Source organism: Deltaproteobacteria bacterium, assembly GCA_035063765.1.
GTDB lineage: Bacteria > Myxococcota_A > UBA9160 > UBA9160 > PR03 > CAADGG01.
The window spans coordinates 1-113807 of sequence record JAPSFT010000002.1; the positions used below are offsets into that span (position 1 = coordinate 1).

Sequence of the window (113807 nt, forward strand, 5' to 3'; positions counted from 1 at the left end):
CAACATCGAGATGGTGGTGAATCTCATCACGCCGATCGCGATGGACAAGGAGCTGCGCTTCGCGATCCGCGAGGGCGGCCGCACGGTGGGTGCGGGCGTCGTCGCCGAGATCGTCGAGTAGCGAGCTGGTCAGGCACGGAGAAAGGACCCCCAGATGGCCGAGCTCGCGACCCAGAAGATCCGGATCCGCATGAAGGCGTACGACTTCAAGCTCCTCGACCAGAGCGCCGGGGAGATCGTCGACACCGCCGTGCGGACCGGCGCGCGCGTGGCGGGTCCGATCCCGCTGCCGACGTCGATCAACAAGTTCACGGTCCTGCGCGGGCCCCACATCGACAAGAAGTCGCGCGAGCAGTTCGAGATCCGCACCCACAAGCGGCTGATCGACATCCTCGATCCGACGCCGCAGACGGTGGACGCGCTGATGAAGCTCGAGCTGGCCGCCGGCGTCGACGTCGAGATCAAGCTGTAGCCATGGCGACCCAGGAACTGCTCACGACGGCAGGCACGGGCGGGAAGGCCAGCGTGGAGCTGGATCCGGCGGTCTTCGAGGCGCCGGTCCGGCCGCACCTGTTCCATGCCGAGGTGCGCCGGCAGCTTGCGAAGCGCCAGCGCGGTACCCACGCGACCCGCAACCGCGCGGGCGTTTCGGGCGGCGGCATCAAGCCGTGGCGCCAGAAGGGCACCGGGCGCGCGCGGCAGGGCTCGATCCGGGCGCCGCAGTGGTCCGGCGGCGGGGTGGTCTTCGGACCGGTGCCGCGCTCGCACGAGCACGCGCTGCCGAAGAAGGTCCGGCGGGCGGCGCTGCGCGGGGCGCTCTCGCTGCGGCACCAGGAGGGTGCGCTGGTCGCGGTCGACGCGCTGGCGCTCGACGCGCCGAAGACGAAGCAGGTGGTGGAGCTGCTCGGCCGGCTCGGCTTCGACGGCAGCGCCTCGGTGCTGATCGTCACGGCCGGCGCCGATGCCGCCCTCGAGCGCGCGGCCCGCAACCTGCGCTGGGTCGGCGTGCTGCGCGCCGAAGGGCTCAACACCTACGACGTGCTGCGCCACCAGCGGCTCCTGGTGACGCGAGACGCGCTCGACGCGATCCACGCGCGGCTCGGCGAGGCCCCCGCGCAGGAGGCCCGCTCGTGAAGTCCCACGAGGTGATCCAGCGGCCGCTGGTCACGGAGAAGAGCACGCTCGCGCGCGAGGAGCGCAACGAGGTGACCTTCGCCGTCGACCCGAAGGCCAGCAAGCACGACGTGCGGGCTGCGGTCGAGGAGCTCTTCTCGGTCCGCGTCGAGGACGTCCGGACGATGCGCATGCCGCGCAAGATGCGGCGGGTCGGACGCCACGTCGGCGCCCGTCCGCAGTGGAAGAAGGCGGTGGTGCGGCTCGCCGAGGGCCAGTCCATCGAGTTCTTCGAGGGAGTGTGATGCCGGTCAAGGTCTACAAGCCGACGTCCCCCGGCCGGCGCCAGATGAGCGTGCTGGACTTCTCGGACCTGACGAAGAAGGCGCCGGAGAAGTCCCTGCTCGGCGGGCGCACGCGCCAGCAGGGCGGCCGCAACGGTGCCGGGAACGTGACCGTGCGCTTCCAGGGCGGAGGCCACAAGCGCCGCTACCGGATCATCGACTGGAAGCGCAACAAGGACGGGATCCCGGCCCGGGTCGCCGCGCTCGAGTACGACCCGAACCGCTCGGCCCAGATCGCGCTCCTGCACTACGCCGACGGCGAGAAGCGCTACATCCTGGCACCCGTCGGGCTGCGGGTGGGCGATCCCGTGATGTCGGGCCCGGAGGCCGACATCCGGCCGGGCAACGCGATGCCGCTCGCGAACATCCCCCTCGGCTCCGTGGTCCACAACGTCGAGCTCAAGCCCGGGCGCGGCGCGCAGATGGTGCGTGCCGCCGGGGTGGGCGCGCAGCTGATGGCACGCGAAGCGGGCATGGCGACGCTGCGCATGCCGAGCGGCGAGCAGCGCTACGTGCGTGTCCAGTGCACTGCGACGATCGGCCAGGTCGGCAACGTCGACCACGAGAACGTGAGCCTCGGCAAGGCCGGCCGCTCGCGCTGGAAGGGCCGGATGCCGCACAACCGCGGCGTCACCATGAACCCCGTCGACCATCCGATGGGTGGCGGCGAGGGCCGGTCCTCGGGCGGCCGCCACCCGTGCACACCGTGGGGCGTTCCGACCAAGGGCCACAAGACCCGCAAGAACCAGCGAACCGACAAGCTGATCGTCAAGCGGCGTGGAAAGGGCAGGTAGATGGCGCGCTCTCTCAAGAAGGGACCGTTCGTCGATCCGGGCCTCCAGCGCAAGATCGACAAGGCCGCGAGCAGCGGCGCCAAGCAGGCGATCCGCACCTGGTCGCGGCGCTCGATGATCACGCCGGAGATGGTCGGAGTCACGTTCCAGGTCCACAACGGCAAGCTCTTCGTACCGGTGTACGTGACGGAGAACATGGTCGGGCATCGGCTCGGGGAGTTCGCGCCGACCCGGAAGTTCACCGGCCACTCGTCGGACCGGAAGGTCAAGAAGGTCTGAACCATGGTGACGGCGAAGCTCAGGGGCGTGCGCGGGAGCGCCCGCAAGGCGCGGCTGGTGGCGGACCTGATCCGCGGCAAGGGCGTCGAGGAGGCTCTGCACATCCTCGCCCAGACCCCGCGCCGCGCGTCGGCGCCGATGGCGAAGCTGCTGCGCTCGGCGCTGGCGAACGCGGAGCAGGCCAACGAGCGCGAGAAGCGCGGCATCGACGTGGACAGCCTGGTGGTCCGCGAGGTGCGCGTGGACGAGGGCCCCAGCTCGTGGCGCATCCGCCCGCGCGCACAGGGACGCGCCTATTGGATCCAGAAGCGGTCGAGCCACTACACGCTCGTCCTCGGGGAGCGCTGAGCGATGGGACAGAAGGTCCACCCGTACGGTTTCCGGATCGGTACGCTCTACGGCTGGCAGTCGAACTGGTTCTCGGAGCGGCGCTACGCGCCCCAGCTCCACGAGGACGTGAAGATCCGGCGCTTCATCAAGAAGAAGCTCTACCACGCCGGCATCTCGAAGGTGGTGATCGAGCGTACCGGCGAGAAGGTGGTGGTGAACATCCACACCGCGCGGCCCGGCATCCTGATCGGCAAGCGCGGCGCCGAGGTGGACACGCTCCGCAAGGAGGTCGGCGCCCTCACCGCCGGCGAGGTGTTCATCAACATCAAGGAGATCCGCAAGGCCGAGCTCGACGCGCAGCTGGTCGCGGAGAACGTGGCGATGCAGCTCGAGCGCCGCGTGGCCTTCCGGCGCGCGATGAAGAAGGCCGTGACCGCGACCATGAAGTTCGGCGCCCAGGGCGTGCGCATCCAGGCGGCCGGACGGCTGGGCGGCGCCGAGATGGGCCGCTGCGAGTGGTACCGCGAGGGCCGCGTGCCCCTGCACACGCTGCGCGCCGACATCGACTACGGGCTGGCCGAGGCGAAGACCACCTACGGCGTGATCGGCGTGAAGTGCTGGATCTTCAAGGGCGACCTGGCAGACAAGGAGCTGCGCCGCGGCACGCTCGCCACGCGCCTCGCGGAAGAGGGACGGTAGGCGATGCTCCAGCCGAAGAAGGTCAAGTACCGCAAGATGATGAAGGGCCGGATCCGCGGGACGGCGACGCGGGGTGCCACGGTCGCCTTCGGCGACTACGGGCTCCAGGTGCTCGAGTCCGGCAAGGTCACCGCCCGCCAGATCGAGGCCGCACGCATCGCGATGACCCGGCACGTGAAGCGCGGCGGCAAGATCTGGATCCGCATCTTCCCCGACAAGCCCATCACCAAGAAGCCCGCCGAGACCCGCATGGGCAAGGGCAAGGGCAACGTCGAGGAGTGGGTGGCGGTGGTGCGGCGCGGCCGCGTGATCTACGAGATGGAAGGCGTGCCGCGCGAGGTCGCCTCGGAGGCGCTCCGGCTCGCCGCCCACAAGCTGTCGCTGAGGACGCGCTTCGTCGCGCGGGAGGAGACGGCATGAAGGCGTCGGAGCTGCGCGAGCTGACGCTGGAGGAGCTGCGCGCCAAGGAGGAGCAGCTGCGCCGCGAGCACTTCACCGCCAAGGTGAAGCACGCCACCGGCCAGCTCGAGAACACGGCCAGACTGCGACTGCTGCGCCGCGACATCGCGCGGGTCGAGACCGTCCTGCGCGCGAGGGCTGGAGCGAGCCGATGACCGAAAGAGGACAGCGAAGGACGCTGGACGGCACCGTCGTCAGCGACAAGATGGACAAGACCGTGGTGGTGAGGGTCGAGCGGCTGGTGCGCGACCTCCACTACGAGAAGTACGTGCGGCGCTACTCGCGCTTCATGGCGCACGACCCGGAGAACGCCTGCCGGGTCGGGGACCGGGTGCGGATCATCGAGCACCGGCCGCTGTCGAAGCGCAAGCGCTGGAAGGTCCAGGCGACCCTGCAGAAGGCCACCGGAGTCTGACGCCATGGTGCAACAGGAATCGCTGCTCGAGGTCGCCGACAACTCCGGCGCGCGCAAGGTGGCCTGCATCCGGGTGCTGGGGGGGTCCCGGCGCCGCTACGCCTCGATCGGTGACATCATCGTCGTGTCGGTGAAGGACGCGATCCCGAACGGGCGGGTGAAGAAGGGCGAGGTACGCAAGGCCGTGGTGGTGCGCACGGCCAAGGGCGTGGCCCGGCCGGACGGGTCGTACATCAAGTTCGACGACAACGCCGCGGTGCTGATCGACAACCAGCGCGAGCCGGTGGGCACGCGCATCTTCGGCCCCGTGGCGCGCGAGCTGCGGGCCCGGCGCTTCATGAAGATCATCTCGCTGGCGCCGGAGGTGCTGTGATGGCTCCGCGACTGCAGGAGCGCTACCGGCAGGAAGTGGTGGGCAAGCTCTCCCAGGAGTTCGGGTACAAGAACGTCCACCAGGTGCCGAAGGTCGAGAAGGTGGTGGTGAACATGGGTGTCGGTGCGGCGACCCAGAACGCCAAGCTGCTCGAGAAGGCGGTCGAGGAGCTGACGGCGATCACCGGCCAGAAGCCGCTGGTGCGCCGGGCGCGCAAGTCGATCGCCAACTTCAAGCTGCGCCAGGGCCAGGCGATCGGTGCCATGGTCACCCTGCGCGGCGACCGGATGTGGGAGTTCCTCGACCGCCTGCTGACGGTCGCGCTCCCGCGTGTTCGTGACTTCAAGGGTGTGTCGGCGAAGGCCTTCGACGGCCGCGGCAACTACACGCTCGGGATCCGGGAGCAGATCATCTTCCCGGAGGTGAACTACGACGCGGTGGAGAAGATCTCGGGGCTCAACGTCACGGTCTGCACCACCGCCCGCAACGACGCCGAGGGCAAGGCGCTCCTGGGGCACCTGGGCATGCCCTTCCGGCAGTAGCGAGGAACGTTCCATGATGACCGACCCGATCGGCGACATGCTCGCCCGCATCCGCAACGGCGCGCAGGCACGCCACAAGGAGGTGGCGCTGCCGCACTCGAAGGTGAAGCTCGCGATCGCCCGGGTGCTGGCGGAGGCCGGCTTCGTCGGCGAGGTGCGCGCGGAGACGCGCGAGGGGCTGCCGGTGCTGGTGGTGGGCCTGCGCTACGGCGACGACGGGCGCGGCGTGATCGACGGCCTGCGCCGGGTGAGCCGCCCGAGCCGCCGCGTGTACGTGGCCCGGGACGAGATTCCGCGGGTCCGCAACGGACTCGGCATCGCCGTGCTCTCGACCTCGAAGGGCGTGCTCTCCGACAGCCGGGCCCGCGAGGCCGCGGTGGGCGGCGAGCTGCTCTGCGAGGTGTGGTGATGTCGCGCATCGGCCGCAGGCCCGTCGCGATCCCGTCCGGGGTGAGCGTGGACCAGGTGGCGGGCGAGCTGCACGTGAAGGGCCCGAAGGGGACCCTGCGCGCTCCGGTGCCGCCCTCGGTGACGGTGTCGGTCGACGGCGGCCAGGCGCGCTTCGCCCGGGACGACGACCGCAAGCCTTCGCGCGCCTTTCACGGCCTGGCCCGCGCGACCCTCGCGAACATGGTCCGCGGGGTGACCGAGGGCTTCCACCGCGAGCTCCAGATCGAGGGCGTCGGCTACCGCGCCGAGGCGTCGGGCAAGAAGCTCACGCTCTCGCTCGGCTTCTCGCACCCGGTGGTGCTGGAGGTGCCGGAGGGGCTCGCGGTCGCGGTCGAGGGCCAGAACAAGATCCGCGTCAGCGGGATCGACCGCGAGCAGGTGGGGCAGTTCGCGTCGGAGATCCGCGGGCTGCGGCCGCCCGAGCCGTACAAGGGCAAGGGTGTCCGCTACGCCGACGAGCGGATCCGGCGCAAGGTCGGCAAGGCCGGCGCGGCGACGTGAGGGGAGTGATGAGGGCCAGGATCGGCAACCCGAGGATGGAGAAGTGGGCGGCGCGCAAGGCGCGCGTGGCGCGCAAGGTCGCGGGCGGCGATCGCGTGCAGCTCGTCGTCTACCGCAGCGCCCGGCACATCTACGCCCAGCTCGTCGACCCCGAGAGCGGCCGCACGCTGGGTGGCGTCTCGACGCGCACGGCGGGCGTCGCCCAGGGCCTGTCGGCCACCGGCAACGTCGAGGCCGCCAAGCGCGTGGGCAAGGCGATCGCCGAGATGGCCCGGGCGCGCAACGTCGAGCGGGTGGTGTTCAACCGCAACGGCTTCCTCTACCACGGCCGCGTGAAGGCACTTGCCGACGCGGCCCGAGAAGCGGGGCTCCAGTTCTGACATGGCCAGGATCCGACGCGACAGGCTCAATGCCAACGAGTACGAGCTCAGCGACCGCGTGGTACACATCAACCGCGTCGCCAAGGTGGTGAAGGGCGGACGGCGCTTCAGCTTCAGCGCGCTGGTCGTCGTGGGCGACGGCAACGGCGTGGTGGGGGTCGGCCTCGGCAAGGCCGGCGAGGTGCCCGAGGCGATCCGCAAGGGCGTCGACCGTGCACGCAAGCACCTGCTGCGGGTGCCGCTCCAGGGCGGGACGCTGCCGCACGAGGTGCTCGGCCACTTCGGCGCCGGGCTCGTGCTGCTCAAGCCCGCCTCGCCGGGCACCGGCGTGATCGCGGGTGGGGGTGTGCGCGCGGTGCTCGAGGCGGCGGGCGTCCAGGACGTGCTCACCAAGAGCATCGGCACCAGCAACCCCCACAACGTCGTACACGCGACGATGACGGCGCTCGGCTCGCTGCGCGATCCCGAGGAGCGCCTGCGCGAGCTCGGCCACGAGCCGGCGGGCGAGGCCGAGGAGGTGGCCCCGGCATGAGCGCGTCGAAGGGTGGCAAGCTCCGCGTGACGTGGGTGAAGAGCCAGATCGGCTCCGATCCGCGCCAGCGCTCGACGCTCAAGGGCCTCGGGCTCCGGCGCCTGCAGCAGACCGTCGAGGTGCCCGACGAGCCGGCCGTGCGGGGCATGATCGCCAAGGTCTCGCACCTGGTGCGGGTGGAGGACTGACCATGCTCGATCGGCTAGCGCCCCGGCCGGGAGCGCGCACCCGCCACCGGCGGCCCCGCGGGCCCGGCTGCGGCTTCGGCAAGACCTCCGGCCGCGGCACCAAGGGCCAGGGCCACCGCTCGGCGGGCGCCGAGACCGGGCGCCACTTCGAGGGCGGCCAGATGCCGCTCGTGCGCCGGATCCGGAAGTACGGCTTCCGCCGCCCGGACCGGGTCGCGTGCGAGATCGTGAACGTGGGCGCGCTCGCCGGCTTCGGGGACGGCGCCACCGTGGACGCGGAGGCGCTCCTCGCGCGCGGGCTGGTACGCACCGGCTCGGCGCCGATCAAGCTGCTCGCCGAGGGCGAGGCGCCGCGAAACCTGACGGTGCGGGTGCAGCGCGCCAGCGCGTCGGCACGCGCGAAGATCGAGGCGGCCGGCGGAAAGGTGGAGATCGTCGAGTGATCGGCGGGGTCCAGAACATCGGCCGCGTGCCCGAGCTGCAGCGGCGCATCCTGTTCACCTTCGGGATGCTGGCCGTCTACCGGCTCGGTGCGCACATCGTCACGCCGGGGATCAATCCGGAGGTGATCCGGAACTTCTTCGACCAGATGGGCGGCACGATGTTCGGGCTCTTCAACCTGTTCTCGGGAGGAGCCCTCGAGCAGCTGTCGATCTTCGCGCTGGGCATCATGCCCTACATCAGCGCGTCGATCATCTTCCAGCTGCTGACCGTGGTGATTCCCCAGGTCGAGCAGCTCCAGAAGGAAGGCGAGCAGGGCCGGCGCAAGATCACCCAGTGGACCCGCTACGCCACCGTCGTGATCGCGCTGCTCCAGAGCCTGCTGTTGGCCTTCGCGCTCGAGAACGGGCAGTTCGGCGAGAACGCCGTGATCGCGCCGGGCTGGGGCTTCCGCATCCTGATGATGCTGACCCTCACCACCGGGACCGCCTTCATCATGTGGCTCGGCGAGCAGATCACCGAGCGCGGCATCGGCAACGGCATCTCGCTGATCATCTTCGCGGGGATCGTGGTCAGCATCCCGTCGGCGCTGACGTCGCTGGTCGAGCTGATCCGCACCGACCAGTTCACGCTCCTCGGGGCGCTGCTGCTGCTGGCCTTCACGGTCCTGGTGACGGGCTTCGTGGTCTACTGCGAGCGCGGCCAGCGCCGGATCCCGATCCAGCACGCCAAGCGGGTGGTCGGGCGCCGGGTCATGCAGGGGGGCATGAGCTACTTCCCGCTGCGCCTGAACACGGCGGGCGTGATCCCGCCGATCTTCGCCTCCTCGATCCTGATGTTCCCGCTCACGATCACCCAGTTCGTCGAGTCCGAGACGGTCAGCAACTTCTTCACGGACTACCTGGGCTTCGGGAGCCCGCTCTACAACCTGATCTACATCGGGCTGATCGTGTTCTTCGCGTTCTTCTACACGGCGATCGTGATCAACCCGAACGACGTGGCGGACAACATCAAGCGCTCGGGCGCCTACATCCCCGGGATCCGCCCCGGCAAGAAGACCGCCGAGTACATCGACCGGATCCTGGGGCGGCTCACCCTGATCGGTGCCCTCTACGTGGCGGCGGTCTGCATCCTGCCGGTCCTGCTCTCGAACCAGGTGGGCGTGCCGTTCTACTTCGGCGGCACGGCGCTGCTGATCGTGGTCGGCGTGGCGCTCGACACGGTCGGGCAGATCGAGGCCCACCTGGTCTCGCGGCAGTACGAGGGCTTCGTGAAGGGCACCCGGATCCGCGGGAGGCTCGGGCGATGACGGCCACCCGCCTGCTGCTGCTGGGCCCGCCGGGCGCCGGCAAGGGCACCCAGGCCGAGCGCCTGGTCCGGGCCCTCGGGATCCCCCAGGTCTCGACCGGCGACATGCTGCGCGCCGCGGTCCAGGCGGGCAGCGAGGTGGGGCGCCGCGCGAAGGCCTTCATGGACCGTGGCGACCTCGTGCCCGACGAGGTGGTGATCGGCGTCGCCGAGGAGCGCCTGGGCCAGCCGGACGCGGCCAAGGGCTTCATCCTCGACGGCTTCCCGCGTACGGCGGCGCAGGCGGCGGCGCTCGACGAGATGCTCGCGCGTCTCGGCGTTGCGCTCGAGCGCTGTGTGGCGCTCCAGGTCGACGAGGACGAGCTGGTCGAGCGCCTGCTGCGCCGCGCCGAGCTCGAGGGCCGCAGCGACGACAACGAGGCGACGATCCGCACCCGGATGCGCGTCTACCGCGAGAAGACCCAGCCGCTGATCGACTACTACGCGGCCCGCGGGGTGCTCGCCAAGCTCGACGGCGAGGGCAGCGTCGACGAGGTGGCCGCGCGGATCGAGGAGGCGCTGCGCTCGTGATGGCCTTCGGCGAGGCGATCCGCATCAAGACGCGGCACGAACTCGAGGCGATGCGCGTGGCCGGCCGCCACGTGGCCGAGATCCTGCTCGAGCTGCGCGAGCTCGCGAAGCCCGGTGTGACCACCGGCGAGCTCGACGAGCACGCCCGGCGCGCGATCCGCAGGCGCGGCGTCGAGTCCTCGTTCCTCGGCTACGGCCCGCACGGGCTGCCGCCCTATCCGGCAGTGCTCTGCGTCTCGGTCAACGAGGAGGTCGTGCACGGCATTCCGGGCCGCCGCGAGCTGAAGGAGGGCGACGTCCTCTCGCTCGACTTCGGCGTCTCCTTCGAGGGCTACCACGGCGACTCGGCGGTGACCGTGCCGGTCGGGCGCCTGGGCGCGGAGGCGCAGCGTCTGGTCGACGCCACCCGCCGCGCGCTCGACGAGGGGATCGGCCAGATGCGGGCCGGCCACCGGCTCTCCGACATCGGCCACGCCGTGCAGGCGCACGCGGAGGGGGAGGGCTTCTCGGTGGTGCGGCAATTCGTCGGACACGGCATCGGGCGCGAGATGCACGAGCCGCCGCAGATCCCGAACTACGGGCCGGCCGGCCGCGGGCCGCGGCTCAAGCCCGGCATGGTCTTCGCGATCGAGCCGATGGTCACGGCCGGTGGTCCCGACGTCCGCATGCTGGACGACGAATGGACCGCGGTGACCGCCGACGGCTCGCTCGCGGCCCACTTCGAGCACACGATCCTGGTCACCGAGGCGGGCCCCGAGGTCCTGACCCGGGTGCCCGGATCGCACTGAACGAACGCGAGGGCGAGATGAAGGTTCGCGCATCGGTCAAGAAGATCTGCGACAAGTGCCGGGTGATCCGGCGCAACGGGGTCGTGCGCATCATCTGCGACAATCCCAAGCACAAGCAGCGACAGGGCTAGGAGAACGCCATGGCACGCATCGCCGGCATCGATCTGCCGCGCAACAAGCGCCTCGAGATCGCGCTGACCTACATCCACGGCATCGGCCGCACCTCCGCCAAGCGGATCTGCGCGAAGGCCGACGTGAGCCTCGCGCTGAAGACGGACCAGCTCAGCGACGGTGACGTGGTGCGGCTGCGCGAGATCATCGAGAACGACTTCGAGGTCGAGGGCGACCTGCGCCGCGACGTCCAACAGAACATCAAGGAGCTGATGGACATCGGATGCTACCGCGGCCTGCGGCACCGGCGGGGGCTGCCCGTTCGTGGCCAGCGGACCCACACCAACGCGCGCACCCGCAAGGGTCCCGCCAAGACCGTCGCCGGCAAGAAGAAGGCGCCGGCGAAGAAGTAAGGAAGCGAGGGACGAGTGGCCAAGGGAGCCAAGAAGAAGGTCAAGAAGAACGTCGCGGCGGGCGTCGCCCACATCCAGTCGACGTTCAACAACACCGTGATCACGATCACCGACACGGCCGGCAACGCGCTGTCGTGGTCGAGCTGTGGCCAGCAGGGCTTCAAGGGCTCGCGCAAGAGCACGCCCTTCGCCGCCCAGACGGCCGCCGAGGACTGCGCCAAGAAGGCGATGGAGCACGGCGTCCGTTCGGTGTCGGTCTTCGTGAAGGGCCCCGGGGCCGGCCGCGAGTCGGCGCTGCGCGCGCTCGGCACCGCCGGCTTGCGCATCAACATGATCCGCGACGTCACCCCGATCCCGCACAACGGCTGCCGCCCGCCGAAGCGGCGCCGCGTCTAGGAGCCAGCCATGTCCCGCTACACCGGGCCCGTCTGCCGGCAGTGCCGCCGCGAGGGCACCAAGCTCTTCCTGAAGGGCGACCGCTGCTACACGGAGAAGTGCGGGGTCGAGCGGCGCGCGTATCCGCCGGGCCAGCACGGCCAGGGCCGAGCTCGCGTGTCCGACTACGGCCTCCAGCTGCGCGAGAAGCAGAAGGTGAAGCGCATGTACGGCGTGCAGGAGGCGCAGTTCCGGCTCACGATGGGCGCCGCCACGCGCATGCGCGGCCGCACCGGCGAGAACCTGCTCTCGCTGCTCGAGCGCCGGCTCGACAACGTGGTGTTCCGGCTCGGCTTCGCGACCTCGCGCGCCGAGGCGCGCCAGCTCGTGCGCCATGGCCACTTCGAGGTCGGCGGCCGCAAGGTCGACGTGCCGTCGTTCCGCGTGAAGGCCGGCACCCGGGTGCGGCTGCGCGAGAGCTCGCGGCAGATCGCGCGGATCACCGAGGCCCTGGCCGCGCTCGAGCGGCGCAGCCTGCCGGCCTGGCTCGAGCTCGACGCCGAGAACTTCGAAGGCACGGTGAAGGTGCTTCCGACCCGGGAGGACATCACCATGCCGATCCAGGAACAGCTCATCGTCGAGCTCTACTCGCGCTGAGGCGCGGTCGGGCCGGCGGAACCGGGCAACAGCCTCGAAAGGGGGGCACGAGACATGCAGCAGCAGCTCATCGCACAGAACTGGCGCGGGCTGATCCGACCGCGGCGGCTCGAGTCGGAGGACGAGAGCGCCACCACGAGCTACGGCCGCTTCTGGTGCGAGCCGCTCGAGCGCGGCTTCGGCGTCACGCTGGGCAACGCCCTGCGCCGCGTGCTGCTCTCGTCGCTCCAGGGCGCCGCCATCACGTCGGTGCGGATCAAGGGCGTGCTCCACGAGTTCTCGACCATCCCCGGGGTGATCGAGGACGTCGCGGACGTGGTGCTGAACCTGAAGGAGGTGCGCCTGCGCATGCACGCGGAGGGCCCGCGAACGCTGCGCCTGCACAAGCAGGGCGAGGGTGTGATCCTGGCGCGCGACCTCGCCTCCGAGGACTCCGCGATCGAGGTGCTGAACCCCGAGCTGCGCGTGATGACGCTGAACAACGAGGCGGACGTGGAGCTCGAGGTGACGGTGGGCAACGGCAAGGGCTACCGCCCGGCCGAGCGCAACAAGAGCGAGGAGATGGCGATCGGGACGATCCCGATCGACTCGATCTTCTCGCCGGTCCTCAAGGTGAACTACACCGTGACGCCGGCGCGCGTCGGCCGCGAGACGGACTTCGACCGGCTCAACCTCGAGGTCTGGACCAACGGCGCCGTGCCGCCGGCAGACGCGGTGGCCTATGCCGCGAAGATCCTGAAGGACCAGCTCACCATCTTCATCAACTTCGAGGAGCCGACGGAAGCCGGTGGCCCGAGCATCGAGGAGCCCGAGCCGCTCAATCCGAACCTGTTCCGCTCGGTCGACGAGCTCGAGCTGTCGGTGCGCTCGGCCAACTGCCTCCAGAACGCCAACATCAAGTACATCGGCGAGCTGGTGCAGAAGACGGAGGCCGAGATGCTCAAGACCAAGAACTTCGGCCGCAAGTCGCTCAACGAGATCAAGGAGGTGCTGACCTCCATGGGCCTCTCGCTGGGCATGACGCTCGACAACTTCCCGACGCGCAAGGATCTCGAGAAGATCCGCGAGTCGCGCGAGGCCTGAGATGAGACACCGCTGGGGCGGACGCAAGCTGGGGCGCACCACGTCCCACCGGCTCGCGATGCTGCGCAACATGGTCACCTCGCTGCTCGAGCACGAGCAGATCGAGACCACCGACGCCAAGGCCAAGGAGGTGCGCCGCGTGGCCGAGCGGATGATCACGCTCGGCAAGCGCGGCGACCTGCACGCGAGGCGGCTCGCCATGCGTGTCGTGCGCACACGGGAGGTGGCGACCAAGCTCTTCGACGAGCTGGCGCCCCGCTACCAGGAGCGCGCCGGGGGCTACACGCGCGTGCTCAAGGTCCGCCGCCGGGTGGGCGACGCCGCACCGCTGTCGCTCGTCGAGCTGGTCGACCGCACGACCTCGAGCAGTGAGGCGAAGGTGCCGGCGCGCCGGGCGAAGGCGGAGGGCGAGACGAAGGCGAAGGGGCGGGCGAAGCCCAAGGCCGAGGACGACGCCCGGCCGCGCGGCCGCGCCCGGGCGGGCGGCAAGGCCCACGGCGCCGCGGGCGGCGCCGGCAAGTCCACGAAGCAGCGCCCGAAGGTCTGAGCGTTGGGCTCACGGGGCGGCGCGATCGCCGCGGCCGTGCTGGTGGCGGTCGCCGTGTTCGCGGCGCTCTGGGCGACGGGCCCGCCGCCCGAGCCGATCCGGCCTGGCCAGCCGGCCCCCGGCTTCACGCTGCCAGGCCTCGACGGCGGGAGCGTGAGCCTCGCGGACCTGCGCGGCAAGGTGGTGCTGCTGAACTTCTGGGCCACCTGGTGCAAGCCCTGCGAGGACGAGATGCCCGCGATGCAGCGCCTGCACGAGGCGCTGGCCGGCACCGACTTCCGGCTCCTGGCCGTCTCGACCGACGCGGAGCGCGCGCCCGTCGAGGCGTTCCGCGAGCGCCTCGGCCTGGGCTTCCCGATCCTGCTCGACCCGGAGAAGACGGTCGCGGAGGCGTACCAGACCTATCGCTATCCGGAGAGCTACCTGATCGGCCGCGACGGCCGGATCCTGGCCCGCTACATCGGCCCGCGCGACTGGGACGCGGCCGTGTACCACGAGCGGATCCGGCAGCTCGCAACCGGCGCGACGCAGGGGCCGGCGGCGGCGCCGGAGTAGCGCCGGGGGGGGCCGAGCCGGCCCGCCACCGGGCGGCCCGGCGGGCTCCCTGCTAGCGTGGGTCCGCCTCCCGAGGGGGTGGGGAGTGCGCCCGCTACTCGTTGCGATCCTGCTGGTCGCCGCCGCGGCCGTCTGGGCGTGGTTCGACGCGGAGAACGGCGTCGACACGTGGCGGCGGCTGCATCACGAAGTCGAGGAGGTCCGTGCGCGCGGGCGCTCGCTCGCGGAGCGCAACGAGGCGCTCCGCAGCGAGATCGATGCGCTGGCCGGCGACCGCTTCGCCCAGGAGCGGGCCGTGCGCGAGGAGCTGCGCTGGGTGCGGCCCGGCGAGATCCTGGTCCGGGTGCCCCGCAGCGACGCGCCCGGCGGCGGGAGCACGAGCCCCCCGCTTCCTTGACTCGCCCCGCCGCGGGGGGGATGTTCAGCCGCCATGCGCGAACGCCTGCGCCGAGCGCTCGAGACCGCGATCGGGGCCATCCTCCGGGAGGCCGGCGACGCGGGCCCGCTGCCGCCCTTTGCGCTCGATCCGCCGCGCCAGGCCGAGCACGGCGACTTCGCCTGCAACGCGGCGCTGCTGCTCGGCAAGCGCCTGCGCGAGCCGCCGCGTGCGGTGGCCGAGCGGCTGGTGGCGGCGCTCGGCGCGGCGGGCGGGCTCGTGGCGCGTGCCGAGATCGCCGGCCCCGGCTTCGTGAACCTCTGGATCGCCGACGACGAGTGGCGGCGTGGGCTGCTCGAGATCCTGGCGGCGGGCCCGGGCTTCGGGCGCGTCGAGCCGGGCGCCGGCGCGAGCGTGCAGGTCGAGTTCGTGTCGGCGAATCCCACCGGTCCCCTGACCCTCGGCCACGGCCGCCAGGCCGTGCTCGGCGACTGCATCGCCCGCCTGCTCGAGGCGGCCGGCGAGCGCGTGACCCGCGAGTACTACTTCAACGACGGCGGGCGGCAGATGCGCGTGCTCGGCCAGTCGGTGAAGGCGCGCTACCTGGAGCAGCTCGGCCGCGCTGCGCCGCCGCCGCCCGCGGCGCTGGCCCGGGCCGACGCCCCCTGGCCCGAGACGGTCGGGGGGCTGCCGGTGGCCTTCCCGCGCGACGGCTACCAGGGCGAGTACATCGCCGAGATCGCCGCCGCGCTGCGCGCCCGCCACGGGGACGCGCTCGCCGACGAGCCCGCCGAGGGCGCCTTCCGCGAGGCCGCCCAGGAACGCATCTTCGCGGAGATCGAAGCGACGCTCCGCGCCCTCGGCATCCGCTTCGACGTCTACACCAACGAGAAGACCTTCTACGAGAGCGGCGCGCTCGACGCCGTGCTCGCCGACCTCCGCGCCAAGGACCTGGTCTACGACGCGGAGGGCGCCACCTGGCTGCGCGCCACCGCGCTCGGGCTCGAGCGCGACCGCGTGCTGGTGAAGAGCTCCGGCGAGCCCACCTACCTGCTCCCCGACATCGCCTACCACCGCGACAAGTTCCGGCGCGGCTTCGAGCGGATCGTCGACGTGCAGGGCGCCGACCACATCGAGCAGTTCCCCTTCGTGCGCGCGGCGCTCGGCGCGCTCGGCTGCGACGCGGCGCGCGTCGAGCTGGTGATGCACCAGTTCGTGACGCTGACCCGCGGCGGCGAGCAGGTGAAGCAGTCCACGCGCCGCGCCACCTACGTCACCGTCGACGAGCTGCTCGAGCAGGTCGGCGCCGACGTGTTCCGTTTCTTCATGGTGCAGCGCAAGGCGGACGGACACCTCGACTTCGACCTGGATCTCGCCCAGGAGCAGGACTGGAAGAAGAACCCTGCCTACTACGTGCAGTACGCCCACGCGCGCACCTGGGGCATCGAGCGCAAGGCGGCGGAGCAGGGCGTCGCGATGCCGCCGGCCGCCGCGGCCGACCCGGCACCGCTCGTCCTGCCCGAGGAGCTCGCGCTGATCCGCAAGCTGCTCGAGCTCCCGGCGGTGGTGGCGCAGGCGGCAGCCGGGCGCGAGCCGCACCACCTCGCGTACTACCTGCGCGACGTGGCCGGCCTCTGGAATCCCTACGTGCAGGACGGCGTGCGCCACCGGGTGCTGTCGGAGGATGCGGCGCTCACGGGCGCCCGCCTCGCGCTGGCGCTGGCCGTGCGCACGGTGCTCGCCAACGGGCTCGCCCTGCTCGGCCTGTCGGCACCGGAGCGGATGTGAGCGAGGAGGAGGCTCCCCGCGCGCGAAGGACCGGATCGGGCCGCGGGGAGCGCCGGCGCGGATCCGGCCTCGCCGCGGCCCTCGCGGGCGCGGGCCTGCTCGTGGTGCTCGGCTTCGCGCTCGGCGTGGTCGGCGGGCTCGTCATGGAGGAGCCGGACCTGCTGCTCGACTACCTCCTCGGGCGCACCGAGCAGGTCGCGGTCGGCAGTGAGCCGGTGGCGGCCGCGGCGCCGGACGTTGCGGCGGAGCCGCCCGCTGCGCCCGACGTTGCGGTGCCGGGCGCGGCCGGGGAGGACGGGCCGGCGGCTGCCGCGGACGCGCCTGCCTCTGCGGCAAGGCCGGAAGCGGCTGCCGCTGCACCGCCGCCCGTCGAGTCCGCTGCAGGCGAACCGCTTGCGGGAGCAGCGCCCGAGCCCCCGCTGCCCGAGGTGGCCGCGCCGCCGCCCGCCGGCTCCTTCGCGGTGCAGGTGGGTGCCTTCGCCGAAGCCTCCGCCGCCGAGCAGCTCGCGCGCCGGCTGCGCGCGCGGGGCCACCCGGTCTACGTCGCCCCCTCCACCGGATCCGACACCGCACGATGGCGGGTACGGGTCGGGCCGCTGGCGACGCGCAGCGAGGCGGAGGACGTGGCCGAGCGGCTCGAGCGCGAGGAGCGCGTCTCGACCTGGGTGCTGGCGGAAGGGCCGCCGTAGCGGTGACGGCTCCGGCGGGAACGCGTCGCTGGCTCGTCACGGGTGCCGGGGGCCAGCTCGGCCGGTGCCTGGTCGAGCGGCTGCGCGCGCGCGAGGCCTTCGTGGCGGCGCCGGCCCGTCACGAGCTCGACGTCACCGACCGCGAGGCGGTGCGGGACGCCGTGCTCGGGGCTCCGGGTGGCCCCCCGGCCGTGGTCGTCAACGCGGCCGCGATGACGCACGTCGACCGTTGCGAGTCCGAGCCCGAGGCCGCCCACCGCGCGAACGCGCTCGCGCCCGGCTGGCTCGCCGAGGCCAGCCGCGCGGCCGGGGCCGCGTTCGTGCAGGTCTCGACCGACTACGTCTTCGACGGCACCGCACGGCGGCCCTATCGCGAGGACGACCCGACCGGCCCGCGCTCGGTGTACGGGCAGACCAAGCTCGAGGGCGAGGCGCGCGCGAGGGCCGCCCATCCCGATGCGCTCGTGGTGCGCACCGCCTGGCTCTTCGGGCCCGGGCGGAACTTCGTACGCACGATCCTCGAGGCGGCGGAACGCGCCTGGCGAGGAGCGGGGCCGCCCCTGCGGGTGGTGGACGACCAGCGCGGCTCGCCCACCTGGGCCGGCCACCTGGCGGATGCGCTGCTCCTGCTGGTGGAGCGCGATGCGCGCGGGATCTATCATGCGGCGAACTCCGGCTCGGCCACCTGGTGGGAGCTCGCCCGGGCCGCCGTGGACGCCTGGGGCCATCCGGAGCTGCCCATCGAGAAGGTCACCACCGCGGCGTTCCCGCGTCCGGCGCCGCGCCCGGCCTGGTCGGTGCTGGATCTCGCCAAGGCGGAACGCGCGGGCGTGCGCATGCCGAGCTGGGCCGAGGGGCTGCACGCCTACCTCGCCTCCCCAGGAGGATCCGCTTGACGTCGCGAGCCCTGCAGCGCGTGCTGGTGACCGGAGGCGCCGGCTTCCTCGGCTCGCACCTCTGTGAGCGGCTGCTCGCCGAGGGCTGCGAGGTCCTGTGCTTCGACAACCTGCTCACCGGGCACATGGAGAACGTGACGCCGCTGCTCGGCCACGAGCGCTTCTCGTTCGAGCACTACGACGTCACCAACTACCTCTACGTCGCCGGCCCGCTCGACGCGGTGCTGCACTTCGCCTCGCCCGCCAGCCCGGCCGACTTCGAGCGGCTGCCGATCCAGATCCTGAAGGTCGGCTCGCTCGGCACCCACAAGGCGCTCGGGCTGGCGAAGGCCAAGGGCGCCCGCTTCCTGCTGGCCAGCACCTCCGAGTGCTACGGCGATCCCGAGGTGAACCCGCAGCCCGAGAGCTACTGGGGCCACGTGAACCCGGTCGGGATCCGCGGCGTCTACGACGAGGCCAAGCGCTTCGCCGAGGCGATGACGATGGCCTACCACCGCCACCACGGGGTCGACGTCCGCATCGTCCGCATCTTCAACACCTTCGGGCCGCGCATGCAGCTCGCCGACGGCCGCGCGATCCCGAACTTCCTGTGCCAGGCGATCCGCGGCGAGCCGATCACGGTCTTCGGCGACGGCTCGCAGACGCGATCGTTCTGCTACGTGGACGACCTGATCGAGGGGATCTGGCGGCTGCTCCGCTCCGATCACGTGGGACCCATGAACATCGGCAACCCCGAGGAGATGAGCCTCGTCGAGATGGCGCGCACGATCGTGCGCATCGCCGGCTCGTCGAGCGAGATCGTCTTCCAGGGGCTGCCCCCCGACGATCCGAAGGTGCGCCGCCCCGACATCTCGCTCGCCGAGTCCGTCCTCGGCTGGCGGCCGCGCGTGCCCGTCGAGGCCGGATTGCGGCGCACCCACGCCTGGTTCGAGAAGGCCCTCGCGGCGGCCGGACGCGCCCCGTGAGCCAGCAGGCGCGGATCCGCAACTTCTGCATCATCGCGCACGTCGACCACGGCAAGAGCACGCTCGCCGACCGCCTGCTCGACGCCACCCAGGCGCTCAACGACCGCGAGAAGCGCGCCCAGTTCCTCGACAAGATGGAGCTCGAGCGCGAGCGGGGCATCACGATCAAGGCCCAGACCGCGCGCATCTACCACCGTGCGGCGGACGGCCAGGTCTACGTCCTGAACCTGATCGACACCCCCGGCCACGTGGACTTCTCCTACGAGGTGTCGCGCGCGCTGCAGGCCTGCGAGGGCGCGATCCTGGTGGTGGACGCCGCCCAGGGCATCGAGGCGCAGACGCTCGCCAACACCTACCTGGCCGTGGAAGCCGGCCTCGAGATCATCCCGGTGTTGAACAAGATCGACCTCCCGTCCGCGGAGCCCGAGCGGGTGGCCCAGGAGATCGAGGACGTGATCGGCCTCGCCCAGGCCGACGTCCTCCACGTATCGGCCAAGACCGGTCAGGGGATCGAGGCCCTGCTCGAACGGGTGGTCGAGAAGGTGCCGCCGCCGGCCGGGGACCCCGGCACCTCGCTGCGCGCGCTGATCTACGACTCGTGGTTCGACCCCTACGTCGGGGTGGTGCTGCTGGTGCGGGTCGTCGACGGCCGGCTCACCCGCGGCGAGCGCGTGCTGCTGATGGCGCGCCGCTCCGAGCACGACGTGCAGGAGCTCGACCTGATCGACCCGCATCCCCGCTCCGTCGACGCGCTCGAGACCGGCGAGGTGGGCCTGGTGATCGCCGGGATCAAGACGCTCGACGACGTGCGCATCGGCGACACGATCACCGCGCTCGCGCGGCCGGCGGCCGCGGCGCTGCCCGGCTTCCGCGAGGTGAAGCCGATGGTCTTCGCCGGGCTCTACCCGGTGGACGCCGACGACTACGCGGACCTGAAGGCGGCGCTCGAGAAGCTGCGCCTCAACGACTCCTCCTTCCGCTACGAACCCGAGAGCAGCGCGGCGCTCGGCTTCGGCTTCCGCTGCGGCTTCCTCGGCTTCCTGCACGCCGAGATCATCCAGGAGCGACTCGAGCGCGAGTACGACCTCTCGCTGATCACCACCTCGCCGACGGTGCGCTATCGCGTGGTGCTCGAGAGCGGCGCGGAGATCGAGATCGACAGCCCGGCCGCGCTGCCCGACGAGTCGCGCGTCGAGCGGATCGAGGAGCCGGTGATGCTCGCCACGATCCACGTGCCCTCCGAGTACGTGGGGCCGGTGCTGGCGCTCTGCCAGGAACGGCGCGGCACCCAGCGCGACATGCACGTGCACGGCTCGCGGGTGCAGATCCGCTACGAGCTGCCGCTCGCCGAGATCGTCGCCGATTTCCACGACCGCCTGAAGAGCGCGACCCGCGGCTACGGCTCCTTCGACTACGAGCTGATCGGCTTCCGCCCGGCGGACCTGGTGAAGCTCGACGTGCTGGTGAACGGGCAGCCGGTGGACGCGCTCTCGCTGATCGTGCACCGTGACAAGGCCTACTTCCGCGGCTCCGAGCTGGTCCGCAAGCTCAAGGAGTTCATCCCGCGCCAGATGTACGAGGTGGCGCTGCAGGCCGCCGTCGGCTCGCGCGTGATCGCGCGCTCGACGGTGAAGGCGCTGCGCAAGAACGTGACGGCCAAGTGCTACGGCGGCGACATCTCGCGCAAGCGGAAGCTGCTCGAGAAGCAGAAGGAAGGGAAGAAGCGGATGAAGCGCGTGGGGCAGGTCGAGATCCCGCAGGAGGCCTTCCTCGCCGCCCTGCGCCTGGAGCGCGAATGAGCGAGGCGCAGCGCCGGGAGCCGGCCGACGCGCAGGCTCCCGCCCCGCCGGCGACGCTCGCGCGCCGGCTCTGGGACCAGTTCGGCACGCTGCTGGTGGCGGTCGCGATCGCGCTCGGGATCCGCTCCTGCGTGATCGAGCCCTACCGGATCCCCTCGGAGTCGATGCTGCCGACCCTGCTGGTCGGCGACCACCTGTTCGTCAACAAGTTCGTGTACGGGATCCAGGTGCCCTTCACGGACCTGCGTCTGCCCGGCCTGCGCGAGCCCCGGCGCGGCGACGTGGTCGTCTTCGACGTCGCGCGCGACCGCTACGGCGGGATCTTCCCGGCGGACCTGCGGCCCGAGCTGCCCGAGGACCGCTTCGTGAAGCGCATCGTCGGCCTGCCGGGCGACACGATCGAGGTGAGCGGCGGCCAGCTCCGGATCAACGGCGAGCCCGTGCCGGTCGAGCGCAGCGACGAGACGGTGCGCGACGAGAACGGGAGCCTGCTCGAGCTCTCGCGGGAGACCCTCGACGGCCGCACCCACGCGATCCTCGACGACCCCCGCCTCCCGGGCCCCCAGCGCCGCCCGATCACCCTCGAGCCGGGCCGCTACTTCATGATGGGCGACAACCGGGACCACTCGAACGACAGCCGGATCTGGGGCACGGTGCGGCTCGCCGAGCTGAAGGGGCCCGCCTTCGTGCTCTACTGGTCCTGGGACTGGAACGGCTCGTGGGCCGAGCTCCTGAACCCGCTCACCTGGTGGGAGCTCATGACCGAGCACATGCGCTGGGACCGGATCGGGCGCGGGATCCACTGAGCAGGGGCGCGAGCAGGCGCGCGGCGCCGCCGGAGGCGCTCGCCGGCCGGCGGCCCGCCGGGCCCTTGACGGCCCCCGCCGGCCCGATAGCCTGCGCCCGGATCGTCGGCCTTTTAAGTCCGTCCCGCGAGGCGGACAAAGGTGAAGCGTGAGGGACCCCTCTTCCCCCACGGCGCCGCGCAGCGCCGCCATGTCCACCGTCGAGCCGGGAGGCGCCGGCTCCGGGGGCGGGCTTTCCCCGGCGGCGTCCGTGGTCCTCGACGACGTCGCGATCCGGCGCGCGCTCGTGCGGATCTCCCACGAGCTCCTCGAGCGCAACGATCGCCTCGCCACGCTCTACCTGGTGGCGATCCCGAACGGCGGCGTGCCGCTGGCGCGGCAGATCGCGGCGAACCTCGTCGAGATCGCCGGTGTCGAGGTGCCGGTCGGGATCCTCGACACCACCCTCTATCGGGACGACCTGGTGACGCGTGCCGAGCGCCCGCCGCTGCGGCGCACCGAGATGCCGTCGGCCGTCGACGGGCACGTGGTGGTGCTGGTCGACGACGTGGTCAGCACCGGGCGCACGATCCGGGCGGCGATGGACGCGCTGATGGACTTCGGGCGGCCGCAGGCCGTGCAGGTGGTCGGGCTCGTCGACCGCGGGCACCGCGAGCTCCCGATCAAGATCGACTACGTGGGCAAGAACCTTCCCACGCAGCGCAGCGAGCGGGTGGAGCTGCGCGGGCTCGCGGGCGGCCTCGACGGGCCGCTCGAGGTGGTGGTGCTTCGCGATCCGGCGTCGGAGGGGGACGATTCCATGATCCAGAGGGCGACGCGGTCATGATGGGGCGCGACCTGCTCGGCATCGAGGACCTCGACCGGGCCGACCTCGAACGCATCCTCGAGACCTCGCTGCGCATGGAGGAGGTGGGGCGCCGGGACGTGAAGAAGGTCCCGACCCTGCGCGGGCGCACCATCATCAACCTCTTCTTCGAGCCTTCGACCCGCACCCGCACGAGCTTCGAGATCGCCGGCAAGCGGCTCTCGGCGGACGTGGTCAACTTCTCGCCGTCGAGCTCGAGCCTGGTCAAGGCCGAGAGCATCCTCGACACCGCGATGACGCTCGACGCGATGGACCCCGACGTGGTGGTGGTCCGCCACAAGGTGGCGGGCGTCCCGAAGCGGCTCGCCGACGCGCTCGAGGCGCCGGTGGTGAACGCCGGCGACGGCGCCCACGAGCACCCGACCCAGGCGCTCCTCGACCTGTTCACGGTCTGGCAGGAGAAGGGCCGCATCGACGGCCTCACGGTCACGATCGTGGGCGACATCCAGCACTCGCGGGTCGCGCGCTCGAACCTCCATGCCTTCTCGAAGCTCGGTGCCGAGGTGCGGCTCGCGGCGCCGCCCACCATGCTGCCCGCGGCGGTCGAGAGCCTCGGCGCCAAGGCCTACACCTCGCTGCGCGAGGCGCTCGAAGGGGCCGACGTGGTCATGCTCCTGCGCATCCAGCAGGAGCGGCTGGCCGGCTGCTTCTTCCCGAGCATCCGCGAGTACGCTGCCACCTTCGGGCTCGACCGCCGCAAGCTGCGCTTCGCAAAGGACGACGCGATCGTGATGCACCCGGGCCCGATCAACCGCGGGGTCGAGATCGCCCACGATCTCGCCGACCACCGGCCGAGCGTGATCCTCGACCAGGTGCGCAACGGCGTCGCGGTGCGGATGGCGGTGCTCTACCTGTTCGCCGGCCGCTCGCCCCGCGAGGCGGCACGGCGCGAAGGCTAGGAGAGGGAGGCCGGGACGAGGATGGCGAGGCTCTGGATCCGCGGCGGGCGTGTCCTCGATCCCGCTGGCGAGCGCGACGAGCAGGCCGACGTGTTCGTCGAGGACGGGCGCATCGCCGCGCTGGGCGCGCCGGGCGCGCTCGGCGTCGAGACCGCCGGCGCCGAGGTGATCGACGCGGCCGGCTGCTGGGTGGCGCCCGGCTTCGTCGACCTCCACGTGCACCTGCGCGAGCCGGGCCAGGAGTACAAGGAGGACATTGCCTCGGGCGGGCGCTGCGGCGTGGCGGGCGGCTTCACGGCCGTGGTGTGCATGGCCAACACCCAGCCCCCGAACGACGACCCCGCGGTGACCGAGTACATCCTCGACCGCGCGCGCCAGGAGTCGCCGGCGCGCGTCTACCCGGTGGCGGCAGCGACCCGCGGCCTCGCCGGCGAGGTGATGACCGAGATGACGGCGCTGGTCGAGGCCGGCGTCGTGGCCTTCAGCGACGACGGGCGGACGATCATGGACTCGGGCGTGATGCGCCGGGTTCTCGAGTACTCGGGGCTCGTGCGGGTCCCGATCATCACCCACGCCGAGGACCGCACCCTGGTGCGCGAGGGGGTCGTGAACGAGGGGCCGGTCTCGACCCGGCTCGGCCTGCCCGGCAACTCCGCCGTCGCCGAGGTGGTGCACGTGGCGCGCGACCTCATGCTCGCCGAGCTGACCGGCGCGCACCTGCACGTGGCCCACGTCTCGACGGCGGGTGCCGTGGACCTGATCCGCACCGCCCGCGAGCGGGGCGTCCACGTGACCGCCGAGGTGACGCCGCACCACCTGACCCTCACCGACGAGGCCACGCTCGGCTACGACACCAACACCAAGATGGCGCCGCCCCTGCGCGGGGCTCGCGACGTCGAGGCCTGCCGGGCGGCGCTCGCCGACGGCACGATCGACGCGATCGCCACCGACCACGCCCCCCACGCCGTCCACGAGAAGGACGTCGAGTTCACGGCCGCACCGCCCGGCGTGATCGGGCTCGAGACCGCCGTGCCGGTGACCCTCGAGCTCGTGCGCGCCGGCGAGCTGACCCCGCTCGCGTGGGTGCGGCGGCTCTCGACCGGGCCCGCGCGCATCATCGGGCGCCCGGGCGGCTCGCTCGCCGTGGGCGCGGCCGCCGACCTCGTCGTGATCGACCCCGAGCGGCGCTGGACCTACGACCCCGCGAAGGGCTTCTCGAAGAGCCGCAACTCCCCCTGGGTCGGCCGCGAGCTGATCGGCCGCGCCATGGTGACCGTCGTCGGGGGCACGCTCGTCTACGACGCGCACCGCGGGGTGCTGGTGCCGTGACGCAGAGCCTCCGGGTCCGCCGCCCCGCCGCGCTGGCGCTCGCCGACGGCACCGTCTACCGCGGGCACGCCTTCGGCGCGCAGGCGGTCGCGAGCGGCGAGGTCTGCTTCAACACGAGCATGACCGGCTACCAGGAGATCGTGACCGACCCCTCCTACGCCGGGCAGATCGTGACCATGACCTGCACCCAGATCGGGAACGTCGGCGCGAACCCGCAGGACGAGGAGGCGGCGCGGCCCTTCCTGTCCGGCTTCGTCGTGAAGGAGCTCTGCGAGACGCCGAGCAACTGGCGCGCCGAGGAGCCGCTCGACGCGTTCCTCCGGCGCTGGGGCGTGCCGGGGCTTGCCGGCATCGACACCCGGGCCCTGGTGCGGCGGATCCGCGACGGCGGGGTCCAGAGCGGCGTGCTCTCGACCGATCCCGCACGCCAGGACGCCGGAGACCTGGTGGGCGCCGCCCGCGAGGCGCCGGCCCTCGACGGCCGTGACCTCGTGGCCGCCGTCACCACGCGCGCGCCCTATCGCTGGAGCGAGGGGATCTGGCCCGGCATCGCGGGCCAGATCCCGCGCGGCGCGCGGCCCGAGCCGGCGCTGCGCCTCGTCGCCTACGACCTCGGCGTGAAGCGCAACATCCTGCGCCTGCTCGTCGAGCACGGCTTCGACGTGACGGTCGTGCCCGCGGCCACGAGCGCGGCCGAGGCGCTGCGCCACGAGCCCGACGCGGTGTTCCTCTCGAACGGGCCGGGCGACCCGGCAGCGGTGGCGGGCGTGCGCGAGCCGGTGCGCGAGCTGGCCGGGCGGCTCCCGGTCTTCGGCATCTGCCTCGGGCACCAGATCCTGGGCCTCGCGCTCGGCGGCACGACGCGCAAGCTCAAGTTCGGGCACCGCGGAGGCAACCAGCCCGGCCAGGACCTCGCCACCGGGAAGGTCGCGATCTGCGCCGAGAACCACGGCTACGCGGTCGACGCGGAGTCTTTGCGGGCTGCGGGGGAGCCGGTCGAGGTCACGCACCTGAACCTGAACGACGGCACCGTGGAAGGCCTCGCGCACGCGACCCGGCCGCTCTTCTCGGTCCAGTACCACCCCGAGGCGTCGCCCGGCCCGCACGACGCCGGCTACTTCTTCGGCCGCTTCCGCGACATGGTGCTGCGCCACAAGCGCGGCGAGACGGTGACGGGCCTCGACGTCGCCAGGGGACGCTGAGTGCCGAAGCGGAGCGACATCCACACGATCCTCGTGATCGGCTCCGGGCCGATCGTGATCGGCCAGGCCTGCGAGTTCGACTACTCGGGGACCCAGGCCTGCAAGGCGCTGCGCGAAGAGGGCTACCGGGTCGTCCTCGTGAACTCGAACCCGGCCACGATCATGACCGACCCGGAGACCGCCGAGCGCACCTACGTCGAGCCGATGACGGTCGAGAGCGTCGAGAAGATCATCGCGCGCGAGAAGCCCGATGCCCTGCTGCCGACGATCGGAGGCCAGACGGCCCTCAACCTCGCGATCGACCTCGCCGAGGCGGGCGTCCTGGAGCGCCACGGCGTCGAGCTGATCGGGGCGAAGCTCGACGCGATCCTGAAGGCCGAGGACCGCGAGCGCTTCCGCGCGGCGATGGAGAAGATCGGCCTGCGCGTGCCACGCTCGGGCTACGTGCACTCGGTCGAGGAGGCGCGCGCGCTCCTGGCCCACGTGGGCCTGCCGGCGATCGTCCGGCCCTCCTTCACGCTGGGCGGCGCGGGCGCCGGCATCGCCTGGGACGACGCCGGCTTCGACGCCGTGGTGAGCTGGGGCCTCCAGCAGTCGCCGCGCCACCAGGTCCTGCTCGAGCAGAGCGTCCTCGGCTGGAAGGAGTACGAGCTCGAGGTGATGCGCGACGGCGCCGACAACGTCGTGATCGTCTGCTCGATCGAGAACTTCGACCCGATGGGCGTCCACACGGGCGACTCGATCACGGTGGCGCCGGCCCAGACCCTCACCGACAAGGAGTACCAGGCGATGCGCTCGGCGTCGCTCGCGATCATGCGCGAGATCGGCGTGGACACGGGCGGCTCGAACGTGCAGTTCGCGGTCGACCCGGCGGACGGCGCCCTGGTGGTGGTCGAGATGAACCCGCGCGTCTCGCGCTCCTCGGCCCTGGCCTCGAAGGCCACGGGCTTCCCGATCGCCAAGATCGCCGCCAAGCTGGCGGTCGGCTTCCGGCTCGACGAGATCCGCAACGACATCACGCGCGAGACGCCCGCCAGCTTCGAGCCGACGATCGACTACGTCGTCACCAAGATCCCCCGCTTCACGTTCGAGAAGTTCCCGCAGGCGGACTCGACGCTCACCACCCAGATGAAGTCGGTGGGCGAGGTGATGGCGATCGGACGCACCTTCAAGGAGAGCTTCCAGAAGGCCGTGCGCTCGCTCGAGATCGGGCACGACGGGCTCGAGAGCCCCGAGGGCCCCGGCGGCGAGCCGCTCCCGCTCGAGGCGCTCTTCGCCCGGATCGACGTGCCGAAGCCCGGGCGCCCCTGGGCGCTGGCCGAGGCGCTGCGGCGCGGCGTCTCCGTCGAGGAGCTCCACCGCCGCTCGTGGATCGACCCCTGGTTCCTGCGCAACTTCGAGGAGATCGTGGCCGCCGAGCGCGAGCTCGCCGGAGCCGGTGCCGCCGAGCGGCGCGCCTGGCTGCGCCCCGCCAAGCAGATGGGCTTCTCGGACCGCCGCCTGGCATTCCTCTGGAACACCAGCGAGGCCGAGGTGCGCGCGCTCCGCCACGAGCAGGGCGTGCGCCCCGTCTACAAGCGCGTCGACACCTGCGGCGCGGAGTTCGAGGCCTACACGCCCTACCTCTACTCGACCTACGAGGACGAGTGCGAGGCGAGGCCCACCGGCCGCCGGAAGATCGTCATCCTGGGCGGCGGTCCGAACCGGATCGGGCAGGGCATCGAGTTCGACTACTGCTGCGTGCACGCGGTGATGGCCCTGCGCGAGGCCGGCTTCGAGACGATCATGGTGAACTGCAACCCCGAGACCGTCTCGACCGACTACGACACGAGCGACCGGCTCTACTTCGAGCCCCTGACGCTCGAGGACGTGCTCGAGATCGTCGATCGCGAGAAGCCCGAGGGGGTGATCGTGCAGCTCGGCGGGCAGACGCCGCTGCGGCTCGCCGTACCGCTCGAGCGCGCGGGCGTCCCGATCCTCGGCACGCCGCCCGATGCGATCGACCGGGCCGAGGACCGCGAGCGCTTCGAAGCGGTGCTCGAGAAGCTGGGCCTGGCGCGGCCGCCGTCCGGCATGGCGAGGAGCGCCGGGGAGGCCGAGCGGGTGGCCGAGCGGATCGGCTACCCGGTGCTCGTGCGGCCCTCCTACGTGCTCGGCGGGCGGGCCATGATGATCGTCCACGACGTGGACGCCCTGCGCGACTACATGCGCTTCGCCGTGAAGGCCTCGCCCGAGCACCCGGTGCTGGTGGACCGCTTCCTGGCCGACGCCACCGAGGTGGACGTGGACGCGATCTGCGACGGCGAGCGGGTCGTGATCGGCGGGATCATGGAGCACATCGAGGAGGCGGGGGTCCACTCGGGCGACAGCGCCTGCTCGCTCCCGCCCTGGTCGCTGCCGCGGCTCGTGACCGACGAGATCTCGCGGGCCACGCGTGCGCTGGCGCTCGAGCTCGGCGTGCGCGGGCTCATGAACGTCCAGTTCGCGGTGAAGGACGGGATCGTCTACGTGCTCGAGGTGAACCCCCGCGCTTCGCGCACCGTTCCCTTCGTCTCGAAGGCGATCGGCGTGCCGCTCGCCAAGCTGGCGGCGCTGGTGATGGCGGGCCGGAGCCTCGATGAGCTCGGCTTCACCCAGGAGGTCGTGCCGCGCCACTTCTCGGTGAAGGAGGCCGTCTTTCCCTTCGTGAAGTTCCCGGGTGTCGACACGCTCCTCGGCCCGGAGATGAAGAGCACCGGCGAGGTGATGGGCATCGACTCGGACTTCGGCCGCGCCTACGCGAAGGCGCAGATCGAGGCCGGCAACTCGCTGCCGGTCGCGGGCCGCGTCCTGGTCTCGGTGCGCCGCGAGGACCGGGGCGCCGTCGCGACCGCGGTCAAGGAGCTCGCGCGCAACGGCTTCGCCGTGCTGGCGACGCCCGGGACGGCCGGCTTCCTGCGCGAGCTCGGCGTCGCAGCCGAGGCGGTCGCGAAGGTGGGGCAGGGCGCCGACGACTGCGTCGCGCGCCTCGAGCGGGGCGAGGTCGATCTCGTGATCAACACCGTGGAGCTCGAGCCGCAGGCAGCGCGCGACTCGCTCGCGATGCGCCGCTCGGCGCTCCAGCGCGGCATTCCCTACTTCACGACGGCGGCGGGCGCCCGCGCCGCGGTGAGCGCGATCCGCGCCCTCCAGCTCGAGTCGATCGGCGTGCGCTCGCTCCAGGAGATCCACGGCCGGAGCTGAGGGAGGTCGCCGTGGCCGCGAGCCCCTTCGCCGCCGCCCTCGAGGCCTGCCTGGCCCCGCTGCGCTTCGCGGCCGCCGACGAGGGTGCCCGGGCGGAGCGCGTGCGCGACCTCGAGGGCTCCGTGCGCGAGGCCGCGGCAGCGGCCAGCGCGCTCGCGGTCCCGCGCGACGCGCGCGCCGTCCTCGCGCGGGTGCAGGCGCTCTTCGCGGAGCCCGTGGCCGGGGAGGCGCGGCGGCGGGCAGCCGGCGAGGCGCTGCGCGCGCTCGAGGCGCTCGCGGATCCCGCCTGGGCGGAGCAGGCGCTCGCGCGGCCGGCGAGCGCGCTGCCCGGGATCGGCGCGAAGCGCGCGGAGCTGCTCGCGCGCCGCGGCCTCGCGACGATCACCGACCTGCTCCTCCACCTGCCGAGCCGCTACGACGACCGCCGGCGCCTCGTGCCGGTGGGCCAGCTCGAGGTGGGCCGCCGCGCCACCTTTCTGGCGCGGGTCCTGGTCTCGGACTTCACACCCCAGCGCGGTCGCGGCGGGCGCTTCCGCCGCGTGCTCCACGCCGTCGTCGGCGACGAGACGGGCACCGTGGACCTCAAGTGGTTCCAGGGCGGCGAGGCGCTCCAGCCGCTCCTCGCGAAGGGCACGCGCCTCCTCGTCACGGGCGACGTGCGCCGCTACCGCTTCACGAAGGAGCTGCTCCACCCCGAGCTCGAGCGGATCGACGAAGGGCCGGGCGGCGACGGGGCGCTCGGCGAGGCGCTGCGCCAGATCGTGCCCGACTACCCGGCGCCCGAGGGGCTCCCGCCGCGCGCGCTGCGCCGCACCGTGCAGGCTGCCCTCGCGGAGTACGGCGATCTCGTGGTGGGCCATCTGCCGGAGGCACTCACCGCACGGCGCGGGCTGCCGGGCGCGGCCGGGGCCCTGCGCGCGCTCCACGCTCCGGATCCCGATGCGGACCCGGAGGCGCTCGCCGCCGGCCGCACGCCCGCCCACGAGCGGCTGATCCTCGAGGAGCTCTACCTGCTCGAGCTCGGCCTCGCGCTGCGCCGCGAGCGCCGGATCGAGGAGCCGGGGCTCGCGATCCCGCCCGCCGGCCCGCGCGCCGAGGCCGCGCTCGACGCGCTCCCCTTCCGCCTGACCGGCGCGCAGCGCCGCGCCGTCGCCGAGATCCGCGCCGACCTCGCACGCCCGCACCCGATGAACCGCCTGCTGCAGGGCGACGTCGGGAGCGGCAAGACCGCCGTCGCCTTCCTGGCGGCGCTCGCGGTCGCGGAGGCGGGACACCAGGCGGCGTTGATGGCCCCGACCGAGCTGCTCGCCGAGCAGCACGAGCGCTCGCTGCGCCGGCTCGCCGCCGCGGGCGGCGACGCCACGGCGCTGCGCGTGGCCCTCCTCACCGCGTCGGTGCCCGCCCGCGAGGCGCGCGAGCGCCGCCGCGCGCTGGCGGCCGGGGAGATCGACCTCGTGGTCGGGACCCACGCCCTGGTCCAGGAGGGCGTGCGCTTCGCGAGCCTCGGGCTCGCCGTGATCGACGAGCAGCACCGCTTCGGCGTCCTCCAGCGCGCCGCGCTCGCCGGCGGGCGCAGCGACGGCCTCTCGCCCCACGTGCTGGTCATGACCGCGACCCCGATCCCGCGCACGCTCGCGCTGACCCTCTACGGCGAGCTCGACGCCACCCAGATCGACGAGCTCCCGCCCGGCCGCACGCCGGTCGCGACCGAGCGGGTCCGGGAGGGGCAGGGCGCCCGCGTGGTGACGGCGATCCGCGAGGCGCTCGCGCGGGGCGAGCAGGTCTACGTCGTCTACCCGCTCGTCGAGGAGTCCGGGAAGGTCGACCTGCGCGCCGTCTCGGAGTCCGCGGCCCGCATCGCGCGTGCCTTCCCGGAGGCAACGGTCGATCTCGTGCACGGCCGCCTCGACGCCGCGGCCCGCGCCGACGCGATGGCGCGCTTCGAGCGGGGCGAGACCCGGATCCTCGTCGCGACGACGGTGATCGAGGTCGGCGTAGACGTGCCGAACGCGACCCTCATGGTGATCGAGCACGCCGAGCGCTTCGGCCTGGCGCAGCTCCACCAGCTCCGCGGGCGCGTCGGGCGCGGCACGCGCCCCGGCCGCTGCATGCTGGTGGCGCGCGCCGCCACCGCCGACAGCGAGGCCCGCATCGCCGCGCTGCTGCGCACGACCGACGGCTTCGCGATCGCCGACGCGGACCTGCGCATCCGCGGCCCGGGCGAGTTCCTGGGCACCCGCCAGAGCGGCCGCCTGCCCGACTTCCGGCTGGCCGACCTGGTGCGCGACGCCCGCCTCGTCCCCGTGGCCCGGCGCGCGGCGCAGGACGCCGTGGCGCGCGACCCGGGCCTGCGCCGCGACGCGGCGCTGCGGCGCGCCGTGCGCGCGCGCTGGGGCGACCGGCTGGCGCTCGCCGACGTCGGCTGAGTCCGCGCCCCGGGTGGGGAGGCGCGCGGTGCCGTCACCCCGCGATCAGCATCCCGCCTTCCACCGGCACCACCTGGCCGGTCACCATGTCGGCGTCGGCGACGAGCGCGAGGATCACCTGCGCGACGTCCTCGGGCGTGCAGACGCGCGCGAGCGGCGAGCGCGCCTCCATCGCCTTCTTGACGGGCTCGTAGGCGGCGCCGAGCCCCCCCTCGAGCCAGCGGCCGGTGATGAAGCCGGGCGCCACCGCGTTGACGCGGATCCGGGGTGCGAGCGTGCGCGCCAGGATCAGGGTCAGGACGTTGAGCCCCGCCTTCGAGGCGCAGTAGGGGATCGAGCTGCCGATGCCGGCGAGCCCGGCGACGCTCGACACGTTCACGATCGCGCCGCCGCCGGCCGCCTCCATCGGTGCGCGCGCGGCGCGGGCGAGCTGGAAGGGGCCGATCAGGTTCACGCCGAGGATCCGGGTCCAGTCGTCGCCCGAGACGCCGTCGAGGTTCGCGAGCGGGACGAAGACCGTGGCGCCGGCGTTGTTCACGAGCACGTCGAGCCGGCCGAGCGCGCGCACGGCCGTGTCGACGAGGCGCCGGCAGGCGGCGTCGTCGGCGACGTCGGCCTGGACGGCGAGCGCGCGGACGCCGAGCGCCGAAGCCTCCGCCGCGGTCTCCTCCGCCTCCGCCTGCGAGCGGCTGTAGTTCACGACGACCCCGCAGCCGCGGCGCGCGAGCGCCAGCGCCGTGGCCCGCCCGACACCCGTGCCGCCTCCGCTCACGATCGCCGCCTTGCCCTGCAGGTCCATGCCGCCTCCTCCGCGCGCTCCGGCGCGCGGCGAGTCTATCGCGCGCGCCCCGCCTATCCTCGCGCCCGTGAGCGCCCGCACGCGTGACGGCGGCCCCGGCGGCCGCGACGCTTCCCCGCCCGGCGCCGGCGCGACGCGCACGCCGCGCCAGCGCCTGCGCGCGCTCCTGCGCCGCGAGGCCTTCGCCTTCGGCGTGCTGCGCGAGGTGCTCGGGCTCTCGCTGCGCCAGCTCGAGGAGGAGCTGCGCCACGTCGCGAGGAGCGCGCGCGGGCAGGGTGAGCGGCTCGTGGCGGAGCCCGCCCGCTGCCTCGCCTGCGGCTTCCGCTTCCGCGACCGCGAGACCCGCCACCTCCACGCGCCCGGCCGCTGCCCGCGCTGCCGCAGCGAGCGGATCGCCGATCCCAGCTACCGCCTCGAACGCCGGGACGAGGCGGGCTAGCGTTCCCCGCCCGGCGGAGGTGGCATGGCGCGGATCCTGGTGGTGGGCGGCGGCGTCGCGGGTCTGGCGTCGGCGCTGGCGCTCTCGCAGGACGGGCATACGGTTCGGATCGTCGAGCGCGACCCGACGCCGCTCCCGGCGAGCCCCGTCGAGGCCTTCGAGCGCTGGGAGCGGCGCGGCGCCCCCCAGGTGTGGCACTCGCACGCCTTCCTGGCCCGCCTGCGCAACCTGCTCCTCGCCCGCGCGCCCGAGGTCCTCGAGGCGCTCCACGCCCACGGCGCCTACGACCTGCGCTTCGCCGACTACCTGCCGCCCACCGTCGAGGACCGCAGGCCCGAGCCGGGCGACGAGGAGCTGACGCTCTTCGCGTGTCGCCGGATCACCTTCGAGTGGGTGCTGCGGCGCGCGGTCCTGGCACGGCCCGGGGTCGAGTGGCGCTGCGGGGCCGAGGTCGTGGGCCTCGTGGCCGGGCGCGACGCGGCGAGCGGGCTCCCGCGCGTCGCCGGCGCCCGCGTGCGCGGCGAGGCGGGCGACGAGAGCTGGGACGCGGACGTGGTCGTCGACGCCGGCGGGCGCCGCTCGCGGATCGTCCCGTGGCTCGCGGCGATCGGCGCGGGCCCCGTCGAGGAGGAGTCCGAGGAGTGCGGGATCTTCTACTCCTCGCGCTTCTACCGGCTGCGCCCGGGCGCCTCGCCGCCGCCCAACCAGGGCGTGGTGGGCGCCGACCTGGGCTACATGAAGTTCGCGATCTTCCCGGGCGACGGCGGGATCTTCTCGATCACGCTTGCCGCCTCGCTCGAGGACGACCCGATGCGCGCGCTCGTGCACACGGGCCCCTTCGAGGCCGCGGCCCGCGCGCTGCCCGCCACCCGCGAGTGGATCGACCCCGCGCGCGCCGAGCCCGTCACCGAGGTGCGCACGATGGCAAAGCTCCTGAACCGGCGCCGGCGCTTCCTGCGCGACGGGCGGCCGCTGGCGCTCGGCCTGCACGTGGTCGGCGACGCCGCGATCTGCAGCAATCCCCTCTACGGCCGCGGCTGCGCCCTGGCCTTCGTGCACGCCTACGCGCTCGCCGACGCGCTGCGCGCGCACGGCGCCGACCCGCAGGCCGCCGCGCTCGCCTTCGACGCCGCGACCGGGCGCGAGCTCCTGCCCTGGTACCGGGCCGCCCGCGACCAGGATCGCGAGGCGCGCGAGATCGCGGCCGCCGAGGCGCGCGGCGAGGGCGGCGCCACCCCGGCCGCCGCCGCGCCCGGCCAGCCCGTCGATCCGAAGGCCTTCGTGCGCTCGGTCCTGCGCGACGGCCTGATCCCGGCGCTGCGCACGGACGCGACGGTCGTGCGCGCCTTCATGCGCGTCTTCAACCTGCTGGCCGCGCCCGACGCGCTGATGAGCGACCCGGTCCTCGTGGGCCGGGTCCTCACCGCCTGGCGCGAGCGCGACCGCCGGCCCGCGCTCCCGGCCGCGGGGCCCGAGCGCGAGGCGATGCTCGCGGTCCTCTCCGAGGCCGCGTGAGGGCGCCCGGGAGGCTGGCGGTTTCGGGGGCCGCTCATTAGGTTGTGCCGCCAGCCGGGGAGTCCCCGCAGGGAAGCAGGCGCCCAGCCCCGGCCCAGGCCCAGGACCCGTGCTCCGGTCCGGTCCGCAGGTGGGGCGCGCTGATCCGGACAGAGTCATGCGCGCCGCCCGCCGTCTCCCGCGGGCCGCGTCGGGAGACCGACCGAGATGACCATCGCTCTCGCCTTCCTGGCCGCCGTCGTGGCGCTGGGCTTCGCCGTCTACCTCTACGCGAGCGTGCGCTCGGCGCCGGCCACCGACGCGCGGGCGCTCGAGATCTCGGGCGCGATCGCGGAGGGCGCGAGCGCCTTCCTGAGCCGGCAGTACCGCACGGTGGGCCTCGTGGGCCTGCCGATCGCGCTCCTGCTGCTGGTCTTCTTCGGCGCCTGGATGGCGGCCGGCTTCGTCTTCGGCGCGCTCGCGAGCGCCGCGGCGGGCATCTTCGGCATGCGCGTCTCGGTGCAGTCGAACGTGCGCGTTGCCGAGGCCGCCCGGAGCGGCTTCCGCGCCGCCTTCGACCTCGCCTTCAAGGGCGGCGCGGTGACCGGCCTGATGGTGGTCGGCGCGGGTCTCCTCGTGCTGGCGCTCTTCGCGCAGATGATGCTGGGCTCGGGCTTCGCCGCGCTCGGCCACGAGAAGATCCAGGCCCTCATCGGCCTCGGCTTCGGCGGCTCGCTGATCTCGGTCTTCGCGCGCCTCGGCGGCGGCATCTTCACGAAGGGCGCCGACGTGGGTGCGGACCTGGTCGGCAAGGTCGAGGCCAACATCCCCGAGGACGACCCGCGCAACCCGGCCGTGATCGCCGACAACGTGGGCGACAACGTCGGCGACTGCGCCGGCATGGCCGCCGACCTCTTCGAGACCTACGTCGTCACGGCGGTCGCCGCGATGCTCCTCGCGCACCTGCTCTTCCCCGAGAGCCAGTCGATGTTCCTCTACCCGCTCGCGATCGGCGCGGTCGCGATCTTCGGGAGCATCGCCGCGCTCTTCTTCGTGAAGATCGACGAGCCGCCCCAGGGCGAGCGGCCGGCCGTGATGCGGGCCATGTACACGGGCCTCGGCGTCGCGACGGCGATCACGCTCGCCCTGCTCGTGCTCGTGAACGGGGTGATCGACATGCCCGAGCAGACCGTCGCCGGCCAGGCGATCGGCGGCTTCCGCCTGTGGCTGTGCGCGGGGCTCGGCGCGGTCGTGACCGCCGCCATGATGTGGATCACCGACGTCTACACCGGCGACGGCTCGCGCTACGTCAAGAAGATCGCCGACTCCTCGGTCGGCGGGCACGCCACCAACATCATCAGCGGGCTCGCGGTCGGCATGCAGGCCACCGTCGTCCCGGTGATCGTGATCGTGGGCGCGATGCTGGCCTGCTACGGGCTGGCCGGGCTCTTCGGCGTCGCGGTGGCGGCGATGGCCATGCTCTCGCTCGCCGGCATCGTGGTGGCGATCGACGCCTACGGCCCGATCACCGACAACGCGGGCGGCATCGCGGAGATGGCCGAGATGGGCGACTCCGTGCGCCAGGTGACCGACCCGCTCGACGCCTTCGGCAACACCACGAAGGCCGTCACCAAGGGCTACGCGATCGCCTCGGCGGGGCTCGCGGCGGTGGTGCTCTTCGCGACCTTCCTCGAGGACCTGCGCCGGATCGCCGGCATCGAGGAGGCCTTCGACCTGGCCTCGGTCGAGGTGCTGGCCGGCCTCTTCGTGGGCGCCATGATCCCGTTCCTCTTCGCCTCGCTCGCGATGGAGGCGGTCGGCAAGGCGGGCCAGCAGGTCGTCGAGGAGGTGCGCCGGCAGTTCCGCGAGATCCCCGGGCTCATGGAGGGCACCGGCAAGCCCGACTACCGCACCTGCGTGGACATCGTGACCCAGAGCGCACTGCGCGAGATGATCGCGCCGGCGCTGATCCCGGCCGTGATCCCGGTGGTGGTGGGGATCGTCTTCGGCGCGCAGGCGCTCGGCGGGCTCCTGATCGGCTCGATCGTCTCGGGCCTGTGCGTGGCGCTCTCGATGACGACCGGCGGCGCCGCCTGGGACAACGCCAAGAAGTACATCGAGTCGGGCGCCCACGGCGGGAAGGGCTCCGAGGCCCACAAGGCCTCGGTCACCGGCGACACGGTCGGCGACCCCTACAAGGACACGGCCGGGCCGGCGATCAACCCGATGCTCAAGCTCGTGAACATCGTCGCGCTGATCATCATCCCGTTCCTGACCTGAACGCGGGCGCGGCGAGGCCGAGATGAGGGAGCCCGGGGGAAGCCCGCGTCTCCCTCGGGCGCCGGCCGGTCCGGAGCCGGACGACCGCCACCCGCGCGACCGGCTCCGCCGGCAGCTCTCGCTCGCCGACGCGACGCTGCTCGTCGTCGCCTCCGTCGTCGGCTCGGGGATCTTCCTGACCCCGGGCGCGATCGCCGAGCGCCTGCCGCACCCGGAGTGGATCTTCGCGGCCTGGGTCGCGGGCGCCCTGCTCTCGCTGGCGGGCGCGCTCACCAACGCCGAGCTCGGCGCCATGTTCCCGCACGCCGGCGGCGACTACGTCTACCTGCGCGAGGCCTTCCACCCGGCCGCCGGCTTCCTGACCGGCTGGCTCTCGTTCTTTGCGATCTTCGCCGGCACGATCGCGACCCTCGCCGCCGGCTTCGCCGACGCGCTCTCGCCCTTCCTGGCGCTCGGCGAGGGGGCGCGGCTCGCCGTGGCCGTCGCCGCGACGGTCGCGTTCTCGGCGCTCAACTACGTGGGCGTGCGCACGAGCGCGCGCTTCAACAACGTGCTCACGGCCGCGAAGGTGGCGGCGCTCCTCGCCTTCGTGCTGCTGGCGCCGCTTGCCGGCCAGGGCTCGTGGTCGAACCTGTCGGCGGCGCCCGCGGGCGCCGGCGCCGTCACGGCCTCCGCCTTCGCGCTGGCCCTCTCGCCCGTCCTCTTCAGCTACCTCGGCTGGAACGCCACCCTCTACGTCGCGAGCGAGATCCACGAGCCGCGCCGCAACCTGCCGCGCTCGCTCTTCCTCGGGCTCGCCGTGTGCGCCGCCGTCTACCTCGCGGTGAACGCCGCCTACCTCTACGCGATCCCGGCGGCCGGGATGCGCGGCCTCGACAACGTGGGCCAGTCCGCCGCGCAGGCGCTCTTCGGGGGCACGGGCGGGCGCGCCGTCGCGCTCTTCGTCGTCGTCTCGATCCTGGGCACGCTCAACGCCACCGTCCTCGTGGGCCCGCGCATCGCCTACGCGATGGCGCTCGACGGCCGCTTCGTGGGCGGCGTGGACCGCGTCCACGCGGCGCATCACACCCCGCACGTCGCGATCGTGCTCCAGGGCGCGGTGGCGGTGGCGCTGCTCCTCGCCCTCCGCCGCTTCCCGAGCATCCTCGACTTCACGACCTTCGGGATCGTCCTCGCGACGAGCTTCGACACGCTCGCCCTCTTCGCCCTGCGCCGCCGCCAGCCCGGGCGCCCGCGCCCCTACCGCTGCTGGGGCTATCCGTGGGTGCCGCTGCTCTACCTCGCCGCGAACCTCGCGATCGCTGCCGCGATGCTGCGCGGCCGCCCCCAGGAGACGCTCGCCTGCGCGCTCGTCCTCGCGGCGGGGCTGCCGTTCTACCGGCTCTTCGGTCGGCTCGGGAGGGAGGGCGGCCCGTAGCGCCGCCCCGCGCGCCCGGAGCCGCTCAGCCGGGGGCCGGCGGCCAGCCCTCCGGCTCGTGGCCGAAGACGAGCCGCGCCCCGGCGTCGTGGAGCGCGCGCAGGCGCGCGAGCGAGGCGCGCATCGCGCCGGCGTCGTCCACGACGGGCGGGAGCACGCCGTCGGCGAGCGTGCGGCGGAGGTAGCAGGCGTCGGCGGTGAGGACGACCTCGGCGGCGCCGCGCACGCCGCGCAGGCGCAGGGACTGGTGGCCCGGCGTGTGGCCGAAGGTCGGCAGGCAGGTGATCGCGCCGTCGCCGAAGAGGTCGTGCTCGCCGTCGGCGAGCACGCGGTCGTGGCCGAGGTCGTAGTCGCGCGGATCGACGAAGCTGCGCGCCCGCCATTCGGCGTCGCGGGCGGCCTCCCACTCGCGGCGCTGGAGGAGCCAGCGCGCGTTCGGGAGCTGGGCGTTGCCGCCGACGTGGTCGAAGTGGAGGTGGGAGCTCACGAGCCAGCGCACCTCGCCGGGGTCCACCCCGAGCGCAGCGAGGCGCGCGGCCAGCTCCTCGCCCGGCGCGAACGCGATCCGGAACACGCGGGCGATCGCGCCGATGCGCGCCTCGGGGTCCTCCTGGGTCGCGACGTGGAGCCCCGTGTCGAAGACCACGGCACCGCGCGGGTGCCGGATCAGGAAGCTCGGGACCGGCACCCGGATGCGGCCCTCGGCCCCGGCCACGAACATCCCGAGCCCGGCCTCGAGCCAGCCGCAGGTCAGCGCGTGGAGCTCGATCCCGTCCGCCATCCCCCCGGTCCCTCCGTCCCCGGCTCGCTCCGCGCGGGGCGAGCCTACCGCGCGTGGCGCGCCGCGGCCGGACGGCGCCTCCGGCCGCTTGCCCGCGCGGGATTCGTCCAATAGCCTCACGCACTTAGCCGACTCCCCGAAGGATCCCCGTCCCATGGCCGTGCGCCACGACTTCCACAAGCTCAACCGCTTGCCGCCCTACGTGTTCGCGGAGGTCATCGCGCTGATGAGCGCCGCCCGCCGCCGGGGCGAGGACGTGATCGACCTCGGGATGGGGAACCCGGACCTCGCGACGCCGCGCCACGTGGTCGAGAAGATCTGCGAGGCCGCCCACAACCCGCGCAACCACCGCTACTCGGCCTCGCGCGGCCTGCCCAACCTGCGCGCCGCGATCACCGAGTGGTACGCGCGCCGCCACGGGGTCTCGCTCGACCCCGAGCGCGAGGCGATCGCCGTGATCGGCTCGAAGGAGGGCCTCGCCCACTTCACGCTGATGACGATCGGCCCGGGCGACGTCGTGCTCTGCCCGGATCCGGCCTACCCGATCCACCAGTACGCGGTGATCATCGCGGGCGGCGACCTGCGCACCGTGCCGCTCACCCCGGACTGCGACTTCATCGCGAACCTCGAGGCCGCGATGAAGCGCACCTGGCCGAAGCCGAAGCTGCTCGTGCTCTCCTTCCCGGCCAACCCGACCACCCAGGTCGTGGACCGCGCCTTCTTCGAGCGCGTGATCGACTTCGCGCGCGAGAACGACCTGATGGTCGTCCACGACTTCGCCTACGCCGAGATCACCTTCGACGGCTATCGCGCGCCGAGCATCCTCGAGGTGCCCGGGGCCCGCGACGTCGCGATCGAGTTCGGCTCGCTCAGCAAGAGCCACTCGATGGCGGGCTGGCGGGTCGGCTTCGCGGCCGGCAACCCGGACATGATCCACGCCCTCGGCCGGATCAAGAGCTACCTCGACTACGGGATGCCGACCCCCATCCAGGTGGGCGCGATCGTGGCCCTCCGCGGGCCGCAGGACTGCGTCGGCGAGGCGGTCTCGGTCTACAAGGAGCGGCGCGACGCCCTGATCGACGGGCTCGCCGCGCCCGGCGAGGGCCAGTGGAAGATCGAGAAGCCGCTCGCCACGATGTTCGTGTGGGCGCCGATCCCGGAGCCCCTGCGCGCCATGGGATCGCTCGAGTTCTCGAAGCGGCTGCTCACCGAGGCCCACGTGGCGGTCTCGCCGGGGATCGGCTTCGGCGAGACGGGGGAGGGCTTCGTGCGCTTCGCGCTCGTCGAGAACCGCCACCGCATCCGCCAGGCCGTGCGCGGGATCCGCCGCTTCCTGCGGGAGGCCGGGGCTTGAGCGGAGAGGGAGGCCTCGGCGTCGGCCTGATCGGCTTCGGCACGATCGGCACCGGCGTCGCGAAGGTGCTCCAGCGCAACGCCGCCGCGATCGCGGCGCGGCTCGGCTTCCCGCTGCGGCTCGTCCGGATCGCCGACCTCGAGACCTCCCGCGACCGCGGCGTCGACCTCTCCGGCATCCGCTTCGACGCCGACGCCGAGGGCCTGATCGACGACCCGGCCGTGCAGCTCGTCGTCGAGCTCGTCGGCGGCACCGGCGCGGCGCGCCGCCTCGTCCTGCGCGCGCTCGCGCGCGGCAAGCCCGTGGTGACGGCCAACAAGGCGCTGCTCGCCGCGCACGGCAAGGAGATCTTCGACGCCGGCCGCGCGCACGCGGCCGACGTCGCCTTCGAGGCGAGCGTCGGCGGCGGGATCCCGATCCTGCGCTCGCTGCGCGAAGGGCTCGCGGCAAACCGCATCCTCTCGGTCCACGGCATCATCAACGGCACCACCAACTACGTGCTCAGCGAGATGGAGAAGGGCGGCGAGCCCTTCGAGGTGGTGCTGAAGCGCGCCCAGGAGCTCGGCTACGCGGAGGCCGACCCGGGCTTCGACGTGGACGGGATCGACGCCGCCCACAAGATCACGCTGCTGGCCGCGATGGCCTTCGGCGCGGACCTGACCTTCAAGGACGTGCCCACCGAGGGCATCCGCGCGATCACCCCGCTCGACGTCGAGAGCGCGGCCGAGCTCGGCTACCGGATCAAGCTCCTCGGCATCACGAAGCTGCGCGACGACGCGGCCGGCGAGCGGATCGAGGTGCGCGTGCACCCGACGATGATCCCGGCCGAGAGCCTGCTCGCGAAGGTGGACGGCGCCATGAACGCGATCGCCGTGCACGGCGACGCGGTGGGGCCGACGCTCTTCTACGGCGCCGGCGCCGGCGAGCTGCCGACCGCGAGCGCGGTGATCGGCGACCTCATGGAGCTCGCGCGCGAGGTGCGGCGCGGCTCGGCGGGGCGCGTCGCGCCGCTCTCCTTCCTGCCCGAGTCGCTGGTGGCGAAGCCGATCGTGCCGCTCGGCGAGCTCTTCGCCCGCTGCTACCTGCGCTTCACCGCGGTCGACCGCCCGGGGGTCCTCGCGCACGTGACCGGTGCGCTCGGCGCGCACGGGATCTCGATCGAGTCGGTGATCCAGAAGGGCCGCGGCTCGGACGGGCCGGAAGGCTCGGGCGGCGCACGCGGCGCCGTGCCCGTGGTGGTGATGACCCACCCCGCCCGCGAGGCGGCCGTGCGGCGTGCGCTCGACGCGATCGACGCGCTCGACGACGTCACGGCGCCGAGCCGGCTGATCCGCATCGAGGAGGAGCTGTGAGCGCCCGCGACCCGAAGCCGCGTCACCGCGCCTGGTTCGAGGCGCTCCACGACCCGGCCGAGCGCTACGCGCTCGACGAGGTGGTCTACACCGCGCGCGACGGGAGCCTCCTCCAGGTCGTCCACGACCTCGACGAGCTGCGCAAGACCTCCGCGGCGGACTGGAAGCGGCTCTTCGAGGAGCGCGCCCACCGCAACGAGTGGCCCTACGGCTCGGGCGTCTGGGGCAAGAAGGAGTGGGTGCTCCCCGACCTCGACAACGAACACGTCGTCTCGATGTACGAGGGCCACTCGAACCTCTTCTGGGCCGAGCGCCATGGCCGCGAGCTCGGGCTCGAGGATCTCTGGATCAAGCAGTGCGGGAACTCGCACACGGGGTCGTTCAAGGACCTCGGGATGACCGTGCTGGTCTCGATGGTGAAGGAGATGCGCGCGCGCGGGAAGGCGATCCCGGCGGTGGCCTGCGCCTCGACCGGCGACACCTCGGCGGCGCTCGCGGCCTACGCGGCGGCGGCCGGCATTCCGGCCGTCGTCTTCCTGCCGCGCGGCAAGATCTCCGTGGCGCAGCTGATCCAGCCGGTCGCGAACGGTGCCATCGTCTTCGCGCTCGACACCGACTTCGACGGCTGCATGGAGATCGTGAAGCAGGTGGCCGAGCGCGACGGCATCTACCTCGCCAACTCGATGAACAGCCTGCGCATCGAGGGCCAGAAGACGGTCGGCATCGAGATCGTGCAGCAGTTCGACTGGGAGGTGCCGGACTGGATCGTGATCCCGGGCGGCAACCTCGGCAACGTGTCGGCGCTGGCGAAGGGGCTCGACATGATGGTCGAGCTGGGCCTCGTGACGCGCCGGCCCCGCATCGTGTGCGCCCAGGCCGAGGCGGCGAACCCGCTCTACCTGTCCTTCCAGCGCGACTTCCGGGTCTTCGAGCCGATCGCCGCGCGGCCCACGCTCGCGAGCGCGATCCAGATCGGGAACCCCGTCTCGATCGAGAAGGCGATCGACGCGATCCGCCGCTTCGACGGGGTGGTCGAACAGGCGAGCGAGGCGGAGATCGCCGAGGCCTGCGCGCACGCCGACCGCACGGGCCTGTTCAACTGCCCCCACACCGGCGTGGCGCTCGCCGCCACGCGCAAGCTCGTCGAGCGCGGCACGATCCGCCGCGACGACCGCGTGGTGGTGATCTCCACCGCCCACGGGCTCAAGTTCGTGGATTTCAAGGTCCGCTACCACTCGCAGGTGCTCGAGGGCGTCGTGGCGGAGCTGCCGAACCCCCCGATCGAGCTGCCGGCGCGCTACGAGACGGTGCGCGACGAGATGCGGCGGCAGATCGAGCGGCGCTTCGGGGCCTGAGGCGGTGTTCACCGGCATCGTCGAGGCGGTCGGCCGGGTCGTCGCGATCGAGCCGGCCGGCGGGAAGACGCGCCTGCGCGTCGAGGCGCCCGGGGTGGCCGAGGGCGCGCCGATCGGGGCGAGCATCGCGGTCAACGGCGCGTGTCTCACCGTGGTGGAGGCGGGTGCGGAGCAGGTGGTGTTCGAGGCGGTTCCCGAGACCCTCGCGCGCAGCGCGCTCGGCGACCTGCGCGCGGGCGCGCGCGTGAACCTCGAGCGTGCCCTGCGCGCCGACGGCCGCCTCGACGGCCACCTCGTACAGGGCCACGTCGACGGCACCGGCCGGGTGCGCGCGCTCGAGCGCCGCGGCGGCGACGTGCGGCTCGCGGTCGACTGCGAGCCGGAGCTCGCGAGGCAGCTCGTCCCGAAGGGCTCGGTGGCCGTCGACGGCGTCTCGCTGACGCTCGCCGGCGTCTCCGAGAGCGGCTTCGAGGTGGCGCTGATCCCGCACACGCTGGCGGTGACGACCCTCGGCGAGCGCCAGCCCGGCGAGCGCGTGAACCTCGAGGCCGACGTGCTCGGCAAGTACGTCCTGCGCTACCTCGAGCGCGTGCTCGGCGAGGGCGGGATCCGGCGCTAGGCTCCGCGCCTCGCCCGGAGACCCTCGCCATGCACCGCGTCCTCGACGTCGCCACCTCGCTGGCCGCCACCCTCGCGCGGCCCCTGAACGGGCTGCGCGTCGAGGCGCTCGGCCCGCGGCCCGCCCAGCCGCTCGTGCTCTACGAGTTCGAGGCCTGCCCCTACTGCAGGAAGGTGCGCGAGGCGCTGACCGCCCTCGACCTCGAGGCCGACCTGCGCCCGTGTCCGAAGGGCGGGACGCGCTTCCGCCCGGCCGTGCGCGAGCGCGGCGGCAAGGAGCAGTTCCCGTATCTCGTGGACCCCAACACCGGCAAGGAGCTCTACGAGTCGGACGAGATCGTCCGCTACCTCTTCGCCCGCTACGGCCAGGGCCGCCCGCCGCGCGCCTACGACCTCGGCCTGCTCGGGAACCTCGGCTCCGCCCTGGCCGGCGTGCTGCGCCCGGGCCTCGGCCTGCGCGCCGAGCCCTCGCGGGCGCCGCGCGAGCCCCTCGAGCTCTGGAGCTTCGAGGCGTCGCCCTTCAGCCGGATCGTGCGCGAGAAGCTCTGCAGCCTCGAGCTCCCCTATCGCCTCCACAACGTCGGCAAGCGCAGCCCGGGCCGGCCCGCCTTCGAGCGCCGCGCCGGGCGCATCCAGGTGCCCTTCCTGGTGGACCCGAACACCAACGTCGAGATGTTCGAGTCCGCGGACATCGTCCGCTATCTCGACGCGACCTACGGTGGCGAGGAGTGACCCGTGCACCTCGTGCTCGTCCCCCACACGCACTGGGACCGCGAGTGGTACCGGACCCACGAGCAGTTCCGCGCGCGCCTGGTGACGCTGGTCGACGGGCTCCTCGACCTGCTCGACGCCGACCCCGCCTTCCGCCACTTCCTGCTCGACGGCCAGACGATCGTCCTCGACGACTACCTGGAGGTGCGGCCGGGGGCGCGCCCGCGCCTCGAGAAGCTCGCGCGCGAGGGGCGGCTCGCGGTCGGGCCCTGGCACGTGCTGCCCGACGAGTGGCTGGTCTCGGGGGAGGCGCTGATCCGCAACCTGCGGGTGGGCTTCGAGCGGGCGCGGGCCTTCGGCGGTGCCATGCCGGTCGGCTACGTGCCGGACCAGTTCGGGCACGTGGGCCAGCTCCCGCAGCTCTTCGCGGGCTTCGGCCTCGAGGCCGCCGTGCTCTGGCGCGGCGTCGGGGCCGACGTCGACCGCCTGCTCTTCGCCTGGGAGGCGCCGGACGGCACGCGACTCCCGACGGTGTACCTGCTCCACGGCTACGGCAACGCCGTCAACCTCCCGCACGACCCCGACGCGCTGGCGGCGCGGCTCGGGGCGGAGGCGGCCTCGCTCGCGCGCCACAGCGACGGGCCGGTCCTGCTCTTCATGAACGGCAGCGACCACGAGAGCCCCGACCCGCGCCTGCCCGGCGCGCTCGAGCCGGCGCTCGCGCGGCTTCCGGGGACGACCGCCGAGATCGGCTCGCTGCCGCGCTACGTGGCGCTCGCGCGCGGCGAGGCCCGCGAGCCCCTCCCGGTCCATCGCGGCGAGCTGCGCTCGGGCCTGCGCTGCCCGCTCCTCCCGGGCTGCGCGTCGGCGCGCATGCCCCAGAAGCGCGCCGAGTTCGCCAACGACCGCCTGCTCACGCGCTGGCTCGAGCCGCTCGCCGCCTGGCTCGGCCTGCTCGGCGGCGCGCCCGACCCCGAGCGGATCGCCTTCGCCTGGCGCGTGGCGCTCGAGAACCATCCCCACGACTCGGTCTGCGGCTGCTCGATCGACGCCGTGCACGAGCAGATGGACACCCGCTACCGGCGCGTCGCGGAGATCGCGGGCGAACGGCTCGAAGCGGTGACCGCCGCGCTCGCCCGGCGCATCGCCGTCCCCGTGAGCGAGGCCTTCGGGCCGGGGGCCGGCGAGGCGCTCGCGGTCTGGAACCCGAACGCGGGGGGACCCTCCGCGGTCGAGGCGGAGCTCGAGCTCGACGTCCCGGTCGCGAAGGGCGGGGCGCTGCGCCCCTTCCACCTGCGGCGCGCCGGCGGCGCGCGCGTGCCCGTCTCGGCCGAGCTCGTCCAGGAGGGCGGCAAGCCCGTGCGCGGCGTCTTCGCCCGCGCGGGCGTCCTGGCGCTGCTCCCCGGCCTGCGGCGCGAGTTCAACGGCCTCTACGCGAACGGGATCGGCTGGCGGCGCGCGGGGGAGCGCCTCGAGGTGCGGGTGCGGCTCGGCGCGACCCCGGAGGCGGGCTTCGACGTGGAGGCGGAGCGCCGGGCCCTCCAGGCCGAGCTCGCCGACGAGTCGCTCCGGGAGGTCGCGATCGAGGCCTTCCGGGCCCCGCGCCTGCGCCTGCGCTTCGCCGACGAGCTGCCGGGCCACGGGCTGCGGCTCTACCGGCTGGCCCCGGGCCCGGCCCGCTCGCCCGAGCCGCTGCTCGCGGAGTCGCTGCCGGGCGGCGGCGCCGCGATCGAGAACGCGAGCTGGCGCGTCGAGGCCGACAGCGCGGGCCGCGTGACGCTCTGGTCGCGCGCCCACGGCGTGCGCATCGAGGACGCGCTCCAGGTCGTCTCCGAGGGCGACCGCGGCGACGAGTACAACTTCGACCCCGTCCCCGGCGGCGAGGTCGTCGCGGCTCCGGCGCGCGCGCGCGCCCGCGCGCGCCGCGTGTCGGGCGGCGAGGTCGCCCTCGGGCTCGATCTCGTCTATCGCGTCCCGGTGGAGCTGGCGCCGGGGCGCGCCGCGCGCAGCGCGCGCCGGGTGGCGCTGCCGGTGCGCCTCGAGCTGCGCCTGCTGGCGGGGCTCGACCGGCTCGACCTCGAGGCCACGCTCGACAACACGGTGCGCGACCATCGCCTGCGCCTCCACCTCCGGGCACCCTTTGCCGCCGCCCGCTTCGAGGTGGAGTCCGCCTTCGAGGTGGCCGAGCGCCCGATCGCGCCCGCGCCCGATTCGTTCGGCTCGCCGCATCCCTCGGAGCTTCCGATCGGCGCCGTCCCGCAACGCCGCTTCGCGACGCTCCACGGGCCGGGCGGCCTCTCGCTCACGGTCGCCAACCGGGGCCTCGCGGAGGTCGAGGCGCTGGGGGAGGGTGCGGGGGCGGCGCTCGCCGTCACGTTGCTGCGTGCGGTCGGCTGGCTCTCGCGCGCCGACCTGCGGCTGCGGCCGGGCCCGGCGGGTCCGGTTCTCCGGACACCGGGCGCGCAGGTGCCGGGCGCCCATCGGGCCGAGCTGTCGCTGCGGCTCCACCAGGCCGGTGACCCCCGCCGCGCGGCCGAGGCCCACGCCTTCGCGGCGCCGCCGCTCGCCTTCGCGGTCGGGAAGGCGCCCGCCGACGACGGCGCCGGCCGGGGCCCCCGGCTCGCGGCCGGCTCGCCCCGCGGCGCCCTGCTCGCCGACGGCGATCGCCTCGTCGAGGTCGAGGACCCGCGGATCGAGGTCTCGGCGATCGAGCCGCGCGAGGACGCGATCGACCTGCGGCTCGTGAACCTGGGCCCGGAGCCGCTCGAGGCGCCGGTGCGCGTGGCGGGCACCCCGGCGCACGCGCTCGTAGCCGTCGATCTGCTCGGCAGGCCGGCCCACGAGCCGGTCCGGCCCGGCCCGGGCGGATCCGTGACGGTCGGGTTCGGGCCCTGGCGCATCGTGACCTTGCGCACGAGCCGCGCGCCGCTCGCCTGAACGGGGAGCGAGGAGGTTTCCCTCCCGGGCCCACACATGAGGCGGTCGACCTGCACCGGCCCCGCCGCTGCATCGGCCGGTTCACGAAACTCCTCTGTCACGGCTCGCGAGCAGGAATGGTAAGATGCCCGAAACCGTGACCCCCGGGGTGGGGCAGCCCGTCCCCAGGCAGAGCACTCGAAGGGCTCGACCCGGAGGTGCGTCACGGGGAGGGCTTCCGGTGAAGCAGCTCATCCAAGCGATCGTGCAGGCTCTCGTGGACAAGCCCGAGCAGGTGCAGATCAAGGAAGTGATCGGCGAGCACGCGCACGTCCTCGAGCTGTCGGTGGCGAAGGAGGATCTGGGCAAGGTGATCGGCAAGGGGGGAGCCCACGCCTCCGCGATCCGCACCATCATGGCGGCCGCCAGCGGCAAGGAGAAGAAGCGCTACATCCTCGAGATCATCGAGCACTGACAGCGCGGCGGAGCGCGGGCCTGATGGGTATCCTCCCGCGTCCCGCCCGCGCTGGAGGTGCACGCCTTGGCTTCCCCGACGCCGCCCTCGACGACCCCGGCTTCGGCTCCGATCCCGATCGACGCCCCGCCGACGGTCGGCGCCCAGATCGAGGCGCGCGCAAAGCACCGCGAGGTCGGCGAGCGGGTCTTCCTCTGCCAGCACGAGCGGAGCTGGACCTACCGCCAGTACCGCGACGAATCGGTGCGGCTCGCGCACTTCCTGCTGCGCCGGCTCGGGCCGATCGACGAGCGCCGGCCCGGCCACGTGGCCATGCTGCTCGAGAACCACCTCGAGCTGCTCGCGCTCTACGGGGGCTGCGCCTACGCCGGCCTGACTCTCTTCGGCGTCAACACGGGGCTGCGTGGAGACACCCTGGCGGGTGTCCTCGACCAGTCGGGGGCGCGCCTCCTCGTCGTGGACGAGCGGCTGCTGCCGGAGGTCGAGCGCGTAGCCGACCGCCTGCGCGGCATCCCGCGCGAGCAGATCCTCGTGCTGCGCACCGCCGGCGAGGCCGACCTGCGCGGCCGCGACCTCCTCGCGTGCGTGGCGGCGGAGGTGGCGCCGGCGGGCGCGAGCCTCGACGCGCCCGCGGTCACCGTCGAGCCGACCCGCAACCTGATGGTCATCTACACCTCGGGCACCACGGGGCTCCCGAAGGGGATCAACAACAACCACCTGAAGTTCTTCCTGATCGGGAAGGGCGTCTCCGCGAACCTCTCGCTCGGCCCCGACGACCGCGGCTACGCCTGCATGCCGCTCTTCCACTCGAACGCCATGTTCCTGGGCTTCCACCCGGCGCTCGAGACCTGCGCCAGCCTGGCCCTGCGCGAGCGCTTCAGCGCGAGCCAGTTCGTGCCCGACCTGCTGCGCCACGGGGTCACCTGGTGGAACTACGTCGGCGAGCCCGTCCACTACGTGCTCGGGGCGCTCGAGCGCCAGTACGGAGGCGACGAGGAGCGGATCGTCCAGGAGGTGGCGCGCCACCCCGACAACCGCCTGCGCTACGCGCTCGGCAACGGGGCGGCCCCGCCCGACATCGACCGCTTCACGCGCTGGCTCGGCCTCGACGACATGTTCGAGCTCTACGGCTCGACGGAGGCCGCGATCAGCACCTTCCGCCGCAAGGGCGACCCGCGCGGCAGCGTCGGCGAGATCACCGACCCGAACGTGCGGATCCTGCGGCCGGACGGCTCCACCTGCCCGCCGGCCGAGCTCGGGCCCGACGGCAGGATCCTGAACTACGAGCAGGCGGTCGGGGAGATCTGCCGGATCGCGGCCGACACGGGGCTGTTCCAGGGCTACCACGCCAACGCCGACGCCAACGCCTCGAAGTACCGGGAGGGCGTCTACCACTCCGGCGACCTCGGCCACGTGGTCGAGCGCGACGGCCGGCGCTTCCTCTACTTCGACGGGCGCACCGACGACTGGATCCGCAAGGACGGCGAGAACTTCTCGGCGGCGCAGGTGGGCCGGCTCCTCCAGGAGCATCCCGACGTGGACCTCGCCGCCGCCTACGGCGTGCCCTGCGTCGTCGCCGACGAGCTCGTGATGGCGGCCCTCAAGCTCCGTCCCGGCGCGCGCTTCGACCCCCAGCAGTTCCACGCCTTCTGCGACGAGCAGGTGCGGCACGGGGGCATGGACCGCAAGTGGTTCCCGGACTTCGTGCGGGTGGTCGCGGACTTCGCCTTCACGCAGACCCAGAAGATCCTGGTCCGCGAGCTGAAGGCCCACCACTTCGACCGCCGCCGCCTCCCCGACGACCCGATCTTCTGGCGCGAGCGCGGCGACACCGCCTTCAAGCCCTTCACGCGCGCCGACTACGAGCACCTGCGCGCGCGCTTCGAGGCGGCCGAACGGCTCCAGCTCCTCGAGCGCTAGCCGGCTGGCTAGCCCGAGGTCCGGGCGCTCGAGTCCTACGCTCCCGCCTGCTCGGAAGGTCGCTTGCGCTTCTCGCGCGTCCTTACCGATCCTTGATCGTCATCAGCCCCCCTCGTCGGGGCATGGCGCGATGCCTCTTGGGAGGAGGGGCTCGTCCCGGCGGCTCGGGCCGTGCGTTCCGCCCGGAACGATCCGGGGGTGCGGAGCACGGATCCGTACCCCGCGCTGCTGCGCGGCGGCCGGCGGGGTTCGGGCGGGCGAGCGGTTGCGCGGAGAGCTGCGGCTCATGGTGCGGGCACGTGGGTTGCAATCCCACGGGGCCCGGCGCGGCGGGGCGCCGGAGGGGGAGGTGTCGTGGTGACGGGTGGGATCCTGAATCCGGAGGAATCGTTGCGGCGCGCGCAGGAGCTCCTGCGCTCGGGCCTCGAGATGGCGGCCCTCGAGCACTTCGCGAGCGCGCACGAGCGGGCGCCCGAGGACCCGCGCTACCGCTCGCACTACGGGTGGGCGGTCGCGATGGTGGAGCATCGCGTGGACCGCGGGGTGTCGCTCTGCCGGTCGGCGCTGCGCGACGCCGCCGACCAGCCCGAGCTCTACCACAACCTCGCGCGGATCCTCCTGGCCCACGGCCGCAAGAACGAGGCGATCAAGTACATCCGCCGGGGCCTGATGGTCGACCCGCGCAACGCGGCGCTCACCCTGGAGTGGCGGCGGCTCGGGATCCGGCGCCCTCCCGTGCTCTCCGCCCTTCCGCGGGGGCACGTCGTGAACCGCCTCCTCGGGCGGCTGCGCGGGGTCTTCGTCCGCGATCACGTCGCGCCGCGGGAGCTCGCCGAAGCCGCACCCTGAGCGTTCCCCGCCCCCGGGACGTTGACTCGGCGGGGGGGAACGGGTACTCGTCCGGCCCGCTTCCACCCCGGAAGCGTCCCGGAGCGATCCTCGTGGGTAGCGTGATCAAGTGGCGCCGCAGGAAGATGCGCAAGCACAAGAAGCGCAAGCTGCTCAAGCGCCAGCGCCACAAGCGCCGGTAGCCGCTCCGGCTCCCCTCCGTCCCGTGCTCCGATCCGCCGCGCTCGCTTCGCGGCGCGGGGCTTCCGTGCGTCCGGATTTCGCTCGCCTCCGATCCATCCGGGGGCTCTTGCCGCACGCGCATCGCCGCGCGATCGGAGGCGAAAACGACCTCGGCCCCGCAGCTTCGATCTTCATCACTTTGATTTTCTGACGTTTCTTACTTGACTCGGCTTTGGGGACGGTGTAAGGGTGACTCGCAAGAACGGCTCTAGAGCCGCGGATTGTGGCCACAACGAGGGCGGACTTTCACGAAGTTTGCCGTCAAGTCGCCGGAACCGACGCCCGATGAGGGCGCAAAGATTCCCAGGGGATGCGTTTCCTGGGAACGGGCCCGAGCGACGTGGACTGATGGCTCCCGTCGAATGGCGGGAGCCGGATCGGGAAAGGGGCAGGGGATCGGCCCGACGGGCCGGGCTCCAACCTCGAAACCGCACGGCCGCGGGGCTGGGCCACGACAAGGGGGGTGACCCAAGCTATGGCAGCTCGACGCAAGAAGGCGGCCTCGAAGAAGGCCTCTCGCAAGAAGGCCGGAACCAAGAAGGCCGCACGGAAGAAGGCCCGCCGCAAGTCGGCCTAGCCGACTCCGGCGACTTGGGCCTTTCTTCAGGGAAGGTCTGGGACCCCGGCCGGCGCTCTGCGCCGGCCGGGGTTTCCTTCATCAGGCGTGCGCTCTGCGCCGGCCGGGGTTTCCTTCATCAGGCGTGCGCTCTGCGCCGGCCGGGGCTTCCTTCATCAGACGTGCGCTCTGCGCCGGCCGGGGTTTCCTTCGTCGGGCCACTCCTCTAGCCTGCGCGGGCTCCAGGAGGAACCGTGGCCCGCATCACCGTCGAAGACTGCATCCAGCGCGTCCCGAACCGCTTCCACCTGGTCCAGATGGCGGCGATCCGCGCCAAGCAGCTCAAGCGCGGCTCGGGCGCGCTGATCCAGCAGGGCGAGAACAAGGAAGTGGTGACGGCGCTGCGCGAGATCGCGGCCGGCTACATCAAGCCCGACTACGCCGAGGAGCCCGCCGAGTAGCGCCGCGCCCGGCGCCGGCCCCCGCTCAGGCCAGGATCTCGACCGGCACCCGGAACGCGAAGCGGCTGCCGGCGCCGACCTCGCTGCCGACCTCGATCGTGCCGTCGAGCAGCCGGATCAGGTCGCGGACCAGCGCGAGGCCGAGCCCCGAGCCGCGGTACTTCGTCGAGGCGAGCTCGTCCACCTGGAAGAACTCGTCGAAGATGAACTGCTGGTCGTCGGGGCAGATCCCGATGCCGGTGTCCCGCACCTCGCAGTGCAGCGCCCCGCCCGCCACCCGGGCCAGGATCTCGATGCGGCCCTGGCGCGTGAACTTCGCGGCGTTGTCGAGCAGCAGGAACAGGATCTGGTTGATCTTGGCCAGGTCGGTCCGGATCTTCGGCAGCGGCTCCTCGAAACGCTTCTCGATCGTGACGGGGTTGTTCCCGATCGTGTCCTGGACGCTGAAGATCGCCTCCTCGACCACCTCGCGGAAGTTCACGTCGGCCAGCTCGACCGGCATCTCGCCCTGCTTGATCCGCCACAGGTCGAGGATGTTCTGGAGCGTGCGCAGGAAGGAGGTGCCGTCGTCGAGGGCCCGCCGCAGGGCCTGCTGCGCGGTCTCCGAGAGGACGTCGTTCTCGCCCGCCAGGACCGCGATGATCGACTCGATGATGCTGTTGAGCGGCGTGCGCAGCTCGCGCGACATCTTCTCGATGAAGTCGTTCTTGAGCTTCTCCACCTGGCCCAGGCGCTCGTGGCTGCGCAGCAGCTCGACGTCCTGGGCGAAGAGCGCCTCGGAGAGCTTCAGGACCTCGTCGCCCTTCTCCTCGGCGAGGCGCTCGGCCTCGCGGGCCTGCGCGCGCAGGCGCCCGAGCTCCTCGCCGTCGCGCGCGAGCGCGAGCCGGGCGGTGAGCGCCTCGGCGGCGAGCTCGAGCAGGGGGGCGGCCGGCTCGCTCGGGGTGGCGACCACCAGCACGCCGAGCACGTGGCCGCCGCTCGTGAGGGGCAGGAGCGCGAGCCCGCCCGCGCCCCGCGTGCCGAGCGCGGGCAGGGCATCGAGGCGGCTCGGCCGGCTCTGGCCCGCCGCCACCCGGGCCGCGGGCAGCACGGCGTCGGCCGCCGCGCGGGCGATCTCCGGGGTGGCGACGCCGGCCGCGGTGCGCAGGCGCAGCTCGTCCCCCTCGCCCTCGCACGCGAAGAGGAGCACGCTCCCCCCGCTCGCGCCGGCCAGGTGGCTGGCCGCCGCTCGCAGCGCGGCGGCGGTCTCGCGACCGCGCTCGGGATGGGCGTCGCCCGGCGTCGTGGCCTGCACCGCGGAAGCCACTTCGGCCCCTCCTAGAAGCGCTCGTCGGACTCGATCTCGAGCCGCTCGAGGGGGGGCTCCTCGATCGCAGAGCCCCCCACCTCGACGGCGCCCTCGAGCGAGAGCTTGGTCTGGAAGTCGGTCGGATTCGAGGCGGCCGCGAGCGCCGTCTCGACCGAGATCTTGTTCGCGCGCACCAGGTCGAAGAGATGCTGGTCGAAGGTCTGCATGCGCTCGGTGCGCCCGCGCCCGATCAGGTCGAGCATCTCGTGGGTGCGGGCGGGGTCCTTGATGCACTCCTGGATGCTGCGGGTGCTGCGCATGATCTCGACGGCGGGCACGCGCGCGGTCTGCTTCTTGTTGACGAGCAGGCGCAGGGAGACCACCGCCTTCAGGTTCTCCGCGAGGCGCGCCCGCACCTGGAGCTGCTCCTCGGTCGGGAAGAACGACACCAGGCGGTTGATGGTGGAGGCGACGTCGTTGGTGTGGATCGTGGAGAACACGAGGTGGCCGGTCTCGGCGGCCTTCAACGAGGTGTCCACGGTCTGGAGGTCGCGCATCTCGCCCACCATGATCACGTCCGGGTCCTGGCGCAGCGCAGCGCGCAGCGCCTCGGGGAAGGAGCCGGTGTCGGTGCCCACCTCGCGCTGCGTGATGATGCTCTTCTCGTGGGTGAAGACGAACTCGATCGGATCCTCCACCGTCACGATCTTGGCCTTCCGGTTGCGGTTGACCTCCTGGATCATCGTGGCGAGCGTGGTCGACTTGCCCTGCCCGGTGGCGCCGGTGACGAGCACGTAGCCGCGCTTGATCTGCGCGATGTCGCGCAGCACGTGGGGGAGGTTCAGCTCGTCGAAGCTGCGGATCTGGAGCGGGATCACGCGCAGCACGACGTTGTAGAAGCGGCGCTGGCGCGAGATGTTGACCCGGAAGCGGCCTTCGCCCGGCAGCTCGAAGGCGAGGTCCACCTCGTTCTGCTCGAGCGCCCCCTGGCGCGGGTCGGTCTCGAGCAGGAGGCGCGCGATCTCCTCGGTGTCCTTGGGCGTCAGGACCTTGTAGCGGAGCTCCACGAGATCGCCGTTGAAGCGATAGAGCGGGAGGTACCCGACCTGGAAGTGGATGTCCGACGCGCCCTTCTCGAGCCCGAGCCGGAGGAGGCGGTAGAGCTTCTCCCGTTCCATCGGCGACCTCGCCCCTCCCGGCCTCGCGCGTGCGGTCCGACCGTCTCTATCGGCGGCTGGCGCACCTGCTTGATCGGCGCGGCGCGCGCCCGGCGCCGGCGAAGCTCCGCTATCCTGCCGGCCGCCCGCCGCTCCCCGGCCGGGCGCTCCCACCCCAAGGAGCGCGGCATGCTCCCGTCCCCCCGCCCGTGGCCGGCCGTGCTGCTCCTGGCGGCGCTCCTCGTGACGCCAGTCGGGGCGCGAGCGCAGGGTGAGGCCCCGGCGCCCCCTGGGAAGGTCGATCTCGACAGGCTCCTGAAGCTCCCCGAGGGCCTCGAGTTCGACGTCGAGAAGCGGGGCGGGCTCACGCGCAGCGAGTGGCTCGCGCGCTTCGACGAGGCGCGGCAGAGCCTGGCCGTCGCGCGCGCCGGCCTGGCCGACGCGCAAGAACGGCTCTCGCGTTTCGCGGGTCGCAGCGACAACTGGAACATGGCCCCGCCCGGCCTCCCGGTGGAGGCCGCCGAGAGCGGTGCCGACACCCAGAAGCTGCGCGACGAGATCCGCCGCTGGCGGGGCGAGATCGAGCGCTCCGAGGCGCGCCTGCGCGAGCTCGACGTCGAGGCGAGCCTTGCCGGGGTACCCGAATCCTGGCGTGGCGAACGCACGGAACGGATCCTCGGGGACGGATCCGTAACCGGCGGGCCCGCCCCGAAGTGAGCGCACCAGCTCCGTCCCGGGCGGGCGGGGAGCGGGCCGAGCCCGGCGCCGGGACCGGTTGGCCCCCGATCCTGCCGGTGCGCGAGCGGGGCGCCGCTCCTTGGCACCCGGCTTGCTCACCCTCCCGGCGCTCGCCGAGGGACCCGCGAGGCACCGCTCGGCGCACGAGAGGATCCGCAGCGCGCTGGCAGGACGGGATTCCACGGTCTGTCGGCCCCGCCAGGGGGTGGCGGGGCGACAGGGGGAGCCGTGGGGCGAAGGGGGACCGCGACGGGAGTCGCCCGTCCTGCCAGGGCGCGCGCACCCGGGCCGCGAAGGAGGGGGCGGCTCGGGTGGCGAGCCCGCCGCCCGCGCGCGGCGCCACCTCGCTCGCGTGCGGCGCCCGCCACCTCGTCCGGCGCCCGGCGCTCGCCGCCCGCGCGGCGCCCGGCGCTCCGAGTCGACGCCCCGCTGCCCCGCCGCTAAGGTCCGCGCGCCTTCGGAGGGGTGACATGGCGCAGCAGACCGGATCGGCTCCCGCCCAGGACCGCTCGCCCGGCCGGGTGGATCTCGTGTCGGTGCTCTACGTGGTGGGCGGGATCCCGTCGATCATCGCCTTCCTCTTCCTGCTCTTCGCCGTGGGCGTCAGGTTCTGCGGCCTGCCTGCCTGAGAACGACCGGCGCCTGAACCCCCGCCGGTCCTGCGCGTTGGTGATCACCGTCACCGACGCGGTTCGCCGCCCCACGGCGACCCTCAACTGCGGCATCCGCCGCGCCGATCCCACCGGGCATGCTTCGCTCCGAACGCAGCGCCCGCCGGCGGGGAGCCGCCGCGCTCCTCGCGATCGGGCTCCTGTTCGGCTGCGCGCGCCTGCCCGGGCTCGCCGAGCCCTACGCCTGGTTCTCGCGGCCCGCCTCCGATGATCCCTGGTCGCCCAAGATCGCCCGCTGGCAGGAGCGCGAGCGCGCCGCCGAAGTCGCCGAGGTGCTGGGCGCGCCCTCGACCGTGGCCGCCGGCCCCGAGGCGCTGGCGGCCCCCGAAGCGGAGCCGCTCCGCGCGAAGTTCCTGCGCTTCCGCGCCGAGCACCGGCGCGGGATCGCCCGCGAGCTCGCGGCCTGGCTCCAGGAGCAGGCGAAGCTCCACTACGTGCCGGACGGCGTGATCGACCGCTGGGCGACGCTCGAGGAGACGCTCGCCCGCAACGGCGACGACTGCGACGGGCTCGAGCTGCTGGCCTTCCACCTGCTGCTCGACCTCGGCTTCCGCCCGGACGAGGTCTACCGCGCGATCGTCGTCCGGCCGAGCGACGGCCAACATCACATGGTGACGCTCTGGTTCGAGGACGCCGGGGACCCGTGGGTGATCGACCCGACCGGCGCCATGACCGGCGGCATGCCGCGCATGTCCGAGGTGCCCGGCTGGGTGCCGCTCAAGCTCTTCACCGAGAGCGCGGAGTACACGGTCCGCTCCTCCGAGCGGGCGCGTGCCGCCGCCATCGCCTCGTCCCCCGCCTCCGGCTCGCTCTTCGGCGCGCGCTGAGCGCCTCGACTACCCTGCGCCGCGGGAGGATCCCCCGATGGCGAAGGTCCGTCTCGTGGCCGCCGACGAGCTCATGCACGAGAACAGCGGCGAGCCGAACTTCAACGAGAGCATGTACTTCAACTTCTTCGACGCCGAGCGCCGCCTCGGCGGCTTCGTGCGCATCGGCAACCGCCCGAACGAGGGCCACGCCGAGACGACGCTCTGCCTGTACCGGCCCGACGGCAGCGTGCTCTTCCACTTCGAGCGCGCGCCGATCGGGGACAACAGCCGCTTCGAGGCCGGCGGCATGCGCTTCGCGGTCGAGACGCCCTTCGAGCGGCTGCAGGTCTCGTATGCGGGCAGGGCCTGCCTCCTGCGCGAGCCGCTCGCGATGGCCGAGCCCGGCCGCGCCTTCAAGGACAACCCCTTCGTGCCGGTCGAGCTCGCGCTCACGATCGAGGGCGTGGGCCCGATGTTCGGCGGCGAGCCCACCGCGCCGCGGCCCGACGAGATGGAGTTCGCGCGCGGCCACTACGAGCAGCATCACCGCGCCGCCGGCCGGCTCGCGATCGACGGCGAGGAGCTGGCGTTCGACGGCTACGGCCTGCGCGACCACTCCTGGGGCCCGCGCTCCTGGCAGGCGCCCCGGAGCTATCGCTGGCTCACCGCCAACTTCGGCCCCGACCTCGGCTTCATGGGGAGCTGGATCCTGCGCCCGGACGGGGTGGAGACGCGCGGCGGCTTCGTGCACCGCGGCCGCGCGCTCACGCTGGTGCGGGACCTGCGCATCGACACCGACTTCGCGGGGCCCGAAGGGCTCCACGACCGGATCCGCGCCACGCTCTCGTGCGCCGACGGCGCGGAGCTGGCGGTCGAGGGCCGCGTGCTCTCGCTGATCCCGCTGCGCAACCGGCGCGCGGGGCGCGTGACCCGGATCAGCGAGGGCATGACCGAGTGGCGCTGCGAGGGCCGGGTCGGCTACGGCCTCTCCGAGTACCTCGACCAGCTCGCCTGACGCGCGCCGCCGCCCAGCGCCCGCCTCAGGGCGCGGGCGCTGGTGCGGGCGCCGGGCCGGGCTTCTCGCCCGGCTTCGGCTCGGCGCCGCCGCGGTCGTCGACGTCGATCTGGAGCGTCTTGCGTTGCGACTCGGCGCGCTCGAGGGCCTGCGCCCGGTCCCTCTCCATCTCGATCGCGAGCGCCTTGCGGGCCGCCTCGACCTGCTCGCGCTCGACGTCGAGGCGGGCGCGCTGGAGCTCGACCAGGCGCTCCTCGAGCAGGCGGTTGCGCGCCGTGAGGAGGACGTCGGTGAGCGGCGGGTCGGGCGCGCCGGGCGCGTGCTGGACCTCGATCCGCTGCGAGACCATGCGCCCATCGGTGGCGCGCGCGGTCGCCTCGATCACGTTCTTGCCGGTCTTCAGCGGGACCAGCGCGCTGAAGCTCCCGTCGGGGTTCGTGGAGCTCTGGGTCGCGGGAGCGCCGGTCGTGACGTTGCGGACCGTGACGCCTTCGAGGTTCGCGAAGTCCACCTGGTCGATCACCTGCACGATCGCCGCAGGGTCGCGCACGGGCGTGAACGAGCCGTCCGTGAGGTCGGCCAGGCGCACGATCGCGAGCGGGCCGGCGAGCGCGTCCTCGCCGATCCCGAAGGTGTAGACGCGTACGTGGGCCTTGCGCGCGCGCTCGGCGGCGCGCAGCACGGCGCGCGTGTTGGCCTGCTCCTGCTCGATTCCGTAGGGCAGGGTGGGCTGCCCGTCGGTCAGGAACAGGACCACCTTGTCGCTCTCCGGGTCGGGCTCCGAGAAGGCGCCGCGCAGGCCGAGCAGCTCGGTCGTGGCCTGGTCGACGCCCGCCGCCATGTGGGTCATCCCGAAGGGGCCGCGCTCGAGGATGCGGTCGAGACCGCGTCGGACCTCGCCGTACTCGCCCGTGAGCGCCACCTCCGTCACGGCCGGCGGCGGGAGGTCGCCGATCACCACGAGGCCCTCCGGCGGGAGCTCCCCTGCGAAGGTGACGATGCCGACCCGCGTGCTGCGCGGGTCGAGGCGATCGACGAGGCGGCGCGCGGCGGCCACCTCGGCGGCCAGGATCGAGTCCCCCGCGTCGCTGCTGCCGAGCCCGAGGAAGGCGCCCACGCCGCCGCCCCGATGCTCGCCCACCACCCCGTCGCCGTTCACGTCGGCGCCGCTCGGCGCGCGCGTCGAGTCGGAGACGTCGAGCACGAGGACGGCGTCGAGGCTGCGGTACTCGCCGAGCGGGGCGAGCGCGCGGCCGGCGACGAACGCCCCGTGCTCGTCGCCGAAGACGGCCCCGTCGCTCGGGTGGTCGATCTCGAGCCAGAGGTCACGCGTGCTCTTCACGCCCTGCTTGCCGAGCAGGGGACCCTGGCGTGCCGGGGCGGCAGGCGCCGGCGGGCCGCTGCGGGGCTTGCCCCGGGCCGCCGGGGCGCGGGCGGCTTCGGTCGCGAAGGCGCGGCCGCGGCCGCCGTCGAGCGGCCGGGCGGCCGCAGCGAGCACGGCCGTGATCGGGGAGGCCGAGAGGCGCAGCCGCTTGCCGCGCGCCGCGGCTCCCTGCAAGACGCCCACCACGCGGCCGTCCTCGGCCGACACGATCGGGGCGCCGCCCCAGCCGCGCAGGTCGGCGGTCCCGTCGAGCTCGACCTGGAGCTCGCGCTCGTCCTGTGCGCTCACGTGCCCGGCGAGCGCGACCTCGTCGCCCGCGGCCTTGGCCGGGATCCCGAGCACGAGGAGGCGCTCGCCCTTCCGCGCGGGCGCGCCGGCCCGCAGCGTCCGCACGCCGGAGAGCGGCACGTCGAGGACGAAGAGCGCGAGGTCGTCGCGGACGGTCCCGCCGGGCGCCGAGAAGGGGAGGCCCGGCGCCGCGAGGAAGCGGCTCGCCCGGCCCACGGCGTGCTGGCTGTGGCCGAGCTCGAAGTGGACCTCGCCGGCCACGCCGAGCGCCACCAGGTCGAAGCTGTGCGCGGCGCCCACGGCGGCGACGCCCGCCGGAAGCTCGAGGAAGAAGACCGTGCCGCCCGCGTGCTCGCTGCCGGCCGCGCGGTAGCGCGCGCGGGCCACGGCCGGGGTGGCCGTCTCGCCGGCCGGCGCGGCCTCCGCTTCTTCTGCCGGTGCGGAGGTTGCCTCCCGGGTGGGCGTGAAGGCGGGCGCGAGGGCCGGGGCGAGCAGGCCGATCAGGACGAGGCCGAGCCGGGCCACGAGGCGGCTCGTCGGGCGCGGCGCAGCGCTCTCGATGCTCGCGCTCCCGTTCATTGCCGGCCGAGCGTACGAGAGCGGCCCCGGGCTGTCGAAGCCGGCATGCCGGCGGCCGATTGACCGGCGCCCGCGCGCTCCGTAGAGTCGCCTCCGCCCCGCCATCGTCTCCCTCCTCGCCGGACGCCCGCTTGAGCCACGTGGTTTCCGCCCCGCGCGCGCCGCACGCGAGCCCGGGCTCGCTCGCCGAGCCGCTGCGCAGGAGCCTCGACCGGCACGGCGCCCCGGACGGGCCGCTGGCCTTGGACGAGCTCGCCCGCCGGCTCTTCGCGCTGACCGCGCGCCCGGCTCCGGGCCTCGCGCGGCGGCTCGTGGCCTCGGCGCTGGGCTTCGGCGCGACGGCGCTCCCGGAGCCCCTCGACCTGCAAGCGCTCCCGCGGCTCGCCGCCGGCGCCCTCGCGGAGGTGGAGCTCGCCGCGGCCGAGTGGATCGTGGTCGACCTCGAGACCACGGGGCTCGCGCCGGAGGCCTCGACGATCCTCGAGATCGGCGCCGTGCGCGTGGCGGGCCTGCGTCTCGTCGAGCGCTTCCAGACCCTGGTCGACCCGGGCGTTCCGATCCCGCCGCGGATCACGGCGCTCACCGGCATCGACCGCGCGCTCGTGGAGGGTGCGCCGCCGCTCGGGCCGGCCCTGCGCGCCTTCCGGGCCTGGGCCGGCGCCGCCCGGCCCTTCGTGGCGCACAATGCCGGCTTCGACGAGCGCTTCGTGCGCCACGCGCTGGCGCGCCACGGGCTCCCGGGCTGGGAGGGGCCGGTCGTCTGCACCCGCAAGCTCGCGCGCCGGCTCCTGCCGGCGCTGCGCCGCTACGACCTCGACCACCTCTGTGCACAGTTCGGTGTCACGAACACCGCGCGCCATCGCGCGCTCGGCGACGCCGAGGCCACGGCGCGCGCGCTCCTCGAGCTGCTCGCGATCGGCCGGGGCGAGCACGGCCTCGTGACGCTCGGCGACCTGCTGGCCCTGCAGGCCGCGCCGCCGGCGCGCCGGCGGCGCGCGCGCTCCGCCCGTGCGGCGGTGCCGGCCGCGCCGTGACGGCCCGCGGGCCCTGGGTTAGCCTCGCCCGCCGGTGAGGGGGCGATGGATGCGTGTCCTGCGTAGCGCCCGGCCTCGTGCGCGCTCGGGCCAGCGGCTCGCCCTGGCGCTGCTGGCTGCCGCGACCATGACCGCCGCGGGCTCGGGAGCCGCGGGTAGCGCTGCGGGCTCGGGAGCCGCGCGTAGCGCTGCGGGCTCGGGAGCAGCGCATAGCGCTGCGGGCTCGGGCGAGGCGCGCCCCGCCGCGAGCTCGGCCCTCGACCGCTTCGACACCGTCGTGCTCGACGCCGGGCACGGCGGGGACGACGAGGGCGCGCGCGGCGCGCACGACGTCGTCGAGAAGGAGCTCGTGCTCGACGTCGCCCGCCGGCTGCGGGCGCGGCTCGGCGCGGCGGGCCTCCAGGTCCTGCTGACCCGCGAGCGCGACGTCTACGTGCCGCTCGAGGACCGCACCACGATCGCGAACGAGGCGCGCGGCGACCTCTTCGTCTCGATCCACGCCAACGCGGCCTCCGCCCGCGCGGCGCGTGGCATCGAGACCTTCTTCCTCTCGCTCGAGGCGAGCGACGACGCCGCCCGCCAGGTGGCCGCCCGCGAGAACGCGGCCTTCCGCGACCTCAGCGTGCCGGCCGTCCCGAGCGACGACCCGCTGGTCACGATCCTCGGCGACCTCGCGGCCTCCGAGCTGATGCAGGAGTCCGACGAGTTCGCGCGGCTCGCCCAGCACGAGGTCTCGGCGCTCCACGGCACCCCCTCGCGCGGGGTGAAGCAGGCGCCCTTCGTGGTCCTGATGGGCCTCGAGATGCCGGCGGCGCTCGTCGAGATCGGCTTCGTCACGAATCCGCAGGACGCCCGCGCCCTGGCCGCCGGTGAGGAGCGCGATCGCATCGCGGAGGCGCTCGCGCGCGCCGTGCTCGAGTTCGGCCGGCGCTACGACGCCCGCCGTGGGATCGAGACCGCGCCAGCCGCGCCGGACCGCTCCGCGGGAGGCACGTAGTGCGCAGCGACGGCCGCGCACCGGACGCGCTGCGGCCGGTGCGCCTGCAGGTGGACTTCACCGAGAACCCGCTGGCCTCGGTGCTCTGCGAGATGGGCCGCACCCGGGTCCTCTGCACGATCAGCGAGGAGCTCACGGTCCCGCGCTTCCTCGCGGGCAGCGGCCGCGGCTGGGTGACGGCCGAGTACTCGCTGCTCCCCGGCTCGACCGACCGGCGCACCGAGCGGGAGGCGGCGCGCGGCCGGCCGTCGGGGCGCACGCTCGAGATCCAGCGCCTGATCGGCCGCAGCCTGCGCGCCGTCGTGGCCCTCGAGCGCCTCGGCGAACGCACGCTCTGGGCCGACTGCGATGTCCTCCAGGCCGACGGCGGCACGCGCAGCGCGTCGATCACCGGCGCCTACGCGGCGCTCGCCATCGCGCTCGCCCGGCTTCGCGCGCGCGGCGCCCTCGAGCGCGACCCGCTCCTCGATTCGGTGGCCGCCGTGTCGGTCGGGATCGTGGACGGGCGCGTGGTGCTCGACCTGCCCTACGAAGAGGACGCCCGCGCCGAGGTGGACATGAACGTCGTCGCGACCGGCCGCGGGCGCTTCGTCGAGGTGCAGGGGACCGCCGAGCAGGGAAGCTTCTCGCCCGAGCAGCTCGCCGAGCTCACGCGGCTCGCGCTGGCGGGCATCGCGGAGCTCGGCCGGGCGCAGGCCGAGGCGGTGGCCCGCGCGCGCATCGGCTAGCGCGCGGTGCCGCGCGTCGTGCTCGCGAGCGGCAATCCCGGCAAGCTGCGCGAGGTGCGCGCGCTGCTCGCCGCCCCGGCGCTCGAGATCGTGGGGCTCGATGCGATCGGCGCGCCCGCGCTGCCCGCGGAGGGTGACGACTACGAAGCCAACGCCGCGGCGAAGGCGCTTGCGGCCGCCCGCGCCTCGGGGCTCGTCGCGCTCGGCGACGACTCGGGGCTCGAGGTCGAGGCGCTCGGCGGCGCGCCGGGGCCGCGCTCGGCGCGCTTCGGCGGCCCCGGCCTCGACGACGCCGGCCGCATCCGCGCGCTCCTCGCCGCCCTGGCCGGGGTGCCGCCGGAGCGCCGCGGCGCCCGCTTCGTGTGCGTGGCGGCGCTCGCGGACCCGGACGGCGCGGTCGTCACGGCGCGCGGCGAGTGCCCGGGCCGGATCGCGGCGGCCCCGCGCGGGACGGCCGGCTTCGGCTACGACCCGGTCTTCGAGGTGGAGCCCGGGGGGCCGACGATGGCCGAGCTCCCGGCCGCCGAGAAGGAGCGGATCTCCCACCGGGGCCACGCCTTCCGCGCGCTCCGGGAGGCCCTGCGGGCCCGAGTGGGTTGAGCGCGGCGGGACTCCGTTACGTTTCCGCCCCGATGGACCCCCGAGACCCGATCGACTGGATCGGCCTGCCGCTGCGGCCCTGGAAGCGCATCTGCCCGGTGCCCGCCGACCTCGAGAGCGTGACCGTGCGCGGCGCCGAGCTGCGGCCGCGCGAGCTCGGCCTCACCCGGGCCGCGATGGAGCGCGTCTGGGCGCGCGTCGAGGCGCTCTACCGCACGGGGCTCCACCCGGCGATCCAGGTCTGCATCCGCCACCGCGGCGCCGTCGTCCTCGACCGCGCGATCGGCTACGCGGCGGGCAATGCGCCGGGCGAGGGGCCCGAGACCCCGAAGACCCGCGTCGGGCTCGACACGCCCTTCCGGCTCTACTCCGCCTCGAAGGCCGTCACCGCGATGGTGATCCACAAGCTCGACGACCTCGGCGTGCTGCACATCGACGACCGCGTCGCAGACTACCTGCCGGCCTTCGGGCGCGGCGCGCGGCGCCACATCACGATCGCCCACGTGCTCTGCCATCGCGCCGGGATCCCGGCGCTGCCGCCGGAGGCGATGGACCTCGACCTGCTCGAGCACCCGGACGAGATCGTCGAGCAGCTCGCCAAGGTGCCGCTGCGCCTGCGGCCCGGGCGGCGGCTCGCCTACCACGCCGTGACGGGCGGCTTCGTGCTCGGCGAGGTGGTGCGCGCCGCCACCGGCCAGGACATCCGCAGCGTGCTGCGCAAGGAGATCCGCGAGCCGCTCGGGCTGCGCTGGCTCGACTACGGCGTGGCGCCCGAGGACGTCGCCTCCGTGGCGCGCGACGCGCTCACGGGCCTGCCGCCGCTGCCGCCCGTGACCCAGGTGCTCGAGCGCGCGCTCGGCGCGAACGTCGAGCGCGTCCTCGCGATCGCCCACGACCCGCGCTTCCTGGCCGGGATCCTGCCCGCCGCGAACGTGGTCTCGAACGCGCGCGACCTCTCCGCCTTCTACGAGTGCCTGCGGGCCGAGGGCGAGCTCGGCGGGGTGCGCGTCTTCGAGCCGCGCACGGTGCGGCGCGCGACCAGCGAGCAGAGCTTCTGGGAGGTGGACTTCACGCTCGGCGCGCCGGTCCGCTACGGGCTCGGCTTCATGCTCGGCGGCGAGTGGCTCTCGCTCTTCGGGCCGGGCACGCCCCACGCCTTCGGCCACGTGGGCTTCACGAACGTCTTCGGCTGGGCCGACCCCGACCGCGCGCTGGCGGCCGCCGTCGTGACCAACGGCAAGCCCTTCGTGGACGTCCAGGTGCTGCGGCTCGTCCAGCTCCTCCTCGCGATCGGCCGCGAGTTTCCGCGGGTGCGCGCGGCTTGACCCGCGCGCGCCGCGAGCTCTGGCTGATCCGGCACGCGGAGAGCGCCTGGAACGCGATGGGGCTCTGGCAGGGCCACGCGGACCCCGCGCTCTCGGCGCGCGGCGTGGCCCAGGCGGAGGCGCTCGCCGAGGCGCTGGCCGGCGCCGGCATCGGGGCCGTGATCGCGAGCGACCTGCGCCGCGCGCGCGACACGGCCCGCATCCTGGCGCGGGCGCTCGGGCTCGAAGCGCTCCACGACCCGCGCCTGCGCGAGCGCGACCTCGGCTCCTGGTCCGGGCTCAGCACGCCGCAGATCGCCGGGCGCTGGCCCGGCGAGCTGGCGCGCGTGCGCGCGCGCGACCCCGAGTTCCGGCCGGGCGGGGGGGAGTCGATCCGCGACGTACGCCGCCGCGCGGGGGCCTTCTTCCGCGAGCTCGCCGGGCGCGCCGGCCCGGCAAGCTGGGCCGTCGTGACCCACGGTGGCCTGATCCGCGCGCTGCGCCCGCCCGGCGCGCCGCCGATCGCCAACACCGAGACGCTGCGGGTGGGCCTCGACGAGCTCCTCGCGGAGCTGGCCCGCGACGAGGGGGTGCCGCCCGTCCAGCCCGCGGAGCCCGACGCCGAACGGGTGTAGTCGAGCGGCCCGGGTGCCGGGCGGCTCTCAGGGCAGCGGGGCGGCGGCCGGGTAGTGGAGCGGGCCGGCCGGGCCGAGCGGCAGCCCGAGCGCCACCCAGAGCAGCAGCAGGGCCGTCCACGCCACCCCGAAGGCGGCCGCGTAGGGCAGCATGAGCGCGACCAGCGTGCCGATCCCCGCTCCGGGCTGGTAGCGCTGCACGACCACCAGCAGGATCACGAGGTAGGGGTTGAGCGGCGCCACCGTGTTCGCGACCGAGTCGCCCACCCGGTAGGCGGCCTGGGTGAGCTCGGGGCTCACCCCGACCTGCATGAACATCGGCACGAAGACGGGCGCCAGGAAGGCGTACTTCGCCGACATCGAGGCCATCGCGAGGTCGAGCCCGGCGACGCCGACGACGAAGAGCGCGAGCAGGAGCGCGGTGGGCAGCGCGGCGCGCGCGAGCAGCTCGCCGCCGGCCACGGCGAGCATCTCGCCGAGCCGCGAGTGGCCGAAGCTCGCCACGAACTGCCCCGCGAAGAACGCGAGCACGACGTAGGGGCCCATGGCCGCCATCGTCTCCCCGAGCATGCGCGCCGCGTCGCGGTCGCTGCGCACGCTGCCGGCGGCGACCCCGTGCGCGAGCCCGGGCAGGGCGGTGGCGAGGAACATCAGGGGCACGATCGCGGCCACCCAGCGCGGGGTGGCGCCGTCGGCGCCGTGGAGCGGGGCGCCCGGCACGAGCACCGCGAGCGCGATCGCGGCCACGGTGAGCACGAGCGCGAGGAGCCCCGCGCGCAGGCCGCGCCGCTCCTCGCGCGAGAGGCCGCCGGGGGCCGCAGCGGGCTCGGCGGGCGTGGCGGGCGTGGCGGCTGGCTCGGCGGGTGCGGAGGCGGCGCGCGCCGTGCGTGGCTCGACGACGCGATCGGCGACCGCCCAGCCCACCCCCGTCAGCAGGAAGGTCGAGGCGATCATCAGCCACCAGTTGCTCGTGGCCGCCACCCGGTAGGCGGGATCGACGAGGCGCGCGCCGCTCTCGGTGAGGCCTGCGAGCAGCGGGTCGAGCCCCGTGATCACGAGGTTCGCGCCGAAGCCGCCCGCCACGCCCGCGAACGCGGCGGCGGCGCCCGCGACCGGTGAGCGTCCGGCGGCCAGGAAGAGGGCGGCCGCGATCGGCGGGAGCACGACGTAGCCGGCATCGGTCGCGAGCGAGGAGTTCACGCCCACGAAGACGACGAGCGGCGAGAGCCAGCGGGCGGGCACCCGCGCGAGCGACGCGCGCAGCAGCGCGGGCAGGAAGCCCGAGCGCTCGGCGAGGCCGATGCCGAGCATGCCGACCAGCACGATCGCGAGCGGCGGGAAGTCGCGGAAGTTCACGACCAGGCTCGACACCAGCCAGTGGAGGCCCTCGGAGGAGAGCAGGGAGACCGGCTCGACCCGCGTCGTGATGGGCCCGCCGGGCCCGAGCGTCGTCTTCTCGACCGACCAGCCGAGGCTCGCCGCGAGCTGCGAGAAGACGAGGACGAGGCCGGTCGCGAGCAGGAAGAGCGTGGCGGGGTCCGGCAGCCGGTTGCCGAGGCGCTCGATCGCGCCGAGCGCGCCGCCCGTCGCGGCGCTGCCCGCGCCGCCCTTCGCAGCGCCGCCCGCACCGCCCTTCGCACCGCCGCCCGCACCGCCCGCGCCGCCCGTCTCGCCCGCTCCCTGCACGCGCCGCTCCTTCCTGCGGGGGTCGCGGCCGGCGAGTGTCGCACAGGCGGCGGGAGGGGCGGCCACTATCCTCGCCGGCCCATGGCCTCCCGCCCGATCGGCATCGTCTACGAGCTCTTCGGCGCCTACGCGCAGCGGCCCGGCGACCCGCCCGACGCGCAGGTCGAGTACGAGCCCGAGGCGACCCTGCTCGCGCTCGAGGCCGCGCTCGTCCGGCTCGGGCAGCGGCCGGTCCGCCTCGGCCGCCCGCACGATCTCCTGGCGGCCGGCGCCAAGGGCGCCGTGGCGGTCGATGCCGCGCTCACGATCGCCGAGGGCTACGGGACGCGGAACCGCGAGGCATGGGCCCCCGTCCTGCTCGAGATGCTGGGGATCCCGCAGCTCGGCTCCGACGCGCTCACGCTCTCGCTCTCGCTCGACAAGGCCTGGACCCGCGCGGTCGTGGCCGAGGCGGGCGTGCGCGTGGCGGCCGGGCGCGTGATCCGCTCGGAAACCGAGCTCCAGGAAGGAGATGGCATCCCGGGGCTCCCGTGCTTCGTGAAGCCGCGCTGGGAGGGCTCGTCGAAGGGCATCGGGCTCGCCTCGCGGGCCGACGACCGGGCCGCGCTCGCCGCGGCCGTGGCCCGCGTGCGGGCCGGCTACGGCCAGCCCGCGCTGGTCGAGCGCTTCCTCCCGGGGCCCGAGTACACGGTGACGCTCTTCGACAACGACCCGCCGCGCGCGCTGCCCGTCCTGCAGCGGGCGCTCGAGGCGACGACGCGGATCGGCCTCCACGCGGTCGAGCCGAAGCCCGGCGAGCCAGCCGCTCCTGGCGCGCCGGCTGCCTTCGCGCACGTCGTGCCCGGCGCGCTCGCCCCGGCTCTCGAAGACGAGCTCGTCGAGCAGGCCGTGCGCGCCTTCCGCGCGCTCGAGTGCCGCGACTTCGCGCGTGCCGACTTCAAGTGCGACGAGGCCGGGCGACCCTGCTTCCTCGAGATCAACCCGCTCCCCTCCTTTGCGCCCGAGGGCTCCTTCGGCGTCCACGCTGCGCTGCTCGGCCGCCCGCTCGACGACCTGCTCGCGGAGGTGCTCGGCGCGGGTCTCCGCCGGCTCGGGCTCGCCTGATGGCGGCGCCGCGCTGGCCTGCCGCGCCGCGCCCGGCCGGCGTCGCGCCCGCCGACTGGCGCGACTGGACCTGGCAGATGCAGCACCGCATCCGCAGCGCCGGCGCGCTGGCCGCCTGGGTGCGCCCGACCGGCGACGAGCGGCGCGCGATCGACGCGCTCGCCGAGCGCTTCCGCTTCGTGATCACGCCCTACTACGCCTCGCTGATGGATCCCGAGGACCCGGCCTGCCCCGTGCGCCGGCAGGTGGTCCCGCGCCTCGCGGAGCTCGACGACCCGGCCGGCCTCGCGGACCCGCTCGACGAGGTCGCCCACTCGCCGGTCAAGAACGTGGTGCGCGTCTACCCGGACCGGATCGCCTTCTGCGTGAACAACGAGTGCGCGCTCTACTGCCGCTTCTGCCTGCGCAAGCGCATGGTGGGCGAGCCCGAGTGGGCGATGAAGAAGCGCGAGCTCGAGGCGGCGCTCGCGTGGATCCGCGCGACGCCCGCGATCCGCGACGTGCTGCTGACCGGCGGCGACCCGCTCGTGTTCTCGGACGACAAGCTCGCCTGGCTGCTCGGCGAGCTGCGCGCGATCCCGCACGTCGAGATCGTGCGGCTCGGGACGCGGCTGCCCGTGACCCTGCCGTTCCGCGTCACCGACGCGCTGTGCCGCCTCCTCGCCGAGCACCACCCGATCTGGGTCAACACGCACTTCAACCACCCGAAGGAGCTCACCGCCGAGGCCGCCGAGGCCTGCGACCGCCTGCTGCGCGCGGGCTGCCCGGTGGGCAACCAGTCCGTGCTCCTGCGCGGCGTGAACGACGACCTGGCCACGATGAAGGCGCTCTGCGAGGGGCTCGTGCGGATGCGCGTGCGCCCCTACTACTGCTACCAGGCGCAGCTCCTCGAGGGCACCGCCCACTTCCGGGTGCCGATCGAGCGCGGCCTCGACCTCTTCGAGGCCCTGCGCGGGCGCACGAGCGGCTTCGCGATCCCGACCTACCTGCTCGACACGCCGCACGGCAAGGTCCCGCTCGCGCGCACGCGGCTGCGGGGGCGCGAGGGGGACGCGGTCGTGGTCGAGGCCTGGAACGGGGCGCTCTGGCGCGAGCCGAACCCGCTCGACGAGCCCGCCGCCGGCGCCCGTGCGCCCGGTGCGCGCCCGGGCTCCTGACGCATACTCCGGCGCGGGTGGGGGAGACGTGGAGCCGATCCGCAGCGCCGAGGCCGATGCCGCCGCGCGCCGCGAGCGCGCGGAGGCCGCCGGGGTGCCGGCGGCGGCGGCGCTGCTCGCGGGCAGCGTCCTGCTCTCGCGCGCGCTCGGCTTCGTCCGCGAGGCGCTGCTCGCCTACCAGGTGGGCGCTACCGGGAGCGCCGACGCCTACTACGCCGCTTTCACCCTGCCCGACCTCCTGAACCACCTGCTCGCCGCCGGCGCGCTCTCGATCGCCTTCCTGCCGCTCTACACGCAGGTGCGCGAGCGCGGCGAGGCCGAGGCCGAGCGCCTGCTCGCCACGATGATCGGCACGCTCGGGCTCGTGGCGCTCGCGGGCACGGCGCTCCTGTGGCTCGTCGCCGGGCCGCTCACGAGCCTGCAGTACCCGGCCTTCGACGCCGCGAAGCACGCGCTCACGACCCGCCTCACGCGGATCGTGCTGCCCGGCCAGGTCTTCTTCCTGGTGGGCGGCGTCGTGCAGGCGGCCCTGCTGGCGCGCGGCCGTTTCCTCGCGGCCGCCCTGGCGCCGCTCGTCTACAACCTCGGGATCGTGGCCGGTGGCCTCCTCCTCGGCCCCTGGCTCGGGGTCGAGGGCTTCGCCTGGGGCGCCCTCGCCGGGGCCGTCCTCGGCCCCTTCGGCTGCCCGTGGCTCGACGCGCGGCGGCGCCTGCGGCTCGGCTGGCGAGTGGCGCCGCGCGCGCCCGAGTTCCGCCGCTACCTCTGGCTCGCGATCCCGGTCGTGGCCGGCTTCTCGCTGCTCACCGTGGACGAGTGGTACGGGAAGTGGTTCGCGCCGGCCTCGGCCGGCGCCATCGCGCTCCTGAGCTTCGCGCGGCGGCTGATGCAGGCGCCGGTCGCCGTGATCGGGCAGGCGGTGGCGGCGGCGGCGCAGCCGGCGCTCGCGAACCTGTGGGCCGCCGGGCGCGGCGACGAGCTCGACCGGGTGCTCACGGCGACCCTGCGCTCCGCGTTCGCGCTCGGCGTGCTGGCGGGTGCCGTGACCTTCGCGCTGGCCGAGCCGCTGGTGGCCGTCGTCTACGAGCGCGGCGCCTTCGACGCGAAGGCAGCGGCCGAGACGGCGCGCCTGCTCGCCATCTTCAGCGCGACCGTGCCGGCCTGGGTGCTGCAGCAGATCAGCGTGCGGGCCTTCTACGCCCGCTCCGAGACCTGGCGCCCGATGCTCCTCGGTACCGCCTTCGTGCTGGCGGCGATCCCGCTCTACCTGGTCCTCGGGCGGCGTCACGGGATCGAGGGCGTGGCCGCGGCCGGCGTCGTCGCGATGTGGGCGAACGCGCTCGCGACGCTCCTCTACGCGCGCGTCCACTACGGGGGGCCGGCCCTCCTGCCGCTCGCCGCGAGCGCGGCGCGCGCCTTCGCGATCGCGGCGCTCGCGGCGCCGGCCGCCGCGTTCGTGATCGCGGGGCGCAGCGGCACGCTCGGGGCGCTCGCGGACCTCGCGCTCGGAGGCCTCGTCTTCGCCGTGGTGGCGGCGCTCGGCGTGGCCCTGCTCGGTGACGCGGCGCTGCGCGACGCCCTGCGCCGGCTCGCCCGCCGCGTGCCCGCCCGCCGCACCCCGGCACCCGGCTGACGGGTCCCCGCCGCCGCCCGGCGCATGCTTGCCGGCCCCGAGGGTGGGCCCTAGCTTCCGCCCGGGCGCGTAGCTCAACTGGTAGAGCAAGGGACTCTTAATCCCTAGGTTCTGGGTTCGAGCCCCAGCGCGCTCACCACACGCCGCATGCCTCGTGACCCGCGGCCCGATCGATCGTCGAACGAGCCGGAGGGATCTCCGGGTCGGGCCGCCGGGACGCACGTCGGGTACCGGGCCGGGGTGGCGGAACTGGCAGACGCAGTGGCCTTAGGAGCCACCGTCCGAGAGGACGTGCAGGTTCGAGTCCTGTCCCCGGCACCAGATCCGCGCCCGAGCCGCCCGAGCGAGCGCAACCAGAGGAACGCATGAGCGAAGGAACGCAGCCCGGGACGCCGGGAGACCGGGAGGGGTTCGCCCTCGCGGTGCAGGAGGAGGGAGCCGTCACGCGCTGGCTCGAGGTCGAGGTGCCTCCGGCGCAGGTGGACGCGGCGTTCGCGCGCGCCTACCGCGGGCTCGCCCGTTCGGCGCGCGTGCGCGGCTTCCGCCCCGGCAAGGCGCCCGTCTCCGTGCTGCGCCGGCTCTACGGGGCGGCCGTCGCCGAGGACGTCGAGCGCGAGCTGGTCTCGGGGACGCTGCCGGCGGCGCTCGAGCGCAGCGCGCTCGAGCCCGTGAGCGAGCCCGCGGTGGACGCGAGCCCGCCCGCCGAAGGCGGCGCCTTCGCCTACCGGGCGCGCGTCGAGGTGAAGCCCCCGATCGAGCTCGGGGAGGTGGCGGGCCTGCGTGCGCAGCGGCCCTCGGCCGCCGTCCGCGAGGAGGACGTCGAGCGCGAGCTCGAGACGCTGCGCCAGCGCCACGCGACGCTCGTCGAGGAGCCGGAGGACACGGCCGCGGCCACCGGCCACTTCCTCACCGTGGACTTCGTGGGCCGCATCGACGGCGAGCCCTTCGAGGGCGGCCGCGCGAGCGACCACACGGTCGAGCTCGGCCAGGGCCGGCTCGTCCCGGGCTTCGAGGAGCAGCTCGCAGGCGCCCGCGCCGGCGAGGAGCGGATCGTCCGCGTTCGCTTCCCGGACGACTACGCAAGCCCCGTGCTGGCCGGCAAGGACGCCGAGTTCACGGTCCAGGTCCGCGCGATCCGGCGCCGCGAGGTGCCGGCGCTCGACGACGAGTTCGCGAAGGACCTGGGCGAGTTCGCGAGCCTCGACGAGGTGCGCGCGCGTGTGCGCGAGACGCTCCAGGCGTCGCGCGAGCGGCGCGCGCGGGTCGAGCTCCGGCGCTCGCTCCTCGGTGCGCTGATCGAGCGCGTGCCCGTCGAGGTGCCCGCCAACCTGCTGCGCGAGCGCCTCCACCGCCGCCTCCACTCCGCGTCCCACGACCTGCGCGAGCGCGGCGTGCGGGCCGAGCTCGTGGAGCGCCAGCTCGCCCAGTGGGAGGAGGAGTGGCGTCCGGCCGTGGAGCGGGAGATCCGCGAGGAGTGGCTGCTCCGGGAGCTGGCGCGCCGCGAGGGCCTGTCGCTCGACGACGCCGAGCTCGACGAGCGGATCGGGCGGCTCGCGGAGGAGCAGGGCGCCGACCCGGCGCGGCTGCGCAAGGTCTACCGCGAGCACGACCTGCTCGAGGCCGTGCGCGCGCAGTGCCTCGAGGACAAGGCCTTTGAATTCCTGCTGGCCACGGCTAGCGTCGAAGAGGTTGCGGAGCCCTAGCGGACCCCCGCGGCCGCCCCCCGAACCACAGCCCCGGCGCCGGCGCACCAGGAGCGGAGCCCCATGCCCCTGATCCCGATGGTGATCGAGCAGAGCCCGCGCGGCGAGCGGGCCTACGACATCTACTCGCGCCTGCTCAAGGAGCGGATCGTCTTCCTGGGCAGCCCGATCGACGACGACGTCGCCAACCTGATCATCGCCCAGCTCCTCTTCTGCGAGGCCGAGGACCCCGAGAAGCCGATCAACCTCTACATCAACTCACCCGGGGGGTCCGTCACGGCCGGGATGGCCATCTACGATACGATGCAGTACGTGCGGCCCGAGGTGGCCACGATCTGCCTGGGGCAGGCTGCCTCGATGGGGGCCTGGCTGCTCGCCGCGGGCGCCCCGGGCAAGCGGATGGCGCTGCCGAACTCACGGATCATGATCCACCAGCCGATGGGTGGGTTCCAGGGGCAGGCAACCGACGTGGACATCCAGGCGCGCGAGATCCTGAAGCTCCGCCAGCGCATGAACGAGATCCTGGCCGAGCACGTCGGCAAGTCGGTGGAGCAGATCGCCAAGGACACCGAGCGCGATTACTATCTCTCCGGTGAAGAGGCGCTCGCCTACGGCGTCATCGACCAGGTGGTGACGCGGCGCTCGCCGGGAGACGAGGCCGTACGATCGTGAAGCGCTCGAGCACGAAGGGCCGGAGATCGTGAAGAAGCGGGACGACAACGCGAACCTGTCTTGTTCCTTCTGCGGCAAGAGCCAGCGGGAGGTCAAGAAGCTGATCGCGGGCCCCACGGTCTACATCTGCGACGAGTGCATCGAGCTGTGCAACGACATCATCGCGGAGGAGTACGGCCGCGAGGAGGTCGCCGAGCACACCTCGAAGGTCCCCAAGCCCCGCGACATCAAGAAGATCCTCGACGACTACGTGATCGGGCAGGACCGGGCCAAGAAGATCCTGTCGGTGGCGGTGCACAACCACTACCGGCGCATCGAGAGCCAGGCCTTCGTCGGCGACGTCGAGCTCCAGAAGTCGAACATCCTGCTGCTCGGGCCGACCGGCTGCGGCAAGACCCTGCTGGCCCAGACCCTGGCCAAGATCCTGGACGTCCCCTTCACGATCGCCGACGCCACCACCCTCACCGAGGCCGGCTACGTCGGCGAGGACGTCGAGAACATCATCCTGAACCTGCTCCAGGCCGCGAACTACGACGTCGAGCGCGCCCAGCGCGGGATCGTCTACATCGACGAGATCGACAAGATCGCGCGCAAGAGCGAGAACCCCTCGATCACCCGCGACGTGTCGGGCGAGGGCGTCCAGCAGGCGCTGCTCAAGATCATCGAGGGCACCACCGCGAACGTCCCGCCCAAGGGCGGGCGCAAGCACCCGCAGCAGGAATTCCTCCAGATCGACACCACCAACATCCTCTTCATCTGCGGCGGCGCCTTCTGCGGGCTCGAGAAGATCATCGAGCAGCGGATCGGCGTGAAGGGGATGGGCTTCGGGGCGGCGGTGTCCACGGGGGACGGCAAGAAGCGCCTCGGCGACGTGCTGCGCGCGTGCCAGCCCGAGGATCTCCTCAAGTTCGGGATGATCCCCGAGTTCATCGGGCGCCTGCCGGTGATCGCGACCCTCGAGGAGCTCGACGAGCGGGCGCTCGTCTCGATCCTGACCGATCCGCGCAACGCGCTCACCAAGCAGTACCAGAAGCTCTTCGAGTTCGAGGAGGTGCGGCTGCGCTTCACGGACGGCGCGCTCCAGGCGATGGCGCGCCAGGCGCTTGCCCGCAAGTCCGGCGCCCGCGGCCTGCGCGCGATCATGGAGACGATCATGCTCGAGCTGATGTACGACGTGCCCTCGCGCGAGGACGTGGAGGAGGTCGTCGTCAGCGAGGAGGTGGTCGAGCAGGGAGCCGAGCCGATCCTCGCGCTCAAGCGCGAGGCCGAGTCGGCGTAGCGCCGATGGGCATCTTCCGCAGCGACGACGACGACCCGCGGCGCCCGCGCCCGGCCGAGCGCGTCCTGCCGCTGCTCCCGCTGCGGGACATCGTGGTCTTCCCGCACATGGTGGTGCCGCTCTTCGTGGGGCGCGCCCGGTCGATCGCGGCGCTCGAGGAGGCGAGCAACGGGGAGCGCGAGCTCCTGCTCGTCGCGCAGCGCCAGGTGGCGCTCGACGACCCGGGCGAGGGTGACCTCTTCGAGATCGGCACCGTCGGCGCGGTGCTCCAGCACCTGCGGCTCCCCGACGGCACCGTGAAGGTGCTGGTCGAGGGGCGCCAGCGCGCGCGGATCGTCCACTTCCGCCAGGCGCAGCCCTTCTTCGCCTGCGCGATCGAGGCGCTCGAGGAGCCCGACGCGCGCAGCCCCCAGGCCGAGGCGCTGATGCGCACGGTGCGCGCGGGCTTCGAGAAGTACGTGAAGCTCAACCGCAAGGTCCCGCCCGAGATCCTGACCGCTGCCGGCCAGATCCTGGCGCCGGGGCGGCTGGCGGACACGGTGGCGGCGCACCTCGCCCTGAAGCTCGAGGAGCGCCAGCGGCTGCTCGAGATCGAGGCGCCCGGCGAGCGCCTCGAAGAGGTGCTCGGCCTGATGCAGGCCGAGATCGAGGTGCTCGAGGTCGAGGGCAAGATCCGCTCGCGCGTGAAGAAGCAGATGGAGCGCTCGCAGAAGGAGTACTACCTCAACGAGCAGATGCGGGCGATCCAGAAGGAGCTCGGCGAGCGCGACGAGTTCAAGAGCGAGATCCAGGAGCTGGAGGCGGCGCTGGCCAAGAAGAAGCTGCCGAAGGAGACGCTGGCGCGCGCCAAGAAGGAGATCCGCAAGCTCAAGATGATGTCGCCGATGAGCGCCGAGGCGACCGTCGTGCGCAACTACGTGGACTGGATCCTGGCGCTGCCCTGGAACGAGTACAAGGACGAGAAGAAGGACATCGTCGAGGCCGAGCGGGTGCTCGAAGAGGACCACTACGGGCTCGAGAAGCCGAAGGAGCGGATCCTCGAGTACCTGGCGGTGCAGACGCTCGTCGAGCGCATGAAGGGCCCGATCCTGTGCCTGGTCGGCCCGCCCGGCGTCGGCAAGACCTCGCTCGGCAAGTCGATCGCGCGCGCGACCGGGCGCGACTTCGTGCGCGTCTCGCTCGGCGGCGTGCGCGACGAGGCCGAGATCCGCGGCCACCGCCGCACCTACATCGGCGCGCTGCCGGGCAAGGTGATCCAGTCGCTGCGCAAGGCGGGCTCCTCGAATCCCGTCTTCCTGCTCGACGAGGTCGACAAGATGTCGATGGACTTCCGCGGCGACCCCTCGGCGGCGCTGCTGGAGGTGCTCGACCCCGAGCAGAACCACACCTTCGGCGACCACTACCTCGACCTCGACTACGACCTCTCGCGGGTGATGTTCGTCTGCACCGCGAACGTGCTGCACCAGATCCCGCGCCCGCTCCAGGACCGCATGGAGATCATCCAGATCCCCGGCTACATCGAGTCGGAGAAGCTGCAGATCGCGCGCAACTTCCTGGTGCCGAAGGTGATCGAGGCCAACGGGCTCGAGGCGCGCCACGTGGAGTTCACCGACGCGGGCCTCCTCGAGGTGATCCGCCACTACACGCGCGAGTCCGGCGTGCGCGGCCTCGAGCGCGAGATCGCCTCGGTGTGCCGCAAGGTGGCGCGCGAGGTGGTGAAGGAGGGCGCCGAGAAGGCGAAGCGCCGCCGCATCACCCCCGCTGCCGTGCGCAAGCTGCTCGGCGTCGCGAAGTACCGCTTCGGCCGCAAGGAGCAGGAGGACCGGATCGGCGTCTGCACCGGCCTCGCCTTCACCGAGACCGGCGGCGAGCTGCTCCAGACCGAGGTCTCGGTGACCCCCGGCAAGGGCAAGCTCCAGATCACCGGCCGGCTCGGCGAGGTGATGCAGGAGTCCGCCAACGCGGCGATGTCCTACGTGCGCTCGCGGGCCAAGCAGCTCGGCCTGGCGCGCGACTTCTACTCGAAGGTCGACATCCACGTCCACGTCCCGGAGGGCGCGACCCCGAAGGACGGGCCCTCGGCCGGGATCACGATCGCGACCACGATCGCCTCGGCGCTCACCCGCGTGCCGGTCCGCGCCAACGTGGCGATGACGGGCGAGATCACGCTGCGCGGCCGCGTGCTCCCGATCGGCGGGCTCAAGGAGAAGCTGATCGCGGCGCACCGCGGCGGGATCGACACCGTCGTGATCCCGAAGGACAACGAGAAGGACCTGAAGGAGATCCCCGCCGACGTGCTGCGGGGCCTGCGCATCGAGCGGGTCGAGCACATGGACGAGGTGCTCGCGCGCGCGCTCGCGGTCGAGGAGCCCGGCCGCTTCCTGCACGCCGGCGACCACGCGCTCGAGGAGATCTACGAGCCGCCGCCCGCGCACGCGCCCGAGGCCGACATGCCGAGCGCGGGCGTGAACTGAGGGCAGGGGCCGCGCGCGGGCGCGGGGCCGCAGGCGGCAAGCAGTTCGGGGCGTGTAGCTCAGCCGGGAGAGCGCCTGGCTTACACCCAGGAGGTCGGCGGTTCGATCCCGTCCGCGCCCACCAGTCGCCCGGCGCCGGGCGCGGCGGTACGCTCGCGCCCGCGCCCGTGGGCGCCCTCCGGAGGTCCCGCCCGCCATGTCGCCGCTTCCCCCCGCCGGCACGTCCGCCCAGGAGTTCTTCGAGGTCCACGTCCCCCGCGCCTACCAGGGCGCCGAGCTCCCCGCCGAGGCGAAGCAGGTCGAGGTGACGCTCGGCGTGAAGCTCGACGGCGCGGGCGGCGGCGAGTGGCGCATCCAGCTCGGAGGCGGCGCGATGAGCGTCGCGCCGGGCTCCGTCGAGGACGCCGCGTTCGCGATCCTCCAGAGCGTCGAGGACTGGCGCGGCGCGCTCTGGGAGGGGCGCGGCGGCGCCTTCGGCAAGCAGTCGCGCGCGCTCTTCGAGCCGGGCGCCGGGGGCGGCGCCGCGGGCGGCATGGGGGCGGGCGCGCTCCAGCAGCTCCAGGCCCTGCGCGGCGTCATCCGGATGGTGGTCGGCGGCGGCCCGGGCGGGGACTGGGTGGTCGCCTTCAAGCTCGGCCCCGGCCCGATCCCCGCGGAGCCCACCACCACCGTCACCATCACCGCCGAGGACGCCGACGCCCTCGAGCGCGGCACGCTCGACCCGATGCAGGCCTTCCTGTCCGGCCGCATCCAGATCGCCGGCGACATGACGCTCCTCATGCAGATGCAGGCGATCCAGATGCAGGCCGCCGCGGCGGCGGCCGGCAAGCCGAGCTGAGGCGCCGCGCGCCGCGGCGCCACGCAGCGCGGCGCCGGCGAGCGCAGCCCACCGGGCCCCCACGGCTCGCCGTAGACCTTTTGCAGGCCCCCCCCGGATCGGCTACCCAACCGCCGCTCGGCGCCTGGATTCCGGGGCGGTAGTTCAATCGGTTAGAGCACCGGCCTGTCACGCCGGAAGTTGCGGGTTCGAGTCCCGTCCGCCCCGCCAGTTTCCCTTGCCGATCGTGGGGTTTGCGAAGCCGGTTTCGCCGCGGATCCACAGCGGATCCACATTCGGTCGGTTCCGCGGTCGGATCACGTCCACCAGCGCTAGGTCGCCGAGCTTCGCGTAGCGCTCCGTCGACCGGCTATCCGCATGGCGCAGCATGCGCTGGATCATCTGGAGAGAGGAGCCCTGGGCCAGCCAGGCCGTGGCGCTCGAATGCTTCGTGCCCTCGTACATCCGGACCCGCACGCCCACCCGAGCGGCGGCCCGGTTCCACTCCTCGCGCAGCGCGTTGGCGATCCAGCGCCTGTCGCGGTTGCGAGCCGTCGGGTTCGGGAAGAGGGCGATGCGTTGGCGGAGCATCCCCTCCTTTGAGAGCTGGAAGAGCCGCCACTCGATCCAGCGCTGAAGCTCCTCGTCCACCGGGATCCAGGCCGCGTTGCGGCCCTTGGTGCCGTGGGTCGGCGCGTTGGCGTTAGGGCCCTTCACGGCGCGGGAGATCGTGAGACCCGGGACGTCCTCGATGACCCGGTAGTCGGTCACGTCGGCGGCGCGAATCTCGCCGGGACGGATGCCGAGGCGCGCCGCCAGGAACGCGCCGCGACGGTCCCAGGCGATCTCCTCGAGGATCCCGCGCTGCACGCGCGCGGAGATCAGCCTCGGGGCATATTCGTCGACGGGGACCTCCGGAAAGCTCGGGATCGTGTCGATCAGCTCGCGCCGCTTGAGCCAGGTCACGAACGAGCGGAGCCCGCCCAGCACGTTGCGGCGCGTCTTGGCCGCGATCCCGCGCTTCGCGAGCCAGTGCGACCAGTCCTCGACCGCGCCGGCGCGGATCTCGTAGATGCTCTTCCCGCGCCACCAATCGAAGTGTCCGCCGGGCTTCGCCCAGCGCTCGAGCTCGCGCAGGTAGGTCGGCGAGCGCTCCCCCATGGCGGTACGCTCCCGCATGATCTCGAGCCAGCGGTCGAGCCACCGCTCGACGCGGTGCGCGCGCGACGTCTCCGGCATCAGCCGCTCGATCGCGCGCGGCGTCCAGACCCTCCGCCACCTGGACCCGGATCGACGCCAGGAAGTGCTCGGCCATCGCGCGGTCCTTGAAGCGCGTGCCGCGCGCGCTGTAGAGCTTCCCGCGCCGTCCGAAGTCGATGTACCAGCGGAGCTGGCCGTCCCTCGCGCGCCGGCAGCGGACCTTTCCGAGCCCCTCGGCCACGTCCCATCGCATACCACAGGCGCGGGCGGAAGTGTCGCCGGCCGGAAGGAGCGGTGCGCCCATGGGTCCTCCGGGCCATCCGGAGGGGGCGACGGGAAGGGGATGGAGCAAGCGCCGTGCCGGCGGAAGCGAGCCGCGCGTGGCGTGCAGCTTCGCCGGGGCGTGGCGCAGCCGGTCGCTTGGAGGCGTGCCGGCAACCAGGCGCCGCCAACGCGCCGACGTCAGGGGCCGGCGCGCGCGCCGCGGGGCGCGACTACGGCGCCTTTGCGAACAGTCGCTCGAAGAGCTCGCGCGACCGAGCCGCGCCTTCCTCGGTCAGCACTACCGACTTTGCCGTGCTCCTCGGGTTGCCGATCAGCCCGCGCTCGTGCAGCCGATTCAGTGCGTCCCAGTCGTGACTCTTCCAGGCGCGCTGCACCCCGTGCTCCTCGAAGCTCGTGAGGTAGAGGAGCGCGAGAACGGCGTCGTCGATCCGGTCGGTGTCGTGATCCATGCTCGATCCCCACGCGGGCAGCGCCCGTCTTGGCGCAGCCAGCCTACCTCAACCGTGCCGCGCCCTTGCTACGGAGCGTCAGTGGAGCGCCCGTCCGTGTGCAGGCGAGCTGCCGGCGGACCGCCGCTCCGGTGTACGCACCGCAGCTTCACGGCACGCGCGCCGGCGAGTCGACGGCGGATTGGCGGCGACTCCGGTGCAGCAGCGGCGACACGGCGGCAGCGATGCGAGGAGGGATCAGGCATCCACCAACATGCGACAGCAGGACAAAGAGCGGTCCACTTCTCCAGGACCGCCCGCCGGTGCTCGGCATTTCGTGGCCCATCCTGCGGCTTGTGGGCCAAAGGTGGGCCACGCCAACTCCGCCTCGGCGCGGTCAGCTAAGGGTCGAAGACTCGCGGTCGTCGGCGGCCGTGGTACACCGCCAGCACGTCGATCCGGTCCTCCCTCACGACGTAGAAGACGCCGTACGGGAAGCGCCGGAGCGCGGCTCGCCGGACCTGGCCCTGCACCTGAGGGTACGCCTCGGCATGCCGGGCAATGCGCACGAAGCACGCCGTGACGGAGCGCAGGAAAGCCTCTCCGAGCCCGGGCACCTGCGCCTCGTACCAGCCGAACGCCTCGTCGAGATCGGCCTCGGCCCGCGACCGGACCGTCAGCGGGCGCGTCACCTCGGACGTTGCCGAATGCGCTCCAGCACCTCTTCCCAGGGCGCTCCACCTGCCGGGTCCGCGTCCGCCTCGGCCAGCCTCCGCTCCAGGTCCTCGCGCTGCTCGGCGGTCAGGGAGAGGGGCTCGCGCTCGCACTCGGCGGCGATGCTGTCCCAGAGCTCTTCCACGAGCTCCAGTCGCTCGACCAGCGTGAGCTTGAGGAGTTCCTCTTGGAGGGCGGCCTTGGTCATGTCGAGGAGGGTGCCGCCGGGCCCGAGGAGCGGCAAGCCCAGCGTCGCTTCGCCGGCGCCGGGACGGCAGGTTCTGGCAGCGCTTTGGATGGATCAACGGCAACGGGAATGCAGCACCTCGGAAGCGCGGCGGGGCGCGCCGGCGCGGCTCGAGTGCGTGGTCGGTTGGCGAGCAGAGGACCGAAGAGGTGCGAGCTGTGATGCATCACCCGCGACAGCAAGATAAGGGGCGGAGGAATTCCTGGAAATCGCCGCGCCTCTTCAGGAATTCGAGGGAGTACCCACGTCGTGGCGGAGGAATCCTCCGCCCAGGATGCGGCGCTGCTGGCGGGCGTGGGCGCGTCCGATCAGAGCTCGACCGTCCCGCTTTCTTCACAGCGCGCCTCGACCGGCGGGCTCCAGGCGCCGCGCGCCGCGTCCCACTCCTCGTAGCGGAGCTCCTCGCTGGCGACGCAGACGGGGGCGGTCTGCCCGGGTGTCAGCGTGCCCTCGAAGATCCAGGTGGCGCATGGTTCGGCGGCAGCCGGGTCGCAGGCGCGGATCTGGGCGACGGCCGGATCGGAATCGATCTTCCAGAGCTCGCAGCAGGCGGCGCCGGCCGAAGACGGAGCGAGGCTGGCGAGCCAGCCGGCCCCGAGCAGTGTCGAGAGCGTGCGCTGCATTGCACGCGCATCGTACGCGCCGAGCGCGGCTTGCTGCAACAGCTCTCCCGTTCCTTGGCGAAAATTTGGATCAGTCGAGCGCCCCCCGATTCGTGGTAGGGTGCGCGCGGCATGGGCCCGAGATGCGCTCCTGTGTTGCGCCGGATGAGAATGCTGCGTCGGATGGGAAGCCGGTCGGCAGCCCCGTCGTGGCTCGCACTCCTGCTGTTCGGAGCTGTCGCTCCAGCGAGCGCCGCAACCTTCTCTTTCGAAGCGAGCACGCCAATCGCGGGCGACTCGGTGCCCGTCACGGTCACGCTGGCGGACGCGCCGGAAGGCGACGCTGTCGACGTTTCGGTGTCGATCCCGGCGGGAGCCGGTGATCTCTTGGGGCTCTTCGGCAATGTGTCGCCCGAGAGCCTGGCTGGCGCTCTCGCGGTGGCGGATGCCACGGGCGTCGTGACCCAGTGGTAGGCCGCACCGAACCAGGTCTGGAAGGTGGGCGGCGGCAACGTGATGTCGCCGGTCAAGACCTGGGACTGGGGCGCGCGCTTCGGACAGGCGGGGAGCGGCGGCGGGGCGATCGAGGCCGCCTCGTTTCGCCTCACGGCGCCGGGTCTCACGGCCGCGAGCCTCGCCGACGCCACCACCCAGGGCTGGCGCCTCGGCGTGCGGATCCAGGGGACGAGCGGCCCGGAGGGGTCGGCGAAGATCGGCATCGCCGCGAGCCAGCCGCCCGCGGGCCAGGCGCCCACAGTCGCGATCGCGGCGCCGACCGACGGGGCGCTTCTCGCCGCCAGCGAGGTTCCGGTCTCGGGCAGCTTCACGGGCACGGCACCGGTGGCCGTAGCCGTCAACGGCATCGCCGCCACGCTCTCTGGCCCGAGCTTTGGCGTCACCCTGGCCCTTCTCGACGGCGCCCACACGCTCACCGCCTCGGCGACGAACGCCTCCGGCAGCGCGAGCGACGCGGTTGCGATCACGGTCGACACGACGCCGCCCGTCGTCACGATCACGAGCCCGCCAGATGGGACGCTCACAGCAGCCGCGACGGTGACCGTCACGGGGACGGTCGTGGACGCGGGCCTGATCACGAGCTTCACGCTGAACGGGGTCGCCGCTCCCCTTGCCAACGGGGCCTTCGCCGCCGAGGTTCCGCTCGAGATGGGCGGAAACCCCATCTCAGCCGTGGCGACTGACGCCGCCGGCCACAGCGGGTCGGACGCGACCTCGGTCGAGCGCGGCGCTCCGCCAACCATCTCGATCACAGCTCCTCCCTCAGGGTTCACGACGGCCGAGGCCGAGATCGTCGTGACGGGGCAGGTCAGCGGGAGTGAGCCCCTGACGGTCGTTGTGGGATCCGTGCCAGCCTCGGTCGCGGCCGGGACTTTCTCCGCGACGGTTCCCCTCTCCGTCGGAACCAACACGATCGCCGCGACGGCCTCGAACACCTTCGGCACGGCCAGCGCATCCGTCGCGGGCACTCGGACGGAGGCCGCACCGCCGCTCTCGATCACGATCGATTCGCCGCCGAGCGGTGCGCTCGTCTCCTCTCCCTTGGTTGCCGTGGCGGGTTGGGTGAGCGACGGAGCCGCCGCGGTCGCTGTCGGCGGTGCGACCGCGATCGTGACTGGGAATCGGTACGTGGCGCCGGGCGTCGCACTCGTCGAGGGCGAGAACACGCTCGTCGCAGTCGCAACGCGCGGTGCGGATTCGGCGCAGGCGGAGACGGTCGTCACGTACAACGCGCCGCCTCGTGTGGTCATCACGACGCCTGCGGACGGCAGCGTGGTTCGCTTCCCGCAGACCGACGTCGAGGGCTTCGTCGACGATCCAGCGGCCCTTGTGGACGTGAATGGGCGCGTTGCCGCCGTGGGGCATGCCGGACGCTTCGTCGCGCGCGACGTCCCGCTCGACCTGGGTTCCAATCTGCTCACGGCGCGCGCCATCGACGTCTACGGAGCGGGTGGAGAGGACACGGCGCGGGTCACGCGCGAGGATGGCGCCGCAGGAGTCGTCCGGCTGGTGTTCGTTCGGGAGGAGAGATACCCCTTCCTCGGCGATGGCGAGCCGATCCCTCTCATCGCAGAGACTGTCGAGCAGTTCGGAGAGACGCTCGGCTTCCTCGGGTTCCCACCGGAAGAGTTCACGCCTGCGATAGACCGGATCCAGCATACCTATGGCGACGGACACGTATTCGCATTCACGGAGGATCCCGGCTCTCTCACGGTCTTCCAGAACGACGAGCAGGTCGACGACCAGATTCTGCTGGAGCCGATCGAGCTGCTGCCTGACGACTTCGTCTTCCAGTTCGGCCAGCTCGATCCGACGTTGATCCCGGACATCCTGCCCGTCGGCTTCGACGCACGGTACTACGCCGAGCTCGACTTCTCGTTCGAACCGGAGACCATGCCTACCCCCGGTGAGGTCGTGGTGCGAGTCGAAACCGACACGGGCGCCGTGGGCGCCTTGCCGATCCGCATCGAGACCGGCCTTCCCGCCGTCGAGATCGCCAAGCCCGTCTCCGGGTCGGTCGTTCGCGCCAATGCGGTCACGATCTCCGGCACTGCGTCGGATGACGTACACCTGTTCGGTCGAGCCCGCTACTTCCTTTTCAACGACGAGATCGGCGTGATCGGCTCGGGCTCGGTCCCGGTCGTGAACGGACGGTTCGTGCTGAGCGATCTCGCCGTCGACGAAGGGCGACAGTGCGTCACGGTGACCGCGCTCGACGCGGCCGGCAACAGCGAAGGGGATCTCACCTGCTTCACGGTCGACACGAGCGGACGACTGGTCTCACTCGCGTCGCTGCGCGATGGGCAGACCGTCGTGGGCTCGACGCTCGCCGTGAGCCTCGATTTTGCGGTCCCGCTCACCCTCGTCTCGGTGAACGGAGTCGCGGATGGCCGGGCCTTCGCTGCGGGCCTCGCCGAGCAGGCGATCTCCGTCTCGCTGGCGCCAGGCCCGAACGTCATAACGCTCGTCGTCGACGACGGGAATGGTCCCAGCAGCTTCGAGTTCGCGCTCTTTCGGCTCGGGTCGCCCGAAGCGATCCGGATCACGAGCCCAGGCGACGGCGCCGTGCGCAACACGCCGAGCGTGCCGGTCACGGTGCAGGCGCCGCTCGGTACGAGCCACGTCCAGGTCAACGGCGTCGCGGCGACGCCGCAGCCGGACGGGGTCAGCTTCGTCGCGAGCGTACCGCTGCGGTCCGGCCCGAACCGCATCGAGGCGATCGCGGCGCCGTACGGCCAGACGGCAGCGATCACGGTCGAAGGCGACTTCCAGCCGCCCTCCCTGCACTTCGTCCTGCCGCCCGACGGGGCGCGGACGGTCGCCGATTCGTCGGACCTCGTCGGCTTCGTCGACGAGCCGGTCTCGGTCGAGCTGGAGGGGCCGGGCGGGAGACGCCGCGGCACGGCCGTCTTCGACGGCTCGCTCAGCGACGTGCTGCTCCGCTCCTTCGTCTACCGGTTCGATCTTCCGAGCTTCCCGCTTGCAGAGGGTGTCAACCCGCTGACCCTCCGGCTCCGAGACAGGGCGGGGAACGAGACGACGGAGACCTTCACGCTCGAGCGGGCCCTCTCAGCGGTGTCGCTCGTTACTCCCGTCGACGGGGCATCGCTTCCCGAGTCGCGAACTACGATCCATTTGGAGGCTCTCACCGACGTGACCATCGATGCCTGGTACGCCGGCGGGCGCCGGCTCGCCGCCTTCGATGGTGTCGGCTTCGGCCCTGGGAGCGCGACCTTCACCGACGTTCCCCTTGTACCCGGCAGCAACGAGATGCGGATCGCCTACCACGGCCCGGACGGAGCAGCACAGGTCTTGCTCTTCGAGTTGCACTCGACGGCCTCCGCCGGCGCTGTGGTCACGGGTGTCGTGGAGGATCTGCGTACGGGAGCGCCGGTCGCCGGCGCGCTCGTCCGAGTCTCGGTCAGCGGCATCACGCTCATCGTCGCCACGGACGCCGAAGGCCGGTATCGAGCCGAGGTCGAGGCTGGAGACATCGAGATCACGGTCGAACGGGAGGGGTTCCGTGCCGCCACCGCGACAATCGCTGCTCAAGGCGTGACGAGCCTCGACTTCGCACTCGTTCCCTGGAGGACTTCGAGCGAGGATCTCCCGGGCACGGGGCCGGGCATCGCGACCAGCCGCGTGGAAGGCGTCGTCACGGACGGGACCTCGGGATCGGCGCTTGCCGGGGTCGCTGTGACGGTTTCGTCGGGCACGACGGAGTTCGTCACCGCGACCGATCTCGACGGCGCCTACGTCGTGGAGGCGATCCCGGCCGGTCCCTTCACCGTGGCGTTCGAACGCGCGGGCTATCTGCCACAGTTGTTCGAGGTGCCCTTCGATGCCCCGGTCGACTGGACTCTCGACGCGGCACTCGAGGTGGGGGCCGGCGGTGGGCTCGCAAGCAGCAGCCTGAGCGGCCGGGTCTTCGACGAGGACACGGGCGCAGGCCTCGGCGGGGCGGCGATCACGGTGGACAGCGGCGGCACGATCCTGACGACGACCTCGGAGCCGAGCGGGAAGTACCTCGTGGAGGCGATCCCGCCGGGCCCCTTCTCGGTCACCGTGGCGCTGGACGCCTTCGTCACGCGCAGCTTCGAGGTTCCCTTCGAGGAGGCCGCTCCGATCGAGGTCGACGTGCCGCTCGTGGCGTCCGGCGTATCGGGCGGTGCCGCGGCGAGCGTCGTGCGCGGCACGATCCGGGACGAAGCCACGGGAGCGGCCCTTGCCGGCGCGCTCGTCACGGTGACCGCGACGGGCGCCACGCTCGCGGCCACGACCGACGCCACCGGCGCGTTCGCCGTGCGGGGCATACCGATCGGCGCCTTCACGATCACCGTGGGCCGGGATGGCTACGTCCCGCGCGTCTTCGACGCGCCCTACGAGATTGCGGTCGTCCTGCCCCTCGATGCCACGCTCTCGCCGCTCGGGACCACGGTGACCGTCGTCGGAACGGTTCGCAGCGGCCTCACGGGCCAGCTCGAGCCGGGAGTCACTGTGCGCCTGCTCGGCACCTCGCGCACGGCGACGAGCGACGGCGCGGGCCGCTTCACGCTCATGGACGTTCCGCTGGGCACGGCGCAGAGCCTCGTCCTCGCAAAGCCGACCTTCCTCGAGGAGTTCGTGACGTTCACCGCGACGCAGGGGGCTGCGGGCCACCCCGTGCAGCTCGACCTCACCTATCCCGTCGTGCAGAGCTCGGAACGCTCGCTGACGATCGGAACAGAGGCCGAGGGCACCGTCGTGGACGCCCTGACCGGCCGCCCGCTGGCCGGTGCGGAGCTGCAGGCGGGGAGCGCGACTACAGTCGCGGACGCCGACGGTCGATTCATCCTCGAGGGCCTTCCGCCCGAGACAGTGGTGCGCGTGACCGCGACTGCCTCCGACCACGAGGCCCAGGGTTTCGACGCGCTCGTCGTCGCAAACGGCGATGACCCGCTCGACTTCCGCTTGGCTCCGACGCTCCTCGGCGAGGTGGCGGGCACCGTGACGGATGCCGCGACCGGGGAGCCGGTAGCGTACGCGGAGGTGGGGATCGAGGGCAGCACGTTCCTCTCGGCCGTGACCGACGGCGACGGGACCTATCGGCTGCTCGCCGTGCCCGCCGGCGCGCACACGATCGTGGCAACCAGCCCCGAGCACTTCCCGCAGGCGAGCACGGGCTTCTCCGTGAGCGCTGGGGCCACCGCGACCTTCGACGCGGTGCTCCCGCCGCGCCCGAAGGTGGGTGGCCTCGCTGGCCACGTGCTCGACGCCGCGACGAGCGCGCCGATCGCGGGGGCCGTCCTCACTCTCGCCGACGGGCGCAGCGAGACCTCCACGTCCGACGGCAGCTACGCATTCGCCGGTGTCGCCTCGGGCCTGGCGCGGCTCACGATCGAGGCCGCCGGTTACCCGGCGGCGAGCCGGGTTGCGCCCGTCGATGCGGATGTGGATGCCGCAACGCCCACCGTCACGACCTTCGACTTCCGCCTGGATGCGAGCACGGCTTTCGATCCGAGCGAGGCCAGCGGCCTCATCGAAGCCGCAGAGGGCGGCTCGATCGAGACGCCCGACGGCCGCATGCGGCTCGACATCCCACCGGGCAGCCTCACGGGCGACGGCGTCATCACGATCCGCCAGTCTCCGGCGCCCGTGGCCGGTCCGGGCGAGGCGCTGGTCTCGGACCCCGCGCTCGGCCTCCCGCCGGTGACCGCGCTCGCGGACGAGATCGAGATCCTGATCGGTGCGCCACCGGGCGGCGGCGACAAGCCGCTCCTTGCCGGGCCCGTCTACGTGGTGGCGCGCTACTTCGAGGACTTCGCCGCGGGCGCGAGCGCCGCGGAGGCGAGCGCCTTCCCCTATCTGCACACCGGCTCGGACTGGACGGCGCTGCGCATGGTGCCGTACCTGCACGCGGTCGATCGCATCAACAACGTCATCGTTACGGCGTTGATCTTCGAAGAGACGGAGACGGGGCGGGACGTCGTGGCGTACCAGACGACGCGGCGGCCGGTGCTGCTCGCGCAGGCCGGTGGCGACCTCGGCGGCATCGTGGTCGATGCGTTTCGCCTGATCGTCAGCAGCGTAGCCCGGTCGCTGTCGTTCGACCCGGCCGTGGCAGTCGTCGATCTGAGCAACCGCCCTCCCTTCAACGAACAGCAGCCCAGCGCTCCGTTCTATGCCATCAACACCCACTCGCGGCCACTTCTCGTGACGCACGGGTGGGATCCACTCGCGATCCTGCGCGACGCCTCGCTCATCATGGACCCCATGGGCCCTGACGGGGCGCGCTATGGGCAGATCGTGAGCGACCTTGTGGAGAGCACGAACGCGATCTATCGCCCGATCTGGCTCACCTACAACTCGCGGCTCGGCATCGACAAGAACGGACAACGGCTCGTCCGCGCCCTGCGCGAGCAGTTTCCGGAGGGCACGCCCGAAGAGCCGCTCGTCACCGATGCATTCGCACCGCCGGGTGCATTCACCAACCCCAAGGCCTTCCGGACCTTCGATTCCTACGGCTTCAGCATGGGCGGCCTCATGAACCGGAGCTTCCAGCTGGGTTCCTACTATTCCGATCCACCCATCAGTATTCCCGGCGACAGCGGCCGCCGAGGCCGCATCCAGCGGATGATCGCGATGGGGTCACCCCATCACGGCGCACTCCAGGTGCTGCGGCTCGCGGTCTCGGTGGCGTCGTCGGTTGCCTACAGGCTTCCGATCGAGACGCTCCTGAACATCTGGTCGCCTGGTACGGCCGATCTGCTGGACTACGTCGACGACGATGCCGTGCCGTGCGCGCTCTCTGGCAACCCGACGCTTTGCGCGCTGAACAACGACCGCCGCAGCAGCCCACACGTGGTGGCGTCACTCATCGCCGGTACGAAGTCCACCAGACGCCTCGCAGACGGCATTGATCTCGATCTCGGGTATCTCGTCGATCCCTTCCAGAAGAGCGACAGTGTGGTGCCGGTCTCCAGTGCCCATGGTGAGAGCACCTTCGATCGACGAGTGGTGCCCGCCCTGACCCGTCGGCGCACCAGCGAGCAAGTGTTCGACCACTTCCGGGCCGGCACCGATGCGACCGCGCAGGGGGAGGGCAACCAGCGGATCACGGCCTTCGTGGGGGAGGACATCCTGCCTGTGCTGCAGGACCACTGGGTGGTTCGGGAAACCGGCCTGGTCGAGAACCAGCCTCTGGCGCCTGGGGTCCGGATTGTCGACTGCCCCACGCTGACTCAGCGCGGGTTGATCGAGGCCGACTTCTTCTTCGACTACAAGGCGGCTAACGGCGGCTTGACTGGCATCGCGTTGGTTTCTTACGCCGAGGACCAGAATGGTTCCTGGCAGATCATCTCCGGAGCGGACCCATCTAGTCTTGAACTCTATTCGACCACGCTCCTCCCTGTCGACGGGAACTCCCGAGGCAAGGATCGTGAAGAGGGAAGACTTAGGTTCGCGGAGCGACCCGCGGCGGGGATCGACGCACGCCGGGTTCTCACCCTTGTTGCCACGACCGGTACACTCAGCTCGACCGAGGGACGAGCGCAAGCGGCTCCCACCGCCGCGCAGGTCGAACAGCTTGATGAACTTCAGCGGATCCATACGTGTCCATAGTGCTGCTCCTGATCTTGTACTTCGGGTCCTTGGAAGCCCACGCCTCGGCTTCCAGTGACCTTTGGCAAACTCTCTCGCCAATGCCCGAACCCCGACGCTTTCATCTCGCCGGTGTTGGGCTCGACGGGCGACTCTACGTCTACGGCGGCACTGTGACGGGGGCGGATGGCGAGGATCGACACGGGCTCGCGGGCACTTCTCTGGTCATCTACGACCCGGAGCGCGAGAGTTGGATTCGGGGCCCAGCACTGCCCAAGCCGGAATTCAAGACCCTGGGGCAGGTTCGCCATGGATGGTTCGACGAGCAAGGTCGTAGACACGAAGAGATTTCTCTCGAGGAAGTGACTTCAACGACTGATCTTTCCCATGAGGTTCCAATGGGTCGAGCAGATCCATTGGGGCGGCCGCGGTGGCCGGGCGGATGGCTCTGGGTCCCATTCGAACCCAGGAAGGGATCTTGGGGTCCGCCCGACGTTGCGCTCAAGACGCCCAGCAAGAAGCCGGGGGTCCCAGCGTGGGAGTGGCCATGGAAGACGAGCGGGCCGAGCTGGTCCCGTCATACCCCCACGCTTGCAACGTCTCCTCGCGGCACCGTCTACATCACTGGAGGCCTCGCCAGACCCTACCGGAGGGCTTCCGCCCGCCCCCGTGTACATGAGTCCGTTGAGATCTGGAATGCTCGTGACAACTCGTGGCGGGAGCTCTCGCCTATGCGGGAGGCCCGCTTTCTTCATGCAGCTGCGATCGATCGAAGCGGCCGGCTCTTCGTCTTCGGGGGCTCTGCAGCCGATCCGAGCACGATGCAGGAGAAGGGAGAATCGGCCGAATCGTTTCGCCGGCGCGCCGATGAGAACGCCACCGCGGCGAACGCTTCCCTAGCCTCCGTCGAGATGTATGACCCCAAGACCAACACCTGGAGCGCGCGGGCGTCGCTTCCCACGCCGCGCCAGGCCATGGGCGCCGACCTCGGCGCCGACGGGCGGATCTACGTGGTCGGCGGGGCCCCCTCCTATGCGCACCCGCGTCCGATGGCCGTGGTCGAGATCTACGACCCCGTGACCGATACCTGGGAGACCGGGCCCTCGATGAACTACGCGCGGCGTGGCCACGCGGTCGTGGCGACGCCGGACGGCAAGATCTACGCCATCGGGGGCTTCGTGGGCCGGAGGCAGCGCACTCTACGCGAGCAGCTCGCGGGGGACTTCGTGGATCCGGCGCTCGGGGCGACCGTCGAGGTATTGGACACGAGCAAGGCGAGATGACCAACGCCTAGAAGGCGGGCAACGGCGGTTGACTGGCATCGCGTTGGTGTCATACGCCGAGGACCAGAATGGTTTCTGGCCGATCATCTCCGGAGCGGATCAAGGGGCCTGGATCCGCACCGGATCCCCATTTCGCCGCGTCCGCCAGCCCGTCGATCCGATCCTCCCTCACGACGTAGAAGACGCCGCAGGGGAAGCGCTGGAGCGAGGCTCGCCGCACCCGCCTCTGCACTTCGGGGTGCGCTTCGGGATGCCGCGCCATGCGCGCGAAGCACGCCCTCGCGGAGCGCAAGAACGCCTCCCCGAGGCCAGGTCGCTGCGCCTCGTACCAGCCGAAGGCCTCGTCGAGATCGACCTCGGCGCGCGGTCGGACCGCCAGCGGGAACGGCTCGCGCTCACACCCGGCAGCGATGCGGTCCCGGAGTTCCTCCACGAGCTCCAGCCGCTCGCTGGGGGCGCGGAAGGCTCGGACGTGTGTCGCGCGCTTCCGTTCGCGTGGGGGCTACGTGAAAAAGCGTTCGTTGCGCAGGTTTCTCTTGCCCCCCAGGGGGGGTAGGGGTATAAGCACACCGCTCGGCCGCGCTCCCGCGGCCGCTCCTGGGAAGGGGACTGGCAGATGCGGCCTCGTGTGTCGTTCTTGCGCTCGCTCTTCGTGCTGGCTGGCGTGGCGCTCCTCGCGACTCCGGCCTCGGCGGTGACGATCGACTGGGTGACGGTGGGGGATCCGGGCAATGCCGCGGACACCGCCACGAACTGTTACGCAGCCAATTGCGGCTCGGTCGCGTACTCGTACCAGATTTCGAAGTACGAGGTCACCAATGCGCAGTATGCGGAGTTCCTGAACGCGAAGGCCGCGTCGGATCCGCTGGCGCTCTACAGCACCGCCATGGCGGGGACCTATGGCGGCATCACCCGGAGCGGCTCCCCGGGCAGCTACACGTACGCGGTGAAGCCCGGCTTCGCGGACAAGCCGGTGAACTGGGTGTCGTTCTACGACAGCCTGCGCTTCACGAACTGGCTGAACAACGGCCAGGGGAGCGCGGACACGGAGACCGGCGCGTACACGCTCCTCGGCGGGACGCCGGTGCCGAGCAATGGCCTCACCGTGACGCGCAACCTGGGCGCGAACATCTTCCTGCCGAGCGAGAACGAGTGGTACAAGGCAGCGTACTACGACGGGCTCTCGGCGACGTACTTCGACTACCCGGCCGGGACGAACACGCAGACGGTGTGCGCGGCGCCCGGGGCGACGCCGAACACCGCGAACTGTTACTACGCCATTGCCAACGTGACGGACGTGGGCGCCTACACGGGCTCGGCGAGCCCGTACGGGACGTTCGACCAGGGTGGGAACGTCTGGGAGTGGAACGAGCAGATCGTGAGCGGCTCGGACCGGGGCATCCGGGGCGGGGGCTGGAGCGTCGACGCCGGCAACCTCGCCGCGTCGTCCCCGAACCACGCCAGCCCGCCCCTCGGGAGCGGCAGCCTCGGGTTTCGTGTCGCGAGTCTCGTTCCCGAGCCCGGGACGAGCCTGCTCGTGATGATCGGACTCGCGGGACTGGCCGCGCGGCAGGAGCGCCGCAAGCGGACCCTCTGATCTCTGGGCCTTGGACCCTTGTCCGGGGCCGCGCGGCCATAGCCGCGCGGCCCGCGCCTCGGGGGGAGCGCGCACATGGCTCGCGCCAGCGATCCGCCGGTGCTGCTCGTCAAGTGGTACGACCTCGCGAAGTGGCTGCTCGAGCGGGTCGAGCAGTTCCCGATCTGCTGAAGGGCCAGCGGCCGATGCCGCGCGGGGGGCGGCGGCGGGCTCGGTCAGCGCTGCGCGAAGAGCTGTTCCGCGATCGCTTCGCGCGTCGTGCCGGCGTGCCGGGCGACCTCGGCGAGGACGGCGGCCAGGGTGCCCACGCGCAGCGTGTCGTGGTTCGGGATGGTGAGGTGGTGCTCGCCACCCGTGTGCGTGGTGAGGCGGAGGGGACTCCCGTCTGTCGCGTGACCTCGTAGCCGAGGCGCCGTAGCGAGCGGGCGAGGGCCGGGCCCGAGAGGTCCCGGGGCAGCCTCATGCCGGGAGCACTTCCTCGCGGACGAAGTGCAGGCGGATCAGGGCGGGTGCAGTGGCCTCCTCGAAGTGACACCGCACGGCATCGCGAACCCGCTCGTGCAGCGCCTCCAGCGTGTCCGCTTCCGTGAAGATGGCGGCGCCGAGCGCCCGCGCGGTGAAGCCGCCCTCGGGCGCCTCCTCGACGAGGAAGAGGATCTCGTTCATGGTGGCCGGGAAGATAGCTCGATCCCGCGCACGCTCGCGCCTTCCTTCGGCAGTCTGCGGACGGCGGCTCCAGGCGCCGGGTCGCGCAGCCGGAGCGGCTGGATCCACACGGGATCCACGACGCGCCGTGACGAAACCCCAGCGATGCTTCGCCGTCATCCTCCGGGTTCGAGTCCCGTCCGCCCGGATCCCTGCGTCGTAGCTGCAGCCGGCTCTGGCGCGAGTCCGTGGGAGCGGAACGAGCAGATCGTGAGCGGCGGCTCGTGCCGGGGCATCCGGGGCGGGAGCTGGCTCGACTTCGCCGGGGGCAGCGCAGCGCAGACCTCGACCACGAGGCTGACAGCATTGCTGTCAGCGCGCGATCCGCTGGGCCCATGGCCAACGAGACCCGGATGACCGTCCGCCTCGATCCAACTCCACTTGGCAGCACAGGGCGACGTGTGCCCGCGCGCCGGCAAACGCAGCACCGTACGGGCCGCCGCGCCTTCGAGGCGCTCGCCACCCACCCGCCCACCGCCACGATACCCCTCACGACCGCCGCCACCACCCGCAACAACCCCCTTGCAACGCTCACCCGGCAGTCGGTGAGAAATCCGGGCTAGGGCCGCCTCGCGTGGCGAACGCCGTGGACGTGCCTCCGGAAGGACCGGGCGAACCACGAGCCGGCGCGCGGGCCTCTCCGCTCTTCGTGCGGCACTCTCTGGCTCGCCCCGGACTCCCACCGGGGCTTGCAGGCGCCGGGCGACGAGCGCGGGACGATGGGCGGCGGGACGATGAGCGACTGGATCCGGGACGTCGGCGATGCGGACTTCGAGCGGGAGGTGCTCGAGCGCTCGGACGAGTTGCCGGTCGTGGTGGACTTCTGGGCACCCTGGTGCGGGCCCTGCCGCACGCTCGGGCCGATCCTCGAGCGGCTCGCCGAGGAGCACGCGGGCGGCTTCGTGCTCGCGCGCGTCAACGTGGACGAGGCCCCGGGCCTCGCGCAGGCCTTCCAGGTCCGCAGCATCCCGGCCGTGAAGGCGATCCGCGGGCGGGCGCTCGCGGGCGCCTTCGAGGGCGCCCAGCCCGAGAGCGTGGTGCGCCGCTTCGTCGAGTCGATCCTGCCGAGCGAGGCGGACCGCAAGGCCGCTGCGGGCGACGAGCGGGCGGCCGCGGGCGATCCCGCCGGCGCCGAGGCGGCCTGGCAGGAGGCGCTCGCCCTCGACCCGCGCCAGGCGCGGGCGCTCCTCGGCCTCGGGCGGCTGCGCGGCGAGGCGGGCGACGCCGAGGGGGCGCTCGCGCTGCTCGAGCGGATCGGCCCCGGGACCCGCTGGTCGGAGGAGGCCGACCGGATCGCCGCCGTGCTGCGTACCCGGGTCGGGGGCGAGGGCGGCGACGAGGACGAGCTGCGCCGGCGGATCGAGGCCGATCCGGGAGCCCCGGCCCCCCGGCTGGCCCTCGGCCGGCTGCTGGCCGCCCGCGGCCGGCACCAGGAGGCGCTGGGCACCCTCCTCGAGGCGGTGCGCCGCGATCCGGCCTACGAGGACGGCGCGGCCCGCCTCGCGATGCTCGACCTCTTCACCGCCCTGGGGCCGGAGCATCCGCTCACCCAGGAGTACCGGCAGGCCCTGGCCCGGACCCTCTTCCGCTAGCCCGTCTCGAGTCGGCCCGCCGTCCGGCCGAAAGCGCCGAGCGGGGGAGGCCGGCTTGACCTCGATCCTGATCATCGACGACTCGACCGCCGCGCGCGACGAGCTGCGCCGCGCGCTCGAGGCCGCGGGCCGCTACGGGCAGGTGCTCTCCGCGCGCGACGGGATCGAGGGCCTGCGCGTGCTCCTGGCGGAGCCGGTCGACGCGGTGATCTGCGATCTCGAGATGCCGGGCCTCGACGGCGAGAAGCTCCTCGCGGCGCAGCGCGCGCGCAGCGGGGGCGAGGAGATGCCCTTCCTGTTCCTGACCGCGCAGCGCGATCCCGAGCGGATGGCGCGGCTCCTGCGCGCGGGCGCCTGCGACATCGTGCAGAAGCCCTTCTACGCGGCCGAGCTCCTCGCGCGCCTCGACCTCCACCTGCGGCTGCGCCGGCTCCAGGCCGAGCTGCGCGAGAAGAACGCGACGCTGGCCCGGCTCTCGACCACGGATCCGGTGACCGGGCTCCGCAACCGCCGCTACGCCACCGAGTTCCTGGCGCTCGAGGTGCTGCGCGCAGTCCGGTACCACACGCCGCTGGCCGTCCTGCTCCTCGACCTCGACCACTTCAAGCGCGTCAACGACACGCACGGGCACCGCGTCGGCGACGCGGTGCTGCAGGTGGTCGCCGACACCCTGCGCGCGACGCTGCGCTCCACCGACGTCGCCGGGCGCTACGGCGGCGAGGAGTTCCTGGTCGTGCTGCCGCAGACCGAGCGTGCCGGCGCCGTCGCGCTCGCCGAGCGCGTGCGCGCGGCGATCGAGGAGACCGCGATCGACGTGGGCGGCCCGGCGCCGGTGTCGGTGACGGTCAGCATCGGCGTGGCGGCGCTCGACGAGCGCACGGGCAGCGCCGAGCAGCTCGTCGAGCGCGCCGACGGCGCGCTCTACGCGGCGAAGGACGCCGGCCGCAACCGGGTCGCCGACGGGGCGCCGCGCCGGGCTTGACAGCCGAGCGCGGGGCGCGGTAGACCCAGCCGCCGGTGCAACGGGGGGCGCGAGAGCCGATGGTGGAGCCGACACAGCACGATCCCGAGCGCGCGGACGAGGCGCGCGCGGGCGAAGCGCACGAGGACGTGGAGTACGAGGACGAGGAGCCGCGCAACCCCTTCGACAGCCCCTGGTTCCTGCCGCTGATGCTCGGCGCCTTCGCGCTCTGGTGCGGCTACGACGGCTTCGTGAGCGACCAGTACCTGGACCGCCCGAACACGCTCTGGTTCAACCGGATCACCTTCCTGGTGCTCGGCGCGGTGGCGGTCTGGCTCGGCCTCCGCGCCCGCCGCGAGGGGCAGGCCGGCCCGGGCGAGGCGTAGGCGCGCCTACCCGCCTTCGCGCGCGCGGCGCGCGCGCCAGCCCGCGAGCCGCCGGGCGATGGCCTCCTCGGCGCCCACCTCCTTCGGCTCGTAGAAGCACGCCCCGAGGAGCGGCGCGGGCAGGTTGGGGTCGGCGACGAAGCCATCGGGCGCGTCGTGCGGGTAGCGGTAGTCGCGCCCGTGGCCGAGCGCGCGCAGCAGGGCGGTCGGGGCGTTGCGCAGGTGGAGCGGGACGGGCAGGGTGCCGTGCTCGCGCGCTGCCGCGAGCGCCGCCTCGCCCCCGCGGTACGCGGCGTTGCTCTTCGGCGCGCAGGCGAGGAAGGTGATCGCCTGGGCCAGGGGGATACGCGCCTCGGGCATCCCGATCCGCTCGATCGCCTGCTGCGCCGCCACCGCGAGCGGCAGCGCCGCCGGCTCGGCGTTGCCGACGTCCTCGGAGGCGAAGATCACGAGCCGGCGGGCCACGAAGCGCGGATCCTCGCCGGCCTCGAGCAGGCGCGCCCCCCAGTAGAGCGCCGCGTCCGGGTCGCTCGCGCGCAGGCTCTTGATGAAGGCCGACACCACGTCGTAGTGCGCGTCGCGATCGCGGTCGTGGCGGAGCAGGCGGCGGCCGGCGGCCTCGCGCACGGCCGCGAGGTCGAGGCGGCCGCTGCGCCCCGGCGCGAGGCTCACGGCCGCCTCGAGGAGCCCGAGGCCGCGGCGCGCGTCGCCGTCGGCGAGCGCCGCGAGGGCCCCGAGCGCCTCGGCGTCGGCCTCGATGCCGGCCGCGCCGAGCCCGCGCTCCGGGTCGGCCAGCGCGCGGCGCAGGAGCCCCTCGATCTCGCCGCTCGCGAGCGGCCGCAACACGAAGACGCGACAGCGCGAGAGCAGGGGGCCGATCACCTCGAAGGAGGGGTTCTCGGTGGTGGCGCCGACGAGGGTCACGGTCCCGTGCTCGACGTGCGGCAGGAGGGCGTCCTGCTGGGCGCGGTTGAAGCGGTGGATCTCGTCGAGGAAGAGGAGCGTGCGGCGGCCCGCGCGGGCGTCGCGGGCGGCCTGCTCGACGACGGCGCGCACCTCCTTGACACCCGCGGTCACCGCCGAGAGCGCGACGAAGCGGTGGCGGGCCGGATCGCCCGCGAGCAGCCGCGCGAGCGTCGTCTTGCCGCAGCCGGGCGGGCCCCAGAGGAGGAGCGAGGGCAGGGCGCCCGCCTCGGCGAGCGCGCGCAGCGGCGCGCCGGGGCCCACGAGCTCGTCCTGCCCCACCACCTCGTCGAGCGTGCGCGGGCGCATCCGGTCGGCGAGGGGAGGCGGCGGCGCCGTCGCGCCGCGCGCGGGCGCGGAGCCGTCCTCGCCCGCCCGCCCGGGCGCGGCGGGCGCCGGAGGGAAGAGCGCGAGCGACTCGTCGTCGCGGGCCGGCATGGGCGGAGCGTCGCCTCCCGGCCGGCGATGCGCTACCTCCGGAGCGGCCCGCCCCGCCGCCTCCGGACGCAGACGCCTGACGACGAACCTCCGCGAGGATCCCTCCGTGGCCGGCACCCGGATCGAGACCGTCGGCGTCGCGATCAAGCCCGGCGTCCCGCGCGCCGAGGCCGCTGCCCGCGAGCTCGCGAAGTGGCTGGCGCCGCGCGGGGTGACGGCGCTCTTCGGCCCGGCCGCCGCGGCCGCCGTGGGCGCGCCCGCCTGCAGCCTGGCGGAGCTGGCCCGGCGCGCCGATCTGCTGGTCGTCCTGGGCGGCGACGGGACGCTGCTCTCGATGGCGCGCGCGGCCGAGGCGCGCGCGGTCCCGATCCTCGGCATCAACCTCGGCACGCTCGGCTTCCTGGCCGAGGTGTCGGTGGACGAGATGGAGCCGGCCCTGGCGCGTGCGCTCGCCGGGGAGATGCGCGTCGAGCGGCGCCTGCGGCTCACGGTCGAGCACCTGCGCGAAGACCGCGTCGTCGGGCGCTGGCTCGCGCTCAACGACGCGGTCGTGGCCGCCTCGCTGGCGCGGCTGATCGAGATCGAGACCCGCGCCGACGGCCAGCTCGTCACCACCTATCACGCCGACGGCCTGATCGTGGCGACCCCCACCGGCTCGACGGCCTACTCGCTCTCCGCGGGCGGGCCGATCCTGCTGCCCGGGCTCGGCGCCTTCGTGCTGACCCCGATCTGCGCGCACACGCTGAGCCAGCGGCCGCTGGTCGTCCCGGATGCCGCCGTGCTCGAGATCGCGCCCCGCGTGGGCGCGCCCGCGCGCCTCACGGTGGACGGGCAGGAGGGCGTCGAGCTGGCCCCGGGCGACCGCGTGCGGGTCGAGCGCTCCGAGCACCCGCTGCTCCTGCTGGTGTCGCCCGAGCGCAGCCGCTTCGACGTGCTGCGCGCGAAGCTGCGCTGGGGGGAGCGGTGATCGAGCGGCTGCGGATCCGGGACCTCGCGATCGTCGAGGCGGCCGAGATCGCCTTCGGGCCCGGCCTGAACGCGCTCACCGGCGAGACCGGCGCGGGCAAGTCGATCGTGCTCGGCGCGCTCGCGCTCCTGGCCGGCGCGCGCGCCGACGCCCGCGCGGTGCGCGAGGGCGCCGAGGAGGCCCTGGTCGAGGCGGTCTTCCGCACCGACCGCGCCCCCGCGCTCGGGGCGGCGCTGCGCGAGCGCGGGCTCGAGGCCGAGGACGGCGAGCTGATCGTCGCGCGCAGCGTCTCGCGCACCGGGCGCAGCCGGGCGAGCGTCGCGGGCCGTCTCGTTCCGGTGTCGGTCCTCGCCGAGCTCTTCGGGGAGCGGCTCGAGATCTCGAGCCAGCACGAGTCCCAGCGCCTGCGCCGGCCCGAGAGCCACGGCCTCCTGCTCGACGCCTTCGGCGGGCTCCTGGCCGAGCGCAGCGCCCTCACGCGCGGCTACGAGGCCCTGCGCGCGCTGCGCGCCGAGCACGCGGCGCTCGAGGCCGGCGAGGCCGAGCGCGCGCGCCGGCGCGACTTCCTGGCCTTCCAGGTCGGCGAGATCGACGCCGCCGGGCTCGCGCCCGGGGAGCTCGACGCGCTCGGGGCCGAGCACGTGCGGCTCGCCCACGCCGAGGAGCTGCGCGCCGCCGCGGCCGCGGCGGCCGCGGGCCTGGCGGGGGACACCGGAGGTGGCGACGCGCCGGCGGCGCTCGATCTCGTCGCCGCGGCGGCGGCCGGGCTCGAGGGCGCGGCCGGCTTCGATCCGCGCCTCGGCGTGCTCGCCGAGCGCGCGCGCGGCGCCCACGCCGAGCTGGCCGACCTCGCGCGCGAGGTCGAGCGCTACGCCGACGCGGTCGAGGTCGATCCCGGGCGGCGGGCCGAGCTCGAGGAGCGGCTCGCCACGCTCGAGCGGCTGCGCCGCAAGTACGGGCGCGACGAGGCCGAGATCCTGGCCCGGCGCGAGGCGCTCGGCGCCGAGCTCGCGGCGGCCGAGGGCGGCGACGCGCGCGAGGCCGCGCTCGCGACCGAGCTGCGGGCGGCGCACGACGCGCTGGCCGCGCAGGCGGCCGCGCTGGGCCGCGGGCGGGCGGCCGCGGCGGCGCGGCTCGCGCGCGACGTCGAGCAGCGCCTGCGCCGGCTCGAGATGCCGGACGCGCGCGTCGAGGTGGCGCTGCTCCCGGTCGCAGCCGGCGAGGGGCTCCCGTGCGGGCCCACCGGCGCCGAGCAGGCGGAGCTCCGGCTCTCGGCCAACCGCGGGGAGGCGCCGCGCGCGCTGCGCCAGATCGCCTCGGGCGGCGAGCTCTCGCGCGTCTTCCTCGCGATCCAGGGCGCCCTGCGCCGCACCGAGGGCGGCATGGTGCTGGTCTTCGACGAGGTCGACGCCGGGATCGGCGGCCGCACCGCGGAGCGCGTCGGGCAGGCGCTCGCCGAGCTCGCGAGCGAGCACCAGGTGCTCTGCATCACCCACCTGCCGCAGGTGGCCGCGCTCGCGGCGACGCAGCTCCGTGTCGTCAAGGAGGTGCGCGGCGGGCGCACGGTGGCCGCCGTCGAGGCGCTCGACGCCGGGGCCCGCGTGGAGGAGCTGGCGCGGATGGCGGGCGGGGCGCGTGTCACCGAGGCCACCCGCCAGCACGCCCGCGAGCTGCTGCGCGCGCAGCCCCCGGGAGCGCCCGCGAGCGACCGGGAGCCCGGCACGCCGGGCCGGCGCCCGCGCGGCGCGCCCCCGCCGTCCCCGCGGTAAAGCCTCGCGCCCGGCCGTCCGATCCGCTTGCTCGATGCAGGAGGGTGAGGGCCGGGCGATGGAGGAGGGCGAGCCGCTTCTCGAGCGCAGCGTCGGCCGCCCGGTGCCGGCCGGCGCCTACGTGCGGGTGCTCGGCGGCTTCTACGAGGGCCTCGAGCTCCCGATCGACCGCGAGTGGCTGGTGCTCGGCCGCGGCCGTAGCGCCGAGATGATGCTGGCCGAGCCGACGCTCTCGCGCGCGCACGCGGCGGTCGGCTACGACGGCGGCGGCTTCTTCGTGCAGGACCTGCGCAGCACGAACGGGACGCTCGTGAACGGCGAGCGCCGCGAGCGGGCGGGGCTCCGCGACGGGGACGAGATCCAGATCGGCCGCCTGCACCTGCTCGTGCGCCTGCCCGGCTTCGCGACGGCGGGCGAAGCCCCCTGAATCGCGGGCGCGGGCGGCGCGTCTCGCTGGCGGGACGATGACTTCCGGTGCCCGATGCGGTTTGCCCACCCCAGGGGGGTGCATTAGCCTGTCGCGCATCCCGCCCCCGGAGACGCCGTCCGGCCATCCATGCTCCAGTCCGCACTCCGCAAGGTCTTCGGGACCAAGAACGACCGCGAGCTGAAGCGGATCGTGCCGCTCGTCGAGCGCGCGAACCAGCTCGAGAAGACCGTCGTCGGGCTCTCGGACGCGGCGCTCGCGGCCCGCACCGCCGGCTTCCGCGAGCGGCTCGCCAACGGCGAGGCGCTCGACGCGCTCCTGCCCGAGGCCTTCGCGACCGTGCGCGAGGCGGCCCGCCGCACGCTCGGCCAGCGCCACTACGACGTCCAGCTGATCGGCGGCGTGGCGCTCCACGAGGGCCGGATCGCCGAGATGAAGACCGGCGAGGGCAAGACGCTGGTCGCGACGCTGCCCGCCTACCTGAACGCGCTCACCGGCCGCGGCGTGCACATCGTCACCGTGAACGACTACCTGGCCCGGCGCGACGCCGAGTGGATGGGCCAGGTGCACCGCTTCCTCGGCCTCCACGTCGGCGTGATCGTCCACGACCTCTCGGACAGCGAGCGCCAGGCCGCCTACGGGGCCGACATCACCTACGGCACCAACAACGAGTACGGCTTCGACTACCTGCGCGACAACATGAAGCGCGCGCTCCAGTACTGCGTACAGCGCGAGCTGCACTACGCGATCGTGGACGAGGTGGACTCGATCCTGATCGACGAGGCGCGCACGCCGCTGATCATCTCGGGCCCGTCGGAGGAGAACACCCAGGTCTACGCGATCGCCGACCGCGTGGTGCGCCAGCTCGTGGCCGGCACCAAGGGCGACGTCAACAAGGGCGTCGAGGAGACCGGCGAGTTCTGGTTCGACGAGAAGGACCACGTGGCGGCGCTCACCGAGCAGGGCGTGCACCGGGTCGAGCAGCTCCTGCGGATCGACAACCTCTACGACCCCGAGATGCTCCCGCTCAACCACGCGGTCCAGCAGGCGCTCTCCGCCCACGCGCTCAAGAAGATCGACGTCGACTACGTCGTGAAGCCGGGCGAGGACGGCAAGCCCGAGGTGGTGATCGTCGACGAGTTCACCGGCCGGCTGATGCCGGGCCGGCGCTGGTCCGACGGCCTGCACCAGGCGGTGGAGGCCAAGGAGGGCATCGCGGTCCGCAGCGAGAACCAGACCCTCGCCTCGATCACCTTCCAGAACTACTTCCGCATGTACGACAAGCTCTCGGGCATGACCGGCACCGCCGATACCGAGGCGCCCGAGTTCGCGAAGATCTACGACCTCGAGGTCCTCGTCATCCCGAGCAACCGGCCGCTGGTGCGCGACGACCTCGCCGACCTCATCTACAAGAGCAAGCGCGAGAAGTTCGACGCGGTGATCCAGGACATCCAGGAGCGCCATGCCAAGGGCCAGCCGGTCCTGGTCGGCACGATCGCGATCGAGACCTCCGAGATGTTCTCGGCCAAGCTCAAGCGCGCCGGCGTCCGGCACAACGTGTTGAACGCGAAGCACCACGAGCGCGAGGCCGAGATCGTCGCGCAGGCGGGCGCGAAGGGCGCCGTCACGATCTCGACCAACATGGCCGGCCGCGGCACCGACATCGTGCTCGGCGGCAACGCCGAGTACCTGGCGCTCGCCAAGTGCGGGCACGACCGCAACCACGCCGAGTTCGCGCACTGGCAGGCGCACTTCGAGAGCCTGTGCGCGGCCGAGCGCGAGGAGGTGGTGGGGGCCGGCGGCCTCCACATCATCGGCACCGAGCGGCACGAGAGCCGCCGCATCGACAACCAGCTGCGGGGCCGGTCGGGCCGCCAGGGCGACCCCGGCTCGACCCGCTTCTACCTTTCGCTCGAGGACGACCTGCTGCGCCTGTTCGGCTCCGAGCGGATCCAGGGCTGGATGGAGCGGCTCGGGCTCGAGGAGGGCGAGGCGATCGAGCACCGCTGGGTGACGCGCGCGATCGAGAACGCCCAGAAGAAGGTCGAGGCGCGCAACTTCGACGTCCGCAAGCACCTGCTCGAGTACGACGACGTGATGAACAAGCAGCGCCAGGCCTTCTACGGCCGGCGCCGCGTCGCGCTCGCGAGCGAGGAGGTGCACGACGAGGTCCTCGACATGGTCGAGGGCGTGCTGGTCGGGCAGCTCGGCGACCACTGGCCCGACAAGGGCGAGCCGGAGCCCGAGCAGGTGGCCGCGCTGGCCCGGCTCGTCGAGGCCCAGTACGGGGTGCCCTTCGACCCCGCGCAGGCGCCGTTCCGCAGGCCCGACGGCTCACTGCCCGAGCGCGAGGAGCTCGGCCGCGCGGTGCTCGACCGGCTGCTCGCGGCGCTCGCCGAGAAGGAGCAGCGCTGGGACGCGCTGCGCGCGCGCTACCCGCAGGTGGGCCTGATCAGCCACCGCCAGCTCGAGCGCGACGTGCTCCTGCGCACCCTCGACCGGCTCTGGAAGGACCACCTCTACGGGATGGACGCGCTGCGTGACGGCATCCGCTTCCGCGGCTACGCCCAGCGCGACCCGAAGGTCGAGTACGCGCGCGAGGGCTTCGAGCTCTTCGAGGAGATGAACCAGCGCATCGACACCCTGGTGACCGAGGAGGTCTTCAAGGTGTGGATCGACGAGGCGCGCCTCGAGCAGGCCGCCCGGACGGTCGCGGCGCCGGCGCCACCGGCACCGGCGGGCGCCGCGCTGTCGGCCGCGGCACCGGCGCCGGCCGGGCCCGCGCGCACCGGGCTCGGCTCGCCCCTCGCCGGCGATCGCGCGCGGGCGATGCCGACCGCCGGCAAGCCGGCGGCCGCCGCCAAGGTGGGCCGCAACGACCCGTGCCCGTGCGGGAGCGGCAAGAAGTTCAAGCGCTGCTGCGGAGCCTGAGGGCCGGCGCTATCCGTTGCCGCCCATGAAACCTTCCTGCGTCGTGCCGGGCTTCCGCGCGGCGGGCATCCGCTGCGGGATCAAGCGCCGCGGCCCCGACCTGATGCTGATCGCGAGCGAGGTGCCCGCCGCCGCCGCCGGCGTGTTCACGCGCTCGACGGTGGTGGGCGCGCCGGTGGCGCTGTCGCGCGAGCGGGTGCGGCGCGGGCGCGCGCACGCGGTCGTCGCGAACAGCGGCTGCTCGAACGTGGCGATGGGGGCGCGCGGGCTCGCCGACGCGCGGGCGATGAGCGCGGCGGCGGCGCGCGCGCTCGGCTGCGCGCCGGCCGAGGTGCTGGTCGCCTCGACGGGCGTGATCGGGCAGCCGCTGCCGCTCGCGCGGATCGAGCGCGGGCTCCCGCAGGCCGCGCGGGCGCTGCGTGCCGACGGCCTCCCGGACGCCGCGCGCGCCATCATGACGACCGACACGGTGCCCAAGCTCGCCGCCGTGCGCCTGCGCATCGACGGGCGGCCCGTCACCCTGGCCGGCATCGCCAAGGGCGCCGGCATGATCGAGCCCGACGTCGCCACCATGCTCTCCTTCCTGCTCACCGACGCCGCGGTCGCCCCCCCGCTGCTGCGGCGCCTGCTCCGGCGCGCGGCGAACCGGAGCTACAACCGGGTCACGATCGACGGCGAAGGCTCGACCAGCGACACCGTGCTGCTGCTCGCCAACGGGCGCGCCGGGAACCCGCTGCTGCGCGACCCGGCGAGCGCCGGCGCCGAGCGGCTGGCGGGCGCGCTCGGCGAGCTGTGCGAGGAGCTGGCCCGCGCGATCGCGCGCGACGGCGAGGGCGCGACCCGGCTCGTCACGGTGCGCATCACCGGCGCGCGCAGCGCGGCGGAGGCGGAGCGGGCCGCCAAGCGCGTAGCCAACTCGGTGCTCGTGAAGACCGCGCTCTTCGGCGGCGACCCGAACTGGGGCCGCATCCTCCAGACGATCGGCGCCGGCCGCATCGCGATCCGCCTCGCGCGGGCCGAGGTCCGGCTCGGCGGGGTGCCGGTGTTCCGCGCCGGCGCCTCCACGGGCCCCGCGGCACGGGCCCGGGCGGGGCGCGCGCTGCGCGCCCCGGAGGTCGATGTGGCGGTGGAGCTCGGCGCCGGCCGCCACGCCGCCACGGTCTGGACCTGCGACCTCTCCTACGACTACGTGCGCATCAACGCCGAGTACACCACCTGAGGCCAACCCTTCGATTTCGCCCGGGTTTGACGCTCGGCCACCCGCTCTGCTATCCGAAGGCCACTTCACACGCTCCGGTTCGCCCGAGCGGTGCTGCCGGTCCCCGCGGAGGACACGTCCCCCGCGGCCGGCGGGGTCGGGCGTTGCCACCGGGCGGACGGCGCGGCCGTCCGCCGGCGGGGCCGGCGCGGAGGACGAACCGCAAAGGAGATCCGCATGGCGGAGAGCACTCCGCCGGGCGCGGTGACGCCCGGCTCCCACCCGAGCCCCGACCCGAATCCCCTCCCGAGCCCGGCCGCCGCTCCCTCGGAGATGGCCGCCGCGATGGCCGACGGCCTCCAGGTGGCCCCGCTCAGCGTGCGCTCGCTGCTCGAGGCGGGGGCCCACTTCGGGCACCAGACCCATCGCTGGAACCCGCGCATGAAGCCGTTCATCTTCGGCGAGCGCAACGGGGTCCACATCCTCGACCTCGACCAGACCCTCGAGCGCTTCCGCGAGGCGCTCGAGTTCGTGCGCGAGACGGCGGCCGAGGGTGGCAAGGTGCTCTTCGTCGGCACCAAGCGGCAGGCGGCGCCGTCGGTGCAGACCGAGGCGGGTCGCGCGAGCCAGCTCTTCGTGAACAACCGCTGGCTCGGCGGCACGCTCACCAACTTCCGTACCGTCCGCAAATCGCTCGACCGCTTCAAGGAGCTGCTCGAGATCCTCGGCAGCGAGGAGCAGTCCGCCGAGCTCAGCAAGAAGGAGCGCTCGCGGATCTCGCGCGAGGCGGACCGCCATCGCAAGGGCCTCGACGGCCTGCGCGAGATGAACCGGCTGCCCGCCGCGATGTTCGTCGTCGACGTGAAGCGCGAGCACATCGCGGTGTCGGAGGCACAGCGCCTCGGCATCCCGATCGTCGCGGTGGTGGACAGCAACTGCGACCCGGACGGGATCGACTTCGTGATCCCCGGCAACGACGACGCGACCCGGGCGATCCAGCTCTATTGCCACCACGTGGCGGAGGCCTGTCTCGAGGGCGCCCAGCTCCACGAGGAGCGGGTGCGCTCGGAGGCCAGTGCGGACTCGGGCGCCCGGCGCGCCGAGGAGGGTGCGGGGCCGGCGACCGGACGCGTGGTCGTGGAGATCAAGCAGCCGCCGCGGCGCGGGCGCGGCGCCGGCCGCGGCGGGCGCGGCGGCACGCGCAGCGCCGGCGGCGAGCGCAGCGAGAGCGGCACCGCGTCGGCCGGTGGAACCAGCGAGAGCGACGGCGCCTAGCCGCGCGGGCCCTCCGAGCCCACCGGGCGCGAGCCCTCTGGCGCATCGGGGGGAAACCCGCGGGCTCGCCGGCGGAGCCAACGAGGAGAACGGAGCGTGGCGGAGATCTCGGCGGCGGCGGTGAAGGACCTGCGGGACCGGACCGGCGCGGGCATGATGGACTGCAAGAAGGCCCTGGCGGACGCAGCGGGCGACCTCGAGAAGGCGACCACCCTGCTGCGCGAGCGCGGGCTCGCGAAGGCGGCCAAGCGCGAGGGCCGCGAGACGGCCGAGGGCACCGTGGCGCTGGCGCTCGCGGGCGAGGCCGGCGCGCTCGTCGAGCTCGGCTGCGAGACCGACTTCGTGGCGCGCACCGACGACTTCCAGCGCATCGCGCGTGGGGTGGCCGAGGCGGCCGCGCGCGACGCCGGGGCCGGCACGGTCGAGGGCCTGTCGGCCGCGGCGCTGGAGGGGGAGACGGTGGCGGCACGGATCGCCGCCGCCGCCGGCAAGCTCGGAGAGAACGTGGTGCTCAAGCGGGTCGCGCGGCTCGCCGTACCGGGTGGGCTCGTGGGCGGCTACGTGCACGCGGGCGGCAAGCTCGGGGTCCTGGTGGGTCTCGCCACCGCGGCGCGCGGTGCGGGTGCCGAGGCGCTCGCCAAGGACGTCGCCATGCACGTGGCGGCGGCCGATCCCTCGCCGGTCGCGGTCGACCGCGCCGGCGTGCCGGCCGATCTGGTGCAGCGCGAGCGCGAGCTGTTCATGAAGCAGGCCGCCCAGAGCGGCAAGCCCGAGAAGGTGATCGACAAGATCGTCGAGGGCCGGGTCAACAAGTTCTACGCGGAGGTGGTGCTGCTCGAGCAGCCCTTCGTGAAGGACCCCGACCGGACGATCCGGGAGCTGCTCGAGCGCAGCGGCAAGGAGCTCGGGGGACCGGTGGCCGTGACCGCCTTCGTGCGGTTCCGGCTGGGGGCGGACGGCCATTCCTGACGGGGACGGCAAGGCGGCCCATCGCCGGATCGTGATCAAGCTCTCCGGCGAGGGCCTCGCCGGCGAGAACGGCTTCGGGATCGCCCCGGGCGTGATCCGGGGCATCGCCGAGGAGATCCGCGACGTCCACGCGCTCGGCGTCGAGATCGCGATCGTGATCGGCGGCGGCAACATCATCCGCGGCGTGTCGGCGGCCTCGCAGGGCATGGACCGCGCCACCGCCGACTACATGGGCATGCTGGCCGGCGTCATCAACGGCGTGGCGCTCCAGGACGCCCTCGAGCGCGCCGGGGAGGTCCCGACCCGGGTGCTCTCCGCGCTCGAGATCCAGGAGGTGGCGGAGCCCTACATCCGCCGCCGCGCGATCCGGCACCTCGAGAAGGGCCGCATCGTGATCTTCGCGGCCGGCACCGGCAACCCCTACTTCACGACCGACACCGCGGCCGCCCTGCGCGCGGCCGAGGTCCACGCCGACCTCATCATGAAGGCGACCCGGGTCGACGGCGTGTACAGCGCCGACCCCGAGAAGGACGCCGCCGCGACGCGCTACGAGCGGCTCTCCTTCGAGGAGGCGATCCAGCGCAACCTGCAGTTCATGGACCAGACCGCGATCCAGCTCTGTCGCGAGAACCGGGTGCCGATCGTGGTGTTCGACATGACCGTGCCCGGCAACATCCGCAAGGTCGTGTGCGGCGAGCGCGTGGGCACGCGCGTCGGCGACTAGGAGGGGAGCAGCGATGGCCGGTGGCGTCGAAGGCGTGATCGCGCACGCGAAGGACGAGATGGAGAAGTCGGTCCATCACCTGAAGGAGGACCTGCGCAAGGTCCGTACCGGGCGCGCCAACCCGGCGCTCCTCGACGGGATCCGGGTGGACTACTACGGCACGCCCACGCCGCTCAACAAGCTCGCGAACCTGAGCGCGCCCGACCCCCGCACGATCGTGATCTCGCCCTTCGACCGCGGCGTGCTGTCGGCGATCGAGAAGGCGATCCAGGCCTCGGACCTGGGACTCTCGCCGAACAACGACGGCAAGCTGATCCGCTGCCCCGTGCCGCCGCTCACCGAGCAGCGGCGCAAGGAGCTGGTGAAGCTCGTCAAGAAGACCTCCGAGCACCACAAGCTCGGCGTGCGCGAGGCGCGCCGGGAGGCGCTCGCGGCGCTCAAGCAGCTGGAGGCGGACGGGGATCTGCCGAGCGACGACCGGGCGCGGGCCGAGAAGCGGGTCCAGGGCCTGACCGACGACTTCGTGAAGCAGATCGACGGACAGGCCGACCAGAAGGAGCAGGAGATCCTGCAGGTCTGACGGGGCGCACCATGCAGGAAGAGCGCATTCGACCCGACGCCGTTCCGCGTCACGTGGCCATCATCATGGATGGCAACGGACGTTGGGCCGAGCGCCGCGGACTCGATCGCATCGAGGGCCACCGGGCGGGCATCGAATCGGTGCGCGCCGTGGTCCGCGCAGCCCACGAGCTCGGCGTCGGCCAGCTCACCCTGTACGCGTTCTCGACCGAGAACTGGAACCGCCCGAAGGGCGAGGTCGACGCGCTGATGGGGCTCCTCGAGCACTACCTCGACGCCGAGCTCGCCGAGCTCCAGCGCAACCGCATCCGCCTGCGCGCCATGGGCCGGCTCGAGCGGCTCCCGGCGTCCGTGCGGGCGAAGCTCGACCATGCGATCTGCAGCACCCGCGACAACAGCGAGATGGTGGTGCTCTTCGCACTCTCCTACGGAGGCCGCACGGAGATCGTCGACGCCGCGCGCCGGATCGCCCGCGAGGCCGAGCAGGGCAAGCTCGACCCCGAGCAGATCGACGAGAAGGTGTTCGCAGCCTATCTCTACCAGCCGGACCTGCCCGAGCCGGACCTGCTGATCCGCACCGGCGGCGAGTCGCGCATCTCGAACTTCCTGCTCTGGCAGATCGCCTACTCCGAGATCCACGTGACGGACGTGATGTGGCCGGACTTCCGCAAGAACGACCTGGTCGAGGCGATCCTCTCCTACCAGAACCGCGAGCGGCGCTACGGGCTCACCTCGGCGCAGGTGCGCCGCGACGGCGGGGGCGAGCCGTGAAGCGGCTCGTGGTCCTCGGTGCGACCGGCAGCATCGGCGAGCGGACGCTGGCCGTGGCGGAGGCGTTCCCGGAGCGCTTCCGCGTGAGCGCCCTTGCCGCGGGTCGCCGGGTCGGGAAGCTCGCCGAGCAGGTGCGCCGGCTGCGGCCCGAGCTCGTGGCAGTGGCCGACGCCGAGGCGGCCGGCGCGCTGCGCGCAGCGCTCGGCGCCGAGGCGCCGAAGATCGAGTGGGGCGAGGCGGGCCTCGAGGCGGTCGCCGTCCATGACGCGGACCTGGTGATGTCGGCGCTGGTAGGCGCCGTCGGGCTGCGCCCGACGCTCGCGGCGATCCACGCCGGCCGCGACGTCGCGCTCGCCAACAAGGAGGTGCTGGTGATGGCCGGCGCGCTGGTGCTGCGCGAGGCACGGGCGCGCGGCGTACGCCTGCTGCCCGTCGACAGCGAGCACAGCGCGATCTTCCAGGCGCTGGCCGGCCAGCGCCGCGAGGACCTGCGCCGGATCGTGCTGACCGCCTCCGGGGGGCCGTTCCGCACCTGGCCCGCCGCCCGCATCGCGGCCGCCGGCGTCGAGCAGGCGCTCGCCCACCCGAACTGGACGATGGGCCCGAAGATCAGCATCGATTCGGCGACGCTCATGAACAAGGGGCTCGAGGTGATCGAGGCGCGCTGGCTCTTCGACCTGCCGCCCGAGCGGGTGGACGTGGTCGTGCACCCGCAGTCGGTCGTGCACTCCCTGGTCGAGATGAACGACGGATCCTGGCTCGCCCAGCTCGGGGTGCCCGACATGCGGGCCCCGATCGCGGTCGCGCTCGCGTGGCCCGAGCGCCTGCCGCTGCTCGACGCGGGCGGCCCGCTGGCCGATCTCGCGCGCCTCGACCTGGCGGCGGCCGCGCGTCTCGACTTCGAGGCGCCGGACCGCGAGCGCTTCCCGTGCCTCGGCCTCGCCTACGCGGCGCTCGCCGCCGGCGAGGCCGCACCGGCCGTGCTGAACGCCGCCAACGAGGCGGCGGTCGCCGCCTTCCTGGCCGGCCGGATCGCCTTTCCCGAGATCGCCGCCACCAACGCGGCCCTCCTCGAGGCGTACGGCGCCCGCTCGAGCGGCGGGGCGCTGCGCGACGTCGGCGACGTGCTCGAGGCCGATGCCTGGGCCCGCGCCCGCGCCCGCGAACGCCTTGGTGCAGGAGAGCCCCCCGGATGACCGCGCTCAGCTTCGTCTTCGCCTTCGTCCTCATGCTGGGCGTGCTGATCTTCGTGCACGAGCTCGGCCACTTCCTCGTGGCAAAGCTCTTCGACGTGAAGGTGCTGCGCTTCTCGCTCGGCTTCGGCCCGCCGATCGGCATCGGGCCCTGGAAGCTGGCCTTCCGGCGCGGCGAGACCGAGTACCTGGCCGCGTGGTTCCCGCTCGGCGGCTTCGTCAAGATGGTCGGCGAGAGCCCCGACCCCGGCGGCGAGGAGGGCGAGGGCGAGGAGGTGCTCGCACCGGGCGAGGAGCATCGCGCCTTCAACCGCAAGCCGGTCTGGCAGCGGCTCCTGATCCTGTTCGCAGGCCCGGCGATGAACCTGCTCCTCCCGGTGCTGATCTTCGCGACGGTGCTGCTGATCGGCATGCCCCGTCCGGCGGCGGTCGTCGGGACGGTGGAGGCCGCCTCGCCCGCCGAGCGCGCGGGCATCCAGGTGGGCGACCGCGTGCTCGCGATCGCGGGCGAGCCGGTGCGCTGGTGGGACGGCGTCGAGGAGGCGGTCCGTACCCGCGCCGGCGAGACCGTGGCGGTCGAGCTCGAGCGCGGCGGCGAGACGATCGAGCTGGCGCTGCCGATCGAGGCGCGCTCGGGGCTCGACGAGTACGGCAGCTCGGCGCAGGTGGGCTTCGCCGGGCTCGGCCACCTGCGGATGGCCCCCGTGCTCGGGATCCCGGGCGCCGATGCGCCCGCCACGCGCGCCGGGCTGCGCAGCGGCGACCGCGTCGAGAGCGTGGACGGCGAGCCCGTGGAGGACTGGAGCCAGCTCGCCTCCCGCTATGCGCAGGCGCGGAGCGAGGCGCGGCTCGAGGTCGAGCGGGCGGGTCCGCCCGACGCCGAGCCGGAGCGGATCGAGCTGCGCGTGCCCGCGCTCGGGAGCCTCGACGCGCTCGGCGTGGTGCCGGCGACCGTGCTGGTAGCGCAGATCTCGCCGGACTCTCCCGCCGAGCGCGCCGGGCTCCAGCCTGGAGACCTGATCGTCGCGGTGGACGGGCGCCCGGTCGGGAGCTTCGCGTCGTTCTCGGAGCTGGTGCGCGCGAGCAACGGCCGCCCGCTCGAGATCGTCACCGCGCGCGCCGGCGAGCGCCGCGAGCTGCGCATCGCGCCCGAGCGCAAGGAGGCCGACACGGGCCTCGGCATTCCCGAGGAGCGCTGGCTGATCGGGATCACCGCCCAGGCGGCCGCGGTACAGGGCACGATGGGCGTGGACCGCGTGACGAACCCGCTCGGCGCGATCGCACGCGCCGCCGGCATGACCGCGGACCTGACGCGGACCTTCCTGGGCGGCTTCTCGCGCATCGTGACGGGCGAGGTCTCGCGCAAGCAGCTCGCGGGCCCGATCGGGATCGCCGAGATCGCGCACAGCGCCTTCGAGCGCGGGTGGCAGGCGTACCTCTCGACCCTGGTCCTGATCAGCATCAACCTCGCCATCCTGAACCTGCTCCCGATCCCCATGCTCGACGGCGGCCAGGCGCTGCTGATCGCGGTCGAAGGGGTCAAGCGCTCGCCGCTCTCCCTGCGCACGCGCGAGCTCGTGCAGCAGGTCGGGATCACCTTCCTGGTGATGCTGATGGCGCTGGCGTTCTGGAACGACCTCTCCCGCCACTGGCGGACCTTCGTCGACTGGGTGCGCCAGAGCGCTGGGCTCTGAGCGCGTTGCGCGACGCTCCCCCCTGGCTGCTCGCGATCGAGTCGGCGAGCGAGCGCGCGAGCGTGGCGCTCCTGCGCGACGGTGAGGTCGTGGGCGCGGATCCGGCGCCGCCGGGTCGGCCCGCCTCCGAGACCCTCTTGCCGGCGGTGCTGGCGCTGCTCGAGTCGCACGGGCTCGCGCCCGGCGCGCTCGGGGGGATCGCGGTCTCGATCGGGCCCGGCTCGTTCACGGGCCTGCGCGTCGGTGCCGCCACGGCGAAGGGGCTCGCCTTCGGCAGGAACGCGGGCCTGGCGGCCGTTCCGACCCTCGCCGCGCTCGCCGCGAAGGGGGTGGCGCTGGCGGGGCCGGCCGCGCCGCCCGAGGTCGTGGCCGTCCTCGACGCCCGGCGCGGCGAGCTCTACGCCGCGGCCCAGCGCGGCGGCGATCCGCTCGCGAGGCCGCTCTGGGGCCCGCTCGTGATCGGGATCGAGGCGCTCGCGGCGCGGCTCGCCGCTGCGCCGGGACCGCTCCTCGTGGTGGGCGAAGGCGCGGACGCGGTGGCCGCCGCGCTCGGGACCGACCGGGTGCGCTGCCTGCCGCTCGCGCCCGACGCCGCGTGGGTAGGCCGGCTCGGCGTGCGGCTGCTCGCCGCCGGCGAGGGGCTGGCCGCCGCCGACCTCACGCCTGCCTACGTACGGCGTGCCGAGGCGGAGGTGCGCCGCCTCGGCCTCTCGGCGGAGCCCTGGGACGTGCTTTGACACCGCCGGGGACCTCTCGTAACTTGGCGCCGATTCTCATGGAGCCGCGAGACCTCGCGCTGATCGAGCGTCTCCTGCCCGCACATCCCGAGCTGCGGGGCCTCTGGGAGGAGCACCTGCGCCTCGATCGGGAGCTCGAGGAGCTCCACGACCGCCGCTTCCTGACTTCCGAGGAAGAGGCCCGCCGGCAGGAGCTGCGCAAGACCAAGCTCGCCGGGCGCGACCGCATCGAGGCGATCCTGCGCGATCATCGGGCGAGCCCCTGAGCAGCCGTCCCGAGCGGAACGAGGGCCGACCCGGGGCACGGCGGACCTCGCCCGGACCCAGCGAATCCCCAACCCCAACGGAGACCCGACCCGGCCATGGACCTGCGCATCTTCTACGACAAGGACGCCGACCTCGACCGGCTGGCCGGCAAGACCGTGGCCGTGATCGGATACGGGAGCCAGGGCCACGCCCACGCACTGAACCTGCGGGACTCCGGGGTGAACGTCGTCGTCGGCCTGCGCAAGGACTCGGGCTCGCGGCGCAAGGCCGAGGCCAACGGCCTGCGCGTCGTCGAGCCCGCCGAGGCCGCGCGCCTCGCCGACGTGGTGATGCTCGTGGTCCCCGACGAGACGGCCGCGCAGATCTACCGCGAGGAGATCGAGCCCGGGCTCGTGCCGGGCAACCACCTGGCCGTCGCGCACGGCTTCAACATCCACTTCCGCCAGATCGTGGCGCCCGAGGGCGTGTCGGTCTGGATGGTGGCGCCGAAGGGCCCGGGCCACACCGTGCGCGGCCACTACGCAGAGGGCAAGGGCGTACCGTGCCTGGTGGCGGTGCACCAGGACCCGAACGGCGACGCGCTGCCGACCGCCCTCGCCTACGCGAAGGCGATCGGCGGCGGGCGGGCGGGCATCCTCGAGACCAGCTTCCGCGAGGAGACCGAGACCGACCTGTTCGGCGAGCAGTCGGTGCTCTGCGGCGGGCTCACCGCCCTGATGCAGGCCGGCTACGAGACCCTCGTCGAGGCCGGCTACGCGCCCGAGATGGCCTACTTCGAGTGCATCCACGAGGTCAAGCTGATCGTCGACCTGATCTACGAGGGCGGCATCGCGAACATGCGCTACTCGGTGTCGAACACCGCCGAGTACGGCGACCTCACGCGCGGCCCGCGGCTCATCGACGAGAGCGTGAAGCAGCGCATGAAGCAGGTGCTCGAGGAGATCCAGACCGGCCGCTTCGCGGGGGAGTTCATCCTCGAGAACCGCGCCGGCAAGCCCAGCTTCGAGGCCCTGCGCCGGCGCGGCGCCGAGCATCCCATGGAGCAGGTCGGCGCGCGGCTGCGCGGCCTCATGCCCTGGCTCCAGGAGAAGCGGCTGGTCGACCGCGCGAAGAACTGAGGCACGGCCATGGCCGAAGGCCGCCAGGACCCGGTCTTCTCCGAGCGCCCGACGGCGCGGGTGATCGGTGACGCCTGGGCGTTCGCGGCGCCGCTCGCCGTCCTCGGAGCGCTCCTCGCGTGGCTCGGAGCGCCCTGGCCGGGCGCCGCGCTCGGCGCCCTCGCGCTCTTCTGCGTCGCGTTCTTCCGCAACCCCGCGCGCCGCTTCGCAGGCGGGGCGCGCGACGTCGTGGCGCCGGCCGACGGCCGCGTGCTCGCCGTCGACGAGATCGAGGACGGCCGCGGCGCCAAGGGCCTGCGGATCGGGATCTTCCTGTCGGTCTTCGACGTGCACGTGAATCGCGCGCCCGTGGCGGGCCGGGTCGTCTCGATCGAGCGCGGCGGTACGCGCTTCCTGGCCGCCTTCGACCCGCGCGGCGAGCACGAGAACGTGCGCC

General features: G+C 73.3%; 111 protein-coding genes, 4 tRNA genes and 1 pseudogene (1 of these 116 running past the window's edge). 102 read left to right on the forward strand and 14 right to left on the reverse strand.

From position 1 onward, the window contains the following. The 42 genes from tuf to recG form a co-directional block, all read left to right on the forward strand. Positions 1–121, forward strand: a 121-nt coding sequence (tuf, locus tag OZ948_01210) for an elongation factor Tu (protein MEB2343342.1), incomplete at its 5' end; no start/stop codon positions are given. Positions 122–154: 33 nt separating this feature from the next. Continuing rightward, the gene (gene rpsJ / locus OZ948_01215) at positions 155–472 is read left to right on the forward strand and encodes a 30S ribosomal protein S10 (protein MEB2343343.1); all 318 of its coding nucleotides are present in this window, start codon (positions 155–157) and stop codon (positions 470–472) included. Between the two features lie 2 nt (positions 473–474). Continuing rightward, on the forward strand, positions 475–1134 hold the full coding sequence (gene rplD / locus OZ948_01220; protein ID MEB2343344.1) for a 50S ribosomal protein L4: 660 nt from the start codon (positions 475–477) through the stop codon (positions 1132–1134). Then, positions 1131–1418, forward strand: coding sequence for a 50S ribosomal protein L23 (locus OZ948_01225; protein ID MEB2343345.1), 288 nt, complete (start codon positions 1131–1133; stop codon positions 1416–1418). The genes rplD and OZ948_01225 overlap by 4 nt, the downstream gene beginning before the upstream one ends. Then, positions 1418–2251 carry a 50S ribosomal protein L2 gene (rplB, locus tag OZ948_01230; protein ID MEB2343346.1) on the forward strand — a complete coding sequence of 278 codons (834 nt, stop codon included), beginning with the start codon at positions 1418–1420 and terminating at the stop codon, positions 2249–2251. The genes OZ948_01225 and rplB overlap by 1 nt, the downstream gene beginning before the upstream one ends. Then, complete coding sequence (gene rpsS, locus OZ948_01235) at positions 2252–2530, forward strand: 30S ribosomal protein S19 (GenBank protein MEB2343347.1); 279 nt, start codon at positions 2252–2254, stop codon at positions 2528–2530. Positions 2531–2533: 3 nt separating this feature from the next. Further along, positions 2534–2878 (forward strand): 50S ribosomal protein L22, encoded by a 345-nt coding sequence (gene rplV / locus OZ948_01240; protein MEB2343348.1) that lies wholly within the window; start codon positions 2534–2536, stop codon positions 2876–2878. Between the two features lie 3 nt (positions 2879–2881). After that, positions 2882–3559, forward strand: coding sequence for a 30S ribosomal protein S3 (gene rpsC, locus OZ948_01245; GenBank protein ID MEB2343349.1), 678 nt, complete (start codon positions 2882–2884; stop codon positions 3557–3559). 3 nt (positions 3560–3562) lie between these two features. Then, positions 3563–3979: a 50S ribosomal protein L16 gene (gene rplP, locus OZ948_01250; GenBank protein MEB2343350.1), complete on the forward strand. Its 417-nt coding sequence runs from the start codon at positions 3563–3565 to the stop codon at positions 3977–3979. Beyond that, complete coding sequence (gene rpmC / locus OZ948_01255) at positions 3976–4173, forward strand: 50S ribosomal protein L29 (GenBank protein MEB2343351.1); 198 nt, start codon at positions 3976–3978, stop codon at positions 4171–4173. Before rplP ends, rpmC begins: the two co-directional genes overlap by 4 nt. Then, positions 4170–4433: a 30S ribosomal protein S17 gene (gene rpsQ / locus OZ948_01260; protein ID MEB2343352.1), complete on the forward strand. Its 264-nt coding sequence runs from the start codon at positions 4170–4172 to the stop codon at positions 4431–4433. The genes rpmC and rpsQ overlap by 4 nt, the downstream gene beginning before the upstream one ends. Before the next feature lie 4 nt (positions 4434–4437). Further along, the gene (gene rplN / locus OZ948_01265; GenBank protein ID MEB2343353.1) at positions 4438–4806 is read left to right on the forward strand and encodes a 50S ribosomal protein L14; all 369 of its coding nucleotides are present in this window, start codon (positions 4438–4440) and stop codon (positions 4804–4806) included. Next, a complete protein-coding gene (gene rplE / locus OZ948_01270) occupies positions 4806–5348 on the forward strand; it encodes a 50S ribosomal protein L5 (protein ID MEB2343354.1) in 543 nt (180 codons plus the stop codon). Before rplN ends, rplE begins: the two co-directional genes overlap by 1 nt. 13 nt (positions 5349–5361) lie before the next feature. Continuing rightward, a complete protein-coding gene (rpsH, locus tag OZ948_01275; GenBank protein MEB2343355.1) occupies positions 5362–5757 on the forward strand; it encodes a 30S ribosomal protein S8 in 396 nt (131 codons plus the stop codon). Beyond that, positions 5757–6299 (forward strand): 50S ribosomal protein L6, encoded by a 543-nt coding sequence (gene rplF / locus OZ948_01280; GenBank protein MEB2343356.1) that lies wholly within the window; start codon positions 5757–5759, stop codon positions 6297–6299. The genes rpsH and rplF overlap by 1 nt, the downstream gene beginning before the upstream one ends. 8 nt (positions 6300–6307) lie before the next feature. After that, complete coding sequence (gene rplR, locus OZ948_01285; GenBank protein ID MEB2343357.1) at positions 6308–6679, forward strand: 50S ribosomal protein L18; 372 nt, start codon at positions 6308–6310, stop codon at positions 6677–6679. Position 6680: 1 nt separating this feature from the next. After that, positions 6681–7211, forward strand: a complete 531-nt coding sequence (gene rpsE, locus OZ948_01290; GenBank protein ID MEB2343358.1) for a 30S ribosomal protein S5 — start codon at positions 6681–6683, stop codon at positions 7209–7211. After that, on the forward strand, positions 7208–7399 hold the full coding sequence (gene rpmD / locus OZ948_01295; GenBank protein ID MEB2343359.1) for a 50S ribosomal protein L30: 192 nt from the start codon (positions 7208–7210) through the stop codon (positions 7397–7399). Before rpsE ends, rpmD begins: the two co-directional genes overlap by 4 nt. A 2-nt stretch (positions 7400–7401) precedes the next feature. Continuing rightward, entirely contained in the window at positions 7402–7842 is a 441-nt protein-coding gene (gene rplO, locus OZ948_01300) for a 50S ribosomal protein L15 (GenBank protein ID MEB2343360.1), read from the forward strand. Next, positions 7839–9149 (forward strand): preprotein translocase subunit SecY, encoded by a 1311-nt coding sequence (gene secY / locus OZ948_01305; GenBank protein MEB2343361.1) that lies wholly within the window; start codon positions 7839–7841, stop codon positions 9147–9149. The genes rplO and secY overlap by 4 nt, the downstream gene beginning before the upstream one ends. After that, a complete protein-coding gene (locus OZ948_01310; protein ID MEB2343362.1) occupies positions 9146–9718 on the forward strand; it encodes an adenylate kinase in 573 nt (190 codons plus the stop codon). Before secY ends, OZ948_01310 begins: the two co-directional genes overlap by 4 nt. Continuing rightward, a complete protein-coding gene (map, locus tag OZ948_01315; GenBank protein ID MEB2343363.1) occupies positions 9718–10506 on the forward strand; it encodes a type I methionyl aminopeptidase in 789 nt (262 codons plus the stop codon). The genes OZ948_01310 and map overlap by 1 nt, the downstream gene beginning before the upstream one ends. A gap of 17 nt (positions 10507–10523) precedes the next feature. After that, positions 10524–10637 carry a 50S ribosomal protein L36 gene (rpmJ, locus tag OZ948_01320; GenBank protein ID MEB2343364.1) on the forward strand — a complete coding sequence of 38 codons (114 nt, stop codon included), beginning with the start codon at positions 10524–10526 and terminating at the stop codon, positions 10635–10637. A 9-nt stretch (positions 10638–10646) separates the two neighbouring features. Next, positions 10647–11030: a 30S ribosomal protein S13 gene (gene rpsM / locus OZ948_01325; GenBank protein MEB2343365.1), complete on the forward strand. Its 384-nt coding sequence runs from the start codon at positions 10647–10649 to the stop codon at positions 11028–11030. A 15-nt stretch (positions 11031–11045) separates the two neighbouring features. Next, complete coding sequence (gene rpsK / locus OZ948_01330) at positions 11046–11426, forward strand: 30S ribosomal protein S11 (protein MEB2343366.1); 381 nt, start codon at positions 11046–11048, stop codon at positions 11424–11426. A 9-nt stretch (positions 11427–11435) separates the two neighbouring features. Next, positions 11436–12062 carry a 30S ribosomal protein S4 gene (rpsD, locus tag OZ948_01335; protein MEB2343367.1) on the forward strand — a complete coding sequence of 209 codons (627 nt, stop codon included), beginning with the start codon at positions 11436–11438 and terminating at the stop codon, positions 12060–12062. Positions 12063–12131: 69 nt separating this feature from the next. Further along, positions 12132–13145: a DNA-directed RNA polymerase subunit alpha gene (locus tag OZ948_01340; GenBank protein ID MEB2343368.1), complete on the forward strand. Its 1014-nt coding sequence runs from the start codon at positions 12132–12134 to the stop codon at positions 13143–13145. A gap of 1 nt (position 13146) precedes the next feature. Then, positions 13147–13692: a 50S ribosomal protein L17 gene (gene rplQ, locus OZ948_01345; GenBank protein MEB2343369.1), complete on the forward strand. Its 546-nt coding sequence runs from the start codon at positions 13147–13149 to the stop codon at positions 13690–13692. A 3-nt stretch (positions 13693–13695) separates the two neighbouring features. After that, on the forward strand, positions 13696–14247 hold the full coding sequence (locus OZ948_01350; GenBank protein MEB2343370.1) for a TlpA disulfide reductase family protein: 552 nt from the start codon (positions 13696–13698) through the stop codon (positions 14245–14247). Between the two features lie 85 nt (positions 14248–14332). Next, positions 14333–14644 carry a septum formation initiator family protein gene (locus tag OZ948_01355; protein MEB2343371.1) on the forward strand — a complete coding sequence of 104 codons (312 nt, stop codon included), beginning with the start codon at positions 14333–14335 and terminating at the stop codon, positions 14642–14644. A gap of 33 nt (positions 14645–14677) precedes the next feature. Beyond that, positions 14678–16411, forward strand: a complete 1734-nt coding sequence (locus OZ948_01360; GenBank protein ID MEB2343372.1) for an arginine--tRNA ligase — start codon at positions 14678–14680, stop codon at positions 16409–16411. After that, positions 16408–17100 (forward strand): SPOR domain-containing protein, encoded by a 693-nt coding sequence (locus tag OZ948_01365; protein ID MEB2343373.1) that lies wholly within the window; start codon positions 16408–16410, stop codon positions 17098–17100. The genes OZ948_01360 and OZ948_01365 overlap by 4 nt, the downstream gene beginning before the upstream one ends. Before the next feature lie 2 nt (positions 17101–17102). Then, the gene (gene rfbD / locus OZ948_01370; GenBank protein ID MEB2343374.1) at positions 17103–17996 is read left to right on the forward strand and encodes a dTDP-4-dehydrorhamnose reductase; all 894 of its coding nucleotides are present in this window, start codon (positions 17103–17105) and stop codon (positions 17994–17996) included. Beyond that, positions 17993–18961 carry an SDR family oxidoreductase gene (locus OZ948_01375; GenBank protein ID MEB2343375.1) on the forward strand — a complete coding sequence of 323 codons (969 nt, stop codon included), beginning with the start codon at positions 17993–17995 and terminating at the stop codon, positions 18959–18961. The genes rfbD and OZ948_01375 overlap by 4 nt, the downstream gene beginning before the upstream one ends. After that, positions 18958–20760, forward strand: coding sequence for a translation elongation factor 4 (gene lepA, locus OZ948_01380; protein ID MEB2343376.1), 1803 nt, complete (start codon positions 18958–18960; stop codon positions 20758–20760). The genes OZ948_01375 and lepA overlap by 4 nt, the downstream gene beginning before the upstream one ends. Then, positions 20757–21566, forward strand: a complete 810-nt coding sequence (lepB, locus tag OZ948_01385) for a signal peptidase I (GenBank protein MEB2343377.1) — start codon at positions 20757–20759, stop codon at positions 21564–21566. Before lepA ends, lepB begins: the two co-directional genes overlap by 4 nt. 190 nt (positions 21567–21756) lie before the next feature. Next, positions 21757–22392 (forward strand): bifunctional pyr operon transcriptional regulator/uracil phosphoribosyltransferase PyrR, encoded by a 636-nt coding sequence (gene pyrR, locus OZ948_01390; protein MEB2343378.1) that lies wholly within the window; start codon positions 21757–21759, stop codon positions 22390–22392. Further along, the gene (locus OZ948_01395; protein MEB2343379.1) at positions 22389–23330 is read left to right on the forward strand and encodes an aspartate carbamoyltransferase catalytic subunit; all 942 of its coding nucleotides are present in this window, start codon (positions 22389–22391) and stop codon (positions 23328–23330) included. The genes pyrR and OZ948_01395 overlap by 4 nt, the downstream gene beginning before the upstream one ends. Positions 23331–23351: 21 nt before the next feature. Then, positions 23352–24659, forward strand: coding sequence for a dihydroorotase (locus OZ948_01400; GenBank protein ID MEB2343380.1), 1308 nt, complete (start codon positions 23352–23354; stop codon positions 24657–24659). Further along, entirely contained in the window at positions 24656–25861 is a 1206-nt protein-coding gene (gene carA / locus OZ948_01405) for a glutamine-hydrolyzing carbamoyl-phosphate synthase small subunit (GenBank protein MEB2343381.1), read from the forward strand. Before OZ948_01400 ends, carA begins: the two co-directional genes overlap by 4 nt. Next, on the forward strand, positions 25862–29083 hold the full coding sequence (carB, locus tag OZ948_01410) for a carbamoyl-phosphate synthase large subunit (protein MEB2343382.1): 3222 nt from the start codon (positions 25862–25864) through the stop codon (positions 29081–29083). 11 nt (positions 29084–29094) lie between these two features. Further along, positions 29095–31509 carry an ATP-dependent DNA helicase RecG gene (gene recG / locus OZ948_01415; protein ID MEB2343383.1) on the forward strand — a complete coding sequence of 805 codons (2415 nt, stop codon included), beginning with the start codon at positions 29095–29097 and terminating at the stop codon, positions 31507–31509. Between the two features lie 34 nt (positions 31510–31543). Here recG and OZ948_01420 read toward each other — a convergent pair whose 3' ends face one another. Beyond that, the gene (locus OZ948_01420; GenBank protein ID MEB2343384.1) at positions 31544–32308 is read right to left on the reverse strand and encodes an SDR family oxidoreductase; all 765 of its coding nucleotides are present in this window, start codon (positions 32306–32308) and stop codon (positions 31544–31546) included. Positions 32309–32375: 67 nt separating this feature from the next. Between OZ948_01420 and OZ948_01425 the strand changes: the two genes are divergently transcribed. The 4 genes from OZ948_01425 (at position 32376) to OZ948_01440 (ending at position 37938) form a co-directional block, all read left to right on the forward strand. Further along, the gene (locus tag OZ948_01425) at positions 32376–32747 is read left to right on the forward strand and encodes a transcriptional regulator (protein MEB2343385.1); all 372 of its coding nucleotides are present in this window, start codon (positions 32376–32378) and stop codon (positions 32745–32747) included. Between the two features lie 24 nt (positions 32748–32771). Continuing rightward, positions 32772–34262, forward strand: a complete 1491-nt coding sequence (locus tag OZ948_01430; GenBank protein ID MEB2343386.1) for an NAD(P)-binding protein — start codon at positions 32772–32774, stop codon at positions 34260–34262. Between the two features lie 207 nt (positions 34263–34469). Next, positions 34470–36521 (forward strand): sodium-translocating pyrophosphatase, encoded by a 2052-nt coding sequence (locus tag OZ948_01435; protein ID MEB2343387.1) that lies wholly within the window; start codon positions 34470–34472, stop codon positions 36519–36521. A gap of 22 nt (positions 36522–36543) precedes the next feature. After that, positions 36544–37938 carry an APC family permease gene (locus OZ948_01440; protein MEB2343388.1) on the forward strand — a complete coding sequence of 465 codons (1395 nt, stop codon included), beginning with the start codon at positions 36544–36546 and terminating at the stop codon, positions 37936–37938. 25 nt (positions 37939–37963) lie between these two features. Here the strand turns inward: OZ948_01440 and OZ948_01445 are convergent, their stop codons facing one another. Next, positions 37964–38719 carry an N-acyl homoserine lactonase family protein gene (locus tag OZ948_01445; protein MEB2343389.1) on the reverse strand — a complete coding sequence of 252 codons (756 nt, stop codon included), beginning with the start codon at positions 38717–38719 and terminating at the stop codon, positions 37964–37966. A 160-nt stretch (positions 38720–38879) separates the two neighbouring features. Here OZ948_01445 and OZ948_01450 point away from each other — a divergent pair, with 160 nt between their 5' ends. The 11 genes from OZ948_01450 to rpoZ all read left to right on the forward strand — a co-directional run bounded on the left by OZ948_01450 (position 38880) and on the right by rpoZ (position 51508). Next, positions 38880–40073, forward strand: coding sequence for an aminotransferase class I/II-fold pyridoxal phosphate-dependent enzyme (locus OZ948_01450; protein MEB2343390.1), 1194 nt, complete (start codon positions 38880–38882; stop codon positions 40071–40073). Next, positions 40070–41425, forward strand: a complete 1356-nt coding sequence (locus OZ948_01455; GenBank protein MEB2343391.1) for a homoserine dehydrogenase — start codon at positions 40070–40072, stop codon at positions 41423–41425. Before OZ948_01450 ends, OZ948_01455 begins: the two co-directional genes overlap by 4 nt. Continuing rightward, positions 41422–42780: a threonine synthase gene (thrC, locus tag OZ948_01460; protein ID MEB2343392.1), complete on the forward strand. Its 1359-nt coding sequence runs from the start codon at positions 41422–41424 to the stop codon at positions 42778–42780. The genes OZ948_01455 and thrC overlap by 4 nt, the downstream gene beginning before the upstream one ends. 4 nt (positions 42781–42784) lie before the next feature. Further along, on the forward strand, positions 42785–43399 hold the full coding sequence (locus OZ948_01465) for a riboflavin synthase (protein ID MEB2343393.1): 615 nt from the start codon (positions 42785–42787) through the stop codon (positions 43397–43399). Positions 43400–43428: 29 nt separating this feature from the next. After that, complete coding sequence (locus tag OZ948_01470; GenBank protein MEB2343394.1) at positions 43429–44130, forward strand: glutathione S-transferase N-terminal domain-containing protein; 702 nt, start codon at positions 43429–43431, stop codon at positions 44128–44130. A gap of 3 nt (positions 44131–44133) precedes the next feature. Further along, a complete protein-coding gene (locus OZ948_01475; GenBank protein MEB2343395.1) occupies positions 44134–47046 on the forward strand; it encodes a hypothetical protein in 2913 nt (970 codons plus the stop codon). Between the two features lie 220 nt (positions 47047–47266). After that, the gene (locus tag OZ948_01480) at positions 47267–47500 is read left to right on the forward strand and encodes a KH domain-containing protein (GenBank protein MEB2343396.1); all 234 of its coding nucleotides are present in this window, start codon (positions 47267–47269) and stop codon (positions 47498–47500) included. A 66-nt stretch (positions 47501–47566) separates the two neighbouring features. Further along, positions 47567–49420, forward strand: a complete 1854-nt coding sequence (locus tag OZ948_01485; GenBank protein ID MEB2343397.1) for an AMP-binding protein — start codon at positions 47567–47569, stop codon at positions 49418–49420. Between the two features lie 357 nt (positions 49421–49777). Then, positions 49778–50269 (forward strand): tetratricopeptide repeat protein, encoded by a 492-nt coding sequence (locus OZ948_01490; protein MEB2343398.1) that lies wholly within the window; start codon positions 49778–49780, stop codon positions 50267–50269. A 92-nt stretch (positions 50270–50361) separates the two neighbouring features. After that, positions 50362–50451 carry an AURKAIP1/COX24 domain-containing protein gene (locus tag OZ948_01495; protein ID MEB2343399.1) on the forward strand — a complete coding sequence of 30 codons (90 nt, stop codon included), beginning with the start codon at positions 50362–50364 and terminating at the stop codon, positions 50449–50451. 850 nt (positions 50452–51301) lie between these two features. Continuing rightward, the gene (gene rpoZ / locus OZ948_01500; GenBank protein ID MEB2343400.1) at positions 51302–51508 is read left to right on the forward strand and encodes a DNA-directed RNA polymerase subunit omega; all 207 of its coding nucleotides are present in this window, start codon (positions 51302–51304) and stop codon (positions 51506–51508) included. Positions 51509–51533: 25 nt separating this feature from the next. Here the strand turns inward: rpoZ and OZ948_01505 are convergent, their stop codons facing one another. Both OZ948_01505 and OZ948_01510 read right to left on the reverse strand, forming a co-directional pair. Continuing rightward, positions 51534–52814: a HAMP domain-containing sensor histidine kinase gene (locus OZ948_01505; protein ID MEB2343401.1), complete on the reverse strand. Its 1281-nt coding sequence runs from the start codon at positions 52812–52814 to the stop codon at positions 51534–51536. Positions 52815–52825: 11 nt separating this feature from the next. Then, a complete protein-coding gene (locus tag OZ948_01510) occupies positions 52826–53974 on the reverse strand; it encodes a PilT/PilU family type 4a pilus ATPase (protein MEB2343402.1) in 1149 nt (382 codons plus the stop codon). A 168-nt stretch (positions 53975–54142) separates the two neighbouring features. Here OZ948_01510 and OZ948_01515 point away from each other — a divergent pair, with 168 nt between their 5' ends. The 4 genes from OZ948_01515 (at position 54143) to OZ948_01530 (ending at position 57186) form a co-directional block, all read left to right on the forward strand. Next, positions 54143–54670, forward strand: coding sequence for a hypothetical protein (locus tag OZ948_01515; protein ID MEB2343403.1), 528 nt, complete (start codon positions 54143–54145; stop codon positions 54668–54670). A gap of 491 nt (positions 54671–55161) precedes the next feature. Then, the gene (locus tag OZ948_01520; protein ID MEB2343404.1) at positions 55162–55320 is read left to right on the forward strand and encodes a hypothetical protein; all 159 of its coding nucleotides are present in this window, start codon (positions 55162–55164) and stop codon (positions 55318–55320) included. Positions 55321–55439: 119 nt separating this feature from the next. Continuing rightward, positions 55440–56189, forward strand: coding sequence for a hypothetical protein (locus OZ948_01525; protein ID MEB2343405.1), 750 nt, complete (start codon positions 55440–55442; stop codon positions 56187–56189). 37 nt (positions 56190–56226) lie between these two features. Next, on the forward strand, positions 56227–57186 hold the full coding sequence (locus OZ948_01530; GenBank protein MEB2343406.1) for a hypothetical protein: 960 nt from the start codon (positions 56227–56229) through the stop codon (positions 57184–57186). Between the two features lie 25 nt (positions 57187–57211). On the opposite strand, the gene OZ948_01535 is transcribed toward OZ948_01530, so the two are convergent. Beyond that, complete coding sequence (locus OZ948_01535) at positions 57212–59437, reverse strand: VWA domain-containing protein (GenBank protein ID MEB2343407.1); 2226 nt, start codon at positions 59435–59437, stop codon at positions 57212–57214. Positions 59438–59577: 140 nt separating this feature from the next. Here OZ948_01535 and OZ948_01540 point away from each other — a divergent pair, with 140 nt between their 5' ends. Genes OZ948_01540 through OZ948_01565 form a run of 6 tightly spaced genes read left to right on the forward strand, consistent with a single transcriptional unit; the run spans position 59578 to position 64735 of the window. After that, entirely contained in the window at positions 59578–60471 is an 894-nt protein-coding gene (locus tag OZ948_01540; GenBank protein MEB2343408.1) for a 3'-5' exonuclease, read from the forward strand. Between the two features lie 49 nt (positions 60472–60520). Then, positions 60521–61468 carry an N-acetylmuramoyl-L-alanine amidase gene (locus OZ948_01545; GenBank protein ID MEB2343409.1) on the forward strand — a complete coding sequence of 316 codons (948 nt, stop codon included), beginning with the start codon at positions 60521–60523 and terminating at the stop codon, positions 61466–61468. After that, entirely contained in the window at positions 61468–62196 is a 729-nt protein-coding gene (gene rph, locus OZ948_01550) for a ribonuclease PH (protein MEB2343410.1), read from the forward strand. The genes OZ948_01545 and rph overlap by 1 nt, the downstream gene beginning before the upstream one ends. 6 nt (positions 62197–62202) lie before the next feature. Beyond that, positions 62203–62796, forward strand: a complete 594-nt coding sequence (gene rdgB / locus OZ948_01555; GenBank protein ID MEB2343411.1) for an RdgB/HAM1 family non-canonical purine NTP pyrophosphatase — start codon at positions 62203–62205, stop codon at positions 62794–62796. 32 nt (positions 62797–62828) lie between these two features. After that, positions 62829–64121 (forward strand): serine hydrolase, encoded by a 1293-nt coding sequence (locus OZ948_01560; GenBank protein MEB2343412.1) that lies wholly within the window; start codon positions 62829–62831, stop codon positions 64119–64121. Further along, a complete protein-coding gene (locus OZ948_01565) occupies positions 64118–64735 on the forward strand; it encodes a histidine phosphatase family protein (protein MEB2343413.1) in 618 nt (205 codons plus the stop codon). The genes OZ948_01560 and OZ948_01565 overlap by 4 nt, the downstream gene beginning before the upstream one ends. A 27-nt stretch (positions 64736–64762) precedes the next feature. Here the strand turns inward: OZ948_01565 and OZ948_01570 are convergent, their stop codons facing one another. Continuing rightward, the gene (locus OZ948_01570) at positions 64763–66421 is read right to left on the reverse strand and encodes an AbgT family transporter (protein MEB2343414.1); all 1659 of its coding nucleotides are present in this window, start codon (positions 66419–66421) and stop codon (positions 64763–64765) included. A gap of 81 nt (positions 66422–66502) precedes the next feature. On the opposite strand from OZ948_01570, the gene OZ948_01575 reads away from it, so the two are divergent. From OZ948_01575 to OZ948_01630, 12 genes are all read left to right on the forward strand, one after another. Beyond that, complete coding sequence (locus OZ948_01575; GenBank protein ID MEB2343415.1) at positions 66503–67525, forward strand: D-alanine--D-alanine ligase; 1023 nt, start codon at positions 66503–66505, stop codon at positions 67523–67525. Continuing rightward, positions 67525–68682 (forward strand): KamA family radical SAM protein, encoded by a 1158-nt coding sequence (locus OZ948_01580; protein ID MEB2343416.1) that lies wholly within the window; start codon positions 67525–67527, stop codon positions 68680–68682. Before OZ948_01575 ends, OZ948_01580 begins: the two co-directional genes overlap by 1 nt. A gap of 28 nt (positions 68683–68710) precedes the next feature. Then, positions 68711–70312, forward strand: a complete 1602-nt coding sequence (murJ, locus tag OZ948_01585; protein MEB2343417.1) for a murein biosynthesis integral membrane protein MurJ — start codon at positions 68711–68713, stop codon at positions 70310–70312. A gap of 63 nt (positions 70313–70375) precedes the next feature. Further along, positions 70376–70451: transfer RNA gene (locus OZ948_01590), tRNA-Lys, on the forward strand. Positions 70452–70546: 95 nt separating this feature from the next. Next, a tRNA-Leu gene (locus tag OZ948_01595) sits at positions 70547–70633 on the forward strand. Positions 70634–70677: 44 nt separating this feature from the next. Next, positions 70678–72015: a trigger factor gene (gene tig / locus OZ948_01600; protein ID MEB2343418.1), complete on the forward strand. Its 1338-nt coding sequence runs from the start codon at positions 70678–70680 to the stop codon at positions 72013–72015. 63 nt (positions 72016–72078) lie between these two features. Continuing rightward, on the forward strand, positions 72079–72687 hold the full coding sequence (gene clpP / locus OZ948_01605) for an ATP-dependent Clp endopeptidase proteolytic subunit ClpP (GenBank protein MEB2343419.1): 609 nt from the start codon (positions 72079–72081) through the stop codon (positions 72685–72687). 28 nt (positions 72688–72715) lie between these two features. Beyond that, positions 72716–73966, forward strand: coding sequence for an ATP-dependent Clp protease ATP-binding subunit ClpX (gene clpX, locus OZ948_01610; protein ID MEB2343420.1), 1251 nt, complete (start codon positions 72716–72718; stop codon positions 73964–73966). 5 nt (positions 73967–73971) lie between these two features. Further along, the gene (gene lon / locus OZ948_01615; GenBank protein MEB2343421.1) at positions 73972–76440 is read left to right on the forward strand and encodes an endopeptidase La; all 2469 of its coding nucleotides are present in this window, start codon (positions 73972–73974) and stop codon (positions 76438–76440) included. Between the two features lie 48 nt (positions 76441–76488). Then, positions 76489–76564 (forward strand) — tRNA-Val (locus tag OZ948_01620). 72 nt (positions 76565–76636) lie between these two features. Continuing rightward, complete coding sequence (locus tag OZ948_01625; GenBank protein MEB2343422.1) at positions 76637–77278, forward strand: SCP2 sterol-binding domain-containing protein; 642 nt, start codon at positions 76637–76639, stop codon at positions 77276–77278. A gap of 133 nt (positions 77279–77411) precedes the next feature. Beyond that, positions 77412–77488, forward strand: a tRNA-Asp gene (locus tag OZ948_01630). A gap of 1463 nt (positions 77489–78951) precedes the next feature. Here the strand turns inward: OZ948_01630 and OZ948_01635 are convergent. The 4 genes from OZ948_01635 to OZ948_01650 form a co-directional block, all read right to left on the reverse strand. Further along, positions 78952–79191 (reverse strand): DUF6429 family protein, encoded by a 240-nt coding sequence (locus tag OZ948_01635; protein ID MEB2343423.1) that lies wholly within the window; start codon positions 79189–79191, stop codon positions 78952–78954. Positions 79192–79571: 380 nt separating this feature from the next. Next, positions 79572–79862, reverse strand: a complete 291-nt coding sequence (locus OZ948_01640) for a type II toxin-antitoxin system RelE/ParE family toxin (protein ID MEB2343424.1) — start codon at positions 79860–79862, stop codon at positions 79572–79574. Next, positions 79859–80128: an addiction module protein gene (locus tag OZ948_01645; protein ID MEB2343425.1), complete on the reverse strand. Its 270-nt coding sequence runs from the start codon at positions 80126–80128 to the stop codon at positions 79859–79861. The genes OZ948_01640 and OZ948_01645 overlap by 4 nt, the downstream gene beginning before the upstream one ends. A 311-nt stretch (positions 80129–80439) precedes the next feature. Continuing rightward, a complete protein-coding gene (locus tag OZ948_01650) occupies positions 80440–80754 on the reverse strand; it encodes a hypothetical protein (GenBank protein MEB2343426.1) in 315 nt (104 codons plus the stop codon). Between the two features lie 162 nt (positions 80755–80916). Between OZ948_01650 and OZ948_01655 the strand changes: the two genes are divergently transcribed. The 3 genes from OZ948_01655 to OZ948_01665 all read left to right on the forward strand — a co-directional run bounded on the left by OZ948_01655 (position 80917) and on the right by OZ948_01665 (position 90110). Beyond that, a complete protein-coding gene (locus OZ948_01655; GenBank protein ID MEB2343427.1) occupies positions 80917–81207 on the forward strand; it encodes a hypothetical protein in 291 nt (96 codons plus the stop codon). 24 nt (positions 81208–81231) lie between these two features. Next, complete coding sequence (locus OZ948_01660) at positions 81232–88848, forward strand: carboxypeptidase regulatory-like domain-containing protein (protein MEB2343428.1); 7617 nt, start codon at positions 81232–81234, stop codon at positions 88846–88848. An 890-nt stretch (positions 88849–89738) separates the two neighbouring features. Next, positions 89739–90110: a kelch repeat-containing protein gene (locus OZ948_01665; protein ID MEB2343429.1), complete on the forward strand. Its 372-nt coding sequence runs from the start codon at positions 89739–89741 to the stop codon at positions 90108–90110. 49 nt (positions 90111–90159) lie between these two features. Here the strand turns inward: OZ948_01665 and OZ948_01670 are convergent, their stop codons facing one another. Beyond that, positions 90160–90543 (reverse strand): type II toxin-antitoxin system RelE/ParE family toxin, encoded by a 384-nt coding sequence (locus OZ948_01670; protein ID MEB2343430.1) that lies wholly within the window; start codon positions 90541–90543, stop codon positions 90160–90162. A gap of 195 nt (positions 90544–90738) precedes the next feature. Between OZ948_01670 and OZ948_01675 the strand changes: the two genes are divergently transcribed. Next, complete coding sequence (locus OZ948_01675; protein ID MEB2343431.1) at positions 90739–91707, forward strand: SUMF1/EgtB/PvdO family nonheme iron enzyme; 969 nt, start codon at positions 90739–90741, stop codon at positions 91705–91707. Between the two features lie 215 nt (positions 91708–91922). Here the strand turns inward: OZ948_01675 and OZ948_01680 are convergent. Together OZ948_01680 and OZ948_01685 are read right to left on the reverse strand one after the other, a co-directional pair. Then, positions 91923–92170 (reverse strand): annotated as a pseudogene (locus OZ948_01680) (type II toxin-antitoxin system HicA family toxin). Then, on the reverse strand, positions 92167–92373 hold the full coding sequence (locus tag OZ948_01685; GenBank protein MEB2343432.1) for a 2-oxoisovalerate dehydrogenase: 207 nt from the start codon (positions 92371–92373) through the stop codon (positions 92167–92169). Before OZ948_01685 ends, OZ948_01680 begins: the two are co-directional and overlap by 4 nt. Positions 92374–93146: 773 nt before the next feature. Here OZ948_01685 and OZ948_01690 point away from each other — a divergent pair. From OZ948_01690 to OZ948_01700, 3 genes are read left to right on the forward strand one after another with little or no spacing between them, the layout of a single operon-like run. After that, entirely contained in the window at positions 93147–94004 is an 858-nt protein-coding gene (locus tag OZ948_01690) for a tetratricopeptide repeat protein (protein MEB2343433.1), read from the forward strand. Between the two features lie 55 nt (positions 94005–94059). Then, on the forward strand, positions 94060–94986 hold the full coding sequence (locus tag OZ948_01695; protein MEB2343434.1) for a diguanylate cyclase: 927 nt from the start codon (positions 94060–94062) through the stop codon (positions 94984–94986). Between the two features lie 59 nt (positions 94987–95045). Further along, positions 95046–95351, forward strand: a complete 306-nt coding sequence (locus OZ948_01700; GenBank protein ID MEB2343435.1) for a hypothetical protein — start codon at positions 95046–95048, stop codon at positions 95349–95351. 6 nt (positions 95352–95357) lie between these two features. On the opposite strand, the gene OZ948_01705 is transcribed toward OZ948_01700, so the two are convergent. After that, complete coding sequence (locus tag OZ948_01705; protein ID MEB2343436.1) at positions 95358–96752, reverse strand: replication-associated recombination protein A; 1395 nt, start codon at positions 96750–96752, stop codon at positions 95358–95360. Between the two features lie 106 nt (positions 96753–96858). Between OZ948_01705 and OZ948_01710 the strand changes: the two genes are divergently transcribed. The 16 genes from OZ948_01710 to OZ948_01785 all read left to right on the forward strand — a co-directional run. Next, positions 96859–97719 carry an NAD(+)/NADH kinase gene (locus OZ948_01710; GenBank protein MEB2343437.1) on the forward strand — a complete coding sequence of 287 codons (861 nt, stop codon included), beginning with the start codon at positions 96859–96861 and terminating at the stop codon, positions 97717–97719. After that, a complete protein-coding gene (gene recN / locus OZ948_01715; GenBank protein MEB2343438.1) occupies positions 97716–99488 on the forward strand; it encodes a DNA repair protein RecN in 1773 nt (590 codons plus the stop codon). The genes OZ948_01710 and recN overlap by 4 nt, the downstream gene beginning before the upstream one ends. A gap of 34 nt (positions 99489–99522) precedes the next feature. Then, positions 99523–99915, forward strand: a complete 393-nt coding sequence (locus OZ948_01720; protein ID MEB2343439.1) for an FHA domain-containing protein — start codon at positions 99523–99525, stop codon at positions 99913–99915. A 129-nt stretch (positions 99916–100044) separates the two neighbouring features. Further along, a complete protein-coding gene (gene secA, locus OZ948_01725) occupies positions 100045–102846 on the forward strand; it encodes a preprotein translocase subunit SecA (GenBank protein ID MEB2343440.1) in 2802 nt (933 codons plus the stop codon). A 25-nt stretch (positions 102847–102871) separates the two neighbouring features. After that, on the forward strand, positions 102872–104065 hold the full coding sequence (gene argJ / locus OZ948_01730) for a bifunctional glutamate N-acetyltransferase/amino-acid acetyltransferase ArgJ (GenBank protein MEB2343441.1): 1194 nt from the start codon (positions 102872–102874) through the stop codon (positions 104063–104065). A 216-nt stretch (positions 104066–104281) separates the two neighbouring features. Continuing rightward, a complete protein-coding gene (gene rpsB / locus OZ948_01735; protein MEB2343442.1) occupies positions 104282–105319 on the forward strand; it encodes a 30S ribosomal protein S2 in 1038 nt (345 codons plus the stop codon). A 96-nt stretch (positions 105320–105415) separates the two neighbouring features. Further along, on the forward strand, positions 105416–106288 hold the full coding sequence (gene tsf / locus OZ948_01740) for a translation elongation factor Ts (protein MEB2343443.1): 873 nt from the start codon (positions 105416–105418) through the stop codon (positions 106286–106288). Further along, a complete protein-coding gene (gene pyrH, locus OZ948_01745; GenBank protein MEB2343444.1) occupies positions 106281–107012 on the forward strand; it encodes a UMP kinase in 732 nt (243 codons plus the stop codon). The genes tsf and pyrH overlap by 8 nt, the downstream gene beginning before the upstream one ends. A 13-nt stretch (positions 107013–107025) precedes the next feature. Continuing rightward, complete coding sequence (gene frr, locus OZ948_01750) at positions 107026–107592, forward strand: ribosome recycling factor (protein ID MEB2343445.1); 567 nt, start codon at positions 107026–107028, stop codon at positions 107590–107592. Between the two features lie 11 nt (positions 107593–107603). After that, positions 107604–108362 (forward strand): isoprenyl transferase, encoded by a 759-nt coding sequence (locus OZ948_01755; protein MEB2343446.1) that lies wholly within the window; start codon positions 107604–107606, stop codon positions 108360–108362. Then, the gene (locus OZ948_01760) at positions 108359–109558 is read left to right on the forward strand and encodes a 1-deoxy-D-xylulose-5-phosphate reductoisomerase (protein MEB2343447.1); all 1200 of its coding nucleotides are present in this window, start codon (positions 108359–108361) and stop codon (positions 109556–109558) included. Before OZ948_01755 ends, OZ948_01760 begins: the two co-directional genes overlap by 4 nt. Then, on the forward strand, positions 109555–111249 hold the full coding sequence (gene rseP, locus OZ948_01765) for an RIP metalloprotease RseP (GenBank protein MEB2343448.1): 1695 nt from the start codon (positions 109555–109557) through the stop codon (positions 111247–111249). The genes OZ948_01760 and rseP overlap by 4 nt, the downstream gene beginning before the upstream one ends. Positions 111250–111254: 5 nt before the next feature. Continuing rightward, entirely contained in the window at positions 111255–111986 is a 732-nt protein-coding gene (gene tsaB, locus OZ948_01770) for a tRNA (adenosine(37)-N6)-threonylcarbamoyltransferase complex dimerization subunit type 1 TsaB (GenBank protein MEB2343449.1), read from the forward strand. Positions 111987–112024: 38 nt separating this feature from the next. Continuing rightward, a complete protein-coding gene (locus OZ948_01775; protein ID MEB2343450.1) occupies positions 112025–112252 on the forward strand; it encodes a DUF465 domain-containing protein in 228 nt (75 codons plus the stop codon). A gap of 102 nt (positions 112253–112354) precedes the next feature. Continuing rightward, complete coding sequence (ilvC, locus tag OZ948_01780; GenBank protein MEB2343451.1) at positions 112355–113371, forward strand: ketol-acid reductoisomerase; 1017 nt, start codon at positions 112355–112357, stop codon at positions 113369–113371. Between the two features lie 9 nt (positions 113372–113380). Beyond that, positions 113381–113807: the 5' portion of a phosphatidylserine decarboxylase gene (locus OZ948_01785; GenBank protein MEB2343452.1), read on the forward strand. The gene runs 254 nt beyond the window's last position; only the first 427 of its 681 coding nucleotides appear in the window; it begins with the start codon at positions 113381–113383; its stop codon lies beyond the right edge, outside the window.

Bases quoted from the DNA above. Each gene is read 5' to 3' on its own strand.
- rpsJ (MEB2343343.1), top strand. From the start codon at position 155: ATGGCCGAGCTCGCGACCCAGAAGATCCGGATCCGCATGAAGGCGTAC.
- rplD (MEB2343344.1), top strand. From the start codon at position 475: ATGGCGACCCAGGAACTGCTCACGACGGCAGGCACGGGCGGGAAGGCC.
- rplB (MEB2343346.1), top strand. From the start codon at position 1,418: ATGCCGGTCAAGGTCTACAAGCCGACGTCCCCCGGCCGGCGCCAGATG.
- rpsS (MEB2343347.1), top strand. From the start codon at position 2,252: ATGGCGCGCTCTCTCAAGAAGGGACCGTTCGTCGATCCGGGCCTCCAG.
- rplV (MEB2343348.1), top strand. From the start codon at position 2,534: ATGGTGACGGCGAAGCTCAGGGGCGTGCGCGGGAGCGCCCGCAAGGCG.
- rpsC (MEB2343349.1), top strand. From the start codon at position 2,882: ATGGGACAGAAGGTCCACCCGTACGGTTTCCGGATCGGTACGCTCTAC.
- rplP (MEB2343350.1), top strand. From the start codon at position 3,563: ATGCTCCAGCCGAAGAAGGTCAAGTACCGCAAGATGATGAAGGGCCGG.
- rpmC (MEB2343351.1), top strand. From the start codon at position 3,976: ATGAAGGCGTCGGAGCTGCGCGAGCTGACGCTGGAGGAGCTGCGCGCC.
- rpsQ (MEB2343352.1), top strand. From the start codon at position 4,170: ATGACCGAAAGAGGACAGCGAAGGACGCTGGACGGCACCGTCGTCAGC.
- rplN (MEB2343353.1), top strand. From the start codon at position 4,438: ATGGTGCAACAGGAATCGCTGCTCGAGGTCGCCGACAACTCCGGCGCG.
- rplE (MEB2343354.1), top strand. From the start codon at position 4,806: ATGGCTCCGCGACTGCAGGAGCGCTACCGGCAGGAAGTGGTGGGCAAG.
- rpsH (MEB2343355.1), top strand. From the start codon at position 5,362: ATGATGACCGACCCGATCGGCGACATGCTCGCCCGCATCCGCAACGGC.
- rplF (MEB2343356.1), top strand. From the start codon at position 5,757: ATGTCGCGCATCGGCCGCAGGCCCGTCGCGATCCCGTCCGGGGTGAGC.
- rplR (MEB2343357.1), top strand. From the start codon at position 6,308: ATGAGGGCCAGGATCGGCAACCCGAGGATGGAGAAGTGGGCGGCGCGC.
- rpsE (MEB2343358.1), top strand. From the start codon at position 6,681: ATGGCCAGGATCCGACGCGACAGGCTCAATGCCAACGAGTACGAGCTC.
- rpmD (MEB2343359.1), top strand. From the start codon at position 7,208: ATGAGCGCGTCGAAGGGTGGCAAGCTCCGCGTGACGTGGGTGAAGAGC.
- rplO (MEB2343360.1), top strand. From the start codon at position 7,402: ATGCTCGATCGGCTAGCGCCCCGGCCGGGAGCGCGCACCCGCCACCGG.
- OZ948_01310 (MEB2343362.1), top strand. From the start codon at position 9,146: ATGACGGCCACCCGCCTGCTGCTGCTGGGCCCGCCGGGCGCCGGCAAG.
- map (MEB2343363.1), top strand. From the start codon at position 9,718: ATGGCCTTCGGCGAGGCGATCCGCATCAAGACGCGGCACGAACTCGAG.
- rpmJ (MEB2343364.1), top strand. From the start codon at position 10,524: ATGAAGGTTCGCGCATCGGTCAAGAAGATCTGCGACAAGTGCCGGGTG.
- rpsM (MEB2343365.1), top strand. From the start codon at position 10,647: ATGGCACGCATCGCCGGCATCGATCTGCCGCGCAACAAGCGCCTCGAG.
- rpsD (MEB2343367.1), top strand. From the start codon at position 11,436: ATGTCCCGCTACACCGGGCCCGTCTGCCGGCAGTGCCGCCGCGAGGGC.
- rplQ (MEB2343369.1), top strand. From the start codon at position 13,147: ATGAGACACCGCTGGGGCGGACGCAAGCTGGGGCGCACCACGTCCCAC.
- OZ948_01360 (MEB2343372.1), top strand. From the start codon at position 14,678: ATGCGCGAACGCCTGCGCCGAGCGCTCGAGACCGCGATCGGGGCCATC.
- lepB (MEB2343377.1), top strand. From the start codon at position 20,757: ATGAGCGAGGCGCAGCGCCGGGAGCCGGCCGACGCGCAGGCTCCCGCC.
- pyrR (MEB2343378.1), top strand. From the start codon at position 21,757: ATGTCCACCGTCGAGCCGGGAGGCGCCGGCTCCGGGGGCGGGCTTTCC.
- OZ948_01395 (MEB2343379.1), top strand. From the start codon at position 22,389: ATGATGGGGCGCGACCTGCTCGGCATCGAGGACCTCGACCGGGCCGAC.
- OZ948_01400 (MEB2343380.1), top strand. From the start codon at position 23,352: ATGGCGAGGCTCTGGATCCGCGGCGGGCGTGTCCTCGATCCCGCTGGC.
- OZ948_01420 (MEB2343384.1), bottom strand. From the start codon at position 32,308: ATGGACCTGCAGGGCAAGGCGGCGATCGTGAGCGGAGGCGGCACGGGT.
- OZ948_01430 (MEB2343386.1), top strand. From the start codon at position 32,772: ATGGCGCGGATCCTGGTGGTGGGCGGCGGCGTCGCGGGTCTGGCGTCG.
- OZ948_01435 (MEB2343387.1), top strand. From the start codon at position 34,470: ATGACCATCGCTCTCGCCTTCCTGGCCGCCGTCGTGGCGCTGGGCTTC.
- OZ948_01440 (MEB2343388.1), top strand. From the start codon at position 36,544: ATGAGGGAGCCCGGGGGAAGCCCGCGTCTCCCTCGGGCGCCGGCCGGT.
- OZ948_01445 (MEB2343389.1), bottom strand. From the start codon at position 38,719: ATGGCGGACGGGATCGAGCTCCACGCGCTGACCTGCGGCTGGCTCGAG.
- OZ948_01470 (MEB2343394.1), top strand. From the start codon at position 43,429: ATGCACCGCGTCCTCGACGTCGCCACCTCGCTGGCCGCCACCCTCGCG.
- OZ948_01510 (MEB2343402.1), bottom strand. From the start codon at position 53,974: ATGGAACGGGAGAAGCTCTACCGCCTCCTCCGGCTCGGGCTCGAGAAG.
- OZ948_01515 (MEB2343403.1), top strand. From the start codon at position 54,143: ATGCTCCCGTCCCCCCGCCCGTGGCCGGCCGTGCTGCTCCTGGCGGCG.
- OZ948_01520 (MEB2343404.1), top strand. From the start codon at position 55,162: ATGGCGCAGCAGACCGGATCGGCTCCCGCCCAGGACCGCTCGCCCGGC.
- OZ948_01525 (MEB2343405.1), top strand. From the start codon at position 55,440: ATGCTTCGCTCCGAACGCAGCGCCCGCCGGCGGGGAGCCGCCGCGCTC.
- OZ948_01530 (MEB2343406.1), top strand. From the start codon at position 56,227: ATGGCGAAGGTCCGTCTCGTGGCCGCCGACGAGCTCATGCACGAGAAC.
- OZ948_01535 (MEB2343407.1), bottom strand. From the start codon at position 59,437: ATGAACGGGAGCGCGAGCATCGAGAGCGCTGCGCCGCGCCCGACGAGC.
- OZ948_01545 (MEB2343409.1), top strand. From the start codon at position 60,521: ATGCGTGTCCTGCGTAGCGCCCGGCCTCGTGCGCGCTCGGGCCAGCGG.
- OZ948_01560 (MEB2343412.1), top strand. From the start codon at position 62,829: ATGGACCCCCGAGACCCGATCGACTGGATCGGCCTGCCGCTGCGGCCC.
- OZ948_01575 (MEB2343415.1), top strand. From the start codon at position 66,503: ATGGCCTCCCGCCCGATCGGCATCGTCTACGAGCTCTTCGGCGCCTAC.
- OZ948_01580 (MEB2343416.1), top strand. From the start codon at position 67,525: ATGGCGGCGCCGCGCTGGCCTGCCGCGCCGCGCCCGGCCGGCGTCGCG.
- tig (MEB2343418.1), top strand. From the start codon at position 70,678: ATGAGCGAAGGAACGCAGCCCGGGACGCCGGGAGACCGGGAGGGGTTC.
- clpP (MEB2343419.1), top strand. From the start codon at position 72,079: ATGCCCCTGATCCCGATGGTGATCGAGCAGAGCCCGCGCGGCGAGCGG.
- lon (MEB2343421.1), top strand. From the start codon at position 73,972: ATGGGCATCTTCCGCAGCGACGACGACGACCCGCGGCGCCCGCGCCCG.
- OZ948_01625 (MEB2343422.1), top strand. From the start codon at position 76,637: ATGTCGCCGCTTCCCCCCGCCGGCACGTCCGCCCAGGAGTTCTTCGAG.
- OZ948_01635 (MEB2343423.1), bottom strand. From the start codon at position 79,191: ATGGATCACGACACCGACCGGATCGACGACGCCGTTCTCGCGCTCCTC.
- OZ948_01650 (MEB2343426.1), bottom strand. From the start codon at position 80,754: ATGCAGCGCACGCTCTCGACACTGCTCGGGGCCGGCTGGCTCGCCAGC.
- OZ948_01655 (MEB2343427.1), top strand. From the start codon at position 80,917: ATGGGAAGCCGGTCGGCAGCCCCGTCGTGGCTCGCACTCCTGCTGTTC.
- OZ948_01665 (MEB2343429.1), top strand. From the start codon at position 89,739: ATGTATGACCCCAAGACCAACACCTGGAGCGCGCGGGCGTCGCTTCCC.
- OZ948_01685 (MEB2343432.1), bottom strand. From the start codon at position 92,373: ATGAACGAGATCCTCTTCCTCGTCGAGGAGGCGCCCGAGGGCGGCTTC.
- OZ948_01690 (MEB2343433.1), top strand. From the start codon at position 93,147: ATGAGCGACTGGATCCGGGACGTCGGCGATGCGGACTTCGAGCGGGAG.
- OZ948_01700 (MEB2343435.1), top strand. From the start codon at position 95,046: ATGGTGGAGCCGACACAGCACGATCCCGAGCGCGCGGACGAGGCGCGC.
- OZ948_01705 (MEB2343436.1), bottom strand. From the start codon at position 96,752: ATGCCGGCCCGCGACGACGAGTCGCTCGCGCTCTTCCCTCCGGCGCCC.
- OZ948_01720 (MEB2343439.1), top strand. From the start codon at position 99,523: ATGCAGGAGGGTGAGGGCCGGGCGATGGAGGAGGGCGAGCCGCTTCTC.
- secA (MEB2343440.1), top strand. From the start codon at position 100,045: ATGCTCCAGTCCGCACTCCGCAAGGTCTTCGGGACCAAGAACGACCGC.
- argJ (MEB2343441.1), top strand. From the start codon at position 102,872: ATGAAACCTTCCTGCGTCGTGCCGGGCTTCCGCGCGGCGGGCATCCGC.
- rpsB (MEB2343442.1), top strand. From the start codon at position 104,282: ATGGCGGAGAGCACTCCGCCGGGCGCGGTGACGCCCGGCTCCCACCCG.
- frr (MEB2343445.1), top strand. From the start codon at position 107,026: ATGGCCGGTGGCGTCGAAGGCGTGATCGCGCACGCGAAGGACGAGATG.
- OZ948_01755 (MEB2343446.1), top strand. From the start codon at position 107,604: ATGCAGGAAGAGCGCATTCGACCCGACGCCGTTCCGCGTCACGTGGCC.
- rseP (MEB2343448.1), top strand. From the start codon at position 109,555: ATGACCGCGCTCAGCTTCGTCTTCGCCTTCGTCCTCATGCTGGGCGTG.
- OZ948_01775 (MEB2343450.1), top strand. From the start codon at position 112,025: ATGGAGCCGCGAGACCTCGCGCTGATCGAGCGTCTCCTGCCCGCACAT.